The sequence below is a fragment of the Stenotrophomonas sp. 115C5 genome (genome assembly GCF_056861055.1).
In genome coordinates this window covers 1-115343 of sequence record NZ_JBSPUQ010000011.1, presented here as the reverse complement: position 1 = coordinate 115343, position 115343 = coordinate 1, and the positions used below count along the sequence as shown (strand labels likewise).

General features: G+C 67.1%; 92 protein-coding genes, 2 pseudogenes and 2 riboswitches (1 of these 96 running past the window's edge). Of the genes and pseudogenes, 40 read left to right on the top strand and 54 right to left on the bottom strand.

Features of this window, described 5'->3' with window-relative positions:
• On the top strand, positions 1–38 hold the 3' portion of the coding sequence (locus AC13FN_RS14130; RefSeq protein WP_482984938.1) for a M2 family metallopeptidase. Its footprint begins 1930 nt before the window's first position; the window shows 38 of its 1968 coding nt (coding positions 1931–1968); its start codon lies beyond the left edge, outside the window; its stop codon occupies positions 36–38.
• Positions 39–159: 121 nt separating this feature from the next.
• On the opposite strand, the gene AC13FN_RS14125 is transcribed toward AC13FN_RS14130, so the two are convergent.
• The 3 genes and pseudogenes from AC13FN_RS14125 to AC13FN_RS14115 form a co-directional block, all read right to left on the bottom strand.
• On the bottom strand, positions 160–552 hold the full coding sequence (locus AC13FN_RS14125; RefSeq protein ID WP_089236443.1) for a hypothetical protein: 393 nt from the start codon (positions 550–552) through the stop codon (positions 160–162).
• A 77-nt stretch (positions 553–629) separates the two neighbouring features.
• Positions 630–1526 (bottom strand): annotated as a pseudogene (locus AC13FN_RS14120) (siderophore-interacting protein).
• A gap of 140 nt (positions 1527–1666) precedes the next feature.
• Complete coding sequence (locus tag AC13FN_RS14115; protein ID WP_380654014.1) at positions 1667–2893, bottom strand: multidrug effflux MFS transporter; 1227 nt, start codon at positions 2891–2893, stop codon at positions 1667–1669.
• 299 nt (positions 2894–3192) lie between these two features.
• Positions 3193–3294, top strand: a riboswitch (glycine riboswitch).
• 61 nt (positions 3295–3355) lie between these two features.
• Between AC13FN_RS14115 and gcvP the strand changes: the two genes are divergently transcribed.
• Positions 3356–6223 (top strand): aminomethyl-transferring glycine dehydrogenase, encoded by a 2868-nt coding sequence (gene gcvP / locus AC13FN_RS14110; RefSeq protein WP_380654017.1) that lies wholly within the window; start codon positions 3356–3358, stop codon positions 6221–6223.
• A 92-nt stretch (positions 6224–6315) separates the two neighbouring features.
• On the opposite strand, the gene AC13FN_RS14105 is transcribed toward gcvP, so the two are convergent.
• The 3 genes from AC13FN_RS14105 to AC13FN_RS14095 form a co-directional block, all read right to left on the bottom strand.
• On the bottom strand, positions 6316–6726 hold the full coding sequence (locus AC13FN_RS14105) for a VOC family protein (RefSeq protein WP_049435279.1): 411 nt from the start codon (positions 6724–6726) through the stop codon (positions 6316–6318).
• A 145-nt stretch (positions 6727–6871) separates the two neighbouring features.
• On the bottom strand, positions 6872–8239 hold the full coding sequence (locus AC13FN_RS14100) for an amino acid permease (RefSeq protein WP_005410628.1): 1368 nt from the start codon (positions 8237–8239) through the stop codon (positions 6872–6874).
• Between the two features lie 82 nt (positions 8240–8321).
• Positions 8322–9044 (bottom strand): AraC family transcriptional regulator, encoded by a 723-nt coding sequence (locus tag AC13FN_RS14095; RefSeq protein ID WP_482984939.1) that lies wholly within the window; start codon positions 9042–9044, stop codon positions 8322–8324.
• A 114-nt stretch (positions 9045–9158) separates the two neighbouring features.
• Between AC13FN_RS14095 and AC13FN_RS14090 the strand changes: the two genes are divergently transcribed.
• Together AC13FN_RS14090 and AC13FN_RS14085 are read left to right on the top strand one after the other, a co-directional pair.
• The gene (locus AC13FN_RS14090; RefSeq protein ID WP_482984940.1) at positions 9159–11249 is read left to right on the top strand and encodes a catalase; all 2091 of its coding nucleotides are present in this window, start codon (positions 9159–9161) and stop codon (positions 11247–11249) included.
• Between the two features lie 22 nt (positions 11250–11271).
• A complete protein-coding gene (locus AC13FN_RS14085) occupies positions 11272–11760 on the top strand; it encodes a hypothetical protein (RefSeq protein WP_482984941.1) in 489 nt (162 codons plus the stop codon).
• A 139-nt stretch (positions 11761–11899) separates the two neighbouring features.
• Here the strand turns inward: AC13FN_RS14085 and AC13FN_RS14080 are convergent, their stop codons facing one another.
• Positions 11900–14023 carry a methyl-accepting chemotaxis protein gene (locus AC13FN_RS14080; RefSeq protein WP_482984942.1) on the bottom strand — a complete coding sequence of 708 codons (2124 nt, stop codon included), beginning with the start codon at positions 14021–14023 and terminating at the stop codon, positions 11900–11902.
• Positions 14024–14258: 235 nt separating this feature from the next.
• On the opposite strand from AC13FN_RS14080, the gene AC13FN_RS14075 reads away from it, so the two are divergent.
• Together AC13FN_RS14075 and AC13FN_RS14070 are read left to right on the top strand one after the other, a co-directional pair.
• Complete coding sequence (locus tag AC13FN_RS14075; protein ID WP_049435272.1) at positions 14259–15218, top strand: L,D-transpeptidase family protein; 960 nt, start codon at positions 14259–14261, stop codon at positions 15216–15218.
• Positions 15219–15222: 4 nt separating this feature from the next.
• Positions 15223–15873, top strand: coding sequence for a M23 family metallopeptidase (locus AC13FN_RS14070; RefSeq protein ID WP_054172316.1), 651 nt, complete (start codon positions 15223–15225; stop codon positions 15871–15873).
• On the opposite strand, the gene AC13FN_RS14065 is transcribed toward AC13FN_RS14070, so the two are convergent.
• The 5 genes from AC13FN_RS14065 to hflK form a co-directional block, all read right to left on the bottom strand.
• Positions 15809–16471, bottom strand: coding sequence for a hypothetical protein (locus tag AC13FN_RS14065; protein WP_197579290.1), 663 nt, complete (start codon positions 16469–16471; stop codon positions 15809–15811). The two genes, AC13FN_RS14070 and AC13FN_RS14065, sit on opposite strands and share 65 nt — an antisense overlap.
• A 127-nt stretch (positions 16472–16598) precedes the next feature.
• Positions 16599–17891, bottom strand: a complete 1293-nt coding sequence (locus AC13FN_RS14060) for an adenylosuccinate synthase (protein WP_005410639.1) — start codon at positions 17889–17891, stop codon at positions 16599–16601.
• A 325-nt stretch (positions 17892–18216) separates the two neighbouring features.
• Positions 18217–18402 (bottom strand): DUF2065 domain-containing protein, encoded by a 186-nt coding sequence (locus tag AC13FN_RS14055; RefSeq protein WP_005414170.1) that lies wholly within the window; start codon positions 18400–18402, stop codon positions 18217–18219.
• 68 nt (positions 18403–18470) lie between these two features.
• A complete protein-coding gene (hflC, locus tag AC13FN_RS14050; protein ID WP_010482785.1) occupies positions 18471–19334 on the bottom strand; it encodes a protease modulator HflC in 864 nt (287 codons plus the stop codon).
• The gene (gene hflK / locus AC13FN_RS14045; protein WP_049435269.1) at positions 19331–20464 is read right to left on the bottom strand and encodes an FtsH protease activity modulator HflK; all 1134 of its coding nucleotides are present in this window, start codon (positions 20462–20464) and stop codon (positions 19331–19333) included. Before hflK ends, hflC begins: the two co-directional genes overlap by 4 nt.
• A gap of 153 nt (positions 20465–20617) precedes the next feature.
• Here hflK and AC13FN_RS14040 point away from each other — a divergent pair, with 153 nt between their 5' ends.
• Both AC13FN_RS14040 and pilH read left to right on the top strand, forming a co-directional pair.
• Positions 20618–21613, top strand: coding sequence for a YhdH/YhfP family quinone oxidoreductase (locus tag AC13FN_RS14040; RefSeq protein ID WP_054172318.1), 996 nt, complete (start codon positions 20618–20620; stop codon positions 21611–21613).
• Between the two features lie 88 nt (positions 21614–21701).
• Positions 21702–22073, top strand: a complete 372-nt coding sequence (gene pilH / locus AC13FN_RS14035) for a twitching motility response regulator PilH (RefSeq protein WP_005410644.1) — start codon at positions 21702–21704, stop codon at positions 22071–22073.
• Between the two features lie 124 nt (positions 22074–22197).
• Here the strand turns inward: pilH and AC13FN_RS14030 are convergent, their stop codons facing one another.
• Positions 22198–23091 carry a DnaJ C-terminal domain-containing protein gene (locus AC13FN_RS14030; RefSeq protein WP_197646680.1) on the bottom strand — a complete coding sequence of 298 codons (894 nt, stop codon included), beginning with the start codon at positions 23089–23091 and terminating at the stop codon, positions 22198–22200.
• A 261-nt stretch (positions 23092–23352) separates the two neighbouring features.
• Here AC13FN_RS14030 and AC13FN_RS14025 point away from each other — a divergent pair, with 261 nt between their 5' ends.
• Positions 23353–23835: a redoxin family protein gene (locus tag AC13FN_RS14025; RefSeq protein WP_482984943.1), complete on the top strand. Its 483-nt coding sequence runs from the start codon at positions 23353–23355 to the stop codon at positions 23833–23835.
• Positions 23836–23865: 30 nt separating this feature from the next.
• Positions 23866–24441, top strand: coding sequence for a ferritin-like domain-containing protein (locus AC13FN_RS14020; RefSeq protein WP_312392332.1), 576 nt, complete (start codon positions 23866–23868; stop codon positions 24439–24441).
• 154 nt (positions 24442–24595) lie between these two features.
• Here the strand turns inward: AC13FN_RS14020 and pbpC are convergent, their stop codons facing one another.
• The 7 genes from pbpC to prpB form a co-directional block, all read right to left on the bottom strand.
• Positions 24596–26977, bottom strand: a complete 2382-nt coding sequence (gene pbpC, locus AC13FN_RS14015; protein WP_482984944.1) for a penicillin-binding protein 1C — start codon at positions 26975–26977, stop codon at positions 24596–24598.
• A gap of 49 nt (positions 26978–27026) precedes the next feature.
• Entirely contained in the window at positions 27027–31934 is a 4908-nt protein-coding gene (locus AC13FN_RS14010; RefSeq protein WP_482984945.1) for an alpha-2-macroglobulin family protein, read from the bottom strand.
• 226 nt (positions 31935–32160) lie between these two features.
• Positions 32161–33621, bottom strand: coding sequence for a bifunctional 2-methylcitrate dehydratase/aconitate hydratase (locus AC13FN_RS14005; RefSeq protein WP_482984946.1), 1461 nt, complete (start codon positions 33619–33621; stop codon positions 32161–32163).
• Between the two features lie 124 nt (positions 33622–33745).
• Positions 33746–34924 carry a 2-methylaconitate cis-trans isomerase PrpF gene (gene prpF, locus AC13FN_RS14000; protein ID WP_054172323.1) on the bottom strand — a complete coding sequence of 393 codons (1179 nt, stop codon included), beginning with the start codon at positions 34922–34924 and terminating at the stop codon, positions 33746–33748.
• 50 nt (positions 34925–34974) lie between these two features.
• Positions 34975–37593: a Fe/S-dependent 2-methylisocitrate dehydratase AcnD gene (gene acnD / locus AC13FN_RS13995; protein ID WP_482984947.1), complete on the bottom strand. Its 2619-nt coding sequence runs from the start codon at positions 37591–37593 to the stop codon at positions 34975–34977.
• Positions 37594–37690: 97 nt separating this feature from the next.
• On the bottom strand, positions 37691–38848 hold the full coding sequence (gene prpC, locus AC13FN_RS13990) for a bifunctional 2-methylcitrate synthase/citrate synthase (RefSeq protein ID WP_010482770.1): 1158 nt from the start codon (positions 38846–38848) through the stop codon (positions 37691–37693).
• Between the two features lie 36 nt (positions 38849–38884).
• On the bottom strand, positions 38885–39778 hold the full coding sequence (prpB, locus tag AC13FN_RS13985) for a methylisocitrate lyase (RefSeq protein WP_482984948.1): 894 nt from the start codon (positions 39776–39778) through the stop codon (positions 38885–38887).
• 154 nt (positions 39779–39932) lie between these two features.
• Between prpB and prpR the strand changes: the two genes are divergently transcribed.
• The gene (prpR, locus tag AC13FN_RS13980) at positions 39933–41516 is read left to right on the top strand and encodes a propionate catabolism operon regulatory protein PrpR (RefSeq protein ID WP_482984949.1); all 1584 of its coding nucleotides are present in this window, start codon (positions 39933–39935) and stop codon (positions 41514–41516) included.
• Between the two features lie 47 nt (positions 41517–41563).
• Here prpR and pdxH read toward each other — a convergent pair whose 3' ends face one another.
• The gene (pdxH, locus tag AC13FN_RS13975) at positions 41564–42163 is read right to left on the bottom strand and encodes a pyridoxamine 5'-phosphate oxidase (RefSeq protein WP_049435253.1); all 600 of its coding nucleotides are present in this window, start codon (positions 42161–42163) and stop codon (positions 41564–41566) included.
• Between the two features lie 40 nt (positions 42164–42203).
• On the opposite strand from pdxH, the gene AC13FN_RS13970 reads away from it, so the two are divergent.
• Positions 42204–43031 carry a kinase gene (locus AC13FN_RS13970; protein WP_217013995.1) on the top strand — a complete coding sequence of 276 codons (828 nt, stop codon included), beginning with the start codon at positions 42204–42206 and terminating at the stop codon, positions 43029–43031.
• A 6-nt stretch (positions 43032–43037) separates the two neighbouring features.
• Here the strand turns inward: AC13FN_RS13970 and AC13FN_RS13965 are convergent, their stop codons facing one another.
• Entirely contained in the window at positions 43038–43241 is a 204-nt protein-coding gene (locus AC13FN_RS13965; RefSeq protein WP_049435250.1) for a dodecin family protein, read from the bottom strand.
• Between the two features lie 98 nt (positions 43242–43339).
• On the opposite strand from AC13FN_RS13965, the gene AC13FN_RS13960 reads away from it, so the two are divergent.
• The 5 genes from AC13FN_RS13960 (at position 43340) to mdtD (ending at position 47962) form a co-directional block, all read left to right on the top strand.
• A complete protein-coding gene (locus tag AC13FN_RS13960) occupies positions 43340–43882 on the top strand; it encodes a shikimate kinase (protein ID WP_049435248.1) in 543 nt (180 codons plus the stop codon).
• Positions 43879–44991, top strand: a complete 1113-nt coding sequence (aroB, locus tag AC13FN_RS13955; protein ID WP_482984950.1) for a 3-dehydroquinate synthase — start codon at positions 43879–43881, stop codon at positions 44989–44991. The genes AC13FN_RS13960 and aroB overlap by 4 nt, the downstream gene beginning before the upstream one ends.
• A gap of 120 nt (positions 44992–45111) precedes the next feature.
• A complete protein-coding gene (locus tag AC13FN_RS13950; protein ID WP_054172327.1) occupies positions 45112–45351 on the top strand; it encodes a WGR domain-containing protein in 240 nt (79 codons plus the stop codon).
• A 26-nt stretch (positions 45352–45377) separates the two neighbouring features.
• The gene (hemE, locus tag AC13FN_RS13945; protein ID WP_480981976.1) at positions 45378–46460 is read left to right on the top strand and encodes a uroporphyrinogen decarboxylase; all 1083 of its coding nucleotides are present in this window, start codon (positions 45378–45380) and stop codon (positions 46458–46460) included.
• Between the two features lie 92 nt (positions 46461–46552).
• Positions 46553–47962, top strand: coding sequence for a multidrug transporter subunit MdtD (gene mdtD, locus AC13FN_RS13940; RefSeq protein ID WP_010482759.1), 1410 nt, complete (start codon positions 46553–46555; stop codon positions 47960–47962).
• A 517-nt stretch (positions 47963–48479) separates the two neighbouring features.
• Here the strand turns inward: mdtD and AC13FN_RS13935 are convergent.
• A complete protein-coding gene (locus AC13FN_RS13935; RefSeq protein ID WP_401740810.1) occupies positions 48480–52007 on the bottom strand; it encodes a hybrid sensor histidine kinase/response regulator in 3528 nt (1175 codons plus the stop codon).
• A 96-nt stretch (positions 52008–52103) separates the two neighbouring features.
• Positions 52104–55649 (bottom strand): hybrid sensor histidine kinase/response regulator, encoded by a 3546-nt coding sequence (locus tag AC13FN_RS13930; protein WP_049435242.1) that lies wholly within the window; start codon positions 55647–55649, stop codon positions 52104–52106.
• A 166-nt stretch (positions 55650–55815) separates the two neighbouring features.
• On the opposite strand from AC13FN_RS13930, the gene AC13FN_RS13925 reads away from it, so the two are divergent.
• The 3 genes and pseudogenes from AC13FN_RS13925 to AC13FN_RS13915 all read left to right on the top strand — a co-directional run.
• Positions 55816–56448, top strand: a complete 633-nt coding sequence (locus AC13FN_RS13925; RefSeq protein WP_482984951.1) for a YceI family protein — start codon at positions 55816–55818, stop codon at positions 56446–56448.
• Positions 56449–56458: 10 nt separating this feature from the next.
• On the top strand, positions 56459–57031 hold the full coding sequence (locus tag AC13FN_RS13920; protein ID WP_010482755.1) for a cytochrome b: 573 nt from the start codon (positions 56459–56461) through the stop codon (positions 57029–57031).
• Between the two features lie 3 nt (positions 57032–57034).
• A pseudogene (locus tag AC13FN_RS13915) lies at positions 57035–57604 on the top strand (YceI family protein); the annotation flags it as partial.
• Between the two features lie 105 nt (positions 57605–57709).
• On the opposite strand, the gene AC13FN_RS13910 reads toward AC13FN_RS13915, so the two are convergent.
• On the bottom strand, positions 57710–57943 hold the full coding sequence (locus AC13FN_RS13910; protein WP_010482753.1) for a glutaredoxin family protein: 234 nt from the start codon (positions 57941–57943) through the stop codon (positions 57710–57712).
• Between the two features lie 100 nt (positions 57944–58043).
• Between AC13FN_RS13910 and AC13FN_RS13905 the strand changes: the two genes are divergently transcribed.
• Together AC13FN_RS13905 and AC13FN_RS13900 are read left to right on the top strand one after the other, a co-directional pair.
• Complete coding sequence (locus AC13FN_RS13905; protein WP_010482751.1) at positions 58044–59426, top strand: L-serine ammonia-lyase; 1383 nt, start codon at positions 58044–58046, stop codon at positions 59424–59426.
• 121 nt (positions 59427–59547) lie between these two features.
• The gene (locus tag AC13FN_RS13900; RefSeq protein WP_054172328.1) at positions 59548–60543 is read left to right on the top strand and encodes an alpha/beta fold hydrolase; all 996 of its coding nucleotides are present in this window, start codon (positions 59548–59550) and stop codon (positions 60541–60543) included.
• Between the two features lie 109 nt (positions 60544–60652).
• On the opposite strand, the gene AC13FN_RS13895 is transcribed toward AC13FN_RS13900, so the two are convergent.
• Genes AC13FN_RS13895 through metX form a run of 3 tightly spaced genes read right to left on the bottom strand, consistent with a single transcriptional unit; the run spans position 60653 to position 63980 of the window.
• Positions 60653–61720, bottom strand: a complete 1068-nt coding sequence (locus AC13FN_RS13895) for a homoserine dehydrogenase family protein (protein WP_054172329.1) — start codon at positions 61718–61720, stop codon at positions 60653–60655.
• On the bottom strand, positions 61717–62952 hold the full coding sequence (locus AC13FN_RS13890) for an O-succinylhomoserine (thiol)-lyase (protein ID WP_482984952.1): 1236 nt from the start codon (positions 62950–62952) through the stop codon (positions 61717–61719). Before AC13FN_RS13890 ends, AC13FN_RS13895 begins: the two co-directional genes overlap by 4 nt.
• On the bottom strand, positions 62949–63980 hold the full coding sequence (metX, locus tag AC13FN_RS13885) for a homoserine O-succinyltransferase MetX (protein ID WP_054172331.1): 1032 nt from the start codon (positions 63978–63980) through the stop codon (positions 62949–62951). The genes AC13FN_RS13890 and metX overlap by 4 nt, the downstream gene beginning before the upstream one ends.
• Positions 63981–64057: 77 nt before the next feature.
• Positions 64058–64176: riboswitch (SAM riboswitch) on the bottom strand.
• A 147-nt stretch (positions 64177–64323) separates the two neighbouring features.
• On the opposite strand from metX, the gene AC13FN_RS13880 reads away from it, so the two are divergent.
• The 4 genes from AC13FN_RS13880 to AC13FN_RS13865 all read left to right on the top strand — a co-directional run bounded on the left by AC13FN_RS13880 (position 64324) and on the right by AC13FN_RS13865 (position 69769).
• Positions 64324–65208 (top strand): M23 family metallopeptidase, encoded by an 885-nt coding sequence (locus AC13FN_RS13880; protein WP_482984953.1) that lies wholly within the window; start codon positions 64324–64326, stop codon positions 65206–65208.
• A gap of 66 nt (positions 65209–65274) precedes the next feature.
• A complete protein-coding gene (locus AC13FN_RS13875; RefSeq protein WP_010482745.1) occupies positions 65275–66879 on the top strand; it encodes a peptide chain release factor 3 in 1605 nt (534 codons plus the stop codon).
• 204 nt (positions 66880–67083) lie between these two features.
• Positions 67084–67722: a PAQR family membrane homeostasis protein TrhA gene (gene trhA, locus AC13FN_RS13870; protein WP_010482744.1), complete on the top strand. Its 639-nt coding sequence runs from the start codon at positions 67084–67086 to the stop codon at positions 67720–67722.
• Positions 67723–67795: 73 nt separating this feature from the next.
• Positions 67796–69769: an AsmA family protein gene (locus AC13FN_RS13865; protein ID WP_482984954.1), complete on the top strand. Its 1974-nt coding sequence runs from the start codon at positions 67796–67798 to the stop codon at positions 69767–69769.
• A 237-nt stretch (positions 69770–70006) separates the two neighbouring features.
• On the opposite strand, the gene AC13FN_RS13860 is transcribed toward AC13FN_RS13865, so the two are convergent.
• The 3 genes from AC13FN_RS13860 to mtgA all read right to left on the bottom strand — a co-directional run bounded on the left by AC13FN_RS13860 (position 70007) and on the right by mtgA (position 72234).
• The gene (locus AC13FN_RS13860; RefSeq protein ID WP_010482742.1) at positions 70007–70438 is read right to left on the bottom strand and encodes a CBS domain-containing protein; all 432 of its coding nucleotides are present in this window, start codon (positions 70436–70438) and stop codon (positions 70007–70009) included.
• Positions 70398–71417: a glycosyltransferase family 2 protein gene (locus tag AC13FN_RS13855; RefSeq protein WP_053443387.1), complete on the bottom strand. Its 1020-nt coding sequence runs from the start codon at positions 71415–71417 to the stop codon at positions 70398–70400. Before AC13FN_RS13855 ends, AC13FN_RS13860 begins: the two co-directional genes overlap by 41 nt.
• 67 nt (positions 71418–71484) lie before the next feature.
• A complete protein-coding gene (gene mtgA / locus AC13FN_RS13850) occupies positions 71485–72234 on the bottom strand; it encodes a monofunctional biosynthetic peptidoglycan transglycosylase (RefSeq protein ID WP_482984955.1) in 750 nt (249 codons plus the stop codon).
• A gap of 77 nt (positions 72235–72311) precedes the next feature.
• Between mtgA and hslO the strand changes: the two genes are divergently transcribed.
• The 3 genes from hslO (at position 72312) to AC13FN_RS13835 (ending at position 77315) form a co-directional block, all read left to right on the top strand.
• The gene (hslO, locus tag AC13FN_RS13845) at positions 72312–73205 is read left to right on the top strand and encodes an Hsp33 family molecular chaperone HslO (RefSeq protein WP_482984956.1); all 894 of its coding nucleotides are present in this window, start codon (positions 72312–72314) and stop codon (positions 73203–73205) included.
• 116 nt (positions 73206–73321) lie between these two features.
• Positions 73322–74170 carry an XOO1806 family protein gene (locus AC13FN_RS13840; protein ID WP_010482736.1) on the top strand — a complete coding sequence of 283 codons (849 nt, stop codon included), beginning with the start codon at positions 73322–73324 and terminating at the stop codon, positions 74168–74170.
• A 382-nt stretch (positions 74171–74552) separates the two neighbouring features.
• A complete protein-coding gene (locus AC13FN_RS13835; RefSeq protein WP_010482735.1) occupies positions 74553–77315 on the top strand; it encodes a TonB-dependent receptor plug domain-containing protein in 2763 nt (920 codons plus the stop codon).
• A 137-nt stretch (positions 77316–77452) separates the two neighbouring features.
• On the opposite strand, the gene AC13FN_RS13830 is transcribed toward AC13FN_RS13835, so the two are convergent.
• Positions 77453–78055 carry a TetR/AcrR family transcriptional regulator gene (locus tag AC13FN_RS13830; RefSeq protein ID WP_006464233.1) on the bottom strand — a complete coding sequence of 201 codons (603 nt, stop codon included), beginning with the start codon at positions 78053–78055 and terminating at the stop codon, positions 77453–77455.
• 141 nt (positions 78056–78196) lie between these two features.
• On the opposite strand from AC13FN_RS13830, the gene AC13FN_RS13825 reads away from it, so the two are divergent.
• From AC13FN_RS13825 to AC13FN_RS13810, 4 genes are all read left to right on the top strand, one after another.
• Positions 78197–79114: an alpha/beta fold hydrolase gene (locus AC13FN_RS13825; protein WP_043399152.1), complete on the top strand. Its 918-nt coding sequence runs from the start codon at positions 78197–78199 to the stop codon at positions 79112–79114.
• The gene (locus tag AC13FN_RS13820; RefSeq protein ID WP_054172336.1) at positions 79111–81588 is read left to right on the top strand and encodes an acyl-CoA dehydrogenase; all 2478 of its coding nucleotides are present in this window, start codon (positions 79111–79113) and stop codon (positions 81586–81588) included. Before AC13FN_RS13825 ends, AC13FN_RS13820 begins: the two co-directional genes overlap by 4 nt.
• Before the next feature lie 74 nt (positions 81589–81662).
• Complete coding sequence (locus AC13FN_RS13815; protein WP_281056229.1) at positions 81663–82142, top strand: hotdog fold domain-containing protein; 480 nt, start codon at positions 81663–81665, stop codon at positions 82140–82142.
• 27 nt (positions 82143–82169) lie between these two features.
• Positions 82170–82553, top strand: coding sequence for a hypothetical protein (locus AC13FN_RS13810; protein ID WP_238794406.1), 384 nt, complete (start codon positions 82170–82172; stop codon positions 82551–82553).
• A gap of 29 nt (positions 82554–82582) precedes the next feature.
• Here AC13FN_RS13810 and AC13FN_RS13805 read toward each other — a convergent pair whose 3' ends face one another.
• Complete coding sequence (locus tag AC13FN_RS13805) at positions 82583–82930, bottom strand: DUF1304 domain-containing protein (RefSeq protein ID WP_329759813.1); 348 nt, start codon at positions 82928–82930, stop codon at positions 82583–82585.
• 30 nt (positions 82931–82960) lie between these two features.
• Positions 82961–84289 (bottom strand): NTP/NDP exchange transporter, encoded by a 1329-nt coding sequence (locus AC13FN_RS13800; RefSeq protein ID WP_482984957.1) that lies wholly within the window; start codon positions 84287–84289, stop codon positions 82961–82963.
• Positions 84290–84575: 286 nt separating this feature from the next.
• Between AC13FN_RS13800 and AC13FN_RS13795 the strand changes: the two genes are divergently transcribed.
• Positions 84576–85973, top strand: a complete 1398-nt coding sequence (locus tag AC13FN_RS13795; RefSeq protein ID WP_010482727.1) for a serine hydrolase domain-containing protein — start codon at positions 84576–84578, stop codon at positions 85971–85973.
• A gap of 141 nt (positions 85974–86114) precedes the next feature.
• Here the strand turns inward: AC13FN_RS13795 and AC13FN_RS13790 are convergent, their stop codons facing one another.
• Entirely contained in the window at positions 86115–86873 is a 759-nt protein-coding gene (locus tag AC13FN_RS13790) for an SDR family NAD(P)-dependent oxidoreductase (RefSeq protein ID WP_049436823.1), read from the bottom strand.
• 114 nt (positions 86874–86987) lie between these two features.
• On the opposite strand from AC13FN_RS13790, the gene AC13FN_RS13785 reads away from it, so the two are divergent.
• Positions 86988–87881: a LysR family transcriptional regulator gene (locus tag AC13FN_RS13785; RefSeq protein ID WP_054172338.1), complete on the top strand. Its 894-nt coding sequence runs from the start codon at positions 86988–86990 to the stop codon at positions 87879–87881.
• Between the two features lie 120 nt (positions 87882–88001).
• Here the strand turns inward: AC13FN_RS13785 and AC13FN_RS13780 are convergent, their stop codons facing one another.
• Positions 88002–88532: a hypothetical protein gene (locus tag AC13FN_RS13780; protein WP_054172339.1), complete on the bottom strand. Its 531-nt coding sequence runs from the start codon at positions 88530–88532 to the stop codon at positions 88002–88004.
• A gap of 183 nt (positions 88533–88715) precedes the next feature.
• Here AC13FN_RS13780 and AC13FN_RS13775 point away from each other — a divergent pair, with 183 nt between their 5' ends.
• The gene (locus tag AC13FN_RS13775; RefSeq protein WP_154583048.1) at positions 88716–89015 is read left to right on the top strand and encodes a hypothetical protein; all 300 of its coding nucleotides are present in this window, start codon (positions 88716–88718) and stop codon (positions 89013–89015) included.
• A 292-nt stretch (positions 89016–89307) separates the two neighbouring features.
• Here the strand turns inward: AC13FN_RS13775 and gcvH are convergent, their stop codons facing one another.
• From gcvH to nudE, 9 genes are all read right to left on the bottom strand, one after another.
• Complete coding sequence (gene gcvH / locus AC13FN_RS13770) at positions 89308–89703, bottom strand: glycine cleavage system protein GcvH (RefSeq protein WP_010482723.1); 396 nt, start codon at positions 89701–89703, stop codon at positions 89308–89310.
• Between the two features lie 93 nt (positions 89704–89796).
• On the bottom strand, positions 89797–90909 hold the full coding sequence (gene gcvT, locus AC13FN_RS13765; RefSeq protein WP_049436821.1) for a glycine cleavage system aminomethyltransferase GcvT: 1113 nt from the start codon (positions 90907–90909) through the stop codon (positions 89797–89799).
• A gap of 144 nt (positions 90910–91053) precedes the next feature.
• Positions 91054–91497: an NfeD family protein gene (locus AC13FN_RS13760; protein ID WP_010482721.1), complete on the bottom strand. Its 444-nt coding sequence runs from the start codon at positions 91495–91497 to the stop codon at positions 91054–91056.
• A 1-nt stretch (position 91498) separates the two neighbouring features.
• Complete coding sequence (locus AC13FN_RS13755; protein ID WP_005410704.1) at positions 91499–92458, bottom strand: SPFH domain-containing protein; 960 nt, start codon at positions 92456–92458, stop codon at positions 91499–91501.
• A gap of 66 nt (positions 92459–92524) precedes the next feature.
• Complete coding sequence (locus AC13FN_RS13750; RefSeq protein ID WP_029550878.1) at positions 92525–92827, bottom strand: Mpo1-like protein; 303 nt, start codon at positions 92825–92827, stop codon at positions 92525–92527.
• A 161-nt stretch (positions 92828–92988) separates the two neighbouring features.
• Positions 92989–93318, bottom strand: a complete 330-nt coding sequence (locus AC13FN_RS13745) for a YnfA family protein (RefSeq protein ID WP_010482716.1) — start codon at positions 93316–93318, stop codon at positions 92989–92991.
• Positions 93315–94154, bottom strand: coding sequence for a nucleoside triphosphate pyrophosphohydrolase (mazG, locus tag AC13FN_RS13740; protein WP_049436819.1), 840 nt, complete (start codon positions 94152–94154; stop codon positions 93315–93317). Before mazG ends, AC13FN_RS13745 begins: the two co-directional genes overlap by 4 nt.
• A 13-nt stretch (positions 94155–94167) precedes the next feature.
• Positions 94168–94971 (bottom strand): 3'(2'),5'-bisphosphate nucleotidase CysQ, encoded by an 804-nt coding sequence (gene cysQ / locus AC13FN_RS13735; RefSeq protein ID WP_054172341.1) that lies wholly within the window; start codon positions 94969–94971, stop codon positions 94168–94170.
• Positions 94968–95531 carry an ADP compounds hydrolase NudE gene (gene nudE / locus AC13FN_RS13730; RefSeq protein WP_010482713.1) on the bottom strand — a complete coding sequence of 188 codons (564 nt, stop codon included), beginning with the start codon at positions 95529–95531 and terminating at the stop codon, positions 94968–94970. Before nudE ends, cysQ begins: the two co-directional genes overlap by 4 nt.
• A gap of 77 nt (positions 95532–95608) precedes the next feature.
• Between nudE and bioA the strand changes: the two genes are divergently transcribed.
• Positions 95609–97000, top strand: a complete 1392-nt coding sequence (gene bioA, locus AC13FN_RS13725) for an adenosylmethionine--8-amino-7-oxononanoate transaminase (RefSeq protein ID WP_482984958.1) — start codon at positions 95609–95611, stop codon at positions 96998–97000.
• Positions 96991–97728 (top strand): 16S rRNA (uracil(1498)-N(3))-methyltransferase, encoded by a 738-nt coding sequence (locus AC13FN_RS13720; RefSeq protein ID WP_054172343.1) that lies wholly within the window; start codon positions 96991–96993, stop codon positions 97726–97728. Before bioA ends, AC13FN_RS13720 begins: the two co-directional genes overlap by 10 nt.
• Before the next feature lie 212 nt (positions 97729–97940).
• Here the strand turns inward: AC13FN_RS13720 and AC13FN_RS13715 are convergent, their stop codons facing one another.
• From AC13FN_RS13715 to pilG, 7 genes are all read right to left on the bottom strand, one after another.
• On the bottom strand, positions 97941–98405 hold the full coding sequence (locus tag AC13FN_RS13715; RefSeq protein WP_482984959.1) for a chemotaxis protein CheW: 465 nt from the start codon (positions 98403–98405) through the stop codon (positions 97941–97943).
• Positions 98402–99742 (bottom strand): chemotaxis protein CheB, encoded by a 1341-nt coding sequence (locus AC13FN_RS13710; RefSeq protein ID WP_049436815.1) that lies wholly within the window; start codon positions 99740–99742, stop codon positions 98402–98404. Before AC13FN_RS13710 ends, AC13FN_RS13715 begins: the two co-directional genes overlap by 4 nt.
• The gene (locus AC13FN_RS13705) at positions 99729–106406 is read right to left on the bottom strand and encodes an Hpt domain-containing protein (protein WP_482984960.1); all 6678 of its coding nucleotides are present in this window, start codon (positions 106404–106406) and stop codon (positions 99729–99731) included. The genes AC13FN_RS13710 and AC13FN_RS13705 overlap by 14 nt, the downstream gene beginning before the upstream one ends.
• Before the next feature lie 100 nt (positions 106407–106506).
• Positions 106507–108543 (bottom strand): methyl-accepting chemotaxis protein, encoded by a 2037-nt coding sequence (locus AC13FN_RS13700; RefSeq protein WP_482984961.1) that lies wholly within the window; start codon positions 108541–108543, stop codon positions 106507–106509.
• Positions 108544–108584: 41 nt separating this feature from the next.
• Positions 108585–109115: a chemotaxis protein CheW gene (locus AC13FN_RS13695; RefSeq protein WP_005410716.1), complete on the bottom strand. Its 531-nt coding sequence runs from the start codon at positions 109113–109115 to the stop codon at positions 108585–108587.
• Positions 109115–109477 (bottom strand): response regulator, encoded by a 363-nt coding sequence (locus tag AC13FN_RS13690; RefSeq protein ID WP_005410717.1) that lies wholly within the window; start codon positions 109475–109477, stop codon positions 109115–109117. Before AC13FN_RS13690 ends, AC13FN_RS13695 begins: the two co-directional genes overlap by 1 nt.
• A gap of 18 nt (positions 109478–109495) precedes the next feature.
• A complete protein-coding gene (gene pilG, locus AC13FN_RS13685) occupies positions 109496–109897 on the bottom strand; it encodes a twitching motility response regulator PilG (RefSeq protein ID WP_005418455.1) in 402 nt (133 codons plus the stop codon).
• Between the two features lie 240 nt (positions 109898–110137).
• On the opposite strand from pilG, the gene gshB reads away from it, so the two are divergent.
• Together gshB and AC13FN_RS13675 are read left to right on the top strand one after the other, a co-directional pair.
• Positions 110138–111085, top strand: a complete 948-nt coding sequence (gene gshB, locus AC13FN_RS13680) for a glutathione synthase (protein WP_012511876.1) — start codon at positions 110138–110140, stop codon at positions 111083–111085.
• Positions 111085–111969 (top strand): energy transducer TonB family protein, encoded by an 885-nt coding sequence (locus AC13FN_RS13675; protein ID WP_010482701.1) that lies wholly within the window; start codon positions 111085–111087, stop codon positions 111967–111969. Before gshB ends, AC13FN_RS13675 begins: the two co-directional genes overlap by 1 nt.
• A 481-nt stretch (positions 111970–112450) precedes the next feature.
• Here AC13FN_RS13675 and tsaB read toward each other — a convergent pair whose 3' ends face one another.
• Both tsaB and yoaA read right to left on the bottom strand, forming a co-directional pair.
• Positions 112451–113164 (bottom strand): tRNA (adenosine(37)-N6)-threonylcarbamoyltransferase complex dimerization subunit type 1 TsaB, encoded by a 714-nt coding sequence (gene tsaB / locus AC13FN_RS13670; protein ID WP_049433679.1) that lies wholly within the window; start codon positions 113162–113164, stop codon positions 112451–112453.
• Positions 113165–113173: 9 nt separating this feature from the next.
• Complete coding sequence (gene yoaA / locus AC13FN_RS13665; RefSeq protein WP_482984962.1) at positions 113174–115222, bottom strand: DNA repair helicase YoaA; 2049 nt, start codon at positions 115220–115222, stop codon at positions 113174–113176.
• Positions 115223–115343: the final 121 nt, after the last annotated feature.

Here is a 115343-nt window from a genome sequence, read left to right as displayed (position 1 = left end):
GCTGGCAGGCCAGCGCGGCACCGGCAGCAGCGAAATGAAAGAAGGGGCGGGTCCGCGAGGATCCGCCCCTTTTGATCCGGTAGCGCCGGGCCATGCCCGGCGGCTTTTCATCACACCGCTGCGCTCGCCGGGCATGGCCCGGCGCTACCGCGATGACGATCAGTTGCTCTTCTTCGCCGCCAGCTGTGCGGCCAGCGCGGCCTTGAATTCCTCGAAGGTCTGACCCTTCTCGTTGGCTTCGGCCTGCGCCGCATCGCGCAGCGCATCCGAATAGATCAAGCGCACCGGCGTGCCCTGCCGTTCGTGCAGTTCACCGGCCTGCATGATCAGCGCCAGCACCTGGGCCGCACTTTCGCTCTGGCCGGCGATGCGGCCATCCATGCCCAGCACCCATTCGCCATCGCGACGGACGACGCCGGCCAGCAGCGTGCGCTGGGTGTCGCGCAGTTCGGCGTGCGGCTCGACGGGCGAGGCGGTGGCGGCGGCCTTGTTGGCAGCCTGCTGTTCCTGGCGACGGCGCTGGTCGCGGCGGGATTTGGAAGAGGTCGACATCGGTGGGGCTTGCATTGCGGGGGCGCAAGGATAACCCACGCCCCCTGCGTGCTGGTTCACACCGGTACGGCGTCGGCTCAGTCCAGCACCCGCCCCTGCCGCCAGTAGCCCATGAAGGTGATCGCGCGGCGATCCAGGCCGCAGTCCTTCACCAGATACCGGCGGATCGCCATCACCGCGCCGGCCTCGCCCGCCACCTAGGCATACATCGCGCCGTCTGCGCTGGCGTCAGCTTGCTCCCACAGGATCTGCGCATCGACGTCGATGTCGTCCAGTTCGGCGCCCTCGGCCACGGCCGGGGCTGCCGCCAGCCGCGCCTGCACGGCCTGCAGCAACTGCTGCCCATGGGCCTGTTGCCCGCGTGGCAACCACACCAGTTCGGCCGTGGCCGGTGCCTTCAATGGCACCGCATCCCCCGCTTGGGCGATCTCCAGCAGGGCCAGCGTGCGCGGCGGATCGGCCAGCCCGGCCAGTTCCTCGAGGATGCCGGCCACTGCCGGCAATGCCGTCTCATCGGCCACCAGCAGCACCTGACCCACCCCGGCTGGCGGCTTCCATTCCCAGCCCTCGCTGCTGTCCGCACAGTCAGCGTCGGGGGCCAGCAGCACCACGCGGTCGCCCGGCCGTGCGTGCGTGGCCCAGCGCGAGGCCGGTCCGGTCTCGCCATGCAGCACGAAGTCGACGTCGACCTCGCAGTCGCCGGCGCGCAGTTGGCGGAGGGTAAAAGTGCGCATCGGCGGCCGCGCGTCATCGGGCAGTGCGCGGTAACGGGCGTACCAGTCTTCGCCGCTGGGCACGTCCGGCGCGTCCTGGCCGGGCAAGGGGAAGAACACCTTGATGCGTTGGTCCGGGCCTTCGGTCTTCATGCGCGCCACGTCGGCGCCGGTGAACACCATGCGGTCCAGGGAAGGAGAAAGAACGCGGCGCTCCTTCAGCGCCACCTCGAACAGGCGGTAGGTCTGCTGCGCAGCCATGGGATACCTCATGCGACGACATCGGGATGGCTGGCTGTCGTGCATCCACGAACCGGCTTGCTGGAAACCCCAGCCTAGTCCCTGCTCGCAGCGTCGCAAGGGGGCGCCGCGTGATGCTGTGCCCTACCCCTGCGCGACGCTCAAAGCGTCGTGCCGGCTGCCTCTGCTGCGCGCTCGCGCTGGTGCTCCCAGTACCAGAACACGAAGCCGGCCGCGAAGAAGGCCGCCTGCCCCAGTGCCAGATGCAGCGGGCTGTCGTGCAGCAGTGGCGATACCACGCCCGCCACCACGGTGCTGATCATCAGCTGCACGAAGGCCTGCAGCGACGAGGCCAGGCCGCGCTGCAGCGGATACATGTCCAGCACCGCCAGCGCCAGGATCGGGAAGATCAGCGCCATGCCCATGCCGCCGAGGAAGATCGGCATCACCGCCCACGGCAGCGCGAACTGCGGCGCCAGGCTGACATAGCCGATGTTCAACACGGCAGAGACCGCACACAAGGTAAAGCCCAGGGCCACCTGCCGCGTCGGTGTGCTGTGCCCGGCCATGCGCCCGGACAGGAACGAACCGGTGGTCATGCCGCCGATGGTGGGAATGAACAGCCAGGCAAAGCCGCCTTCACCCAGATGCAGGTGCTGCATCACGATGGCCGGCGCCGAGGAGATGTACAGGAAGATGCCGCCGAAGCCGATGCTGCCGGCCAGCGCCAGGCGCAGGAAACGCGGGTTGAAGCCGATGCGCACGTAGTCGCGCATCAACGTGCGTGGCGACAGTGCAACCCGTGCCTGCGCCGGATGGGTTTCCGGCAGGAAGCGCGCAGTGGCCGCCAGCAGCACCAGCGCGAATACCACCAGGAACCAGAAGATCAGCGGCCAGCCGGCACCACTGAGCAGGATCCAGCCGCCGATGATCGGCGCGATGGCCGGGGCGATGCCGAACAGCATCGACACCTGGCTCATCAGCCGCTGCGCGTCGTGGCCGTGGTACAGATCGCGGATCACCGCGCGACCGACGATCATGCCGACACCGGCAGACAGGCCCTGCAGCGCGCGGAACGCCAGCAGCGTGGTCAGGTCGGTGGACAACGCGCAGCCCACCGAGGCGCCGACGAAGATCACCAGGCCGCCGAGGATCACCCGCTTGCGCCCCCACGCATCGGACAGCGGGCCGTGGGCCAGGCTCATCAGGCCGTAGAACAGCAGGTAGACGCTGATGGTCTGCTGCACCGCCACCTCGTCCACCGCCAGGCGCTGGGCCAGCTGCGGAAACGCAGGAAAGATGGTGTCGATCGAGAACGGACCGAACATGGCCAGACCAGCGAGCAACAGGGCCATGCGGCGGGTGGAAGGAGCAACAGCGGCGGTCATCGGGCAAGCGTCCGGCAGGGCCATGCGTGACACGCACGGCGGGCGCCGATCCCCTGCAGCAGGGACGGCGCCAGATGAATACGAGAATCCGACCATCATAGGTGGGGAATGCGTGCGACGCCATGCACGGGTGCACAGAACGCACGCCCGGGCCATCGGCCATTCAGGCGTGTGAGGCCGCTGCGGGCCACCGTCGGGCGCCGGCAAGAGGCTATAATCGGCGGGCAACACGGTGGGAGAAGCAGGTCACCGCTGCCGAAGGCGCAACGCCCGTAATCGCTCAGGCCCGATACCACCCGTAACAGAACTCTGGAGAGACCGGTTCGATCCGGCGCCGAAGGGGCACGAAGCTGCGGTTTCCGCGCTTTTAAACTCTCAGGCAAAAGGACAGAGGGGCGCCCGCAGACCGCCGACCGGCGGCTTGTGCCCGTGCGTGTGCCCTTTCCTGACGGATCCTTCGCCATGTCCCAGAACACCCCTTCCCTGCGTGAGCTCGAGCACCATTCGGCGTTCGTCGAGCGCCACATCGGCCCCAACGATGCCGAGATCGCGCAGATGCTCGGCGTCATCGGCCACGCATCGCTGGATGCGATGACCGATGCCATCGTCCCGGCCAAGATCAAGTCGCCGGCACCGCTGGCACTGCCGGAGTCGATCACCGAAGTGCAGGCGCTGGCGAAGATCCGCGCGATCGCCGACAAGAACACCGTGCTGCGCAGCTTCATCGGCCAGGGCTACTACGGTACCCACACGCCGAACGTGATCCTGCGCAACATTCTGGAAAACCCCGCCTGGTACACCGCCTACACTCCGTACCAGGCGGAAATCTCGCAGGGCCGCATGGAAGCGCTGATCAACTTCCAGACCCTGTGCGCCGACCTGACCGGCATGGAAATCGCCAACGCCTCGCTGCTGGACGAAGCCACTGCCGCTGCTGAAGCGATGACCCTGGCCAAGCGCTCGGCCAAGTCGAAGTCGGACACCTTCTTCGTGCACGACGCCGTGCACCCGCAGACACTGGAACTGCTGCGCACGCGCGCCGAGCCGATGGGCATCGTGCTGCGCGTGGGCACCCCGGCCGAAGCGCTGGAAGCGGAAGCCTTCGGCCTGCTGCTGCAGTACCCGGATACCTTCGGCCAGGTCGGCGACTACAAGGCGCTGGTCGATGCCGTGCACGCGCGCGGCGGCCTGGTGGCCGTGGCCACCGACCTGCTGGCCCTGACCCTGCTGGCCGCCCCGGGCGAATGGGGTGCGGACATCGTGGTCGGCAACAGCCAGCGTTTCGGCGTGCCGTTCGGTTTCGGTGGCCCGCATGCGGCGTTCATGGCCTGCCGTGACGCCTACAAGCGTTCGATGCCGGGCCGCCTGATCGGTGTCTCGATCGACGCACAGGGCAACCCGGCCTACCGCCTGACCCTGCAGACCCGCGAACAGCATATCCGCCGCGAGAAGGCCACCTCCAACATCTGTACCGCACAGGTGCTGCTGGCAGTGATGGCCTCGATGTACGCCGTCTACCACGGTCCGGAAGGCCTGACCCGCATCGCCCGCCGCACCCATCGCCTGGCCGCGATCCTGGCCAGCGCGCTGCGTACCGCCGGTGTGCAGGTCGGTGCCGACTTCTTCGACACGCTGCACGTGACCGGTGTCGACGCCGACGCGATCCATGCCAAGGCCCGTGCTGCCGGCTACAACCTGCGTGCGATCGACAGCAGCTCGGTGGGCATCAGCCTGGACGAGACCACCACCCGCGCCGACATCGTCGCCGTCGGCGCGCTGTTCGGTGCCAGCGTTGATGTGGACGCACTGGATGCCAGCACCGCCGACGCGCTGCCGGCCGGCCTGCTGCGCCAGTCCGCGTTCCTGACCCACCCGGTGTTCAACACCCACCACAGCGAGCACGAGCTGCTGCGCTACCTGCGTTCGCTGGCCGACAAGGACCTGGCGATGGACCGCACGATGATCCCGCTGGGCTCGTGCACCATGAAGCTCAACGCCACCGCCGAAATGATTCCGGTGACCTGGCCGGAGTTCTCGCAGATCCACCCGCTGGTGCCGGCCGAGCAGGCGCTGGGCTACAAGGAACTGATCGATTCGCTGGAAGCGATGCTGGTCGAGTGCACCGGCTACGACGCCGTCAGCCTGCAGCCGAACTCCGGTGCGCAGGGCGAGTACGCCGGCCTGCTGGCGATCCGCGCCTACCACCGCTCGCGCGGCGAAGATCACCGTGACATCTGCCTGATTCCGGATTCGGCGCACGGCACCAACCCGGCCTCGGCACAGATGTGCGGCATGAAGGTCGTGGTAACCAAGACCGATGCCAACGGCAACGTCGACGTCGAGGACATCCGCCTCAACGCCGAGAAATACAGCGACCGCCTGGCCGCGATCATGATGACCTACCCGTCCACGCATGGCGTGTTCGAGGAAGAAGTCGTGGAGATCTGCGAGATCATCCACAAGCACGGCGGCCAGGTGTACACCGACGGTGCCAACATGAACGCCCTGGTCGGCGTGGCCAAGCCGGGCAAGTGGGGTTCGGACGTTTCGCACCTGAACCTGCACAAGACCTTCTGCATCCCGCACGGCGGCGGCGGCCCGGGCGTTGGCCCGTGTGCGGTCAAGTCGCACCTTGCCCCGTTCCTGCCGGGCAAGCTGGGTGACAACGGTCCGGTCGGCATGGTCAGCGCCGCCAGCTTCGGCAGCGCCTCGATCCTGCCGATCAGCTGGATGTACATCGCGATGATGGGCACCGAAGGCCTGCGCAAGGCCACCCAGGTCGCGCAGCTCAACGCCAACTACATCGCCAAGCGCCTGGCCCCGCACTTCAAGACCCTGTACACCGGCCGCAACGGCCTGGTGGCACACGAGTGCATCCTGGACGTGCGCCCGCTGGAGAAGACCAGCGGCATCGGCGCCGAGGACGTGGCCAAGCGCCTGATCGACTTCGGCTTCCACGCCCCGACCCTGAGCTTCCCGGTGGCCGGCACGCTGATGGTCGAACCGACCGAAAGCGAATCGCTGCACGAGCTGGATCGCTTCATCGACGCGATGATCCAGATCCGCGAGGAGATCACCGCGATCGAAGACGGACGCCTGGACCGCGAAGACAACCCGCTGAAGAACGCACCGCACACCGCCACCGCGGTGACCGCCAGCGAATGGACCCACGCCTACCCGCGTGAACTGGCTGCGTTCCCGCTGCCCAGCCTGAAGCTGCAGAAGTACTGGCCGCCGGTGGCACGCGTGGACAACGTGTACGGCGACAAGAACGTGATGTGCGCCTGCATCCCGGTCGATGCCTACAAGGATGATGAAGTCGAGGCTTGATTCCTCGCTGCATCGGTAAAGAGAACGGCCCGCGCAAGCGGGCCGTTTTCATGAGGGTGTGTGGACCAGGGTCCACACCCACAAACATCCGATCACGGGTCCGGCATCTGCCCCAGGCTCAACTGCCACGACACGCCGAAGCGGTCCTGCACCCAGCCGTAGCGGTTGCTGAAGTCATAGTCGCCCACCGGCATCAACCAGTGCCCACCCTCGCCCAGCACGCGCGCCGCGCGCTCGAACTGCTCGGCACCGGAGCACTCGACGAACAGCGAGATCGACGGGCTGAAGGTGAAGTCGTGCACGTCCAGGCTGTCGAAGCACAGGTAGTGGGTGCCGCCCAGCAGGAAGATGGCCTGGCGGACCTGCCCAGGCACGCCGGCACCGGCGCCATCCGGATGGCGCTGCATTGCCAGCAGGCGGAAATCGGCGAAGGCCTCGGCGTACATGGCCAGCGCGGCCTCAGCCTGGCCGGTGAACATCAGGAAGGGACGGCTGCGCAGCATGCGGTACTCCTGGTCGACGGGCCGCTGACGGCCCACGGGATCAGGATGGCACGGCGGATGTATGCCTGCTGTAGAGCCGAGCCCATGCTCGGCTGGCGGCCGCGCGAACAGCAGCCGACCGCAGGCGCGCGTCAGCGCCCGACGATCAGGCCTCGCGCATGCGCCGCGCGATGGCGCTGCCAGCGGCGATCGTGGCGGTCAGCGCCACCATCGACAGGAACTGCAGGCGGGTGTGCGACTCGCTCAGCAGCAGGCCGAAGATCAGTGCCAGGATCGCCAGCGCGCAGCAGGTCAGCCACGGGAAGCCGGCCATGCGGAATGGCAGGCGGGTACCCAGGCGATCCGCCCGGCGGCGCAGCACCAGCTGCGAGACCAGCGACAGCGTCCACACCAGCAGGCAGGTGGAACCGACGATGTTCAGCAGCACCGGCAGCACCCGGTCCGGGAACAGCAGTTCCATCACGGTGGCGGCGAAGCCGAACAGCACGCTGGCGAGAACGGCGATCACCGGCACCTGGCGCGGGTCGGTCCAACCCAGCACGGCCGGTGCTTCACGACGCTGCGCCAGCGAATACATCATGCGCGAGGCGCCGTAGAGGTTGGCATTGAGCGCCGACAGCAGCGCGATCACCGCGATCAGGGTGATGGCGGTGCCGGCACCCGGAATACGGGCGATATCCAGCACGGCGGCGAACGGCGACTTCAGCGCCTCGCTGGTCCACGGCACCACGGCGATGATCACGCTCAGCGAGCCGATGTAGAACACCAGGATGCGCCAGGCCACAGTGCGGATGGCACGGGCAATGCTGCGTTCCGGGTCTTCGGTCTCCGCCGCCGCAACGGCCACGATCTCGGTACCACCGAAGGCGAACACCACCACCAGCAGTGCAGCGCCAATACCCGCCAGGCCCTTCGGTGCGAAGCCGCCGTGTTCGGTGAAGTTGCTCAGGCCCGGCGAGGTCACCTGCGGCAGCCAGCCCATCAGCAGCGCCACGCCGATGGCGATGAAGGCCAGGATCGCCGCGACCTTGAGGATGGCGAACCAGAATTCGAACTCGCCGAAGTTCTTCACCCCGAGCAGGTTGATTGCGGTGAAGAACAGCATGAAGGCCAACGCTGCCATCGGTACCGGCACCGCAGGCCAGACCGTGGCCAGCAACCCGGCCGCGCCCACCGCCTCGGCAGCGATCACGATCACCAGCTGCACCCACCACAACCAGCCGACCGTGGCGCCGGCGGTGGCGCCCATGGCATCGGCGGCGTACACCGAGAACGCGCCGCTGGTCGGTTTGGCCGCCGCCATCTCGCCCAGTGCGTTCATCACGATGATCACCAGCGCGCCGGCCACCAGGTACGACACCAGAACCGCCGGACCGGCCGCCTGCACACCCACGCCCGAGCCGAGGAACAGGCCGGCGCCGATGGCGCTGCCCAGGCCCATCATGATCAGCTGGCGGGGCTTGAGCGAATGCCCGAGGCGGGACGGCGAAGCGGTCGGAATCGAGTTGGGCATCGGCGGGGCTGGCGGCGGGCTACAGGGGCGACACCTTACCCTGTCCCATGCCTGCGGGGATAGGCACAGCGCAGCAGGCGGCTCAGGCCAGCGCGGGCTCGCTGACACTGCCGCCGATGCGGGCGCGGTAGGCGCGCGGCGAGAAACCGGTTTCAGCCTTGAACTTGCGGGTAAAGGCGCTCTGGTCGCTGAAACCGCAGGCCTGGCCGATGCAGGCGATGCTGTCGTCGCCGTGCAGCAGGTGCATGGCCATCTGGATCCGCAGCCGGGTCAGCACCTGCTGCGGGGTCATCTGGAACACCTTGCGGAAGCTACGCTCCAGCTTGGACAGCGAAAAGCCGGTGATGTCCAGCAGGGTCTGCATGCGCACGTTCTCGGCGTAGTGCGCATTGAGGTGGGCCAGGGCCAACCGCAGCTGCTCGTACTGGGTACCCAGGCTGTCCTTCTGGCCGAGGTCGCGGGAAATGCCGATCAGGCCCTCGATGGCCCCATCGACCACCAGTGGGCGCTTGCAGGTCAGGCACCAGCCCGGTTCGCGGTTGGCGAACAGGTGCAGCTCCATCAGGTTCTCGATCACCTCGCCGGACAGCACGCGGGCGTCCTGATCGCCGTAGTCCGCACTGAGCCCGGTCGGGTAGATCTCGGCCGCGGTACGCCCGATCACGTCCTTGCGCGCACGCAGGCCCAGCCGCCGCAGCATGGTCTGGTTGACGTGGGTGTAACGCCCCTGGCGGTCCTTGATGAAGAACAGCACATCCGGGATGGCGTCGAACAGGGCTTCGATGTCGGCGGGCTCGACTCGCATGGGGCAAGCATACCCGAGCCTGCTTTTGCCTGTACGTTCACCTCTGCCGGACCTCGGTTTAACGGGGCTGGTTCCAGTGTCGTGGTTCCTTCTGATGATCCGGAGCCAACGTCAATGGCCGCCAGCAAGCCGACCGGCAAGCGCGCAACCGCCCCTGCCGAAAACCACCGCCGGGGCGACGGCGATGAACTGCACCAGCAGGCCGGGGGCACCCATCCGGTGATGACCACCGATCAGGGCATCCCGGTGGCGGACAACCAGAACTCCCTGCGGCAGGGGCCCCGAGGGCCCACGCTGCTGGAGGACTTCATCCTGCGCGAGAAGATCACCCACTTCGATCACGAACGCATTCCCGAGCGCATCGTGCACGCACGTGGCAGCGCAGCACACGGCCACTTCGAGCTGACCCGGTCACTGGCCGCCCATACCCGCGCGCGCATCCTGACCGAGGTAGGCGTCAAGACGCCCGTGTTCACCCGTTTCTCGACGGTAGCCGGCGGCGCGGGCTCGGTGGATACCCCCCGCGACGTGCGCGGCTTCGCGGTCAAGTTCTATACCAAGGAGGGCAACTGGGATCTGGTTGGCAACAACATTCCGGTGTTCTTCATCCAGGACGCCATGAAATTCCCGGACCTGGTGCACGCAGTGAAGATGGAACCGGACCGTGCGTTTCCGCAGGCCGCCACGGCCCACGACACCTTCTGGGATTTCATCTCGCTCATGCCCGAGTCGATGCACATGATCATGTGGGCGATGAGCGACCGCGCCATACCGCGTTCGCTGCGGATGATCGAAGGCTTCGGTGTGCACAGCTTCCGCCTGCTGAACGAGGCGGGAGAGTCGACCTTCGTCAAGTTCCACTGGCGGCCCAAGCTGGGTATCCAGTCCACGGTCTGGGACGAAGCGTTGAAACTGCAGTCGGCCGACAATGACTTCCATCGCCGCGACCTGTTCGAGGCCATCCAGCGCGGCGACTTTCCCGAATGGGAACTGGGAGTGCAGCTGTTTACGGAAGAAGAGGCCGACGCATTCCCGTTCGATCATCTGGACCCGACCAAGATCATTCCCGAATCGCTGGTGCCGTTGCAGGTCATCGGGCGCATGGTGCTGGACCGCTGGCCGGACAACTTCTTCGCCGAGACCGAGCAGGCGGCTTTCTGCCCGGCCAACGTGCCACCGGGCATCGACTTCAGCAACGACCCGCTGCTGCAGGGGCGCCTGTTCTCCTATCTGGACACCCAGCTGCTGCGCCTGGGCGGCCCGAACTTCCACCAGATCCCGGTGAATGCGCCCAAGTGCCCGTTTGCCAATCATCAGCGCGACGGCCACATGCAGATGCAGGTGCCCAAGGGCCGGGTGGCCTACGATCCCAGTTCGCTGCAGGAGGGCACCCCGCGCGAGACGCCTGCCGGATTCCGCAGCCATGCCAGCGCCGACGATGGCCGCAAGGGCCGCACCCGCGCGGAGAGTTTCGCCGACCACTACAGCCAGGCACGCATGTTCTTCCGTAGCCTTGAGAAGCCGGAACAGGCGCATCTGGCATCGGCACTCGTGTTCGAATTGTCCAAGGTGGAAACACTCAAGGTGCGGGTGCGTACCGTCAGCCACCTGCGCAACATCGACGAATCACTGGCGCAGCGCGTAGCTGATGGGCTCGCGTTGCCTGCACTGCCCGACCCCGCGCCGACCGCCACGCCGGTGCAGGACATGCCTGCCGCTCCCGAGGTGCGCGTGATCGGGCGCAACAAGCCCACCCTGCAAGGGCGCAGCATCGGCATCCTGTTTGATGAGGGCTCCGACGCGCGCGTGATGGCCAGCCTGAGCAAAGCGGCCCGGAAGGCGGGTGCAGACGTGAAGCTGGTCGCGCCCAAAGTAGGCGGCGCCACGCTGAGCGATGGGGCGATGCAGGCGGCGGATGGGCAACTGGCGGGCACGCCATCGGCTGTGTTCGATGCGGTGGCCGTGGTGCTCAGCCCGGAAGCCGCGAAGGCCTTGTCGAAAGAGAGTGCAGCCGTCGAATTCGTCAGCCAGGCGTGGGCGCACCTGAAGGCCATCGCCAGCGACGCAGGCGGCCAGACGCTGCTGAAGGCGGCGCGGGTCGGCAACGATGCCGGCATCGTCGAAGCGGAAGACGCCAAGGCCTTCCTGGCGGCGGCCGCCACCCGCCAATGGGCGCGTGAACCGAAGCTGCGCCTGCTGGCCTGACTACTACGACAGGAGATCCGTCATGCCCCGTGGTGACAAATCCGCATATACCGAGAAACAGAAGCGCCAGGCCGAGCACATCGAGGAAAGCGAACGTGATCGCGGCGCGAGTGAAGGCACCGCCGAGCGCATTGCCTGGGCCACCGTGAACAAGCAGGACGGTGGCGGCAAACGTAGCGGCAGTGCCCGCAAGGGCGCGAAGAAGGCGACCAGCAAGAAGGCTGCCAAGAAGGCGCCTGCCAGGAAGTCGGCCACAAAGAAGGCCACGACCAAGGCGACGGCAGCGAAGAAGGCACCTGCGAAGAAGGCGGTGGCGAAGAAGGCACCGGCTCGCAAGACCGCGACAAAGAAGGCCACAAAGAAGACGGCGAAGAAGGCTGCGGCCAGGAAGACGGGTACGGCCGCCTCGCGGAGCGCCGCCGCAAAGAAGGCAGCCAAGACGCGGGCCGCGAAGAAGACCGTGCGCAAGGCGGCGGCGAAGAAAGCTGCGCGTACGCGTGCGCGCGCCTGAAGCGTCGGTCAGGGGGGGGGGCGTCCTCATCCATGCGGCAACTTCGGCTGCGTCAGCACGGCCTTCAGCAGTAGACGGGCTCCTTCCAGCGAAATACGGCCGCTCAAGGCGGCCGTATTCCTGTCGCTGCACTGCCCGCTCAGGCTGCGCGACGGGGCACAGCAGAGACCGCCGCGCCTTCCACCTTGAATACCGCCGCCGACGTGGTCAGCGCATGCGCCTGTTCTTCCAGCGCGCGGCTCGCGGCAGTGGCTTCTTCCACAAGCGCGGCGTTCTGCTGGGTCACCTGGTCCATCTGCACCACCACCTGGTTGACCTGCTCGATGCCGGCGGCCTGTTCCTTGCTGGCCGCTGCTATGTCGCTCATCAGCTGGGTGGTGCGCGAGCTGGCCTGGGCCACGCGCGCGATCGCGGCCTCCGATTCAACGGTCACCGCCAGGCCACTCTTCACCTTGGCGGCAGCGTCTTCGATCAGCTCCTTGATCTCCTTGGCGGCGACACCGGCGCGTTGCGCGAGCGTGCGCACTTCGCTGGCGACCACGGCAAAACCACGGCCCTGTTCACCTGCACGCGCGGCTTCCACTGCAGCATTCAACGCCAGGATGTTGGTCTGGAACGCGATGCCGTCAATCACCGTGGAGATTTCCGAGATGCGTGCCGAGGACTGATCGATCTCACCCATCACCGACGCCATCTGCGCCATCGCCTGCTCGGTCTCGCGCACGGCGGCACCGGCCGCATGCGCTTCACTGTCGGCCTGGCGCGCCAGCTCGGCGTTCTGGCGCACGGTGGAGGTCAGTTCCTCCATCGACGCAGCCGCTTCTTCCAGGTTGGCGGCCTGCTGCTCGGTGCGGCGCGACAGGTCGTTGTTGCCGGCAGCCAGTTCCTGCGCTGCGTTGTTGATGCTGTCAGCGGCCACCTGGATACCGCGCACGATGCCGGTCAGCTGCGCGGTGGTGGTGTTGGCGTCGTCGCGCATGCGGGCGAATACGCCGTCGTACTCGCCATCCATGCGTGCGGTCAGGTCGCCGTGCGAGATCGCGCGCAGCACGTCGGAGACATCGGCGATGCTGGCCTGCGAACTGGCCATCATGCCGTTGAGGTGCTCGACCATCGCCTTGAACTGGAACTGGAACGCAGCGGCATCGCCACGCATGCTGAAATCACCGGCGCGCGCGGCGCGGGCCAGTTCATCGATCTGCGCGTTGATTGCCATCAGGCTCTGCTTCACTGCCGCCAGGGTGCGGGTCAGCGTGCCCTTCTCGCCCGGGTAATCCGGCAGATCACGGCTGAGGTCGCCGATGGCGTAGCGCTGCATCACCTCGGCCATCAGCAGCTCCACCTGCACGTGCGATTCGACCAGGCTGTTGGTGGCCTGCACCATGCGCCCGAAGTCACCGGGGAACGCCGTGACGTCCATGCGATAGCGGATCGCGCCAGCCTCATGCTGCTCTGCCATCTGCAGCTGTGCGCCGATCGCCGCCTGCACACTCTGGCGCACACTGGCCATCGCTTCGCCCAGCTGGGTCAGTTCATCGCGGCCACCAAGACGAAACTCCTGGTCCAACTGTCCCTTGGACAGGCGTTCGGCCAGGTTCACCGCGCGGGCCAGCGGGCCGGTCAGGCTGCGGCCGATCATCACCGAGGCACCGATGCCCACCAGCAGCGCGACGCCGCCCAGCACCAGCAGCTGCAGCAGGCTGCGCTCGCCCAGGCGGATCGCCTCGGCGGCCGCATCGCGGCTTTCCTTCTCTTCGAAGTCCACGCCGTCGGACAACGCCTTGTTCCAGCCATTGGCCGCTTCCTGCACCGGGCCCAGGGTCAGCGCCACCGCGCCGGGATAATCGCCCTGCTCCATCAGTTCGCTGGTCTGCTTGTTGAGCGGGCGCGCAATGGCACGCTTGGCCGCGATGGTTTCGGCAATGGCCTTGCCGTCGGCGTCGCTGGGCAGTGCCTGGTAGCTGGTCCAGCTGGCCTCATAGCGCTTGACCAGATCGGCGATGCGCTGCTCGTCGCTGCCGCGGTCTTCGCCCTGACGGATCAGCATCTCGCGGCGCACCACCATCATCTGGTTGTTGGCATCGAGCATCTGCGACAACAGGCGCACCTTGGCCACGCTGACGTCGACCACCTGCTGCATCGCGCGCTTCTGCACGACACTGGCGGTGGCGCCGGTGGCCACCACGGCGGCAACCAGCAACAACAGCAGGCCAAAGCCCAGCCCAAGACGCCAGGCAACCCTGACATTCCTCAAGTAGTTCATCGGTACATCCAAAACGGGGGGATGCGCCCCTATCGGCCGCGCCGCCGGCATTCTTGATCGGCAACGTGCACGGGCGTCGGCAGCCGTTCACCTTGGTGATGCCACGCACGGCGCTTCTGCGACAAGGGCCTGGGCCACGCCTGGGCTGCCCTGCTCATGCCGGCATCAGGTTGCTTTCACGGGGGCTGCGCAGGCGCTGCGGGCAGGGTGGAGCTGCCATCTGCCGGAGACCTCCATGCCCGTACACCGCCCCGCCCTGCTCGCCCTGTCCTTGCTGATGTCCCCCGCCTTCGCGCAGGTGCCGCCGCCGGTCCAGCTGCCGGAGCCCATTGCCGAGAAGGCCGGACCCGATACCGCGGCGCGCTCGCCACTGCACGCCCAGGTGCTTCTGGATCGCGCCAATTTCTCCCCGGGCGAGATCGACGGTGAAGTCGGCAGCAATCAGCGCCGGGCCGTGGCAGGCTTCCAGGCGGCCCACGGCCTGACAGTGAGCGGAGAGCTGGACGATGCCACCTGGAAAGCACTGCAGGCCGATGCGACCACACCGCTTGCCACTTACACGTTGACCGCCGAGGACGTGGCCGGCCCGTTCCAGCCGGTTCCGAAAGGGCCGGCCGCACAGGCCAAGCTGAAGGCGCTGGGCTACGGCAGCGTGGAGGAATTGCTCGGCGAGCGCTTCCATGCCTCGCCGGCATTGCTGAAGGCGCTCAACCCCGGCGTCGATCTGGCCAAGGCCGGCAATCGCATCCAGGTGCCCAACGTCGCACCGGGGGCGTTGCCGAAGGCGGCGAAGATCGTGGTCGACAAGTCCGATTCCACCCTGCAACTGCTGGATGTGCAGGGCAAGGTGATCGCGCAGGTGCCGGTGTCGTCCGGCAGCCAGCATGATCCGTTGCCGATCGGCGAATGGAAGATTCTCGGCGTGTATCGTGACCCGCCGTTCCACTACAACCCGAAACTGTTCTGGGATGCACGCAAGGGCGAGAAGAAGGTCACGCTGCCGCCCGGTCCGAACAACCCGGTCGGCCGGGTCTGGATCGATCTGTCCAAACCCCACTATGGCCTGCACGGAACGCCGGTGCCCGGCCATGTCGGCAAGACCGAATCGCATGGCTGCGTGCGCATGACCAACTGGGATGCGCTGCGCGTGGCCGATGCGGTGGATACCTCCGTCCCCGTGGTGATGCAGGAGTGAGCCGATGCGTCTTTCGCAGCTGATCGTGATCGGTGTAGTGCTGGGACTGGGGCTGGGCTGGTGGCTGCGCCGCGATGCCGCTGAAACTACGGCGGTGTCCACGCCTGCAACGCCGCTCACCGTGATGGCAACGCCGACGGCGGAAGCGGCTACACCACGCGCGTCGCTGCCGGCCAGCGTCGACGCAGCACCGGACGGTCTGCTGCTGCCGGTGCAAGGCGTACTTCCCTCGCAGTTGCGCGACACCTTCACCGATGCACGCAGCGAGGGCCGCGTGCACGATGCAATCGACATCATGGCCGATGCCGGGACGCCGGTACTCGCGGTGGCCGACGGCACGGTGGAGAAACTGTTCGACAGCAAGCGCGGTGGGCTGACCATCTACCAGTTCGAGCCCAGCGGACGCTGGTGCTACTACTACGCGCACCTGCAGCGCTATGCCGATGGCCTGAGCGAAAAGCAGGTGATCAAACGCGGGGATGTGATTGGTTATGTGGGCAGCACCGGTAATGCCAGCGCGCAGGCCCCGCACCTGCATTTCGAAGTACACGTACTGGGGCCGGAGAAGCAGTGGTGGAAGGGGGAATCGATCAACCCGTATCCGCTGCTGAAATCGGCTGCTTCGACGCCCGGCGCTGCCAGCGCCGCAAGGTGAACGTGAACACCGCCAAGGCAGCCCCCGGAATCAGCAGGAACAGCGCCACCACCTTCCAGAAGAAGAACGGCCACAGCCAGACGTAGTCCAGGTCGGTCAGCTTCAGCAGGTCCAGTGGGGGCTGCAGCTCGATCACGGCCGCCCTGCCCGCCAGCGCCGGGTCCACCTCCAGTACGGTTACCCGCAGCCATGAGCGTCCGCGTGGCAATGCATCGCCGCGGCCATATCCAAAGTAGGACGCCATGAGCCCGCTGGACTCAACCGATGCCAGCCTGCGGTTGACACCCTGCCCGGCCACTCCCGAACGCTCTGCTGCGCGGAAGTCTCCATGATCGGTGGGAGTATCGATGCGCAGCAGCACTTCAGGGTCAGCCTCAATACCGTCTGCGGCATACCGCAGGCGCAGCCGCAGTTGGTCATCGATGAAGCGGTAGACCGTCACCTCAGCCGTCGCGCCGGGGCTCAGCAGCAGCGGCAGGGTCTGGGTGCGCGAGGCCAGATGGTTGGCGATGGCGCCGAGCGCCAGAACCGCGCAGGCGATGCCCCACAGGCTCCACAACACCCATAGGGTGATCCGCACCACGGTCTCGCCTTTCACGCTGACATCCTGGTCATCGCTTCGCTTCCTCGCCGGCACTGGCGACACAGTAACGAAAAAGCCCCGCGTTCGCGGGGCTTCTTCTTGCAGCGACGCCAGGCATGGCCCAGCGCTACCGGTCACTCACTCAGGCGAACGGATCCTGCAGGACCATGGTGTGGTCGCGGTCCGGGCCGGTGGAGACGATGCTGATCGGGCAGCCGGCCAGCTCTTCCAGCGAACGCAGGTAGGCACGGGCGGCCGGCGGCAGGTCGTCCCAGTTGGTGATGCCGTGGGTGTTCTCGCTCCAACCCGGGAACTCCAGGTACACCGGGGTGCACTCTTCCCAGCCCTGCGCATCCAGCGGCGCGTACTCGGTGCGCTTGCCGTTGTATTCGTAGGCGATGCAGACCTTCAGCTTTTCCATGCCGTCCAGCACGTCCAGCTTGGTGATGCACAGGCCGCTGATGCCGTTGATGGCCACGGCGCGCTTCAGCGCGACGATGTCCATCCAGCCGCAACGACGCGGACGGCCGGTCGAGGCACCGTACTCGGCGCCGCGGTCACGGATGCCCTGGCCGACTTCGTCGTCCAGCTCGGTCGGGAACGGGCCACCACCGACACGGGTCGCGTAGGCCTTGGCGATGCCCAGCACGTAGTCGATCGAATCGGCGCCGACGCCGGAACCGGCCAGTGCACCGCCGACGGTGGTGTTGGAGCTGGTGACGTACGGGTAGGTGCCGTGGTCGATATCCAGCAGCGCACCCTGCGCACCTTCGAACAGCACGCGCTTACCCTGCTTGCGCAGGTCGTGCAGGATGCCGGCCACGTCGGACTTCATCGGCTGCACGTATTCGCCGAAGGCCAGCGCTTCGTCGAAGGTCTTCTGGAAATCGACCGCATCGGTGTTCAGATACTTGGTCAGCACGAAGTTGTGGTAATCCAGCGCAGTGCGCAGGAGTTCTTCCAACTGCTTCGGGTAATGCAGGTCGGCGATGCGGATGCCGCGGCGCGCCACCTTGTCTTCGTAGGCCGGGCCGATGCCACGGCCGGTGGTGCCGATCGCCTTGCCGCCGGCGGCGCGCTCGCGCGCCTGGTCCAGGGCGATGTGGTACGGCATGATCAGCGGCGCGGCCGGGGAGATCTTCAGGCGCGAACGCACTTCCACGCCGGAGGCTTCCAGCTCGGCGATTTCCTTCTGCAGCGCGGCCGGCGAGATCACCACGCCGTTGCCGATCAGGCACAGCGCGTCGTCACGCAGGATGCCCGACGGGATCAGGTGCAGGACGGTCTTCTTGCCGTTGATGACCAGAGTGTGGCCGGCGTTGTGGCCGCCCTGGAAGCGCACGACGGCGCCGATTTCCTCAGTGAGCAGATCGACGATCTTGCCCTTGCCTTCATCGCCCCACTGGGCACCAAGCACTACGACAGACTGACCCATGACGGGCTCCTCATATGTTGCGGCCATCGGGGCCGCGGACGGGTAAACCGTGGCGGGGCTGGCCAGCACCTGGAGGGCGGCTCCAAACGGGGAGCAGCCGGCGATGGAAGGCCCAGACACGGAAAAAGCCGAACGGGGAGGCCCGTCCGGCTTTTGTGCATTATCCGGGTTTCCGGGGTCGGGTGCCACCTTTCCGACGGGCGGCTTTACCCACCGGTCAGGCGCCCCGCCCGGTCGTGCCGGCCGCTGGCCGGCAATGCCAACCAAGGTTGGCATCTACCAGAGCAGGGCCACGCATGTGAACGCAGGCGGCCGTGCCGGGCCTTCAGTGCCGCACCCACCACAGCAGGCTCAGGCCGGCCAGCAGCACCAGCCCGCCGAAGCTGCGCAGGGCCGGGCTGGGCAGGTCCAGCAGGCGCTCGGCCATGCGCTTCCAGGCGAACGGGGCGACGAACAGGAACAGGCCTTCCAGCACCGCGACCAGGCAGACGGCGGCGAACAGATCTTTCATGGGGGGACTCCGGAAAAAGCACGGGGCCCGGCGTCTGGCCGGGCCCCGTGGGGTAGTGCCCTGCGACCTCAGCGGTCGTTCTTCAGGTACTGCAGGAACGGGTCGTTCTTGTCCAGCACGATCACGCCGTTGCCGTCGGTCATGGAGCCACGGTAGGCCTCCAGGCTGCGGTAGAACGCGTAGAACGAGGGATCGGCCGAGCCGGCCTTGCCGTAGATACGGGCGGCATCGGCATCGCCTTCACCACGCAGGCGCTGGGCATCACGCTCAGCCTCGGCGATCAGCACGGTGCTGTCACGGTCGGCCTGGGCACGGATGGTCAGCGACTGCTCCTCGCCCTCGGCGCGCAGCTTGGCGGCTTCCTGCTTGCGCTGGGCGCGCATGCGCTCGTACACGTCATTGATCACCTGGCTGTCGGTCGGCAGGTCCACCTGCTTGATGCGCAGGTCGATCATCTGCATGCCCAGGCCGGCCACCGCCTCGTTGATCCCCTTCAGCTGCTCGGCGATCAGCTCGCTGCGGTCGCCGGACACCAGCTGCTGCAGGGTGCGCGAGTTGATCTGGTTGCGCAGCGAGTCGGTGATGATCGGTGCCAGGCGGGCATTGGCGATGCGCGGATCGCCGCCGGTGGCACGGAAGTAGTCACCCACGTTGGAGATGTAACCGATGGCGAAGAAGTCGACGCTGACATCCTTCTGCTCGGCGGTGAAGTAGCGCGCCGGGGCGGTGTCGAGCACCTGGAAGCGACGGTCGAAGACCTTCACCGTTTCCACCACCGGCACCTTGAAGTGCAGGCCCGGCTTGATGTCCGAACGCACCACCTTGCCCAGGTTCAGGACCATGGCGGTCTGGTCCTCACGGACCACGTACACCGAGCCGAGCAGGCCCAGCACCACCGCCACGATCACGGCGATCCAGATAGGACTCTTCATCGGCTGCCCTCCTCACGGCCGCTCGGTCGCCCGGTCGGGCGGCCCACCGGCCGGCCCGGATCACGGGAAGCTTCCGCCGCTGCACCCGGCAGCGACGGCATCACCACCTCCGGGTTCGTCACTCCCGGCGGAGCCGAGGTGGTGGGACGGGTATCGCCGTTCATCGGCACGTAGATCAGCTGGCGGCCATCACCACCGATCACCTTGCGGTTCTCGCTCAGCACCTGCTGCACGGTCTCCAGCCACAGGCGCTTGCGGGTCACTTCCGGGGCGTCCTTGTACTGGGCCTGCAACAGGCTGAAGCGCTGCGCGTCACCCTCGGCCTTGGACACCACGGCCTGCTTGTAGCCTTCGGCGGTGGTACGGGCACGCGAGGCCTGGCCTCGGGCTTCCGGCACGACCTTGGCGGCGTAGGCCTGGGCTTCGTTGATCAGGCGTTCCTTGACCTGCTGGGCGCCATTGACCTCGTCGAAGGCCGGCTTGACCTCTTCCGGCGGACGGGCGTCCTGCAGGGTCAGGCCGGTCACGGTCAGGCCGGTCTTGAACGCCTTCAGCAGCGCCTGCAGGCGCTCTTCGGCGGCCACGGCCAGCGGGCCACGGTTGTTCAGCACGGCGTTGAGATCGGCGCGACCGACTTCCTCGCGCACCGCGCTCTGCGCCGACTGCTCCAGCACCTGGTTGGCATCCACGGTGCCGAACAGGTACTGCTGCGGGTCGTCGATGCGGTACTGGACGTTCAGCGAGACGTTGACGATGTTCTCGTCGCGGGTCAGCACCGGCACCTGGATCGAGAAGGTCTTGATCTCGGTGGCATTGACCTTGGTGACCGATTCGATCGGCCACGGCAGCTTGAAGTTCGGGCCGGGCTGCAGGATGCGCGAGAACTGGCCGAAGCGCAGCACCACGCCACGCTGCTGTTCGCCGATCAGCTGGAAGCTGGAGAAGAGCACCAGCAACACCACGGCTGCCACCACCCAACGCACGATGCCACCGTCGAACAGGTCCTTCAGCGGCCCGGGCAGTCCGCCCCAGCCACCACCATTGCCACCGCCGCGCGACCCGAAGGGCCCGCGTCGATTGTCCTCGGGGCCTTGTCCGCCCTTGTTGCCGCCGGGTGTATTCCAGGCCATGCACGCTCCATCAAGATTTGGGCTGCGGCGCGGGCCCTTCCCGCACCGCCAGCCGTGAAACCATCACCGATCATACAAGATGGGGCGGATCGGCAGGATCGAAAGGGGGGCAACGGGGTAAGGTGGCGTTTTCCTCGAAGTCAGGCAACGCCGATGGCCCCCACCACCCCGTTCACCGCCTTCCGCATCGAAAACGACGACGCCGGCTACCGCAGCGGCCTTGCCCAGCTCCGGATCGACGACCTCAACCCCGGCCAGGTGCTGATCCGCGCCCACTGGTCCTCGGTCAACTACAAGGATGCCTTGGCCGGTACCGGCAAGGGGAAAATCCTGCGCCGCTTCCCGCTCGTGGGCGGCATCGACGTGGCCGGTACCGTGGTCGCCAGTACCGACCCGGACTGGCGTGAAGGCGACGCAGTACTGGCCACCGGCTGCGGGCTGAGCGAGACCCGTGACGGCGGGTACAGCCAGTACGTGCGGCTGGAATCGCGCGCGGTGATCGCCCAGCCGGCCGGGCTGACCCCGCGCGAGGCGATGGTGCTGGGCACCGCCGGCTTCACTGCGGCGCTGGCCCTGCTGCGCATGCAGGACAACCGGCAGACCCCGGACCTTGGCCCGCTGGCGGTCACCGGCGCCAGTGGCGGCGTCGGCGCGCTGGCGCTGTCGATCTTCAGCCGTGCCGGCTATACCGTGCACGCGGTCAGCGGCAAGCCGGACCAGACCGAATTCCTGCACGCCATCGGCGCCGCCGAGGTGCTGCCGCGCGAGGCACTCTCCGATACCGGTCCGCTTCAGTCGGCGCGCTTCGGCGGTGGCCTCGACAATGCCGGAGGCGACATGCTGGCCAGCCTGCTGGCGCAGACCGTGCCCTACGGCAGCGTGGTCAGTGCCGGCCTGGCCGCCAGCCCGACGCTGGACATGACCGTGATGCCGTTCATCCTGCGCGGTGTCTCGCTGCTGGGCGTGTCCTCGGCCAATGCCCCACGCGGACTGCGCGAGGAAGTCTGGGCGCGGCTGGGCAACGAATGGAAGCCGCAGCACCTGGAACGCATCTGCACTGCCGAAGTCGGCCTCGATGGCCTGCCCGCCGTATTCCAGCGGATGCTGGCCGGCGGCTCGCTGGGGCGAACGGTGGTGCGGATCGACTGAACGTCGCAGGCAGGCGACGGACGGCAGACGCGCCCCTCCCGCCGGTAATGTGCCCGCACTACACTGCGGGCATTACATGGGGAACAACATGGCACGCATTCTGATCGTCGACGACTCACCGTCGCAGCTGTTGGGGATACAGCGCATCGTCGAGAAGCTCGGGCACCAGATCCTGACCGCCACCGATGGCGCCGCCGGGGTCGAAACCGCCAAGGCCGAGCTGCCCGACCTGGTCCTGATGGACGTGGTGATGCCCAACCTCAATGGCTTCCAGGCCACCCGCACCCTCGCCCGCGACGAGGCGACCCGGCACATTCCGGTGATCCTGGTGACCACCAAGGACCAGGACACCGACCGCATGTGGGGCATGCGCCAGGGCGCCAAGGCCTACATCACCAAGCCATTCTCGGAAGATGAGCTGTCCGAGGTGCTGGAGCGGGTGTTCGCCGGGCAGGGCTGAGCCCGCGCGGGTGGGTGCCGACCTTGGTCGGCACGCTCTTGTTTGGTAGGTGCCAACCTTGGTTGGCACGCCTTGAACGGCCAAAAGGCGTGCGGACCCAGGTCCGCACCCACCAGAATCCATCTCAGATCGTCTCGCCGAACGCCTTGGCCAGGTTCCGGTAGGCCTTCTTCTGCGCCTCGTCGGTCGCGGCCGGGGCCACGATCTCGATTTCGACGATCTGGTCGCCGTCCGGGTTGCCGGGAAGGCCACGACCGCGCAGGCGCAGCTTGCGGCCGGCATCGGAATCGGCCGGAATCTTCAGCTCCACCGCACCGCCCAAGGTCGGCACGCTGATGCTGGTCCCCAACGCCGCCTGCCACGGCGTCACCGGCAGCGTATAGAGGATGTTGCGGCCATCGACCTCGAACTGCGGGTGCGCGGCGTACTCCACCTCCAGCAGCAGGTTGCCGCCATGGTTGCCCTGCCCCGCCAGCCGGATCACCTGGCCCGGACGGATGCCCTTGGGCACGCGCACGTCCAGCTGCTTGCCGTTGACGGTGATGCGCAGGCTGTCACCGTTGTAGGCCGCCTCCAGCGGTACCGACAGCTTGGCGCGGGTATCGCGGTTGGGCGCATGGCCCTGGCTGCTGAAGCCAGGCCCCTGACCAGCGCCGCCACCGCCACGCTGGCGCGCGAACAGGCTTTCGAAGAAGTCGCTGAAGCCGCCATTGGGGCCACCGCCGCCAAACACTTCCTCGAAGTTGAAGCCACCGGCACCGCCGTAGTTCGGCGGTACGTTGAATTCCTCGCCCGGGCGGTAGCCCTGCGCGCGCAGCTGGTCGTAGGCCGCGCGCTTCTCCGGGTCGCGCAGCGCCTCGTAGGCCTCGTTGACCGCCTTGAACTTGTCTTCGGCCCCGGCCTCCTTGCTGACGTCCGGGTGGTACTTGCGTGCCAGCCGACGGTAGGCGGTCTTGATCTCCGCCTCGCCCGCGCTCGGTTCCACCCCCAGGGTGGCGTAGTAATCCTTGAATTCCATCCAGCTACCTCGATTCGCTTCGGCCGCGCCGGTGGCGCCGCCCCGGGTTCATTCTACGCGCCGGCGATGCTACGCCGCCCCTCGTGCGGCCCCGGTGAGGCCGACTGATCCTGCGCAATGCGGCTGCCATCCCCATGCCCCACGCTGTGGCTGGAAGCCCCTGCCGCAAAGCCCGAAGATGGGGCCTGCACGCAGGTTTTCCAATGTCTTGACGCCCCTGTCCCATCCGGCCCACTAGCCTGCCCCAGCAAGGAGTTCCCCATGACCATCCATGTCGGCGACCGCATTCCGGAAGTGACCCTCAAGCGCATCCGCGAGGGCATCGAAACACTCGATACGCATTCGCTGTTCGATGCGCGCAAGGTGGTGCTGTTCGCCGTGCCCGGCGCGTTCACCCCGACCTGCTCGGCGCGCCACCTGCCCAGCTACGTCGAAAAATTCCAGGCATTCCGCCAGCGCGGCATCGACGTCTACTGCATGGCCGTCAACGACCCGTTCGTGATGAAGGCCTGGGCCGCCGACCAGAGCGTGCCCGACGGCCTGCTGATGCTCTCCGACGGCAACGCCGAACTGACTCGCGCGCTCGGCCTGGAGCTCGATGCCAGCGCCTCGGGCATGGGCATCCGCTCACGCCGCTTCGCCCTGTACGTGGTCGATGGCGTGGTTCGTGCGGCCTGGATCGAGCAGCCGGGCCAGTTCGAGGTGTCTTCGGCCGAGTACGTTCTGGAGCACCTGCCCACCTGATTCCCCCACCACAAGAGGAAACGGCCAGCCATGTCCAGCAAGCCAGCCAAAGCCGCAAAGCCCGCCGCAAAGGTGCCCGGTATCAGCGACCGCAAGACCCTGCGCGAGCGCGCCCGGCGCAACATCGAAGACGGGGCGATCACCGACAGCTACAGCGCCGACCGCAAGGTGGTGATCAAGCTGCTCAACGATGCACTGGCCACCGAGTACGTGTGCGTGCTGCGCTACTACCGGCACTATTTCATGGCCAAGGGCATGCTGGCCGACGCGGTCAAGGCCGAATTCTTCGAGCATGCACAGCAGGAACAGGCGCATGCCGGCAAGCTGGCCGAGCGCATCGTCCAACTTGGCGGCGAGCCCGACCTCAACCCGGATACGCTGACCGCGCGCTCGCATGCCGAATACAAGGAAGGTAGCGACCTGCGCGACATGGTCCGCGAGAACCTGGTGGCCGAACGCATTGCCATCGACAGCTACCGCGAGATGATCAACTTCATCGGCGACCGCGATACCACCACCAAGCGCATCCTCGAAGAGATCCTGGCGCAGGAAGAGGAACACGCCGACGAATTCGCCGACCTGTTGGATGGGTGGATCGGGGAATAGCGGTTACGCCATACGCTCGCTGCCATCTGCGGCGTTGTAGAGCCGAGCCCATGCTCGGCTGACTACTCCACGCACGTCGCAAGAGCAGCCGAGCATGGGCTCGGCTCTACAACAGCGTCGCAAACATACGGAAAGCGGCGACCAAGGTCGGCACCTACCGCAGGACGTTGAACCGTACCTGCGTCCACGCGCCGTCGGCCGCCAGCGCGGTCAGGGTATGCGCGCCCGGATCGGCGAACTCGCGCTGCATCAACTGCGCGCCGTGGGTCTGCGCGATCCAGCGTCCATCCAGCAACCAGTCCACCGCCTGCTCGCTGCCCAGCGCGCGCAGCTGCAGGCGTACGCCATGTTCGGCGTTGGGTGCACGCGCCAGTGCTGCGCCATCATTCAGGCCATCGATGTGCAGCGCGACGCTGGCCTCCCGGCCATCATCGCGGCAGTCCGGCGACAGCGCCGGCAGCTGCGAGGCCTCGCGCGTGGCCTTGGGCAGCCACGGCGACAACAGCGCCGGCCAGCGCGCGATCTCACGCGCGACTTCCTCATGCGGCAAACGGCAATCAGCGGAGACACGCAGACCGGTCCGCGCATCGGCCAGGTAACGCTGCCGCCCCGGCTGCCAGCGCCGCGCCTCGCGCTCGGGGAAGGTCGGTGGTGCTGCGCCATCCAGCAGGTACGCTGACAGCCGCCGCTGGCACAGTGCCGCTGGCAGCCCTTCGGCACGTTCGCCGGTGGGCCAGCAGACATCCTCCTGGCTGACACTGGCCGGCATCGGCGCGGCCGCCGAATCGCCGCGCTGGCGCGGCAGGCTGTCCACCACTTCAAACATCAGTGGCAATGCGGTGACCGCGCCGTACTGGCCCGGCAGTGGCGTGCCATCCGGCCGGCCTACCCACACGCCCACGGTGTAGTGGCGGGTACTGCCGATGGCCCACGCATCGCGGTACCCGTAACTGGTGCCGGTCTTCCACGCCACACGCGGGCGGCCACCGACATCGAACGTACCAACGCCATAGCCCGGCCGCGGATTCGATTCCAGCATCTCGCGGACGATCCAGCTTGCGCCGGGCGAAGCGAGGCGCCGCTCGATCATTGGCTCATCGTCGGTGTAACGCACGCGACCGGCGATGCCATTGCGGTTGAGTGCGGCGAACGCGCCGACCAGGTCTTCCAACCGCGCGCCGGTGCCGCCCAGGATCAGTGACAGGTTGGGCGTGCTGCCCTGCGGGAAGCGCAACTGGATGCCGGCGTGCGAAAGCCGCGCAGCAAAGCGCGCCGCGCCCACCCGCTGCAGCAGGTCCACCGAGGGCACGTTGAGCGACAGGCGCAACGCACTGGAAGCGCCGATCGGTCCGTTGAAGGCCATGTCGAAGTTGCCGGGGCGGTAGCTGCCGAAACTCTGCGGCGCATCCACCAGCAGGCTTTCCGAATGGATCAGACCATCGTCCAGCGCCATCGCATACAGGAACGGCTTGAGCGTGGACCCCGGCGAGCGCCAGGCCTGCACCATGTCGACGTGACCCAGCCGCTGGCGGTCGCCGAAGGCCAGCGTGCCGACATAGGCACGCGCCTGCAGGGTCTGGTTGTCGACCACCAGCAGAGCGGCCGAGGTACGTTCGGGCAGCGTCGAGAAATAGCTGGCCACGCGTTCCTCCAGCGTGCGCTGCAGCCCAATGTCGATACTGCTCTGGATGCGTGCCTGCCCCGGATGCGCCGAATGCAGTCGCTGCGCCAGCAACGCGGCGTGCAGCGGCGGCCGCAGCGAGCGTGCCACTACGTTCTCGATGCGCGCGTCGTCCACCTCTTCCGGTGTCCACGCGCCCAGTTCGGCCATGCGTGACAGCACCTTGTCGCGCGCTTTCTGCGCCGCTTCCGGATGACGGTCCGGGCGCAGCCGGCTCGGCGCCTGCGGCAGCACCGCCAGCAGCGCGGCCTCGGCATGCGACAGCTGCGCCGCCGGCTTGCCCAGGTAGGCCCAGCTGGCCGCTTCCACGCCTTCAATGGTGCCGCCGTACGGCGCGCGCTCCAGGTACAGGGCCAGGATCTGCCGCTTGCTCAGGTGTACTTCCAGCTGCACCGCGCGCAGCATCTGCTTGAGCTTTCCCCAGGGCGTGCGCGTATGCGGGTCGAGGATGCGGGCAACCTGCATGGTCAGGGTCGAGCCACCGGACACGATGCGGCCACCGCGCAGCAACTGGCCGCTGGCACGCAGGATCGCCAGCGGGTTGATGCCCGGATGACGCCAGAACCAGCGGTCTTCGTAGGTCAGCAACGCCTGCAGGTACAGCGGCGAGACGCTGTCGATCGAGGCCGGATAGCGCCACACGCCCTCGGCATCGGCGAACGCGCGCAGCGGCGTGCCGTCCGTCGACACCACCAGAGTGCTGGTGTCGCGCTGCTTCGGCAAGGGCGGCGGGAAGGCGAAATCCAGCACCAGCAGCAGCGCCAGCGTGGCGGCCGTGCCCCAGCGCAACCACGGCCACAGCGGCTGCAGCCGGCGGCGCAGGGCCGCCAGCCGGTTTTTCATTGCGTCTTTCATTGCACATTGCCCGCAGGACGGGCCGCGCCTGCGCGGCCCATCCGTGGGATCACGGCTGCACCACCGTAATCGTGGTCGGGTTGCTGCGGCCGACGCCGCGCAGCTGCGGCCGGTACATGTCCTCCACCAGCGGCGGCGGCACCGAGTAGGTTCCCGGGGTCACCGCGCGCACCAGGTAGAACACGTTGGCCTTGCTGCCACGCGAGAGCTTCAGCGCAGCCACGTAACGGTCGTCGCGGAACTCCTCGTGCTTGGTATCGGCGGCTTCACCACGATCGCTGATGGTGATGCCATCGACCACCACGTCGGCCCACTGCTTGGCGTCGCCCAGGTTGAAGTTCTCGATCTCCAGGCCGGCCGGCAACAGGTCGGTCAGCAGTGCATCGGGCATGGTGGTGTCGGCAGTGACGGTGACGCGCACGATCAGCGCTTCGCCTTCCTTCAGCGGGCGCGGCGTCCACGGCTTGCCATCGGTACCGTAGTAGCTGCGCTCGACGCCCAGCACGCTGTTGTCCGGCGCCGGTGCGCTGCGCGGGATGCCGGCCACGTCGATGCTGGCGAACATCGGCGGCTGGCCCTGCGGGGTGAAGCGCACGCCGCTGGCCAGTTCGCTGGCGCTGAAGTTGCGGCCGAACAGTTTGCGCTCGCCGATGGCTTCGGTGCTGCCACCGATCACCAGCTCACCGGCCACCAGCGCCTTCTGATTGGCAGCCAGCGCCTTGCCGAGGCGGGCAATCGCTACCTGTTCCTGCGTGCTCAGCCACATCCAGCCGGCATTTCGGCGCGCATCCAGGCCACGGCCGAGATCGACCGCACGCGCATCCCAGGCTGGCTTGGCCAGCTTGTTCTCGTGCGTCAGCGCGATCATCAGCGCGTCATCGCGGATCGCGCTGCCGTAGTCGCCGAAGTACGACGGACGTTCGCTGCTGGACTTGGCGAAGGCCGCAGCCAGTGCCGCCTGGCCGCGCTTGGCATCGCCCTGCAGCGACAGCGCCACACCCAGATGGACCAGCGACAGGCCACCGACCGCCTTGCTGCGCTCGTTGTCGTACAGCGTGCGCAGGGTACCCAGCGGCGCACGGTTGACCCGTGCCAGCACGTAGCCCGAATACGCCTGGTTGGCGAACTTCAGCTTCTCGCGGTCGTCCTGGCCGTAGAACTGGTTGCCGCCGGACAGCAGATCCTCGCTCAGGCGGTTGAGCGCCTTCTGCAGCACGTTGTCGGGCACCGCAAAACCGGCGTCCTTGGCATCGAGCAGGAACTCGGTGATGTACGGGGTCAGCCACGGGTTCACGTAGCCGTCGTCACCCCACATCGAGAAGTTGCCATTGGCCACCTGCATCGACGCCAGGCGACCGAACGCGCCTTCCATGCGCTCGCGGCGCGACTTGGCATCCAGCCCGTCAGCACCGAGCATCGACGACGTCGCCTGGTCCAGGATCAGCGCAGCGTAGCCCTTGCTGGTGGTCTGCTCGGCGCAGCCGTACGGGTAGTTCAGCGCGCCCTGCAGTGCGCTGGCGAACGGGATCGGCGGCAGCGGGCTGACCAGCAGGCGGGCATTCACCGACTCGGACATCAGGCCCTCGGTCAGGCTGTTGTCGAGGCTGACCGCGGCCAGCGGATCCAGCGTGCGCACCTGCGAACGCAGCACCTGCGGCCACGCCGCACGCACCGGCAGGTCGTAGCGGCGATCGGCCTTGAAGCCGTTGCCATCCACGCGCACCCGCACCTTGGCCACGCTGTGGCCCTCGCGTGCGGACAACGGGAAGCTCAGCGTGGTTTTGGCATCGGCATTCAACTGCACGCTGCGTGTGCCTTCGGCCAGTGCCAGCGGGCCCTCGGTTTCCACCCGCACGTTGAACGCACCCGGCTTGCCGGTGAAGTTCTGCACGTCCAGGGTCACGGTGCTGCGGTCGCCCGGGGCCAGCACGCGCGGCATGCTGGCTTCGGCGAGGATCGGGGCGCGCACAATGGTTTCCACGTCACGCTTGCCGTACTGGTCATCGCTGTAGACCAGCGCCGACACGCGCAGGGTGCCGTTGAAGTCCGGCACCTTCAGGCGGATGCGGGCATTGCCCTTGGCATCCAGCTGCACCGGGCCGGAGAACAGGTCCACGGTCTGCACGCGCGCGGTCGGGCGCTTGGCCTGCGGCAACGCCTGCAGCGCCATGTCGCCACCGAACTTCAGCTTGCCGCTGCTGCCGTCGAAGCTCTCGATCACCCGGCTGTAGATGTCGTAGGCATCGATGCCGAGGCGACGCTGGGCGAAGAAGTGCGCGCCGGCGTCGGGCACCGGGAAGCGGGTGATGTTGAGGATGCCCACGTCCACCGCCGAGACGGTGACATGCGCCGTCTTGCCGGCCAGCTGCGGCGCGCTGACCGTCACCGGCAGGTCCTGCTCCGGGCGCATCTGCTTGGGCGCGACCAGGCCGACGGCCACGGTGCGACCCTTGCGGTCCATCGGCACGTGCACCACACCCACGGCGCGGGCCGGGGTGATCTTGCTCGGCGCACTGCCGCCACGGAACACCAGCGCGGTGATGTAGACGTCGTGGCGTTCCCAGTCGGCGGTGACCGGAATCTTGAAGGTCGACCCCGGCTTGGCGTCGATGTCCTGCACGTACAGCATGCGGTCGGTCTCGACCATCAGGATGCCCTTGCCGGCGTGCGGCGGGGTCACCGTCACCTCGAGCGTGTCGCCTGCCTTGTAGCCGGTCTTGTCCAGGCCCAGCTTGATCTTGTCAGGGCGCGCGTCCAGGCCACGGTTGTCATCACCCCAGCTCCAGCCCGCACGGAAGGGATAACGGCTGGTCAGGCCGGTGGTCGGATCGAACACGTCCACCCGGTACTCGCCCCACTCTACCGGGAAATCAAAGGCGACCGCGCTGCTGCCGGCATCGACGGTGCGCGTTTCCTTGTTCTCGAAACGGCGGGTGAAGTCGTAGTCCCAGCGGTTGTCGTTGAAGGTCCAGTGGTAATCGCGCAGCTCGCGCACCAGGGTGATCTTCAGACCCTTGGCCGGCTGTGGCTTGCCCGCCGCGTCCACGCGCATCAGCTCGAAGCGCGCATTGCCGTTGGAATCGGCACCGTCTTCGGGATTGAACAGCGGGCGCACGCCCACCAGCGCATTGGCCGGCCACATCACCCGCTTCAAGGTGCGGGTGACGGTACGGCCGCCGGTCTCGTACAGGCTGCCGGACAGCACCACTGCAATCGGTGCCTTGGCCTTGGCCGCCTCCTCCGGCAACGCCACGTCCTCGCGCAGCTGGCCATTGGCCGGCAGCGTGGTGTCGATCACGTCCTTGGCTTCGCGCGGCAGCTGCAGGGTCGGGTCACCGAAGAAGTAGCCCGGCAGGCCCTCCACCGGCTGCTGCTCGGCCGCCACTGCCATGCGCGCGGTGAAGCGGTTGCCATCGGCCGGCGCACCATACAGGTAGGCACCATTGGCCTGCAGGCGCAGGTCCTCACCCGGCTTCAGCGTCTTCTGCGCGCTGTCCAGGTCCAGCTTCATGCGCTCGGGCAGGAACTCCTCGATGCGCAGGGTCATGCCCTGGATCGCTTCCTTGCTGGCCGGGTCGGTGCGGAACTCGACCTGCCAGCGCCCGGTCGGCGCCTCGGCGGGGATCACCTGCTCGAAATTGATGTAGCCCTGGTCACCCGGCTGCAGGCGGGTCTCGCGGAAGGTCTTGCCGTCGGGCTGCTTCAGGCGCAGGAACACCGGTTGCGCCTTGACCGGCTTGCCATCGTTGTCACGCAGCAGCGCGGACAGGCGCACGGTCTCGCCCGGGCGATACAGGTCGCGTCCGGACCAGGCATAGACATCGAACCAAGCGTTGTCACGGCCGGCCACGGCGAATTCGCTCAGGTCCAGCGCCGGTTGGTTGAACGGCAGGAAGCTGGTGTCCTTGCCGGTGCTGGCGACCAGCACGTGGGTTGCATCCAGGGTGTAGTTCAGCAGCGCATTGCCATTGCCGTCGGTGCTGCCTTTCAGCACCACCTCGCCCTTGGCATCGAGAACCCGCAGGTCGATGCCCTTCAGCGGTGCGCCGTCCTTGAGGCCGGCGGTGTGCACGAACAGCTTGTCCTTGTAGGCGCGGGTATGCAGACCGATGTCGCTGACCGAGAAGAACGCGGTATCGAACTCGCCCTCGTAGTCGCCGGTCCGCTTGAGCAGGGCGAAGTACAGGCCCGGCTCCTGCAGTTCCTTGATGTCCTGGGTCGGCAGGTAGGTCAGCACCCGCTCGTTCTTCTTGCCGCCCAGGATGAAGCGGTTGACGTAGACTGGCTCGGCCAGCTTGTTGATCGGGCTGCGCTCGTAGTCGCTACTCAGCTCCCAGCTGCCACGGCGGCCGCCGCGCTGGTACTGGCTGAAGAAGGTTGGCAGGTCCTTCTCGCGCACGCGCAGGAACTCGACATCGACCTCCGGCACGTTCACCGACACCACCGGCAGGCCACGGCTGTCCTTGGCCGGCAGCACGCTGCCCTGCGAGGCGAAGCCGACCACCGGCTTCAGCTCGCCGCTGAACACCTTCTGCTTCAGTTCCTTGCCCAGCCGGCTGCCATCGGCGGCCAGCAGGTCCGGCGAGACCACCAGGCTGAACTCCTTGCCGGCCTCGACGAACGGGTAACGCAGGGTCAGGCCGTCATCGGACAGCGTCCAGCTGCTGTCGTCGGTGCCGACCTTTTCCTCGAAGCGCACCAGTTTGTCGAAATCCTGGGTGCCGACCAGCGGGCGCGAGAACTCCAGCGCCAGCGACAAGCCGTCATTCTTCTGGTCCGGGTAGGCACGCAGCAGGGTGAACTCCTTCACCTGCTCGGCCTTGGTGGTGATGGCTTCACCGCTGGCCTTGGGCAGCTGCCCGCTGTCGTTGCGGCAGCCGGCCAGGCCCAGCAACAGGCCTCCTGCCAGTACAGCCGCCGCCCATCCCCACCGCTTCCGCCGTGCCGGACCGCTCATGTCGTCACTCCTTGATCGAGGTGGTCATTATAGGCAGGCCGCGTCAAGGTGTTGACGCGGATTCGGCAAGTGCCCCGGGTGCGGGTAGTGCCGGCCGCTGGCCGGCAGTCCGGTAGTCGCCAACCTTGGTTGGCGTCGGCCGTGCCAACCAAGGTTGGCACCTACCAAAGCGAGCCGAGCCACGAGCCTGGCAAGCAGACGTGGCGTCAGATCCACCAAAGCGTTGCTACCCTGGCAGGTACAGGTCCACGTAGTCGGTCACCGGCATCGCCGCCAGCGCCACCGGGTCCAGCGAAGCGGCCCAGATGCGCTGCTGCTGGGCGGTCGGGAAGCGATGGGCCAGGTGCCGGCGGAACTTGTCCATCAGCAGCGGAATGCCTTCCTCGCGGCGTCGGGCGTGGCCGAGCGGGTATTCCACCAGTACCTCCGGCAATTCGCTGCCGTCGGTAAAGCGCACGCTCAGGCCGTTGGCGATGCTGCGCTTGTCCGGATCCAGATAATCCGCGCTGAGCTGCGGGTCTTCATGGCAGGCCATCTTCGCGCGCAGCGCATCAATGCGCGGATCGGCGGCAACGTCGTCCTCGTAATCCTCGGCCACCAGCCGCCCGTGCAGCAACGCGATGGCGACCATGTACTGCACGCAGTGATCGCGGTCGGCCGGGTTATGCAACGGCCCCTGCTTGTCGATGATGCGGATGCAGGCTTCCTGGGTGCGGATGGCGATGTGCGCGATGTCCTCGGCCCGCCGTCCCATCGCGCGCAGCTGCTGGTGCAGCGTGACCGCCGCCTCCACTGCGGTCTGGCCGTGGAACTCGGCCGGGTAACTGATCTTGAACAGCACGTTCTCCATCACATAGCTGCCCAGCGGTCGCCCCAGCGTCAGTGCCTGACCGTGCATGGATACAGCCTCGAAGCCCCAGGTCGGCGCGCTCAGCACGCTGGGGTAGCCCATCTCGCCGCTGGCTGCCATCAGCGCCAGACGCACGCCACGACTGGTCGCATCGCCAGCGGCCCAGCTCTTGCGCGAGCCGGTATTGGGCGCGTGCCGGTAGGTACGCAGCGCCTGGCCATCAACCCAGGCCAGCGACACTGCATTGAGCATGCGTTCGCGGTCCAGGCCGAGCAGCTGCGCGACCACGGCGGTGGTGGCCACCTTGACCAGCACCACATGGTCCAGCCCGACGCGGTTGAAGGAATTCTGCAGGGCCAGCACGCCCTGGATCTCGTGCGCCTTGATCATCGCCAGCAGCACGTCGTGCACGGTCGGCGGCGGACGACGCAGGGCCTGCGCGTTGCGCCCCAGCCAATCAAGGACGGCAAGGATGCCGCCCAGGTTGTCCGATGGATGGCCCCATTCGGCGGCCAGCCAGGTGTCGTTGAAATCGAGCCAGCGCACCATTGCGCCGATGTTGAAGGCGGCCTGCACCGGGTCCAGCACGTAGTGCGTGCCCGGTACGCGCGCGCCGTTGACCACGCTGATGTCCGGAACCAGTGGGCCGAGCAGTTTGCTGCAGGCCGGGAAGGATAGCGCTTCCAGGCCGCAGCCCAGCGTATCAAGCAGGCAGTGATGCGCGGTCTGGAACGCCAGCGGTGAGTCGATGCGGGCGTCACGCACGTAATCGACGATATCCACCAGCAGCGCATCCCACGCTGCACGCTCGTTGGATGGGGTGTGGTTGTCGGACATCGTCGATCTCCTCGTTGCGGTGCGCAGTTGCCCGCGCACCATGCCAACCAAGGTTGGCATCTACCAAAGCAATCGGTCTCTGCGGCCCGGTAGTCGCCAACCCTGGTTGGCGTTTACCAGTACATCATTCGGCCGGCACCCGCACCTTGCCTTCCATCAGCACACGGGCGCTGCGGCTCATGATGGCCTTGGTCACTGTCCACTGGCCGTCAACGAGACCAGCCTGCGCACCCACGCGCAACGTGCCCGAGGGATGGCCGAAGGTCACCGCCTCACGTTCGCCGCCACCGGCGGCGCGATTGACGAGCGTGCCCGGGATTGCCGCGGCGGTACCGATCGCCACCGCCGCGGTACCCATCATCGCGTGGTGCAGCTTGCCCATCGACAACGCACGCGCGTGCAGGTCGATGGCCGACGCCGGGATCGCCTTGCCGCTGGACGACACGTAGTCCTGCGCCGGTGCCACGAAGGCCACCTTCGGCGTGTGCTGGCGGGTCGCCGCGTCTTCCAGGTTCCTGATCAGACCCATGCGCAAGGCGCCGTAGGCGCGGATCTTCTCAAAGCGCTCCAGCGCTCCCTTGTCCTCGTTGATCGCCGGCTGCAGCTCGGTACCGGTGTAGCCCAGGTCGGCGGCGTTGAGGAAGATCGTCGGGATGCCGGCGGTGATCATGGTCACCTCGAAGCTGCCCACGCCCGGCACCTCCAGGGTGTCTACCAGATTGCCAGTCGGGAACATCGCACCCGCGTCGCCATCATCGGACGGATCGATGAATTCGAGCTGGATCTCGGCCGCCGGGAAGGTCACGCCGTCCAGTTCGAAATCGCCGATCTCCTGCACTTCGCCGTCGCGCATCGGCACGTGGGCGATGATGGTCTTGCCGATGTTGGCCTGCCAGATGCGCACGGTGCACAGGCCATCGCGCGGCACGCGGGCGGGATCGATCAGGCCATTGGCAATCGCGAACGGGCCGACCGCGGTGCTGAGGTTGCCGCAGTTGCCGCTCCAATCAACGAAGGCGGTGTCGATCGAGACCTGGCCGTACAGATAGTCCACGTCGTGGTCCGGCACCGAGGCGGTGGAGATGATCACGCACTTGCTTGTGCTGGAGGTGGCGCCGCCCATGCCGTCGGTCTGCTTGCCATACGGATCGGGCGAGCCGATCACGCGCATCAGCAGCGCATCGCGCGCGGGACCCGGCACCTGCGCGGCTTCGGGCAGGTCCTGCAGGCGGAAGAACACGCCCTTGCTGGTGCCACCGCGCATGTAGGTGGCGGGAATGCGGAGTTGGGGGAGAAATGCCATGAAAGATCCCTTGCAATGAAAGACGGCCCGTTGCCGGGCCGTCGGTTGCGTCACGCTACCTTGGCGCCTTCCAGGAAGTCCTGTGCGAAGCGCTGCAGCACGCCGCCGGCCTCGTAGATGGCTACTTCCTCGTCGCTGTCCAGGCGGCAGGTGACCGGCACGATCACGTCCTGGCCGTCGCGGCGGTGGATGACCAGGGTCAGTTCGGCACGCGGGGTACGCTCGCCGATCACGTCAAAGGTCTCCGTGCCGTCGATGCCCAGGGTCAGGCGGGTGGTGCCCGGCTTGAACTCCAGCGGCAGCACGCCCATGCCGATCAGGTTGGTACGGTGGATGCGTTCGAAGCCCTCGGCCACGATCGCTTCCACGCCCGCCAGGCGCACACCCTTGGCGGCCCAGTCACGCGAGCTGCCCTGGCCGTAGTCGGCGCCGGCGATGATGATCAGCGGCTGCTTGCGGTCCATGTAGGTCTCGATCGCTTCCCACATGCGCATCACCTTGCCTTCCGGCTCCACGCGCGCCAGCGAGCCCTGCTTCACGCTGCCATCGTCGTTGCGCACCATCTCGTTGAACAGCTTCGGATTGGCGAAGGTGGCGCGCTGCGCGGTCAGGTGGTCGCCGCGGTGGGTGGCGTAGGAATTGAAGTCTTCTTCCGGCAGGCCCATCTTCGCCAGGTATTCGCCGGCGGCGCTGGAGGCCAGGATCGCGTTGGACGGCGACAGGTGGTCGGTGGTGATGTTGTCCGGCAGCACCGCCAGCGCGCGCATCCCTGCCAGCGTGCGCTCACCGGCCAGTGCACCCTCCCAGTACGGCGGGCGGCGGATGTAGGTGCTCTGCGGGCGCCAGTCGTACAGCGGGCTGACCGCGGCGCCGTTCTCCACGCGCACGTTGAACATCGGGTTGTAGACCTTGCGGAACTGTTCAGGCTTCACCGAAGCCTTGACCACGGCGTCGATCTCGGCGTCGCTCGGCCAGATGTCCTTCAGCCGCACCTCGTTGCCATCGGCGTCAACGCCCAGCACGTCCTTTTCGATATCGAAGCGGACGGTGCCGGCGATGGCATAGGCGATCACCAGCGGCGGCGAGGCCAGGAAGGCCTGCTTGGCGTATGGATGGATGCGGCCATCGAAGTTGCGGTTGCCCGACAGCACGGCCGTGGCGTACAGGTCACGGTCGATGATTTCCTGCTGGATCTTCGGGTCCAGCGCGCCGCTCATGCCATTGCAGGTCGTGCAGGCGAAGGCGACGATGCCGAAACCGAGCTGCTCCAGGTCCGGCAGCAGGCCGGACTCTTCCAGGTACAGCTGCACCGCCTTCGAGCCCGGCGCCAGCGACGACTTCACCCACGGCTTGCGCTGCAGGCCACGCGCGTTGGCGTTGCGCGCCAGCAGCGCGGCTGCGATCACGTTGCGCGGGTTGGAGGTGTTGGTGCAGCTGGTGATGGCGGCGATGATCACCGCGCCATCGGGCATCAGGCCCTGCGCCTGCTCGGCCTTGCCGGCTTCCAGCTTGGCTTCATCAGCAATGCCACGCTCGGCCAGCTCGGCGGTGGCCACGCGCTTGTGCGGGTTGGACGGGCCCGCCATGTTGCGCACCACGCTGGACAGGTCGAAGCGCAGCACGCGCTCGTACTGCGCGGTCGCCAGATCGTCGGCCCACAGGCCGGTGGTGCGTGCGTAGTTCTCCACCAGCGCCACCTGCGAATCCTCACGGCCGGTCAGGCGCAGGTAATCGATGGTCTGCCCGTCGATGTAGAACATCGCGGCGGTGGCACCGTATTCGGGGCACATGTTGGAGATGGTGGCGCGGTCACCGATGGTCAGTGCCGCAGCACCCTCGCCGAAGAACTCAAGATATGCACCGACCACGCGCTCCTTGCGCAGGAACTCGGTCAACGCCAGTACCACGTCAGTTGCGGTGATGCCCGGCTGCGGCTTGCCGGTCAACTCGACACCGATGATATCCGGCAGCCGCATCCACGACGCACGGCCCAGCATCACGTTCTCCGCTTCCAGGCCGCCAACACCAATCGCGATCACGCCCAGCGCGTCCACGTGCGGGGTGTGGCTGTCGGTGCCCACGCAGGTATCCGGGAAGGCCACGCCGTCCTGCACGTAGACCACCGGCGACATCTTCTCCAGGTTGATCTGGTGCATGATGCCGTTGCCCGGCGGAATCACGTCCACGTTCTCGAAGGCCAGCTTGGTCCAGTCGATGAAGTGGAAACGGTCTTCGTTGCGGCGGTCCTCGATGGCGCGGTTCTTCTCGAACGCCTGCGGATCGAAACCACCGCACTCCACCGCCAGCGAGTGATCGACGATCAGCTGCACCGGCACCACCGGATTCACCTTGGCCGGGTCGCCGCCCTTGTCGGCGATCGCATCACGCAGGCCGGCCAGGTCCACCAGCGCGGTCTGGCCGAGGATGTCGTGGCAGACCACGCGCGCCGGGAACCACGGGAAGTCGAGGTCGCGACGGCGCTCGATCAGCTGCTTCAGCGAATCGCTGAGCGTGGCCGGGTCGCAGCGGCGCACCAGGTTCTCGGCCAGCACGCGCGAGGTGTACGGCAGGGTGGCGTAGGCGCCGGGCTGGATCGCATCGACAGCGGCGCGCGCGTCGAAATAATCCAGCGCGCTGCCGGGGAGGTTCTTGCGGTAATCGGTATTCATGGGCTGGCGGAATGCTTGAGGCGGGCCGGGTGCCGGCGGTGCGGCGGCGAAAGCACCCGGCCGGCACGCGGCCGGCCGGATGGGTACAGCAGGTGGATCAGACGCGCTTGTCGATGGCGACGAAGTCGCGGTCTTCCGGACCGATGTAGTTGGCGCTCGGACGGATGATCTTGCCGTCGATGCGCTGCTCGACGATGTGCGCGCTCCAGCCGGCGGTGCGGGCGATCACGAACAGCGGGGTGAACATGGCGGTCGGCACGCCCATCATGTGGTAGCTGACGGCGCTGAACCAGTCCAGGTTCGGGAACATCTTCTTGATGTCCCACATCACCGATTCCAGGCGCTCGGCGATGTCGTACATCTTCATGCTGGACTGTTCTTCCGACAGCTCGCGGGCCACGTCCTTGATCACCTTGTTGCGCGGATCGGAGACGGTGTAGACCGGGTGGCCGAAACCAATCACCACTTCCTTGCGCTCGACGCGGGCCTTGATGTCTTCCTCGGCCTCATCGGGGGTGTCGTAGCGCTTCTGCACTTCGAACGCCACTTCGTTGGCGCCGCCGTGCTTCGGGCCGCGCAGGGCACCAATGCCACCGCAGATCGCGCTGTACATGTCGCTGCCGGTACCGGCGATGACGCGACACGTGAAGGTCGAGGCGTTGAACTCGTGTTCCGCGTACAGGATCAGCGAGGTGTGCATCGCCTTCACCCACGATTCCTGCGGCTTCTCGCCGTGCAGCAGGTGCAGGAAGTGGCCACCGATCGAGTCATCGTCGGTTTCCACGTCGATGGCGCGGCCGTTGTGGCTCCAGTGGTACCAGTACAGCAGCATCGAACCGAGGCAGGCCATCAGCTTGTCGGCGATGTCACGTGCGCCCGGATGGTTGTGATCGTCCTTCTCCGGCGCCACGCAGCCGAGCACGGACACGCCGGTGCGCATCACGTCCATCGGGTGTGCCGACGGCGGCAGTTCTTCCAGCGCCGCCTTCACCGCCGCCGGGATGCCACGCAGCGACTTCAGCTTGGCCTTGTACGAGACCAGCTCTGCGCGGGTCGGCAGCTTGCCGTGCACCAGCAGGTAGGCGATTTCCTCGAACTCGCTGGTGTTGGCTAGGTCCAGGATGTCGTAGCCACGGTAGTGCAGGTCGTTGCCACTACGGCCCACGCTGCACAGCGCGGTGTTGCCGGCAGCGGTGCCGGACAGGGCGACGGACTTCTTCGGCTTGAAGGTCGGGGTTGCGGTCGTATCGTTCATGTTTCCCTCCGAAAACTTGATGGTGCAGGGTACTGCTTATTTCTTGGCGGCGAACAGTGCATCGAGCTGCTGCTCGAACGCGTGGTAGCCGATGCGGTCGTAGAGTTCTTCGCGGGTCTGCATGGTCTCCACCACATTGCGCTGATGACCATCGCGGCGCACCGCCTGGTAGACGTTCTGGGCGGCCTTGTTGGCGGCGCGGAAAGCCGACAGCGGGAAAAGCTGGATGGCAACACCGGCCGACGCCAGTTCATCGCGACTGAACAGCGGGGTGGCGCCGAACTCGGTGATGTTGGCCAGCACCGGCACCTTCACCGCGTCGACGAAGCGGCAGTAGGTCTCCAGGTCGTAGGCGGCCTCGGCAAAGATGCCATCGGCACCGGCCTCGACGCAGGCGATGGCGCGCTCGATGGCCTTGTCCACGCCGTCCACCTGGATGGCGTCGGTGCGCGCGATCAGGAAGAATTCCGGATCGGTCTTGGCATCGGCAGCCGCCTTCACGCGGTCGACCATTTCACCCTGCGAGACGATCTCCTTGCCCGGACGGTGACCGCAGCGCTTGGCGCCAACCTGGTCCTCGATGTGGCAGGCGGCCGCGCCGGCCTTGATCAGCGACTTCACGGTGCGCGCGATGTTGAACGCGCTCGGGCCGAAGCCGGTATCGATGTCGACCATCAGCGGCAGGTCGCAGACATCGGTGATGCGGCGCACGTCCACCAGCACGTCTTCCAGGGTATTGATGCCCAGGTCAGGCAGGCCCAGCGAGCCGGCGGCCACACCGCCACCGGACAGGTAGATGGCACGGAAACCGGCGCGCTTGGCCAGCAGAGCGTGGTTGGCGTTGATCGCGCCGATCACCTGCAACGGCGATTCGGCAGCCAGCGCCTCACGGAAGCGGGCACCGGCAGAGAAAGGAGTGGAAGCGGTCATGCGGCAATCCAGGTTGAAGTACGGAAAAGAAAGCGCAAGCACCATGCCAAGCTGCAAGCCGTTGATTTCACGGGCATGACTGCCATGCAGCGGTGAAACAAATGAAACATTGAAACAGATGTATCATGAAACACCCCGTCCCACGCACGCCGCCATGTATCTGCCCCGCTCGCCCCTGCGCCACGCCGACGCCGACCCCGGTCGCCCGGTGATCTGGACCGTCAGCGTTTCGCGGCTGACCGGTCTGCTCGGCGACGTCATTCCGGAGTTCGACCGCCGCGCGCGCATCGAACAGATCAACCTCGGTTTCGAGGAAGCCGTGGACGTGATCGGCCAGCGCCTGCGCCGCGAGCACTGCGACGTGGTCATCGCAGGCGGCTCCAACGCGGCCTGGCTGCGCGGCCGGCTGGAGCTGCCGCTGGTGCCGATCCAAGCCAACGGCTTCGACCTGATGGAAGCGCTGGCCCGGGCACGACGGATCGCCAGCCGCATCGGCCTGGTCACCCACGCCAGCGACGTACCGGTGTTCAGCAACTTCCAGCAGAGTTTCGGCCTGGATATCGAGCATCGCCGTTTCGTCACCCGCGAGGACGCCCGCGACTGCATCGCTGACCTGCGCGCCAATGGCATCGAAGTGATCGTCGGCACCGGCATGGCCATCGATCACGCCGAACAGGCCGGCCTGCCCGGCGTGCTGCTGTACTCGGCCGACTCGGTGCGGCAGGCGTTCGAGCATGCGCTGGAACTGACCCAGACGCTGGCCCGCTCCAGTGGCAACCGATCCACCCCACGCCGGCGCCCGGCAGCACGGGCCGACGCGCATGAACTGCTCGGCGACAGCGATGCGATGGCACAGGTACGCGCACAGATCGCGCTTTATGCACCGCACGACAGCACCGTGCTGGTCAGTGGCGAAACCGGCACCGGCAAGGAACTGGTGGCACGCCAGCTGCACGCCGCCAGCGGTCGTCGTGGGCGTTTCGTCGCGCTGAACTGTGGCGCCATCAGCGAATCGCTGCTGGAGGCGGAGCTGTTCGGCTACAGCGATGGCGCCTTCACCGGCGCGCGGCGCGGCGGCCGCGTCGGCCTGGTCGAGGCCGCAGATGGCGGCACCTTGTTCCTGGATGAGATCGGCGAACTGCCGCTGCCGCTGCAGACCCGCCTGCTGCGCGTGCTGGAAGAGCGCGAAGTGCTGCGCGTGGGCGCAACCGAACCGACTCCGGTCGACCTGCGCGTGGTGGCCGCCACCCTGCAATCGCTGGAGCAGCGCGCGGCGACCGGGAGCTTCCGCCGCGATCTGTATTACCGCCTGGCCGCGCTGCGCATCGCCCTGCCCTCGCTGCGTGCCCGGCGCGGGGACATTCCGCTGCTGGCACAGCACTTCTTCCGCCAGCTGCGCGGCATCGACGCGCCACTGGACGAAGCTGCGATGGCAATGTTGACCACCGCCGAGTGGCCCGGCAACGTGCGCGAACTACGCAATCTGGTGGATCGCCTGCGCATCCACTGGCAGCCGGCTGAAGGGCCTATTGATGCTTCGCGACTGCTGCAGCTTGCGCCCGAGCTGACAAGCGAAGGCGCGACGGCACTGCCGCTGGAAAGCAACGGCAAACGCCCGCCGCGTGCGCAGCTGGAAGCATTGCTGCAGGAACATCGCAATGACCGCGAGGGCATGGCACAGGCGCTGGGCGTATCACGCACCACACTGTGGCGCTGGCTGCGCGCGGAGGGTCTGTAGAGCCGAGCATGGGCTCGGCTCTACAGCAACCCCAGCACCACCCCGACTTACGGGTACAACAGGCGCTTGCTCCAGCGGCCTTCGGCACCGGCTTCATAGCACCAGCGTTCGTGCAGGCGGAACTGCGCGCCGTACCAGAACTCGATGCGGTCAGGCACCACGCGCAGGCCGCTCCAGCCTTCAGGACGCGGCACGTCCTTGCCCTCGAAGCGGGCTTCGATCCCGGCAACGCGCGCATCGAACTCTTCACGCGTTGCCAGCGTCTTCGACTGCTGCGAGGCCCAGGCGCCGATCTGGCTCATGCGTGGGCGGCTGGCGAAATAGGCGTCGGCCTCGGCATCGGCAACCTGCTCCACACGGCCTTCAATGCGCACCTGGATGCCGGCTTCGCGCAGGCTGCGCCACAGGAACAGCAGCGCGGCCTGCGGGTTGGCATGGAGTTCCTGGCCCTTGTGGCTGTCCAGGTGGGTGTAGAAGACAAAGCCACGCTCATCGAACGCCTTCAGCAGCACGGTACGTGCCGAGGGACGGCCGTGCGTATCGGCAGTGGCCACGGTCATCGCGTTCGGCTCGACCTCGCGGCTCTGTTTGGCCTCTTCGAACAGGCCGGCAAACGTGGACAGGGCTTCGGCGTACAGGTCGCTCATGATTGCGTTCTTCTCACACGGATTGGGCTATTGTGGCTGCATGGCCGCTGCTGCGTATATGCCCCAGGTGAAAGGATTCCCCGAAACATTGGCCGAACAGGTGCTGGACGATGCACTGGGCAGCGGCGCAGCAGTTCCAGTATTGGCGATCAGCGGCCTGCAGGGGAGCGGCAAATCGACGCTGGCCGCGCAGGTGGTGGCACGTGCACAGGCACGCGGCCTGAACGCGGCGACGCTGTCGATCGATGATGTCTACCTGACCCGCGTGCAGCGCCAGCGACTGGCCCGCCAGGTGCACCCGCTGCTGATCACCCGCGGCCCGCCGGGCACTCACGACCTGCCGCTGGCCCATGCGGTATTGGACGCCGTGGCCGCGCGCCAGCCCTTCGCATTGCCCCGCTTCGACAAGCTGGCCGACGAACGACTACCCGAAGCGCAATGGCCACGTATCGAGCAGCCCCTCGACCTGCTGGTGTTCGAAGGCTGGTTCCTGGGCACGCCCGCTCAGAACGACGACGCACTGGACAGCCCACTGAACGCGCTGGAACGCGAAGCCGACGCCGACGGCCGCTGGCGTCGCTGGTGCAACCAGGCGCTGGCCCGCGACTACCCCGCGCTCTGGCAGCGCTGCGACCGCCTGTGGTTCCTGCAGCCGCCGGATTTTTCAGTGGTACCACGCTGGCGCTGGCAGCAGGAGCAGAACCTGCAGGCCGCGCAGCCGGGCCGGCACGGCATGAGCCGGCCACAACTGGAGCGCTTCGTGCAGTACTACGAGCGGGTCAGCCGCCAGGCGCTGCGTGCCCTGCCCGCCCTGGCCGACCACGTGGTGGTGCTGGACGGCCAGCGACAGGTGCAGGACGTGCGCTGAGCGCGCCTATTCCACCAGGAAGGTCACCCGCAGGTTGACCCGCCATTCGGTGATCTCGCCACTGCCATTGGTGACCACCTTGGTCTCGTTCACCCAGGCGCCCTGGATGCCCTTGACCGTCCCGGAGACCTTCTTCAGCCCGCTGCGCACGGCGTCCTCCACGCTTTTCGGCGAGGAGGCGGTAATTTCGATGACCTTGGCGACCGTCATGGCCTGTACTCCGGCTGGCGCGGGAGACCCCGCAGGAACGCCTACCCTGACGTGAAGAACGTAAAGGCCAGGGCACGGAGGTGTTAGCATCAGAGGGCATGAATCCTGCTCCGAACCTGATCCTGATCGGCCCGATGGGCGCCGGCAAAACCTGCATCGGCCGCCGCCTGGCCGAGCGCTTCACGCTGGACTTCGTCGATGTCGACCAGGCCATCGTCGATGCCGCCGGCGCCAGCATCCCGACCATCTTCGAGCACTCCGGCGAAGCCGGCTTCCGCAGCCATGAACGCGAGGCTCTGGCCCGCGTGCTGGGAGGCCGCGGCCAGCTGGTCTCCACCGGTGGCGGCGCGGTGCTGGATCCCGAAAACCGTGCACTGATCGCCGAGCGTGGCTTCGTGGTCTACCTGCGGGTCAGCGTGGCCGCGCAGCTTGAACGCCTGGCCCGCGACAAGGGCCGGCCGCTGCTGCAGCGCCCGGACCGCGAGCAGGTGCTGCACGATCTGGCCGCACACCGCGACCCGCTGTACCGCGAACTGGCCGACCTCACCCTCGATACCGACCCGTATACCGCTGCCGACGCGACCGCCCACCTGGTGGTCAAGCTGGCTACGCAATGGCAGCGCCAGGACCTGACCGCATGACTTCCCCCGCCCTGCTGCAGGTCGCCGTTGGCGGCGACCGCCCTTACTCCATCACCATCGGCGCCGGTGCCCAGGCCGACGGCGCCGCGCTGGCCTCGCATGTTCGCGGCCGCCACGTGCTGCTGCTCAGCGACAGCGAAGTGGCCCCACGCTATCTGGACGCCGTGAAGCAGACGCTGTTGGCTGCACGCCCCGACCTGATCGTCGGCGAGCATGTGCTGGCCGCGGGCGAAGCCTCCAAGACCCTGGCCGAGTTCGGCCGTGCGATCGAAGCACTGGCCGCGCTCGGCGCCACCCGCGACGCCTGTGTGTTCGCCCTCGGCGGTGGCGTGGTCGGTGATCTCGCCGGTTTTGCAGCCGCCTGCTGGATGCGCGGCGTGGACTGCGTGCAGCTGCCGACCACCCTGTTGGCGATGGTCGATTCGTCGGTGGGCGGCAAGACCGCGGTCGACATTCCGGCCGGCAAGAACCTGGTCGGCGCCTTCCATCCGCCGCGTGCGGTCATTGCCGATACCCGCGTGCTGGCCACCCTGCCGCCGCGCGAGCTGCGCGCCGGCCTGGCCGAAGTGGTGAAGTACGGCGCGCTGGGCGATGCGGTGTTCTTCGAATGGCTGCAGCAGCACGCCGATGCGCTGCTGGACGGCGAGGATGCGGTGCTGGCCGAGGCAATTGCACGCAGCTGCCGGCACAAAGCCGCCATCGTCGAGCGCGATGCGTTCGAGAAGGGCGAGCGTGCCCTGCTCAATCTGGGCCACACCTTCGGCCATGCCATCGAGACCGAACAGGGCTACTCGGCCCCGGGCCGCGATGCGCTGAACCACGGCGAGGCCGTGGCGGTGGGCATGGTGCTGGCGGCGAAGCTGTCCACCCACCTGGGCCTGGCCGAGGATGCCGACCGCGCGCGCCTGCAGTCGCTTCTGGAACGCCTCGGCCTGCCGGTGGCGATCCCGGCCGGGCTGGACCCGCAGGCCCTGCTTGGCCGTATGCGGCTGGACAAGAAGAACGTGGCCGGCCGCCTGCGCCTGGTGCTGTGGCGCGGCATGGGCCGCGCCGAAGTGGTGCCGGACGTGGATGAAGCGGCGGTGCTGAAGGTGTTGGGCGCGGGCTGACCTTTCCGCGTTCGCCGGGCATGGCCCGGCGCTGACGGATTGTGCCGCGGCATGAAGCGCAGCCGAGCGCGGGCTCGGCTCTACAGGTCCGTGCCGCCCCGGGGCGATACAATCGGCGCCATGCACGTCTACCTGCAACATCCCGACGCCGGTGCGCAGGCACCGCGCTTCCTGCGCCTGACGCTGGTCCCGGACCTGTTCGGCGGCTGGGAACTGCTGCGCGAGAGCGGCCGCGTCAGTGCCCGCTCGCAGCTGCGGCGCGAGCTGTTCCTGCAGGCCGACGAAGCCCGCCATGCTTTCGAGAAGGCCCGCGATGCCGAACTGCATCGCGGCTTCCAGATCCTTTCGCACGGCGACTGACGCCGCTGCCAACTTTCGTCCAAGGAATGCCCATCGTGACCAGCCCTCTCCGCAATGATCGCCTGCTGCGCGCCCTGCGCCGCGAACCGGTGGACTGCACCCCCGTCTGGCTGATGCGCCAGGCCGGCCGCTACCTGCCGGAGTACCGCGCGACCCGGGCCAAGGCCGGCAGCTTCCTGGCCATGGCCAAGAATCCGGAGATCGCCTGCGAAGTCACCCTGCAGCCGCTGCGCCGCTTCCCGCTGGACGCGGCCATCCTGTTCTCGGACATCCTCACCATCCCCGATGCGATGGGTCTGGAGCTGTACTTCGTCGAAGGCGAAGGCCCGAAGTTCCGCCACCCGGTGCGTGATGAAGCGGCCATCGCCAGGCTGGCGGTGCCGGACATGGAGCAGGACCTGGGCTATGTGATGGACGCCGTGCGCCTGATCCGCCGCGAACTGGATGGCCAGGTGCCGTTGATCGGCTTCTCCGGCAGCCCGTGGACGCTGGCCTGCTACATGGTGGAAGGCGGTGGCAGCAAGGACTTTGCGCGCATCAAGGCGATGGCGCTGAACCACCCCCAGGCCCTGCACCGCCTGCTGGAGGTCACCACTGAAGCGGTGATCGCCTACCTCGGCGCGCAGCGTGCGGCTGGTGCGCAGGCGCTGCAGGTGTTCGACACCTGGGGTGGCGTGCTGTCGCCGTCGATGTACCGCGAGTTCTCGCTGCGTTACCTGCGGCGCATTGCCGAGGGCCTGGAGCGTGGCGAAGGCAGCGAGCGCACGCCGCTGATCCTGTTCGGCAAGGGCACCGGCCTGCACCTGGAAGCGCTGTCGCAGACCGGCGCCGATGCGCTGGGCCTGGACTGGACGCTGGACCTGGACGAGGCCATGCGCCGCACCGGTGGCCGAGTTGCCCTGCAGGGCAACCTCGACCCGACCACGCTGTACGCCTCGCCGGATGCGATCGCCGCCGCTGCCGCACGCGTGCTCGACACCTATGCCGCGGGCAACGGTGGTTCGCGCGAGGGCCATGTGTTCAATCTTGGCCACGGCATGTCGCCGGACATGGATCCAGCCCACGTGCAGGTGCTGGTCGACGCGGTGCACGCGCACAGCCAGCGCTGAGCATTCGGCATACGGTTGCGGCGCGATGTTGATCGCGCCGTGACCCGCAGTGCGCGATCATGGTCTCCCCCACGCTGCACCGGCCGCGCCCCATGTCCACCTCGCCATCGACCTACAACCGCCAGCGCCCCCTGCTGTGGTTGGTTTCGTTGGCGATCTTCATGCAGATGCTGGACTCGACCATCGTCAACACGGCGTTGCCGGCGATGGCCGCCAGCCTGGGCGAAAGCCCGCTGCAGATGCAGTCGGTGGTGTTCAGCTATGCGCTGGCGGTGGCTACCTTCATTCCCGCCTCCGGCTGGATCGCTGACCGCTACGGCACCCGCCGCACCTTCCTGGTGGCGATCATCCTGTTCACCCTCGGCTCGCTGGCCTGCGCGCTGGCCCAGCACCTGCACCAGCTGGTCGGTGCGCGCGTGCTGCAGGGTATCGGTGGCGCGATGCTGCTGCCGGTCGGTCGCCTGGCGGTGATGCGTTCGGTGCCGCGCGAGGATTTCCTGCGCGCGATGAGCTTCATCGCCATCCCGGCCCTGGTCGGCCCGTTGATCGGTCCGACGCTGGGCGGCTGGCTGGTCGAGATCGCCTCGTGGCACTGGGTGTTCCTGATCAACCTGCCGATCGGCGTGATCGGTTTCATCGCCGCGATGAAGATCATGCCCGACCACTACGCCAGCCATCGCACCCGCTTCGACCTGCGTGGCTACATCATGCTGGCCTTCGCGATGGTGGTGCTGTCACTGGCGCTGGACGGCATCTCTGGACTCGGCACGCCACATGCGCTGGTGATGCTGATGACCGTGGCCGGCCTGGCTGCGCTGGTGGGCTACTGGCTGCACGCCGCCAACTCCACCGCCCCCTTGTTCTCGCTGGCCCTGTTCCGCGTGCCCAGCTATCGCATCGGTATCCTCGGCAACCTGTTCTCGCGCATCGGCAGCAGCGCCATGCCGATGCTGATCCCGCTGCTGCTGCAGGTCGGCCTGGGCCTGGGCCCGATGAACGCCGGCCTGATGATGGTGCCGGTGGCAGCGGCCGGCATGGTGTCGAAGAAGCTGGCGGTAAAGCTGGTCGAGCGCTACGGCTACCGCCGCGTGCTGATGGTCAACACCGTGCTGGTCGGCCTGGCGATGGCCAGCTTCATCCTGATGACACCGGGCCAGCACCTGGCCTGGCGCCTGCTGCAGCTGGCGTTCTTCGGCGCAGTCAATTCCCTGCAGTTCACCGTGATGAACACCGTGACCCTGCGCGACCTGGACCGCGAATTCGCCAGTTCCGGCAACAGCCTGCTGTCGATGGTGATGATGCTGGCCGCTGGTTTCGGTGCCGCCGCTGCGGGCAGCCTGCTGGCCGCGTTCGGCAACCACCTGGACAGCAACAGCGCCACCGCCGCGCTGCATGCGACGTTCCTGTGCGTGGGCGCGATCACCCTGACTTCGACGATGATCTTCTGGCAGCTGCCCGATACCAAGCCGGAGCCACGGCAGGTCGAGCACGTAGCGGAATAAGGGGGTTCGGCAGGGCCTGCGGCCCTGCACCCGCTACACGCAACGGCAACAGCTGAAGCAACAGCCAAAGCAGAATTCCGTGGGATGGCGGGGTACCGTGGGTTTGCGGGGCCGCCGTGAACCCGTCCATGGGGGCTTGGTCGCCGCATCCATGCGGCTCACACCCCGCAAACCCACGGCACCCCGCCTTCGACAGTTTCCCGGTGGCCTGTAGAGCCACGCCATGCATGGATGAATCTCCATCGAGATCGAATATTTCGAATTGAAATCGAAACGCATCCACGCATGGCGTGGATCTACTGCAGATCGCAGGATTCTGTCGAAGGCGGGGTGGGTCCGGTTGCGGGAGTGTCCGCGGCATGGATGCCGCGGCCAAGCCCCCATGGATGGGTTTACGGCGTCTCCCACAACCGGATCCACCCCGCCATCCCACAGGAAGCCAGCTTTTGCTTCGGCTGTTGCTTCAGCTGTTGCCGTTGCGTGTAGCGGGTGCAGGGCCGCAGGCCCTGCCGAACCCCTACCTGCCCATCACCCGGGCGATCGCTTCCACCAGCAGCTCACCGGTCACCGGCTTGCGCAGGAAACCGCCGATGCCGGCCGCTTCCACCTGCTGCTGCAGGTCCGGATCGGTCCGCGCGGTCACGGCAAGCAGCGGCAGCATATAGCCCTGGTTGCGCAGGTGCTGGGCCAGCTCGAAGCCACTCAGGCCCGGCAGGTCAAGATCCAGCAGGCCGACGTCGAAATCACCGGCGCTGATCTCGCGCAGCGCCGCCAGCGCATGCCCCGCATGCACGACCTCGTGCCCGCGCGCACTCAGCAACCCGCGCACCACGTCGGCCACGGTCGCATCGTCCTCCACCAGCAGTACCCGCAATGGCGGCATGTTGGCCGCGTCCTCGCGGTGCGTTTCGCCATCTGCTTCGGCATTGGCATCGACCACCATCGGCAACGGCAACGTCACGCCGAAGCAGGTGCCGCGACCGAGTTGGCTCTCCACCTGGATCCGCCCCTGCATCGCGTGCGCCAGTTCGCGGCAGATCGCCAGGCCCAGGCCACTGCCACCGTACTGCGCCGCGGTACGTGCACCATCGGCCTGCTCGAAGCGGCGGAACAGGCGTTGCTGTTGTTCCTGGCTGATGCCGGGGCCGGTGTCGCGCACTTCGAAATGCAGCGATCGCAGCTCGGCGTCGCCGCGCGCGTGCAGGGTGATGGTGCCGCGGCTGGTGAACTTGACCGCATTCGAGAGCAGATTCAGCAGAATCTGCCGGACCCGCATTGCATCGCCGGTGGCCTGCAGGCCGGGGGGCAGCTGGTTGTCGAGGGTGAAACGCAGGCCCTTCTGCGCCGCCAACGGCCCCATCAGCGCGGTCAGGTCCTGCAGCAGGCTGCTCAGTGCGAACGGCTTGTGCTGCAATTCCAGACGACCCGATTCGATCCGCGCAAGGTCCAGCGCATCGTTGACCAGGTGCAGCAGGTGCTCGCCGGCATGGCGGATCGATTGCGTATAGCCGCGCTGCTGCGGATCCAGAGGCGAGGACAGCAGCAGCTCGCTCATGCCCAGCACACCGGTCATCGGCGTGCGGATCTCATGGCCAAGGTTGGCCAGGAAGCGGGTCTTGGCCGCCGACGCCTGTTCGGCCAGCTCCTGCTTGTGCAGCGCCAGCTGATAGGCGTGGCGACGCTGCAGGCGACGACGGTACAGCCAGGCGAACCAGCTGGTCAGCAGCAGCGCGAACGAGGCCAGCACCAGCAGGCCGGACAAGCTGCGCCACCACGGTGGCTGCACGCGGAACTCCAGGCTCTGCACCCGTGACCAGACATGGTCGGCCGACCGCGCCTGCACTTCCAGCCGATAGCTGCCCGGTGCCAGCCGCGAGAACAGGCGCTCACCGGCTGGTCCCACTTCCACCCAGTCCGGGTCGTAGCCAGCCAACCGGTAACGATAGGTATTGGACGCCGAATCGGCGAACGACAGCAGGCGCGCGACGATGCGCAGATCGCGGTCGCCATCGGCGATCTGCAACGGCGTGTCGTGGGTGAGGTCCAGCACCTGCTCGTTGCGGCGCACCTCCACCCGCTCGATCACCAGCGGCGCACGCCGCATCGAGGGCCGCACCTGCTCCGGGTCGAACACCACCACACCGGCCGGCGTACCCGCCACCAGATGGCCGTCTCCCGACATCACCAGCGTGTGCTCACGGAATTCCTGACTCGGCAGGCCGTCGTGCACGCCATATAGGCGCACGCTCTGGCCATCGGCACCGATGCGCACCAGGCCACGCGCACTGGTTGCCCACGCTACCCCCTGGGCATCGACCACCAGTCCCGAGGCGGAGATCGCCGGGTAGCCCTGCTCGGCACCGATCACGGCCTGCCGCTCCAGCCGGCCCTGGCTCCAGCGGTAGCGCGACAGGCGACCATCCTCGGACAGCCAGACCTGGCCATCGCTTCCCACGTGCAGAGCATGGATCGCGGTCGCCGGTGCACCCGGCACCGGCTGGAAACGCTCGCTTTCCGGCAGCCACTGCAGCAGGCCACGGCTGCTGGCCAACCAGATATGGTCCTGAGGCCCGCATTCCACGTCGAGATTGAGCTGGCCCTGCTGCAATCCGCGCTGGCCATTGTCCAGCTGGCGCCGCAGGCGCCCATCCAGATCGCGCTGCTGAAGACCCGCCGACAGCATCAGCCAGAGACTGTCACCATCACAGGTCATCATCGATTCGATGACCCCTTCCATGGTCGCGTCGGCGCCGGCGTCCCGGCCCCAGCGGCGCAGATCACGCCGCTTCGGGTCATAGCGCAGCAGCGCGTCGTTGGAACCGATCCAGACCTGGCCGCGGCGATCCTCGCGCACCGAGGTCAGCCAGTGCATGCCGTTGACCCAGGTGCGGTGCTGTTCGATGCTGCCGGTCTTCGGATCGAAGCGGTCCAGCGCGCCGTGGCTGCCGACCGTCCAGATGCCGCCGTTGCTGGACGGGCTGGTACCCAGCACGAAAGCATTGCGCAGCGAGCGGGGGTCGTCCTCCAGTCGCGACAGCACCGAGAACTGCCACCAACGCGGCAGCAAGTGCCAGAGGCCGGCGTTGGTGCTGGCCAGCCAGATACCCCCCTCGCGATCCTCGTAGGCGCCGGTCCAGTTCGGGCGCACCGGACCACGCGCCACGGCGCTGTACAGAGGCACGGCCTGGTACTGGCCATCGACCGCCCGGCCAAGGCCGGTGCGGGTGTCCAGCCAGTGCCCGCCCTGCTCGTCGCGCAGCATCATGCCCAGCACCTGTTCGCCTTCGGGCAGCTTCCAGAACGGCGCCTCGAAACGACCGTCGGGGCGACGCACGACGGCACCGGCCATCGTGCTGATCCAGAGGCTGCCATCGGGCTCGGCCGTCAGGCCATTGATCAGCTGGCTGGGAACGATGCCGGCACCGACCCGTTCAAAGTCCGTGCCGGTCCAGCGCGCGACGCCATGCTTGGTGCCGATCCACAGGCTGCCATCGGCCAGGGTTGCCAGGTACGGCACCGATGCGGCCGGCAGGCTACGTGGGTTGTTCGCTTCGGGCAGGAAGCGCTGCAGCCGGTCCTGGTTGTCCAGGCGGTACAGACCACCTTCGTGGGTGCCGAACCAGACCGAACCATCCGGCGTGGTGGCCAGGCTCCAGACCGTGTTGGTGCCCATCAACGGCTGGCTGCTGCGGTCGTAGAAATGCAGCTGGCGGCGATCGGCCGACATCCGTACAAGACCGGCGTTCTCGGTGCCGATCCAGAGCTGGTTGCGGGCATCGACCAGCACCGTCCAGATGCGGTTGTCGCGCAGGCCGTCTTCCGAACGCCAGATCCGGTAGTTGCGCCCGTCATAGCGGGCCAGGCCGTCGTTGGTGGCGATCCAGAGGTAACCGTAACGATCCTCGGCCATGCGGTTCACGGTATTGGACGGCAAGCCATCGAACACCGTCACCTGGCGCGGGCTCGGTGGCACCGGCTGCGCCGCAGCGGGCGACAGGCAGCACAGGAGGACCAGCAGCAGCATCGCCGCCCGCAGATACACCACCGATTGCCTCCTCACGCTGCTTCTGATGATTCCCGCACTACGGGCGTCGGCATGGTAAACCGAAAGTCGCGCCGTTCACGCCCGGCGCTGGCGCATTCAAAGGGCGGTCTGTCGTTTTGCGCGCGCCTGGGCAATGGCAGTCACCAGCATGTCACCGGTCACCGGCTTGCGCAGGAAGCCATCGAACCCAGCCGCCAGGACCTGGGTCTCAGCGTAGGCATCGGAACGTGCGGTGACCGCCACCAGGGGTAGTTCATAGCCCATGGTGCGCAGCTGGCGGGCGATGGCGGTGCCGTCCAGCGCCGGCAGATCAAGATCGAGCAGGCCCACGTCAAAGCCATCGGTGGCGATCTCCGAAAGCGCGCCCAGGCCATGCAGCACGTGCACCACGTCGTGCCCACGGCCACGCAGCAGGCCGGCGATGACCTCCGCCACGGTCGCGTCATCCTCCACCAGCAGGATGCGCAGTGGCGGCAGCATCGGCAGCACCGGCGATTCGCCCGGCGCATTGGCGGCCTGCCGGATCCAGGGCAGCGGCAGCCACACCCGGAAACGCGCGCCCTTGCCCAGCTGGCTGTCTACTTCGATGCGTCCGTTCATGGCCACAGCCAGCTCCTGGCAGATCGCCAGGCCCAGCCCGCTGCCGCCATAGCGCGACGCAGTGCGCGGGCCGTCCGCCTGTTCAAAGCGATGGAACAGGCGGTCCTGCTGCTCGGCGTTGATGCCCGGGCCGGTGTCATGCACTTCGAAGCAGAGGCCGCCGCCGTTCTCCTCCAGTCGCACGGCCAGGCCGACGTGCCCACGCTCGGTGAACTTGATTGCATTGCCCAGAAGATTAAGCAGGATCTGCCGCACGCGCATCTCGTCGCCGCTGACGCTGACCGGCCCCGGCGGATCGCTTCCACGCTGGAACTCCAGGTTGCGCTGCTTCGCCATCGGCTGCATCAACGCCTGCACCTGGTCAAGCAGGCCGGCCAGATCGAACGGGCGCAGGTCCAGCTCCAGTCGGCCGGCCTCGATGCGGGCCAGATCCAGCGCGTCATTGACCAGCCGCAGCAGGTGGCTGCCAGCCTGCTGGATCGAGCCTGCATAGCTGCGCTGCACCGCATCCAGCGGGGTGGCCAGCAGCAGTTCGCTCATGCCGAGCACACCGGTCATCGGCGTGCGCACCTCATGGCCCAGCGTGGCCAGGAACCGGCTCTTGGCCTGTGAGGCCTGCTCTGCCAGCTGCTGCTTGTGCACGGTCAACTGCCATTGCTGGCGGCGGCGCAGGCGCGCACGGATCGACCACACCAGGATAAGCAGCAGCAGCGAGCCGATCAGCAGGTAGCCGAAGATCGCCATGCCGCTGCGCCACCAGGGTGGCAGCACCTTCACCTGCAACTGCTGCGAAGGCGTCCACGCGCCACTGGCCGTGGCCGCCTGGACTTCAATGACGTAGCTGCCGGTCGGCAGCCGCGACAGCGTGCGCTGGCCGTCACCGCCCTGCTCCACCCAGTTCTGGTCGTAGCCCTGCACCCGGAAGCGGTAACGATTGCCCTCCGGATTGGCATAGGAAAGAAGTCGCGCATCGATCTGCAGATCACGATCGTCCGGCCCCAGCAACAGCGTGCCGGTGGTCGGCAGCGGTTGCCAGCCACGGGCATCATCGCGCCGCACGCGGACCTCGGCGATCACCAGCGACGACGGCGGCAACACGGCATCGGCAGCATTCACATCGAACACCACCAGGCCGGTCTGGGCCACCGCGAGCACACGACCATCGGCATTCACCGCCGGCGGCCGGCTGGTGAACTCGGCGTCGGGCAGGCCATCGCGTTCGTTGAACTGCTGCAGGCGGCGCGCCTTCGGGTCCCACCGCAGCAGGCCACGTGGCGTGGTCGCCCACAGGCGGCCATCTTCGGCCAACGCCAGTCCTCCCATGCTCACCGACGGCACGCCAGCACTGCCATCGATGCGCTGGATCAGGCGCAGGCTCATGCCATCCCACTGGTAGCGCTCGAGCGCGCCCTGGCGGGCCAGCCACAGCTGCTGCGGATCCACCCACACCAGATCGTAGATCAGCCCACGCGAAACGCCCGGCACCGCTTCGAAACGCCCGGCCTGTTCACGCCAGATCCCCATGTCGCCCATCACCCAGGCCTTGCCCTGGGCATCAAAGCGGATCTGCTCAACCGGTGAATCGGCCGTCTTGCGGAGATCCTCCAGCGGGAAACTACGCAGCACGCGGCCATCGGCGCTGCGCTGCTGCAGGCCCAGGTTCATTACCGACAGCCAGACCGTGCCATCGGGGGCCTGCCGCATCAGATCGATGCGCTGGCGCAGGTCGGCCCCTCCATCGATATGCCAATCGTGCAGCGCGCGGGTGGCCGGGTCGTACACGCTGATGCGGCCGGCACGCCCCAGCCACAGGCGCCCGTCCGGCCGCGGCAGCACCGACCACACCGCCCCGCTGCCGATCTCGCGATCGCTGGCCAACAACTTCAGCACTCCCTGCGCGTCCAGCTGGTACACGCCATGCGCTGAGCCGACGTAGTAATTCCGGCCATCACTGGCTGCACTCAACAGGTACTGGCTGTCCAGCGGCTTGCCGTCAAGCTGGTTCCAGATCGAAAACCGGCGCCAGTCCGGCGGCAGGTAGGCCAGGCCCTGGGTCAGCAGCGCCACCCACAATCCGCCCTCATGGTCCTGCATCAGATCAAGCACACCACTCTGGGCAGTGAGGAAACCACTGCCACGGTCGCCGTCCAGCCGCCGCAGCATGCTGGCATCTCCGCGCAACAGGCCATCGGAGGTGCCCGCCCAGTAACCGCCTTGGCGATCGGCCAGCACCAGTGCCGAACGCAGGCGTGCACTGTCGGTCCAGCGCGGACGGCTGACCCGGTCCTGCGCGTCGATACGGTAGAGGCCGTCGTTCTGGCTGCCGGCCCAGATCGAGCCATCGGGGTCGCGGCTCAGGCGCAACACACTCAGCGCCCCCAGTTCGCGCGGCGCGACAGCCTCGAATCCAGTCCCGTTCCAGCGCGCAATGCCCGCCTCGGTGCCGATCCACAGGCGCCCCTGCGCATCGACCAGGCTGCTGTAGATGGTATTGCTGGGCAACCCACCAGGACGGGCCGGATCATGCTCGAAGAAGCGCAGGCTGCCGTCTTCACCGAAACGGCAGACGCCATGCCCACTGGTGCCGATCCACAGTGCATCCTCGGCGTAGGCCAACGTCCAGAACTGGCTCATGCAGGGGCCGTTGACCGCATCGAAGGTCTTGAAGTGCTCGCGGTCAGCATCCAGCCGGGCCACGCCCTTGCCATTGATGCCGACCCAGACGCGGTCCAGGGGATCGACCAGCAGGGTCTCGATCTCGTTGCCCGGCAGCGATCCCGGCTGCTCCGGATCATGTTCCCAGACCCGCAGGCTGCCGCCGTCATAGCGCACCAGGCCACCATCGGTGGCAGCCCAGATATGGCCCTGGCGGTCTTCGGCCAACGCCAGCACCATGCGCGAGGGCATGCCTTCGGCGGCACCGAAACGGCGCAGGCGCGGTGTTTCCGCCATGTCCAGGGCCGTGGCCGCCGTGGCGAACGCCATCAGCAGCAGCCCCATTCCCGCGATGCCTCGGCACCACCGGCGCCAACCGCTCGTCATCCTGAACCCCCTGTCCTGTCCCGATTGTCACACAGGGCCGGCTTCATGGCTGCAACAGCCTGTTTCCACCGGTGGACCCACCACGAACTGTTGCAGCCATGCACGCAACGTTGGCAGGGGGCTGTGCGTATGATCGCAACGTCCCCCTTTCCGGAGCCCGCCATCGATGCGTCCCTGCCTGGCCCTGCTGCCGATGCTGCTCGCCACCGCCCCCGCCTGGGCGGATGCAGATACCTATCGCCTCGATCCGGTGCATACGCGTGTGCTGTTCACCATTGACCACGCGGGTTACTCGCAGGCGATGGGCACGGTCTCCGGCAGTGAGGGCCGCCTGCAGTTCGATCCCGACAACTGGCGCGAGGCCACACTGGATGTCGAGGTCCCCGTGTCGCGACTGGACCTGGGTGATGCCAAGTGGAACCAGGCCACGCTGGCCCGCAGCCTTCTGGATGGCGAGCGTTTCCCGAAGGCACATTTCGTCTCCAGCCGGATCGAACCGATCGGTGCCAGGCGGGCCCACGTGATCGGCACCCTGACCCTGCGCGGGGTCAGCCAGGAGATCACGCTGGACGTGACCCTCAACGCCATCAAGCGCTATCCCCTGCCCCCGTTCCGACGCACCGCCGGTTTTTCCGCCAGCACCACGCTGAGCCGGCGCGCGTTCGGCATCACCGCCTGGCCGGGCGTCATCGGTGATGCAGTACAGCTGAGAATCGAGGCTGAAGCCACCCTCGACCGCAGCGACGCCCCGGGAACTCCCGCTCCCGTTCCACACTCCGACCCCAAGACGGCCCCCTAGAGGACCCTTCATGACCGCCAAGAACACCCCCGCCGCCTGGGGGAGTGTCAGCCAGATCCTGCATTGGTTGATCGCATTGCTGATCCTCGCCCTGGGCGTGGTCGGCCTGACCATGGGCGAACTGCCCAAGACCCCCAAGTATTTCTGGGTCTATACCGCGCACAAGTCGATCGGCATCACCGTGCTGGCGCTGGTGCTGTTCCGCCTCGGCTGGCGCCTGTATGCCGGTGCCCCCAAGCCGGTGCCGGGCGTGCCCAGCTGGCAGGAACGCATCGCCAGTGCCACCCATGTGCTGCTGTATGTGCTGATGTTTGCCATCCCGCTGTCGGGCTGGCTGTACGACTCGGCCAGCGGCCTGCGCCCGTTCCGCTGGTTCGGCCTGGTTGACGTGCCCAAACTGAGCGGCCCAGACCCGCAGGTCGTTGCGGTGTCCCATGCCATCCACGAATACGGCTTCTGGCTGTTGATCGCGGTGGTGCTGGCCCATGCCGGCGCTGCCTTCTACCACCACCTGTTCCAGCGCGATGCAACCTTGTCCCGCATGTTGCCGCGTGGCTGGCTCACCTCCCCTCAGAAGGACTGACCGATGAACCTGAAACTGACCACTCCGGCCGCCGTGGCCGCCGCCCTGGCCGGCATGCTGGCCACCGCTCCGGCACTCGCTGCCGACTACGCGCAGGCCCCCGGCGCCGGCTCGATCCTGGTGTTCGCGACCAAGTACGACGGCGAAGTGTTCACCGGCAGCTTCCCGGGCTTTGCCACCAAGCTCAGCTTCGACCCGGCCAACCCGGCCGCCGGTTCGCTGGACGTGGTGATCCCGCTGGCCGGCGCCAAGAGCGGCAACAGCGACCGCGATTCGACCCTGCAGACCGCCGACTTCTTCAACGTCGGCAAGTTCGCCACCGCGCGTTACACCGCCAAGGGCTTCCGTGCCGTCGGCAATGACCAGTTCGCCGCCGATGGCACGCTGGAACTGCGCGGCGTCAGCAAGCCGGTCACGCTGACCTTCACCTGGAAGCCAGGCACCCAGCCGGTACTGACCGGCAAGGCCACGGTCAAGCGACTGGACTTCGGCGTCGGCGGCGGTGACTGGGCCGACACCAAGACCATCCCGGATGAAACCGCGATCAGCACGATCGTGAAGTTCGACGCGAAATTCGCAAGGGGCGGGGGCACGGCTCGGGCCGCATCCTGTAGAGCCGAGCCATGCTCGGCTGCCGTCCAGGTCGCGCTGCGCGCGTCAGCCGAGCATGGCTCGGCTCTACAGTGAGCTTTCAGCCAGCCAGGCCTGCACCGTGGCCGCGTCGAACGGCCAGTCCAGCTCACGGTCACCGCGCTCGTCGCGCAGCACCGGCACCCGCGCGCCATAGCGCGATTCCAGCGCCGGCTGGTCATCCAGGAACACCGATTCGAACTCCGGCGCCCTGGCCTTGGCCAGCTCGGCCAGGGCCATGTCGCACAGGTGGCAGTCGTCACGCTGGAACAGGGTCAACACCGGTTTTGCTCCCTCTGCCGAAATGCTGCGCCGCAGCCATGGAAGTGCGGCATGAACCGCTAGAATAGCGGTCTCTTCCGGTACCCGCAGTACGGCAACCATGGCTGTCAGCACGTTCGACGTTTTCAAGATCGGCATTGGCCCGAGCTCCTCGCACACCGTCGGGCCGATGAAGGCCGCCGAGCGATTCATCCATCGCTGGCTGCTCGATCCGGGCCGCCTGCACGAGGTCGCGCGCATCCGTGCCGATGTCTACGGCTCGCTGGCGCTGACCGGCCGCGGCCATGGCACCGACAAGGCGATCCTGCTCGGCCTGGAAGGTCAGCGGCCCAACCTGATCGACCCGGACATCATCCCGGCCACGCTGGAGCGCATCCGCAGCAGCAAGCGCATCCAGCTGATGGGCCAGCACGAGATCGCCTTCGACGAAAAGCGCGACCTGGGCATGAACAAGCGCCAGAAGCTGCCGTACCACACCAACGGCATGCGCTTCACCGCGTACAACGCCGAGGACGAAGTGATCGCCACCCGCGATTACTACTCCGTCGGTGGTGGCTTCGTGGTCAACCAGGACGACGCGGCCGATGACCGCATCGTGCCCGACGAAACCCCGCTGCCCTACCCGTTCAAGAGCGGCGACGAGCTGCTGGCGCAGACCGCGCGCAGCGGCCTGAGCATTGCCCAGCTGATGTTCGAGAACGAGAAGTGCTGGCGCAGCGAAGACGAGATCCGCGCGCAGCTGCGCGAGATCTGGAGTGCGATGCAGTCGTGCGTGGCGCGCGGCATCCGCGAGGAAGGCGTGCTGCCGGGTGGCCTGAAGGTGGGCCGTCGTGCGCCGGCGCTGTACCGTGAGCTGTCGTCGAAGCCGGAAGCAGCGATGCGCGATCCGCTGACCACGCTGGACTGGGTCAACCTCTATGCGCTGGCGGTGAACGAAGAGAACGCCGCCGGTGGTCGCGTGGTCACCGCGCCGACCAATGGTGCAGCCGGCGTGCTGCCGGCGGTGCTGCACTACTTCGATCGCTTCTGCCCGGGTGCGAACGAGCAGCGCGTGTTCGACTTCCTGCTGACCTCGGCGGCGATCGGCATTCTGTACAAGGAAAACGCCTCGATTTCCGGCGCCGAAGTCGGTTGCCAGGGCGAAGTGGGCGTGGCCTGCTCGATGGCGGCCGGCGGCCTGGTCGCCGCCCTGGGCGGCAACCCCAGCCAGATCGAGAATGCCGCGGAAATCGGCATGGAACACAACCTCGGCCTGACCTGCGACCCGATCGGCGGCCTGGTGCAGATTCCGTGCATCGAGCGCAACGCGATGGGTGCGGTGAAGGCAATCAATGCCTCGCGCATGGCGATGCGCGGCGACGGCAAGCACAAGGTGTCGCTGGACAAGGTCATCAAGACCATGCGCGATACCGGCCGTGACATGCAGGACAAGTACAAGGAAACCAGCCGCGGTGGGCTGGCGGTGAACGTCATCGAGTGCTGAGTTGTAGCGCCGAGCCCCTGCTCGGCTGATGGGCTAGCCGAGCAGGGGCTCGGCTCTATCCCGGACGACACCGTCACCGCGTTCCGGTTAGGCTCGGGGCTCCCTTGCCCCGGACTGCCCCATGCGCGTGATCACTGCCGCCCTGCTTGCCTGCCTGCCGCTGTCCGCCCTGGCTGCGCCGACCTATGGACCACGCCTGGAAGGCTTCGACTACGGCTATCCGGTGAAGACCTTCGCACTGGAATCGCAGCGGCAGCCGCTGGAAATGGCCTACCTGGACATCGCGCCGAAGAAGGCGCCCATCGGTGTGGTGGTGCTGCTGCACGGCAAGAACTTCTGCGCGGCCACCTGGAAGGAATCGATCAAGCCAGTGGTTGCCGCCGGCTACCGGGTGATCGCCCCGGACCAGGTCGGCTTCTGCAAATCCAGCAAGCCCGAACGTTACCAGTATTCGTTCTCGCAGCTGGCCGCCAACACCCATGCCCTGCTGCAACAGCTGCAACTGGGCGATGTGCCGGTGCACATGGTCGGTCATTCGATGGGGGGCATGCTGGCGGTGCGCTACGCACTGATGTTCCCGCAGGACCTGCGCAGCCTGTCGCTGGTCAACCCGATCGGACTGGAAGACTGGAAGGCGTTGGGCGTGCCGTGGCGCAGCGTGGACGCGTGGTACGCCGGCGAATTGAACATCAGCTATGACAGCATCCGCCGCTATCAGCTGGAGGTGTACTACGACGGCAAATGGAAGCCGGCCTACGAACCGTGGGCGCGGATGCAGTCGGGCATGTACGAAGGCCCGGGCAAGCAGGCTGTTGCATGGAGCCAGGCGCTGGCCTCGGACATGGTGTTCAACCAGCCGGTGGTCTACGAACTAAAGAACCTGCAGGTGCCGACCACGTTGTTCATCGGCCAGAAGGACCGCACCGCGATCGGCCGTGACCTGGCGCCGCCTGCAGTAAAGGCGACGCTGGGCAATTACCCGGTGCTCGGCAAGGCCGCGGCCTCAGCGATTTCCGGCTCGAACCTGGTCGAGTTTGCCGAACTGGGGCATTCGCCGCAGGTGCAGGACCCGAAGCAGTTCAACAGCGCATTGATGAAGGCGTTGAAGTCTCGCTGACCGGCAGGCGTGCCCCTGTAGAGCCGAGCCCACGCTCGGCTCATCCGGCAGGATGGGGATTCTGTCAGGAGCAGCCGAGCGTGGGCTCGGCTCTACAGAAGCGGTGCGATCAACCCACGATCCGCAACACATCATCCAGCAGCGCGGCGGCGGTGACTTCCGCGCCAGCGCCCGGGCCCTGGATCAACAACGGCTGGCGCTGATAACGGTCACTGTGGATGGCTACGCGGTTGTCGGTGCCCGCGCCCTGCGCCAACGGGTGATCGGCCGGCAACTCGCGCAGGCCCACCTGCGCACCCGCGCCATCGACACGGCCAACGAAACGCAGCACGTGGCCGTTGTCGCGCGCCTGCCGCCAACGCGCCTGCAACGGCGCATCCAGCTGCTCCAGTGCCGCCAGTGCATCCTCCAGCGGCAACGCTGCCAGCGTTTCAGGCACCAGTGAATCCACCTGCACCTGCGAAGCATCCAGCGCCAGCCCGCTGCTGCGGGCCAGGATCAGCAGCTTGCGCCGCACGTCTTCGCCGGACAGGTCCAGGCGCGGATCGGGCTCGGTATAGCCGGCCGCCAACGCTTCGCGCACCGCCGCCGAGAACGGCGACTGGCCGTCGTAACGATGGAACAGCCACGCCAGCGAACCGGACAGCACACCCTCGATGGCATGGATGTGATCGCCACCGGCCACCAGCGCGCGCAGGCTGCTCAGCAGCGGCAGGCCCGCGCCGACGGTGGCGCTGTCGCCATAGCGCGCACCACTGTCGGCGCAGCTTTCGGCAATCGCCTGCGCGCGTGCGAGCTGCGCACCACGGCCCAGCTTGTTGGCGGTCACCACGTGCACGCCGCGTGCCAGCCACTGCACGTGGCGTGCGGCCACGTCTTCGCTGGCGGTGGCATCGACCACCACGTCGCCACGTTCCAGTCCTTCGGCGCTGGCCCACGGCGGCGAACTCTGGCCATCGCGCGGTGCACGCCGTGCCAGCTCCAGCGGCAACACCAGGTCACGATCGATCTCCAGCGCAGTGCGTGAATTGGCCAGCCACTGCACGCTGGGCAGTTCCAGCCCACGCGCCCGCAATACCTGATAACGCTGCACGAAGGCCGAGCCGACCGTGCCAGTGCCGAGCAGCGCCAGGCGTCCCACGCCCAGCGCAGGAATGTCAGCGGCGAGCGCGCTCATGCATCCACCACCTGTTTGCGGCGCGCGGCTGCATCGATCACGGCTTCGGCGCGCTGCAGCGCGGCACCGAGATCGGCCAGCAGGTCACGCTCGGCCTCGATGCCGACCGACAGGCGCAGCAGCCCTTCGCTGATGCCGGCGGCGGCACGTGCTTCGGCGGTCATCGCCGCATGGGTCATGGTGGCCGGATGCGCGATCAGGCTTTCGACGCCGCCCAGCGATTCGGCCAGGGTGAAACAGCGCAAGCCATCGACGAAGGCACGCACTGCGGCATGCGGATCATCGCCTTCGCAGTCGGCCAGTTCGAACGACAACATCGCGCCAAAGCCACTTTGCTGGCGTGCGGCGATGGCATGCCCGGGGTGATCGGCCAGGCCCGGGTAGTAGACCGTACCGACCGCCGGATGCTGGTCCAGCAATGCAACGATCGACGTGGTGTTCTCCTGATGCACGCGCAGGCGCGCATCCAGCGTGCGCAGGCCGCGCAGGGTCAGGAAGGCATCGAACGGCGAACCCGTCAGGCCCAGCGCGTTGCCCCACCACACCAGCTGCTCGTGCAGTGCCGGATCGCGCGCGACTACCGCGCCGCCCACCACATCGCTGTGGCCGTTGATGTACTTGGTGGTGGAATGCAGCACCAGGTCCGCACCGAACGACAGCGGTTGCTGCAGCGCCGGCGACAGGAAGGTGTTGTCGACCACCACCAGGGCACCGGCCTTGTGCGCGGCTTCGATGACGAAGCGCAGGTCGGTGATGCGCAGCAGCGGGTTGGACGGGGTTTCCACCAGCACCAGCTTCGGCTGGGTGGCCAGCGCCTGCGCCAGCGCGCGCGGATCGGTGAGGTCGGCGGTGACCAGTTCGAAGTGGCCCTTCTTTGCCAGCGCGTTGAACAGGCGCCAGCTGCCACCGTACGCATCGTGCGGCACGACCAGGGTGTCGCCCGGCTGCAGCAGTGCGTTCAGCACCAGGTTGATCGCGCCCATGCCGGTGGCGGTGACCACACCACCAACGCCGCCTTCCAGTTCGGCCAGCGCCTCACTCAGCAGGTCGCGGGTGGGGTTGCCACTGCGCGTGTAGTCGTACTGGCGCTTGTTGCCGAAGCCTTCAAAGCTGAAGTTCGACGACAGCACGATCGGCGGCGTGACCGCGCCATGCGCGGTGTCCCGATCGATGCCCGCACGGACGGCGGCAGTGGTGCGGCTACAGGACGGCTCGTTGGCGTGCAGGCTCATGCGGACTCTCCAGAAGTGCGGAAGGCGGTGGCAAGGATCGCGTCGATGCGATCGGTTTCTTTGAGGAAGGCGTCGTGGCCATAGGGCGAGCGCAGCACGCGCAGGCTGCCGCGCGGGCCCAGCCCTTCGACCAGGCCGACCAGGTCGGCCAGCGGCACCAGGCGGTCGCCCTCCACGGCCACCACCACGGTCGGTGGCAGGATCGCGGCGGGGTCGACGCGGTGCAGGTCGATCGATTCGGACAGGCGCAGGTAGGCGGTCACCGGCGTGCGCGCGACGTACTGCGCGCCGGCAGCGTCGAGATAGTCTTCGGCAGCTACGCGCACGCGGCCATTGATGACTTCCGGCGCGGCGTCGAAGCGCTCGCCGAACTCTTCCGGGGTGCGGTAGCTGAGCATGGCGAACTGCCGGGCCAGCGCCAGGCCATGATCTTCGCCGCACTGCAGCTGGCCCAGCGCCACGGCGCGGCGCTGCAACGCGCGCCAGGCGGCGGCATACGGGTGCGGACGATGCGCACCGCTGGCCAGCACCAGCTGGCGCACGCGGGCACGATGACGGATCGCGAACTGCTGGCCGACCAGCGCGCCATACGAATAGCCGATGAAGGCCTTCAGCGTGCGGATACCGAGATGGTCCAGCAGCAGGGCCAGCGCATCGGCCTGGTCGGCGGTATCGATTGGCACGTCCAGCGCACCGTCGGCGCCGATGAAGTCGAACGCCAGCACGCGCAGTTGCTGCGGATCCAGCGTGCGACCACTGCCGACCAGCTCTTCGGCCCAGCCCTTCTCGCTGAACTGTGCGTTGGAGGCCACATGGCGATGCGCGGAGATGCCGCCGGCCAGTACCACCACCGGCGCGTTGGCCGGGCCGACCCACTCGTAGCGCAGGCGCACCGGGCTGGGGCCGGCATGACGCATCGACAGCACCGCGGCGAACTCACCGCGCTCGGCATGCACACGGTCTTCGACCGGCACGCTGACGGGGACAAAGGGTTCGGGGCGAACGGCGGTACTGGCGGCGAAGCTCATGGCGGGATCCGGTTGGGGAATCGGCCATCGAGCCTTCGCGGGGCCCGCGTTCGAGATGCACGTGTGGTGCATGGTTCGAACCATCTTTCGGTGGACGCCACGGTCCCCGCAGGATTTGGCACCTACGCGGACGCTTGCGCGCCTGCGGGCTGCCCCGGCTTCAAAGGGCCTGTCCCTCTGCCGGTCTCGATGGTGAGGCCACGATGCCAGCCCTTTCCGGCACTGTCAATCCCTTCATGCGGATAAAGCGATGAATATTTTCAGGTCCACTCTGCGAGGGCTGTCCCGGTCGCCCCGTTCAGGATCGGGTACAGTCCCGGCGGTCCTCTCGCTGGAACCGCCGATGCCACGCCTGCCCCTGACCTGCCTGCTGCTGTCCCTGCTGGCGAGTGCGACGGCCAGCGCCGGCGACTGGCGCCAGGGCTGGGGACTGGTGCCTCCTCCCGCTTCTGCCGCCCGCGCAGGCGATGCCGAGGCTGCCGCACCGATGGCCCAGCTGCGCCTGCAACCGGTCGGCACGCAATGGCAGGCCCGCATCGACAACACCCTGGCCGGACCGCTGCAGATCGAGTTGCGCGCTGCACCCGGACACCCGGTCGAAGGGCTGCCGGTCCAATCGCTGATCCAGGGCGACAGCAGCCTGGTGGTCGGCCACCTGCCTGCCCCGCTCGACGGCCGCATGCTGGACCTGCGCCTGCAGTCGGTACCGGGCAATCCGGCCGCACAGGCCGAGGATGTGGCCTATCGGCTGCCGTTCGACGCGGCCCGTCCACGCGTGGACCAGGCGCCGCAGGGCCGGTTCAGCCACGACGACGAGGAAAACCGCGATGCGGTCGACTTCGCGCTGCCTGAAGGCACGTTGGTGCTGGCCGCACGCGAGGGCACGGTGATGCAGATCCAGGATGGCTTCCGTGGCAACGGCCAGGACCGCGAACGCGATGGTGGCCGCGCCAACTTCATCCGCGTGCTGCACAGCGACGGCAGCATGGCCCTGTACGGCCACCTGCAGGCTGGCGGCATGCGCGTGCGTCGCGGCCAGGCGGTGGGGGCCGGGCAGCCGATCGGCCTGTCCGGCAACAGCGGCTACAGCAGCGCGCCGCACCTGCACTTCGTGGTGCAGGTCAACCGCGGCATGGGCCTGCGCTCGGTGCCGGCACGCATCTTCGCCGAGCAGGGCCAGCTGCAGTTCGCCCGCCACGGCGAGGCCGACGGCGGCATCGGGCGCTGACCGGCCCCGGCCGGTATAATCGGGCGCTTATCTCTTTGAAAAGCGCCCCGGGCGGGCGCCACTGCCATGTCCGAAGTCGCCAACGAAGCGTCGCGTCGCCGCACCTTCGCCATCATTTCCCACCCTGACGCCGGCAAGACCACGCTGACCGAAAAGCTGCTGCTGTTCGGAGGCGCGATCCAGATGGCCGGTTCGGTCAAGGGCCGCAAGGCTGCCCGCCACGCCACCTCCGACTGGATGGCGCTGGAAAAGGAGCGCGGCATCTCCGTCACCTCCTCGGTGATGCAGTTCCCGTATGAAGGCAAGATCGTCAACCTGCTCGACACCCCCGGCCACGCCGACTTCGGCGAGGACACCTACCGCGTGCTGACCGCGGTGGACTCGGCGCTGATGGTGATCGACGTGGCCAAGGGCGTGGAAGAGCGCACCATCAAGCTGATGGAAGTCTGCCGCCTGCGCGACACCCCGATCATGACCTTCATCAACAAGCTCGACCGCGAGGGCAAGGACCCGATCGAGCTGCTGGATGAAGTGGAAACCGTGCTCGGCATCCAGTGCGCGCCGGTGACCTGGCCGATCGGCATGGGCCAGCGCCTGAAGGGCGTGGTCCACCTGCTGACCGGCGAAGTGCACCTGTACGAACCAGGCCGCAACTTCACCCGCCAGGACTCGACCATCTTCCCGTCCATCGATGCCCCCGGCCTGGCCGAGAAGATCGGTGCACAGATGCTGGCCGACCTGCGCGACGAACTGGAACTGGTGCAGGGCGCCAGCCACCCGTTCGACCTGGAGGCCTACCGCGCCGGCAAGCAGACCCCGGTGTTCTTCGGCTCGGGCGTGAACAACTTCGGCGTGCAGCCGCTGCTGGACTTCTTCGTCGAGCATGCCCCGTCGCCGCAGGCGCGTTCCACCACCGGCCGCGAGATCGCCCCGGAAGAGAACAAGCTCACCGGCTTCGTGTTCAAGATCCAGGCCAACATGGACCCGCAGCACCGTGACCGCGTGGCGTTCATGCGCGTCTGCTCGGGCCGTTTCAGCGCCGGCATGAAGACCTTCCACGTGCGCACCGGCAAGGAAATGAAGTTGGCCAACGCGCTGACCTTCATGGCCAGCGATCGTGAAATCGCCGCCGAAGCGTGGCCGGGCGATGTGATCGGCATCCACAACCACGGCACCATTTCCATCGGCGATACCTTCACCGAAGGCGAAGCGGTCACCTTCACCGGTATTCCGAACTTCGCCCCGGAACTGTTCCGTCGCGCACGCCTGCGTGATCCGCTCAAGCTCAAGCAGCTGCAGAAGGGCCTGGCCCAGCTGTCCGAGGAAGGTGCGACCCAGTTCTTCCGCCCGCTGACCAGCAACGACCTGATCCTGGGTGCGGTCGGTGTGCTGCAGTTCGACGTGGCCGCGTACCGCCTGAAGGACGAGTACGGCGTGGAAGCCACCTTCGAGCCGGTCAGCGTGACCACCGCGCGTTGGGTCCACTGCAGCAACGAAAAGAAGCTGGAAGAGTTCCGCGAGAAGAACGCACTGAACCTGGCCCTGGATGCGGCCGGACACCTGGTCTATCTCGCACCGACCCGGGTCAACCTGCAGCTGGCACAGGAACGTTCGCCGGATGTGCGCTTCTCGGCCACCCGCGAAGCGGCGCATACCGTTTCGGTGGGCTGAAGCCAAGGGGTCGGATCCCTTTCCGCAGGAAAGGGCTCTGACCCCAGCGCTGCCGGGGCTTCATCCACGCATGGAGTGGATCTACCATGGACCCGGCGCAGGCCGGCAATTCATCAACCATACGGTGACGGGCGTGCAGACGCCGCCCATCGCGGCGATGATAGGGGGGTGCGGGTCCCCCTCCCCGCGAACGATGCCTACGCCATGTCCACGACTTCCGTTGCTTCGATCCGCGAAGAAATCGCTAGCGCCCTGACCCACGGCCTCGGTGCCGTGCTCGCCCTGGGCGCCGGTGCGGTACTGATCACCCTGGCCGCCATCTACAGCGATGGCTGGCAGCTGGCCGGCGCGATCGTATTCGGCATTGCGCTTCTACTGCTGTACACCGCCTCCACCCTGTACCACGCCATCCAGCACCCGGTCGCCAAGGGCCGCCTGAAGGTGTTCGACCACTGCGCGATCTACGTATTGATCGCCGGCACCTATACCCCGTTCACCCTGATCGGCCTGCGTGGCCCTTGGGGCTGGGGCCTGTTCGCCGCGATCTGGACCCTGGCCCTGGCCGGGGTGGTGTTCAAGCTGTTCTACACCGGCCGCTTCAAGGCGCTTTCCACCGGCATCTACATCGCCATGGGCTGGCTGGTGATCGTGGCGATCAAGCCGATGCTGGCTTCGATCGACGGCTGGACGCTGGGCTGGCTGCTGGCCGGCGGCCTGTCGTACACGCTGGGCACCTATTTCTATCACCGCGAATCGATCCCCTATTCGCACGCGATCTGGCACCTGTTCGTGATCGGTGGCAGCGTCTGCCACTTCGTCGCGGTGACCATGCAGGTGCTGTAACGGCGCGGGTTGTGCACACCGCGCACATGGACGCTTCGCACCCCGTCCACGATGAAGGGGCAACCATGGCAGCGTGAATGCTGCCGCCTCCCCTGCCGCAACGCGCGCTTCCCGCTGGCGCCTCCGCAGACCTGGCCCGCGCGGCCGGCGCTGGCTCACGGTCCTGGTCTTCCTGCTGGCAGTGATTCTGGTGGTGATCGCGCTGTGGGACTGGAACTGGTTCAAGGGTCCGGTCGAGCGCGCGGTGCAGGCACGCACCGGTCGTGCACTGCACATCGGCCACTTGGATGTCGAACTCGGCCGCACCAGCACCATCCGTGCCGATGCCATCACCTTCGCCAATGCCGGCTGGGCGAAGCAGCCGAACATGGCCACCGCCGACCGCGTCGAGATCGACGTGCGGGTGTGGCCCCTGCTGCGCGGCAGCGTGCAGCTGCCGGAAGTGCGCCTGACCCGACCGGACGTGCTGCTGGAAACCGCCCCGCGCAAGGGCGAGCCCGGCAACTGGGATTTCCTGGGTGACAGCAGAGGCGGGACAAGCCCGCAACTCAAGCGCCTGCGCATCGACGACGGCCGGCTGCAGTTCCTCGACGCACTGGGCCGCACCGACATCCGCGTGGGCGTGCGCAGCGGCCAACCGAAACAGGCCGATGCCTCGCCGCCGCTGCTGGTGCAGGGCAAGGGCCACTGGCAGGGCAATCCGTTCACTCTGCAGGGCGGTACCGAATCACCGCTGGAACTGACCGACAGCGACCACCCGTTCCGCATCCACCTCGACGGCCGCGCCGGTGCCACCCACGCAGTGGCCCGCGGCACGCTCACCAACCCCTTCCAGCTGCGCGTGTTCGACCTGCAGTTCGCGCTCAGTGGCCAGGATCTGGCCGATCTCTACCCGCTGCTCGGCATCGCCATCCCGCCCTCACCGCCCTATGCGCTGGACGGCCGCCTGAAGCGCGACCACAACGTCTGGCGTTACGACGGTTTCACCGGCAAGGTCGGCGACAGCGACCTCGGTGGCAATCTGCAGTTTGAAGTGGGCGGCGCACGGCCGCGGCTGACCGCCACGCTGGAATCCAAACGGCTGGACTTCGATGATCTGGCCGGCTTCGTCGGTGCCCCGCCAAGAACCGGCGGCGGCGAAACCGCCAACGCAGAACAGAAGGCCGAGGCCGCACGGGTTGCTGCCCGTGCACGCGTGCTGCCCGACACGCCCTACAACCTCGGCAAGCTGCGCGCGATGGATGCCGACGTGCGCTGGAAGGCCCATCGCATCAACGCGCCGTCATTGCCGCTGGACGACATGGACGCGCACCTGTTGCTGGATGACGGCGTGCTGCGACTGGACCCGCTGAACTTCGGCGTGGCCGGCGGCGATATCCGCAGCACGATCCGCATGGATGCACGCCAGCCGCAGATCCGCACCGCGCTGAAGGCCAGCGTGCGCGGCGTGCAGCTGGGCCAGCTGCTCCCGGACGCGAAGCTGGCCGAGCAGGCCAAGGGCGGCATCGGCGGCGAAGTGGACCTGAGCGGCCGCGGCAACTCGATCGCCGCCATGCTCGGCAGCAGCAGTGGCAAGGTCGGCCTGGCGATGGGCCGTGGCCATGTCGGCAACCTGGTGATGGAACTGGCCGGCCTGGACATCACCGAATCACTGAAATTCCTGGTGACCGGCGACAAGCAGATCCCCCTGCGCTGCGCCTTCGCCGACTTCGGCGTGCGCGACGGCCTGATGACCAGCCAGGCACTGGCGGTGGATACCACCGACACGATCCTCATCGGCGAAGGCACGGTCAGCCTGCGCGACGAGACCCTGGACCTGCTGCTGAAACCGCGCCCCAAGGACAAGAGCATCCTGGTTCTGCGCTCTCCGCTGCATATCAGCGGCACGTTCAAGGATCCGTCGTTCCGCCCGGACTTCAAGGCATTGGGTATTCGTGGCGCCGTGGCCCTGGCGCTGGGCAGCATCGCGCCGCCGGCGGCGTTGCTGGCGACGATCGAACTGGGGCCGGGCAAGGATGCCGACTGCGGGGGGCAGTATGCGAAGTAGGTTTACAGCGTTGTTCGCGGCGCCTCTTTTCCCGCGCGTAGAGCCGGAGCAAGGCGACAGGCAGGACCGTTGGCGCCATGGATGGCGCCATCGAGCCTACAGGGACGTACTTGCGGCATGTCCTGCCCAGCCGCACCCTCCGCCTCCCAACGTATCAGGAAGGCGCTGCTGTGGCTTTGGCTGTGGCTCTGGCTTCGAAAAGCGGGCCGGCGGGCCGCAGGCCCGCCAGCGACACCCTCACCCGGCAACGATGTACTGCTGCAGCTGATCCAGCTCGCGCCGCTGCGCATCGATCACCGATTTCACCAGGTCACCGATGGAGATCACCCCCAGCACCTGCGCGCCCTCCACCACCGGCAGGTGGCGGATGCGGTAGTCGGTCACCAGTTGCAGGCAGTGCTCTACCTGTTCGCCCGGCGAGACCGTCACCACCTTCGCCGTCATGATCTCAGCCACCTCCGTATCCCGCGACGAACGATCACGCAGCACGATCTTGCGCGCGTAATCGCGCTCCGAAAGGATCCCGACCAGCCGCGGGCCGTCCATCACCAGCACCGCACCGATGCCCTTTTCCGCCATCAACCGGATCGCATCGATCACCGCCGCATCCGGCGCGACCGCATGTACTTCAGGAGACTTGCCGTCCAACAGTTGCCGTACCGTGGTCATCTGCCTGCCCTCCGAGGGTGGGTTGCAGGGCCGAGTCTGCCACGGTGGATGCTAGCCACGCGTCAACCAGGTACAACGGGCGCTGCTTGGATTCCTCGTACAGCCGTCCCAGGTACTCACCGATCAGGCCCAGGGCGATCAACTGCACCCCGCCCAGGAACAGGATCACCGCCATCATCGTCGGCCAACCCGCCACCCGGTCACCGTACAGGGCCGCCTTGGCGATCACCCATACACCGAATACGAAAGCAACCGCCGCCGTGGCCAGGCCCATGTAGGTCGCCGCCCGCAGGGGAACGGTCGAGAACCCGGTGATACCTTCCAGCGCGAAGTTCCACAGCCGCCAAAGGCTGAACTTGCTGGAGCCGGCCACGCGCGCGTGGCGGTGGTAGGGCACGGCAATCCGCTTGAATCCGACCCAGCTGAAAAGACCCTTCATGAAGCGATGGCGTTCACGCATCTCGCGCAGCGCGCTCAGCGCGCGCGGCGACAGCAGGCGGAAGTCACCGGTATCGGCAGGGATCGGCGTGCGTGACAGGCGACCGATCACCCGGTAGAACGCCGCCGCCGTGGCGCGCTTGATCCAGGCCTCGCCGTCGCGGGCCATGCGCGTGCCATAGATGTTGTCATGCCCTTCGCGCCAGCGCGCAACGAACTGCGGCACCAGTTCCGGCGGGTCCTGGCCATCGGCGTCCAGGATCATCGCTGCGCCTTCGCGCACCAGATCCAGGCCGGCAGTCAGCGCAGCCTCCTTGCCGAAATTGCGCGACAGCTTCAACGCCGATACGCGCGCGTCGCCCTGCGCCAATCCTGCGATCACCTGCCAGGTCCCGTCGTGGCTGCCATCGTCCACATACAGGATGTGGCCATCGATGTCGGGCATACCATCGAGCACCGCGCACAGCCGTGGATGCAGCAGCGGCAGTGCCAGGGCCTCGTTGTAGGCAGCGATGACAAAAGTGAGCCGTTCGCGGTTCATGCCCGGATTGTACGTTGCCGGCGCGCACACGACCCGCCGCCTGCCGATCGCAGCGCGCCCGCCTCCCTCAGTCCTCCGACAGATAGGACGCGCCGCCCAGCTGTCGTGCCTGGCGCTGGATCCATGCCGCGCGCCGCTGCACGTACGGCCCTGGCTTGGCCGCGTTGTAGCGTCGCGGTGCCGGCAACACCGCCGCCAACCGCGCACTCTCGGCCGGACTCAACCGGGCCGCGTCCTTGCCCCAGAACGTCTGTGCCGCTGCCTGCGCGCCATAGACGCCATCGCCGAACTCGGCGATGTTGGCGTACATCTCCAGGATGCGTTCCTTCGGCCACAGTGCTTCGATCAGCACCGTGTACCAGACTTCCAGGCCTTTGCGGATCCAGCTGCGGCCCTGCCAGAGGAACAGGTTCTTGGCGACCTGCTGGCTGATCGTGCTGGCCCCCCGCAGGCGCCCGCCCTTGGCGTTGTGGTCGCGGGCCTTCTCGATGGCCTGCAGATCGAAGCCGTTGTGGTCGGGGAAGCGCTGGTCTTCGGCCGCCACCAGCGAGATCGGCAGGCTGGGCGCCATCTGGTCCAGATCGCGCCACTGGTAGTGCAGGCGATAGGACCAGTCGGCCTCGCCCAATGCCTCGCCATAGCGCCACAGCATGACCGTGGATACCGGCGGGTCGATGAACCGCAACACCAATACCTGCAGGCAGCTGAAAGCGGCCAGCAGCAGCGGCAGCCAGAGCAGCCGTTTCCAGCGCCAGCGCCTGCGGCGCGGGACTTCCGCGATGGCCTCCACCTTGTGCTGCTCTCCCCCTGCCCCCATTACTGGTGCATCCTTCTTCTATCTGGTTGTCGGCGCATTATCCGGCAACCGCCCTCGTTTACGCGCGATGTGAGCCGATGACCGCCAACCCCGATTCCCTGATCCGCTTCCTGCTTCCCGACGCTGGCGTCCGTGGCGTCCACGTGCGCCTGCAGGCCACCTGGCAGGAGATCCTGTCCCACGCCGAGTACCCGGATACCGCCGCCGAACTGCTCGGCGAGGCCTGCGTGGCCTCGGCGCTGTTCACCGGCCACACCAAGATCGATGGCCGCCTCTCGATCCAGCTGCGCAGCAGCACCGCCCTGCGCACCCTGTTCGCCGAGTGCACCGCCGCCGGTACCCTGCGCGGCATTGCCCAGCTCAGCGAGGGCGCCGATGCGCCGCGCGACCTGTCCAGCCTGGGTGATGACGCCCTGCTCGCGATCACCATCGAGAACCCGGGCCTGGACCCGCGCGAGCCGCAGCGCTACCAGAGCCTGGTCGCGCTGACCGCACCGGAGCTGGACGAGGCCTTCGAGGATTACTTCCGCCAGTCCGAGCAGCTGCCGACCCGCCTGCTGCTGGCCGCCGACCGCAATGGTGCCGCCGGCCTGCTGCTGCAGAAGCTGCCAGGTGACGAGGGCGACGAGGACGGCTGGGCACGTGCCAGCGCCCTGTTCGAGACCCTGGGCAAGGCCGAGCTGCTGGCGACCCCGGCCGAGCAGCTGCTGCACCGCCTGTTCCACGAAGAGAAGCCGGAACTGATGGGCGACAAGCCGCTGTCCTTCGCCTGCTCCTGTTCCCGCGAGCGGGTCGCATCGATGCTGCAGTCGCTGGGCGAGGACGAGGCCCGTGCCGCGGCCGTGGACACCGGCGCGGTCGAGGTCCGTTGCGAATTCTGCGGGCGGGAGTATCACTTTCCTTTGACGGAGTTCGGCATACTGTTCCACGGTGCCGAGGGGACTGTACCGGCGCCTGAACGGCTTCAGTAAACGGCTTGTCTTGCATCTGGGGGGATCAAGGCTTGTTAAGAATTCATAAACACCCTAGGATCAAGTTCCCGTCTCTACGGGAACTTCCGTTGTCCGTCCCTGTCTGAACTGGTCCGATGCGTACCTTCCTGCGTCTACCGCTGGCCCTGCTGATCGCCCTTGGCGCGATCACGGGCGTGCACGCGCAGAGCAAGGACACCCGGACCGTGCTGCCGGTGTGGAACAAGGGCAGCGGCAAGGTCGAGGCCCTGCTGTACCTGGAGCCCACGGGTGAACAGGCCGCCGGCGCCCGCTGGCACTTCGGCCGCAACTCGCTGGATGCGGCCTTCGGCCTGTCCTCCGGCGATTCACTGGGCCTGCTCTGCAACAGCAGCAGCGGGACCAGCATGAGCGGCCTGGCCAGTCACTGCATGCTGGCCAGCCTGGGTGACGACGACGACCTCAACAGCCGCCGCTTCACCGGCACCGCCGCGCTGAACCGCGGCAACAGCCGCCTCGGCATCACCGCGGGCACCGGCCGTGAAACGCTGCCGGCGTGGCTGTCCGGCCCGAACAAGACACCTTCGCTGCGCGCCGAGCAGAACGACCTGACCGTATTCGCGCAGAAGAACATCGGCCGCGAGGGTTTTGTCTCGATTGCCGGTACCTACGCCAAGGCCCGCCTGGTACCGCTGGCCGACGCCGCGCCGTCCATCGTCGACCGCTGGGACAGCAAGAGCCTGAGCATCGGCGCCGGCTACGGCAACTTCACCGGCAGCATCATCGGCCGCGTGATCGACGTACCGGGCAAGCCCGGCAAGTGGGAAGGCCTGGGCATCGGCCTGACCTGGCGTACCCCGTGGTCCGGCCAGCTTACCGTGGGCGCCGAAAACGTGATCAGCCGTGGCAAGAATCCGTTCTCCCCGCGCAATGAAAGCAACGACGACGGCACCGTGCCGTACGTGCGTTACGAACAGGATCTCTGATCCCACTACGCGGTCTTCCTGCAGTGACTCCTCCCGGGCGCCGAAAGGCGCCCGTTGCGTATGCGCGATCGTGATACACGCCAAGCGCTTTTCGACGAATTGGATACCGTGCAATTCATGTCGACATACTGCGATACACACCAATGGAAACTTTTTTCATCACTTTGCGCTAACAAACGAGACAGGGTGATCGCACATGTAATTCAAGCCATTGATTTTGTGCATTAATTTTCATTTTTACCAAAATCACAGACTTGATTAACGCAGCTTTAATTCTTGGCGAACGCCCGCTACTATCGGTTCAGCCCTCGCGATTTGGGAGCGCTTTTCGCTCCCCCGCCGGGCATTAACCCAGCCAAGATTTCTTGGAGAGAGAGAGCCAATGAATTTCCAGTCCAACAAGCTGCGCGATGCCGTTCTGGTCGCGCTCGTTGCCGGTGTGGCGTCCACTGCCACCGCCCAGGCCCAGGAAGCGACCAACCTTGACCGCATCTCGGTTACCGGTTCGCGCATCAAGAGCACCGACATCGAAACCTCGCAGCCGGTCCTGAGCCTGACCCGCGCCGATATCGAAAAGCAGGGCGTGACTTCGGTCGCCGACATCCTGCAGCGCGTTGCCGCCAACGGTGCCGCCCTGAACCGTACGTTCAACAACGGTGGTGATGGTTCGGCCGGCATCAGCCTGCGCAACCTCGGTTCTGCGCGCACCCTGGTGCTGGTCAACGGCCGCCGCTGGACCACCGGCCTGGATGGCAGCGTCGATCTGAACACCATCCCGACCGCGATGATCGAGCGCATCGACATCCTGAAGGACGGTGCATCGACCATCTACGGTTCGGACGCGATCGCCGGCGTGGTGAACATCATCACCAAGCAGAACTTCGATGGCGCGGAAGCCAACTTCTACAAGGGCCAGTACAGCGCTGGTGACGGCGAACGCGAAGCGGCCGACTTCACCATCGGCACCACCACCGACCGTGCGTCGGTGATGCTGGGTGTCTCCTACGTGAAGGAAGACAAGGTCATGGCTGGCGATCGCAAGATCTCCGCCGGTGGCCCGCCGTTCTTCGACGGCCAGAGCAGCACCGGCATGCCGGGTTCCTACCTGCGCAATGACGAGCGCTATGTCCAGATCAACGGCGTGGAAACGCCGTTCAACGCCAACGTCCACGGCTACAACACCGCACCGGACAACTACCTGCTGACCCCGCAGGAGCGCACCTCGCTGTTCGCATCGGGCTCGTACAACATCACCGACAACGTCACCTTCCGCACCGAGGCGATGTACAACGAGCGCAAGTCCGAGCAGCTGCTGGCCGCCATGCCCGTCACTGGCATGCGCCTGAGCAAGGACAGCATGTACAACCCGACCGGTGAAGACCTGACCGGCGTCAACCGTCGCTTCAACGAGAGCGGCGGCCGTTCGTTCAACCAGAACGTCAAGAACTGGCACTTCTACGGTGGTTTCGAAGGCTTCTTCGAATTCGCCGATCGCAACTTCGACTGGGACGTCGGCTACCGCTACGACAAGACTGACCAGAACGACCTGACCTATGGCCTGTTCAACCTGGCCAACCTGCGCAACGCCTATGGTCCGTCCGAGCTTCGTGGTGGCGTGCCGGTGTGCGTTACCGCTCCGGGTGGCGACATCATCCAGGGTTGCGTGCCGGTCAATGCGCTGGGTCCGGAAGGCTCGATCAGCCAGGGTGCCATCGACTACACCTCGTTCACCGCCCACGACTCCTCCAACCTGGTGTCCAAGGGCTACTACGCCAACATCTCCGGTGAAATCGCCCAGCTGCCGGCAGGTGCCCTGGCGTTCGCCGCGGGCTACGAGTACCGCAAGGAATCCGGCCAGTTCGATCCGGACGCCTTCATTGCTGCGGGCCTGAGCACCGGCAACGGCGCCAAGCCGACCAAGGGCAGCTATGACCTGGACGAGTTCTTCCTGGAACTGTCGATCCCGGTGCTGGCTGACCTGCCGGGCGCCAAGCTGCTCGACTTCAGCGCGGCAACCCGCTACTCGAAGTACAGCAACTTCGGCAACACCACCAACAACAAGTTCGGCTTCCGCTGGAAGCCGATCGACGACCTGATGATCCGCGGTAACTACTCGGAAGGCTTCCGCGCGCCGAGCATCAGCAACCTGTTCGCAGGTGACGGCGACTCGTTCGAAACCTACGCTGACCCGTGCGCGGCCGCCAATGGCCCGACCGGTGCAGTGCTGGCGCAGTGTATTGCCCAGGGTGTTCCGGCTGGCTTCGTGCAGCCCAATACCCGCGACGATGACGGCGTGCCGCAGTCCGGTGCCGCCCAGACCGCCGAACCGTTCACCTGGAAGTCCAACCCGAACCTGAAGCCGGAAACCTCGACCAGCAAGACGCTGGGCCTGGTGTGGAGCCCGAGCTTCGTGACCGGCCTGAACGTCACCCTGGACTGGTGGCAGATCAAGATCGAGGACGCCATCACCCGTCCGGCGATCCAGGACATCATGAACTACTGCTACGGCGGCTCGCCGGCTGAGCAGGCAGCCTACTGCGGCCTGATCACCCGTGACCCGACCTACGGCACTGCCGCCGAGCGCTACACCATCACCAACGTCAACATGCCGCTGCAGAACCTGGCATCGTACAAGGTGGAAGGTTGGGATCTGGGCATCCTGTACCGCCTGCCGGAAACCTCGATCGGCCAGTTCACCGTCACCCTCGACAGCACCTATCTGAGCAAGTGGGAAACCAAGGCCACGGAAGACTCGCAGGTCGAAGGTCGCCAGGGACGTTACCTCGACCAGGATCCGTACTGGCGCATCCGTTCCAACCTGTACGTCGACTGGTCCTATGGTGATTTCGGCGTCAACTACGGCCTGCGTTACAAGTCGGGGATGACCGAGTCGTGCCTGCTGGGTGGTTCGCTGCGCAACTACTGCTCGGATCCCGAGAACCGCGAAAACCACATGGGCGCCACGACCTACCACGACGTCCAGTTCCGCTACAACACGCCGTGGAAGGGCACCATCATGGTCGGCCTGAACAACGTGTGGGACAAGAACCCGCCGGTCTCGTACTCGACCTCGTACAACATGTTCGACCCGCAGTACGACCTGCCGGGCCGCTACATGTACATGCAGTACAAGCAGAAGTTCTGATCGATCCACTGATCAGCTGATGCAGCAACGGCCCCGCAAGGGGCCGTTGTTTTTTGTGTGTTCCAGGTTGCGGCAGCACCAACGGAAAAGGCCGCGGCATTGCCGCGGCCTTTCTGCACTCAACGCAGCAACAACGCTCAACCGTTCGGAATCAGCGTCTCGATGAGATGCTCGACATAGGCTTCGAAATCCTCGCGCGCCTGCTTGGGCTGCTGCAACTGCAGGGACAGCTGCAGGAAGCCGACATAGGCGGCGTAGGCCAAGCGCGCGCGATGCCGTGCATCGGTCGAGCTGAGCCCTGCCTGGCGGAACGAGGCGATCAGATAGTCGAGGCGGCGCTGCGACACGCGGTCGATCACCGGCCGCACCATCGGATGGTCCAATGCCTTCAGCAGCTCGCTGTAGATGATGTGCGGCTGCACTTCATGCGCCACCATCTGGAACAGCTGGCGCAGGCGCACGCGCGGGTCCGGTACGTCTTCCAGGCTGCCGAACACCTGTTCCTGTTCGAACAGTTCCCAGCGTTCCAGCGCGGCCTGCAGCAAGGCGTCACGCGAGGGGAAATGCCAATAGAAACTGCCCTTGGTCACGCCGAGTCGCCGCGCCAGCGGTTCCACCGCAACGGCGCCTACGCCTTGTTCAGCAATCAGGTCGAGGGCCGCCTGGGCCCAGTCTTCGGCACTCAGGCGGCTGTTGCGGCCGGCGCGCGGTTCGCCGGCGGAAGCGTCAGGTTGATTCATGGGCTGATTTAACCATACGCCGGGGTTCGTTGCAGTACGCCGTTGCGGGCGAAACCGTTAAAGGCCTCTCCTGCAGGCCTGTCGCACTGCACCATACGATGCAGTATTGACTTCCCTCACAGGCGATCCATACTAGCAAGTATGGTTACGTCCCCTACTCCCGCTGCGTTCCATGACCTGCGCCTGGAGGCGGCCCATGGCGCCCGCCTCGCCGCCACTGCCAGCGACCACGGTCGTCGTGGCCGGGTGCTGTTCGCGCACGGCTTCGGCCAGACCCGTCATGCCTGGAATGCCACCGCGCGTGCCCTGTCTGCAGCCGGCCTGCAGACCTTGGCTTATGACGCACGCGGCCACGGCGATTCGGACTGGAATGCCGCCGACCTGCCCTACCACGGCGAACAGTTCGCCGATGACCTGATCGTGCTGGCCGGCGAGCAGCCGCGCCCGCCGGTGCTGGTCGCAGCCTCGATGGGCGGCCTGTTCGGCCTGCTGGCCGAATCGCGCTGGCCGGGCCTGTTCTCGGCGATGGTGCTGGTCGACATCACCCCGCGTTGGGATACCGCCGGTGTTGAACGCATCCTGGCCTTCATGACCGCCCATCCCGACGGCTTCGCCTCGCTCACCCAGGCCGCCGACGTGATCTCGGCCTACATGCCGCACCGCCCGCGCAAATCCGAGCAGTCGCTGCGTGCGCTGCTGCGCGAGGACGGCCATGGCCGCTGGCGCTGGCACTGGGATCCGCGCCTGGTGGCCGAACTGGCCCGCGACAGCGAGCAGCACCAGGATGCACTGGCCGAGGCCGCACGGCAGGTGAAGTGCCCGCTGCTGCTGGTCAGCGGCGGCCGCAGCGACCTGGTCACGCCGCAGACCGTGGCCGAATTCCTGGCGTTGGCGCCGCACGCGCGCCATGTACAGCTGCCGCAGGCCACGCACATGGTCGCCGGCGATGACAACGACGCCTTTACCGCTACTGTGTTGGACTATCTGGACGTGTTGCCCGCAGCAGACGCTGCGGCTTCGTCCGCCACAAACGAGCACGTCACCGGAGCACGCTCATGAGCATCGTTCTTCCCTTCCTCGCCCTGCTGCTGGCAGGCGCGTTCGTCGCCTACCACCGCATGCGGCTGGTTACCTGGACGCTGATCAGCATAGCCCTGTTGGCCGCCTGCTGGTTCATTCCGTACGTCAACCAGACCGCCACGATCGTCGCGGCCGCCGTGCTGGCCGTCATCGCCGTGCCGCTGCTGCTGCCGTTCATCCGCAAGCCGCTGCTGACCGGCCCGATGATGAAGGTGTTCCGCAAGGTGCTGCCGCCTCTGTCGCAGACCGAGCGCATTGCGCTGGAAACCGGTTCGGTCGGTTTCGAGGGCGAACTGTTCACCGGTGATCCGGACTGGAACATCCTGCTCAATTACCCGAAGCCGCAGCTGACCGCCGAAGAGCAGGCCTTCCTCGATGGCCCGGTGGAAGAGCTGTGCACCATGGTCAACGACTGGGAAATCACCCACGTCCATGCCGACCTGCCGCCGGAGCTGTGGGCCTTCATCAAGAAGAACAAGTTCTTCGGCATGATCATCCCCAAGGAATACGGCGGCCTGGGCTTCTCCGCACTGGCCCACCACAAGGTGATCCAGAAGCTGGCCTCGGTGTCTTCGGTGGTCAGCTCCACCGTCGGCGTGCCGAACTCGCTGGGCCCGGGTGAACTGCTGGTGCATTACGGCACCCAAGAACAGAAGGACCAGTACCTGCCGCGCCTGGCCGATGGTCGCGAGGTGCCCTGCTTCGGCCTGACCGGTCCGTTCGCCGGTTCCGACGCCACCTCCATTCCGGACTACGGCATCGTCTGCAAGGGCGAGTGGAACGGCGAGCAGGTGCTCGGCGTCAAGCTGACCTTCGACAAGCGCTACATCACCCTGGCCCCGGTCGCATCGCTGATCGGCCTGGCCTTCCGCATGTACGACCCGGATGGCCTGATCGGCGATACCCGCGACATCGGCATCACCCTGGGCCTGCTGCCGCGCGACACCGCCGGTGTTGAAATCGGCCGTCGCCACTTCCCGCTGAACTCGACGTTCCAGAACGGTCCGATCCGTGGCAAGGACGTGTTCATTCCGCTGACCCAGCTGATCGGTGGCGCAGCCATGGCCGGCAAGGGCTGGAACATGCTCAACGAGTGCCTGGCCGTGGGCCGCTCGATCACGCTGCCGTCCACCGCCAGCGGCGGCGCCAAGGCCGGTGCTGCGGTGACCGGTGCCTATGCACGCATCCGCAAGCAGTTCGGCCTGTCGGTCGGCCGCTTCGAGGGCGTGGAAGAAGCGCTGGCCCGCATCGGCGGCAAGGCCTACAAGATCAGCGCGCTGTCGCAGGCCACCGCCGCGGCGGTTGATCGTGGTGACGTGCCGTCGGTGCCGTCCGCCATTGCCAAGTACCACTGCACCAACATGAGCCGTGAAGTGATCTCGGACATGATGGACGTGATCGGCGGCAAGGGCATCATCCTGGGCCCGCGCAACTTCGCCGGTCGTAGCTGGCAGGCTGCACCGATCGCGATCACCGTGGAAGGCGCCAACATCATGACCCGCAGCCTGCTGATCTTCGGCCAGGGTGCGATCCTCTGCCACCCGTGGGTGCTGAAGGAAATGAAGGCCGCGCAGGATCCGGACACCCGTGCCGGCCTGCAGGACTTCGACCGCAGCCTGTTCGGCCACATCCGCTTCGGCCTCTCCAATGCCGTGCGTTCGTTCTGGTTCGGCCTGACCGGCGCGCGCTTCGGTGCCGCCCCGGGCGACGCCTATACCCGCCGCTACTTCCGCAAGCTGGACCGTTACTCGGCCAACCTGGCGCTGATGGCCGACATCTCGATGATGACCCTCGGCGGCAAGCTGAAGTTCAAGGAATCGCTGTCCGGCCGCCTGGGTGATGTGCTGAGCCACGTCTACATGACCAGCGCCATGCTCAAGCGCTACCACGACGAAGGCGCACCGCAGGCCGACCAGCCGCTGCTGGCCTGGGCCTTCCATGACAGCGTGCACAAGATCGAGGAATCGCTGTCGGCCGCGCTCCGCAACTTCCCGATCCGTCCGATCGGCTGGCTGATGTGGGCGCTGATCTTCCCGCTGGGCCGTCGTGCCGAGGCCCCGGGCGACCGCCTGAGCCGTCGCGTCGCCGCCCTGCTGATGGCCCCTAACGAAGCCCGTGACCGCCTCGCCAGCGGCGTGTTCCTGACCCCGTGCGAGAACAACCCGGGCGGCCGCATCAACAGCTACCTGAGCAAGGCGATCATGGCCGAGCCGGTGGAGCGCAAGTTCCTCAAGGCGCTGAAGAGCAAGGGCATCGAAGCGCTGGACTTCAAGAGCCAGCTGGACGAGGCCGTGGCCGAAGGCGTGATCACCCAGGACGAGCGCAGCCTGCTGGAAGAACTGCGTACGCTGACCCTGGACACCATCACCGTGGACGACTTCGACACCCACGAACTGCGCGCGGCCAGCTACTACGACCGCCAGCACAAGGACCCGCATTCGCAGGCGGCCTGATCGCCCGCGACACGCGTTGCCTCGACGGCGGGCCTCGGCCCGCCGTCGTTCTATCCGCCGACCGGAAACCGCTCATGTCCACGCCCCTGCTTTCGCTCTACCACCGCCTGCAGCGCTGGCCCGCCGGCACCTGGCTGTTCTCGCGCGCGGTCTGCTTCAAGGCGCCCTACTTCGCCAGCATCGCACCGCGCATCACCCGCCTGGAACACGGCCGCTGCGAAGGCACGCTGGCCGATCGCCGCAAGGTGCGCAACCACATCGGCACGGTGCATGCGATCGCGATGTGCAACCTGGCGGAGCTGACCGCCGGGCTGATGGTCGACGCCAGCCTGCCGGCAGACATGCGCTGGATCCCCAAGGGCATGGACGTGAAATACCAGGCCAAGGCCTTGGGCACGTTGAAGGCCGTGGCGACGCCAGTGTTGTCCATCGTCAGTGCTGCGGACGGCTATGACCTGCCGGTGAAGGTCAGCGTGACCGATGCGGCAGGGACCGAGGTGTTCCATGCGACCATCGCGATGTGGGTATCGCCACGTCCTCCGCGCACAGGCTGATCAACCATGACGACCCCTGAACTGCTGGTGCGCCTGGCAGGCATTCACAGCTTGGGGTTTGCCGCCTTCCATCTGGCGTTCTGGCGGCTGTTCGGCTGGAAACGCGAGCTCGCCCAGCTCGGCACGGCCAATCGCGCGATCATGCAGATCCTGAATCTGCGCGTGATCTATGTGTTCCTGGGAATGGGGCTGATCGCGCTGATCTTTGCCCCGGACCTGGTCGACACTCGTCTGGGGGTGGTCCTGCTGGGCTTCATGGCGGTGTTCTGGGTGGGCCGCACGCTTGAACAATTCGTCTTCCTGCGTATCAACGACTGGCGCGTACACCTGCTGACGGGCCTGTTCGTGCTGGGTGCGGCGCTGCATGCCGTGCCAATGTGGCTGGGCTTCATGCGCGCCATCAGCCGCTGAGCGATGGCGCTTGCCAGCACGCGCCCACTTCAGAGCACTCGCAACACCAGTGCCAGGATCGCCGGTACGGCCTGGATCATGAATATGCGCGGGCTTACGCTCCATGCGCCATAGGCCCCCGCCACCACCACGCAGCCCAACGAGAACGTCACCAGCACCGGTTGCGCCATCACCAGCCCCACCAGGATGCCTGCCGCCAGGAAGCCGTTGTACAGGCCCTGGTTGGCCGCCAGCACGCGCGTGGTCTCCGCCTTCTCCGGCGTGTTGCGGAACGTCTTCAAGCCCAGCGGACGGGTCCACAGGAACATCTCCAGCACCAGGAAGTACAGGTGCAGTACCGCGACCAGCACGGTCAGCAGCAGCGCGATCAGCGACATCGTTTCTCTCCTCGAAATGACTGGACGGGATCAGCGGTCGCGCGGCAGCTTTTTTTCTTCGCGCAGCACACCGAATGCGGCGGCGGTCATGCACGCGGCAACCACCACGCCACCGATGAACACCACATGTGAACCAAACAGCGACAAGCCCTTGTGCACCCACGCAAAGCTCAGGTCCGCGCCGCGGTACACCACTGTATCGATGGCCGCGCCGGCCTTGTAACGCCACTGCCGGTCCACGCGGGTATAGATGGTTTCTCGTGCGGGCTTGGCCAATGCGAACTCGCTGGCGCGGGTCATCACCTGCACCACGGCCACCATCAACGGCATGGGTGAAGCGGCAAGCACCGAGAAGCCGATCAGGATCGCAAAGCCAGGGATCAACAGGGCCGGCGCGATGCCGTGGCGCGACAGCAGCCAGCGGGTCAGGCCCAGCTGCATCAGCAGCGCCAGTGCGTTCACTGCCAGGTCGATGCGCGAGAAGAACGCGGTGGCGGCGCCTGCATCATTGAATGAGGCACGCACGATAGTGGCCTGCTGGTTGTACAGAAGGGTGCCAATGCCCACACCGAACAGCACCATGATCGCCAGCCAACGCAGCAGGGGTTCGCGAACGATCAGCTTGAGGCCGTCGAGCACACTACCGCCCATCGGTTTTTCTCCCGACACCAGCCGCTGCTCACGCTCGCGCAGCACCGCCCAGTGCCGCAAGCGCCAGATGCAGAACAGGCAGACCATCAGGAATCCGGTGGATACCAGCATCAGGTTGGCAATACCCACCCGCTGCACCAGCACACTGGTGATGAACGGCCCGAGGAAGGCACCGATGGTGCCGGCCGCGCCGATGTATCCGTAGAAGGCACGCGCCTGCGCGTTTGAAAAGACGTCGGCCATGAAGCTCCAGAACACCGCCACGGCGAACAGGTTGAAAACGCTGATCCAGAAGAAGAAGGCCATGCCGCGCCCCGGCACGTTGCTATCGAACAACGCATAGAAAACCAGCAGAGTGACGATGAAGAACCCATACACCGCCGGCAGGAACACCCGCCGCGGGAAGCGGCTGACCAGCCAGCCGTACACCGGCTGCAGTACCAGCATGATCACGAACACGCAGGAGAACAGGAACTGCAGGACGAAGTCCTTCAGCCCGATGCCATGGCTGGCAAACCAGGCGATCAGCATCGGCGGGAACACGGTCTCCAGGTCAGCCGAGGCAGCCATCGCCTCACGCACCGGGCGCAGCACGTAGTAGCCACTGAGCAGGCAGAAGAAGTACAGGAACGACCACCACAGCGCCGGCGACTCACGCAGTGCCACCGTCAGCCCACGCAGCGGCCCCTTGCCCTTCACCGCGCTCACGCGGCGTCCCTCGCCAGAAGACGGCGGTTGGACAGCGGCATGGCAGGCTCCGGGGGCGGTGAAGCGCGTACGTTAGCCAATGCACTGCAACATCGCCAGCAGCCACCACGCAGAAGGCTGCAACGCAGTGTCACGGCCCCACCCATACGACACGTTCCGATACATGCATTCTGGGCGTCAAAATTCCAACTTTTTCAACGAGATGCGCATTCATCTTCGCTTTGTTTGTGCACAAGGGAAAAGCGGCGCTAGAATCGCAATCAGCAGTCGCGCACGGGTCTCCACGATGAAAAAGAACAGCCTGCGTCGTCCGATCCGTTCGGCGGCCACCGGTTTGCTGGGCATGTTGATGCCCGTTGCCTTGTCCACCACCGCGCAGACCCCGCCGCCATTGCCGCCGATGCCGGCCAACATCGAATCCGCCGCCACCGCCGTCGCCCACACGCAGCCCGCCGCCTACCGCACCGGCCTGGTGCCGCAGGTGCAGCTGCCGGCGGCCGGCTTCAACGTGGCCAATATCGAATCGATGGCGCAGCAGCTTACCTATGGCGAGCGCGTGCCGGGCATGGCGGTGGCCATCGTGCAGGGCGGGCGTGTGCTCAGCGCGCGTGGCTATGGCGTCACCGACGTCAACAACCCGCTGCCGGTCGATGCCCACACCGTGTTCCGCCTGGCCTCGCTGTCCAAGGCCTTCGCCGGCACCATGGCCGGCCTGCTGGTCAACGACGGCACGCTGCGCTGGGACAGCAAGGTCACCGACTATGTGCCGGGCTTCCGCCTGAACTCGCCGGAAGCGACCGATCGCCTGACCGTGGCCGACGTGCTCAGCCATCGCGTCGGCCTGCCCTACAACGCCTACGACCGCGACATCGAAGGCAACGCCGAGTACTACTCGCTGACCCAGAAGCTGGCCAACACCAGCCTGAAGTGCCTGCCGGGCGACTGCTACGCCTACCAGAACGTGGCCTTCAGCCTGATCGGCGACGTCGTCTACGCGGCCTCCGGCAGCTTCTACGAGCAGTCGGTCGAGCGCCGCATCTTCAAGCCGCTGGGCATGAACGATGCCAGCCTCGGCCTGGCCGGCATCCAGGCCAGCTCGCGCTGGGCGCGTCCGCACGTGCGCAGCCGCAATGGCTGGGTGTCGCTGACACCGAAGCCGACCTACTACCGCGTCGCCCCGGCTGCCGGCGTCAACGCCAGCGCCAGCGACATGGCGCAATGGCTGCTCGCCCACACCGGCCACCGCCCGGACGTGCTGCCGGCACCGCTGCTGGCCACCCTGCATTCGAGCCTGATCAGCACCCCCGGCGAGATGCGTTCGGGCTGGCGCCGCGAGCGCCTGCACTCGGCCGGCTACGCCCTGGGCTGGCGCACCTTCGACTACGCCGGCCACGACGTGGTGTTCCATGCCGGTGCCGTGCAGGGCTATCGCGGCCTGGTCGCGCTGGTGCCGGAACGCGATCTGGGCATCGCCATCATGTGGAATGGCGAAAGCAGCCTGCCCAGCGGCCTGCTGCCGACCGTGCTCGATTCCGCGCTCGGCCTGCCTGCGCAGCGCTGGCTGGATGTGGACACCGACTTCGGCAGCGACAACCTGATGGCCGAAGGCGCAAGCCCGGCGCAGCAGGACAAGCGCAAGGGCAAGGGTGCCTCGAGCAACCGCGCGGTGGCGTCGCCGCGCTGACCAGGCGGGCTCGACCGTAAACATGAAGGGCGGCCTGAGGGCTGCCCTTTTTGTTGTTGTGTAGAGCCGAGCCGTGCTCGGCTGAGCGGAATTCTGGCGCGAGGCAGCCGAGCATGGGCTCGGCTCTACAGCTCCGCAGCGCTAATGCGCGAAGTAGTGCATGCCGCCATCCACCGGAATCACCGCGCCGGTGATGTAGCCGGCCAGCGGCGAAGCCAGGAAGGCCACCAGCGGCGCCACTTCGTCCGGCTCACCGAAGCGCCCGATCGGAATGTTGCGTGCAATGAACGCGCGCCGGCTTTCCTCGGTGGGATGCAGGCGGTCCAGGATCTGCGGGCTGTTGATGCGCCCCGGTGCAATCGCATTCACCGTAATGCCCTGCCCGGCCACCTCCGACGACAACCCCTTGCTCCACAGATGAAGCGCCGCCTTCGCTGCGGTGGCGGCATTCACCGAACGTGGCTCCATCGAACCGCTGAAATTGATCACCCGCCCCCATCCCTGCGCCCGCATCGCTGGCAGCAGTGCCTGGGTCAGCCGTCGTGCGGCGGAGAAGTTCAGGGCGATCGCTTCCTCCCAGACCTCGTCATCGGCATCAACCGTGGTCGGCCGGGAGCCCCCTGCGGCATTGACCAGGATGTCCACGTGCTGCAATGCCTCCCGGGATGCCTCCGCGATGGACCGGACGTCGCCGGCGACGGTGACATCGCCGACCACGATGACCGGTGCCGCGCCGCCTTCGGTTTCGATCCGCGCTGCCAGCGCCTGCAGGGGGTCGCGCTGCCGCGACGTGATGGCGACGCGCACGCCCTGGGCAGCCAGCTGCCTGGCGACGGCGGCACCGATGCCGCTGGCCGCGCCCGTCACCAATGCGGTACGGCCTGCAAGATTCAAGTCCATGGTGTTCTCCTGTCCACGTGGCCGGCCAATCCAGCCCTTGCACGACATGCTGTTTGATCACCCCTGATTGATAAACTCCGCGCAGGTTTCAGCATTCAACACCCGGAGTGTCAGATGAACCTGCTGGAAAGCATGCAGGTCTACGTGCTGATCGTGGACAAGGGCAGCCTCAGTGCAGCGGCGGCGGCGATGGATATCTCCGCGACGATGGCCGGCAAGCACCTGCGTGCATTGGAAGCACGGTTGGGCATGCAGTTGTTGAGCCGTACCACCCGGCGCCAGCATATGACGCCCTTCGGCGAGGACTACTACATCCGCTGCCGGGAGATCCTGCGCCTGGTGGAAGAAACCGACGCGCAGGCGCAGCACCAGCAACTGGCACCGGCGGGTACGCTGCGCATCAGTGCGCCGGTGATCTTCGGCACGCATGCGTTGGTACCGGCACTGGCCGAGTACATGGCGCGCCATCCGGAGGTCCGGGTCGAAGCCACGCTGACCGACCGCGTGGTCGACCTCGTCGAGGAGGGTTTCGAAGCAGCGCTGCGCATCGGCACGCTGGCCGACAGCAGCATGCTGGTGGCGCGTGCGCTGGCACCGTATCGCTTGATGATGTGCGCATCGCCCGGATACCTCGCCCGGCACGGTACGCCCTCCGACCTGCAGGCGCTTGCCCGGCACCAATGCCTGTCCTTCGAACCCAGCGCACTGGCGCAGTGGCTGCAGGCCGATGCTGGCGGGCTTGAGCGTGTGCCCGACGGCCGGCTGCAGATCAACAACGGCGAAGCGCTGCGCACGGCGGCGCTGCATGGGCTGGGCATCGTGCTGCAGTCGGCACTGCTGCTGGCTGCCGACGTCGACGCCGGACGCCTGGTGCAGCTGTTCCCGGAGCATGGCCAGACCGGTCGGCCGATGCACGTGGTCTACGCCCACGATCGCTACCACTCGACCCGCCTGCGCAGCTTCCTGGACTTCCTGGTGGAGCGCTTTCCACCGGCGCCGCACCGCTAGCGTCGACCGTCAGAAAAGCCGTCGGGCATGGCCTGACGCTACAAACCGCTCCATAAAAAAACCCCCTCCCCGCTGGGCAGCCAGGGAAGGGGGTTTCAGGATGCGGCTATCGGGAAGTACTTAGATCAGCGGCGCCGGGGTTGCCGGCAGAGCGACCGGAGCGGCCTTCTTCTTGCGGGCGGCCGGCTTGCGCTTGGCAACCTTCTTCGCTGCCTTCTTCGGGGCAGCCTTCTTGGTGGCCTTCTTCGCGGTCTTCTTTACTGCCTTCTTGGCGGTCTTCTTGACGGCCTTCTTGGCAGTCGCCTTCTTCGCGACCTTCTTGGCCGGCTTGCGGGCCGTTGCCTTCTTGGCAGTCTTCTTGGTGGCCTTCTTGGCTACCTTCTTGACGGCCTTCTTGGCGGCCTTCTTGGCGGTCTTCTTGACGGCCTTCTTGGCAGTGGACTTCTTGGCTACCTTCTTCGCCGCCTTCTTCACTGCCTTCTTCGCAGTGGTCTTCTTGGCGACCTTCTTCGCAGCCTTCTTCACTGCCTTCTTGGCGGTCGCCTTCTTCGCGACCTTCTTCACTGCCTTCTTGGCAGCAGCCTTCTTCGCGACCTTCTTCACCGCTTTCTTGGCGGCGGGCTTCTTCTTCGCAGCTTTCTTGGTTGCCATGGGATGGCTCCTCGTCAGTGATAGGGAGTTGAAACGCCCAGTTGGATCAAACCCGCGGATGCTGCGTGCGGGGACCGCCGGCGCGTCAGGCGCGCCGTTACGGATGCGGCAATGCCCGCCTCGATCGGCGGAGCGGACATCGGAACGGGAGTTGCCTTGCATTTCTCCGGGGGAAGCGGGGCCATGTCCACCGTCATCAGGGTCGCGGTGGTCTTGAAGGGGCTGCTTCGCATCGGACGATTGATTCTGCGCACTCGGTTGGGCAGGCAAGGTCTGCTGAGGCGAAACCTAATCACGGTTTTTTTTACTGTCAACAACCCCCGCGAAAAATTTTCACATCCGCGCCATCCCGGACGCCGCCCGCGCCACCGCCGTGCGCGCCCTGCTACGACCATTGAAGCGGCGCGCACGCGCGTCGCATGCGACGACGCCGATGCGCTCTCTGAACAAAAAACACTTGAAATAAGCACTCTGCGCAGATAGGCACATGTTCTGGACAACAGCGCACGTGCATCGCCGATGGTCACCGGCACCGTCGCCAACGCCAGCACAACGGGGCCGCAACGGGGGGCGAAAAGTTTTCACATCTGATCGCTTCGGCGCAGGGCGGAAACGCGGATTTGCGCAAAACTGCGCACGCCGATCGGCACCGTTCGTCTGTCGGCTGATGCCACGCCGAGGGTGCAGAGCGAACCCGCCGTCATGAGTCCGACGCACTCGCCAAAACAAAAACGGCCACCCGAAGGTGGCCGTTCCAGAACCCGGAAGTGACGACTCAGTGGTCGTCGTTTTCCAGGGCTTCGGCATACGCGTCCGGATCCAGCAGTTCGTTGAGCTCTTCGGCGTTGGTCAGTTCGACCACGAACATCCAGCCTTCGCCGTAGGCATCTTCATTGATGGTTTCCGGCTTGTCGGACAGCGCCGAGTTGACCTCGACGACCTTGCCGCTGATCGGGCTGTAGACGTCCGAGGCGGCCTTCACCGACTCGACAACAGCGATCTGCTCGCCAGCCTTTGCGTCGGCGCCGACTTCCGGCAGTTCGACGTAGACCAGGTCACCCAGCAGGCCCTGGGCGTGGTCGGAAATACCGACGGTGACACGGCCATTGCCTTCGACACGGGCCCACTCATGGGACTTGAGGAACTTGAGGTCGCCGGGGATCTCGCTCATGGGACTGCTCCAGAGATATGCAGGGGTGGAAAAAACGGGGCTAGTGTAACCAACCGGCCGCCACTGCTGTCAGTGACGATCGGCAGTTTCGGATCAGGCGTCGGCGAGCACGCCGGGCTGGGCCTGGCCTTCGCGCACGAACGGGAACTTGACCACGCGTACCGGTACCTGCCGGCCGCGGATGTCGACGGTGACCTCGCCGAGTTCACCGGCCGGTACGCGGGCGAAGGCGATGCCCTTGGCCAGGGTCGGCGAGAAGGTGCCGGACAGGATCTCGCCCTGGCCGCCCGCGGTGGTCACCGCCTGGCCGTGGCGCAGCACGCCCTTCTCGTCCATCACCAGGCCGATCATCTGGCGTGCGGTGCCGGCGGCCTTCTGCGCTTCCAGCACGTCGCGGCCGATGAAGTCGCGGCCTTCGTCCAGCGACACGGTCCAGGCCAGCGCCGCTTCGTACGGGCTGATCTCTTCGTCCATGTCCTGGCCGTACAGGTTCATGCCGGCTTCCAGGCGCAGCGTGTCGCGTGCGCCGAGGCCGGCCGGCTTCACGCCCGCCGCCAGCAGGCGGTTCCAGAACGCGACCACGGCGTCCTGCGGCAGCAGGATCTCGAAACCGTCTTCGCCGGTGTAACCGGTACGGGCGACGAACAGTTCGACGCCGTCATCGGACTGCACCTGCAGGGCGGCGAAACGGCCCAGCTTGGTCAGCGCCTGACGGTCCGCATCACGCGCCAGGCCGATCACGATGTCGCGCGCCTGCGGTCCCTGCACGGCCAGGATGGCCAGGTCCGGGCGCTGCTCGACGGTGACGCCGAACGGCGCAGCCTGCTCGCGCAGCCAGGCCAGGTCCTTCTCGCGGGTGGAGGCATTGACCACCATGCGGAAGAAATCGTCGCCCAGGTAGTAGACGATCAGGTCGTCGATGACGCCGCCGCGCGGGTTCAGCATGCACGAGTACAGCGCCTTGCCGGTCACCTTCAGCTTGTCGACCGAGTTGGCCAGCAGGCGGCGCAGGAACGGCTTGACCTGGTCACCGCGCAGGTCGACCACCGTCATGTGGCTGACGTCGAACACACCGGACTCGCGACGCACCAGGTGGTGCTCGTCCAGCTGCGAGCCGTAGTGGATGGGCATGTCCCAACCCCCGAAATCGACCATCTTGGCGCCAAGGGCGCGGTGGGTATCGTTGAGCAGCGTCTTCTGGGTCATGACCGGGTCCGGCAGCAGAGGAAACAAGAATCCCCATTATCCCAGATCGGTCGCCCGCAGGCGTGCCGCAGCGCAGCGCCGGCGCTGTAGAGCCGAGCCCATGCCCGGCTGCTCTTCGTGTGGGAGCCGAGCGTGGGCTCGGCTCTACAGGGGGCGGCCTGCGTCCTCGACCACCAGCACCGTGCCCTGCACGCTGCGCACCCGCACCCACGTACCCGCAGGCAGCTCCGGACCGCTCACCTGCCAGGACGCATCGTCAATGCTGACCCGTCCCTGGCCACCGACGATGCCCTGCTGCAGTACCACCTCCCGGCCGACCAGCTGCTCGGCGCGGCGGTTGAGCAATGGCGCATCGCTGGGCCGTGCCCGCGGCCGCCCCCAGCGCCGGTAGCACTGGATCGAGACCACACTCAGCAGGACGAAAGCGATCACCTGCCACAACAGCGGAATGTCGCTGAACACCGCAACCAGTACGAACACCGCCGCCGCGCCAATGCCGATCCACAGCATGAACGCACCCGGCGCCAGCGCTTCGGCCGCGAACAGCAGCAGCGCCAACGCGCCCCAACCGACGACTTCCCAACGCATGTCAGCCTCCGAGCGGCGGCGGCCGCTTGCCGGCGGCCTTGTTGTCCTGGCTGGCCAGCGCCTGCTTCGCCAGTTCGGCCACGCCCGCGATCGAACCGATCACGCCACTGGCCTCCATCGGCATCAGCACCAGCTTCTGGTTCGGCGAACTGGCCAGTTCCTTGAACGCTTCCACGTACTTCTGCGCAACAAAGTAGTTGATCGCCTGCACGTCACCCTCGGCAATCGCCGCCGACACCACCTTGGTCGCCATCGCTTCGGCCTCGGCCAGGCGCTCGCGCGCCTCGGCATCGCGGAATGCAGCTTCGCGACGGCCTTCGGCCTCCAGCACGGTGGCCTGCTTTTCGCCATCGGCGCGCAGGATCTCCGACTGGCGTGAACCCTCTGCCTCGAGGATCTGCGCGCGCTTTTCGCGCTCGGCCTTCATCTGCCGCGCCATCGCGTCCAGCAGATCGCGCGGCGGCTGGATGTCGCGGATCTCGATGCGGTTGACCTTCACGCCCCAGGGATTGGTGGCATGGTCGACCACGCTCAGCAGCTGGGCATTGATCACCTCGCGCTGGCTGAGCGATTCGTCCAGGTCCATCGAACCGATCACGGTACGGATGTTGGTCTGCACCAGGGCGATCATCGCCACTTCCAGGTTGGCCACCTCATAGGCGGCTTTGGCGGCATCCAGGACCTGGAAGAACACCACACCGTCCACGCGCACGGCGGCGTTGTCCTTGGTGATCACTTCCTGGCTGGGCACATCCAGCACCTGCTCCATCATGTTCACCTTGCGCCCCACCCCGTACACGATCGGGATCAGGAAATGCAGGCCGGGGGTCATGGTGTGCGTGTAGCGCCCGAAGCGCTCGACGGTCCACTCGTAGCCCTGGGGCACCATCCGTACCGCCTTGAACAGGATCACCACGGCCACGAAGGCCAGTACCACGGTAAAGAACATGGTCGGGAACATCTTGCTTTCCTTATCGATGACGTCCAGGCCCCAGCATAGCGCGTGAAGGCCGCATTCACAGCGGCGCTACCAGGGCACGCGCCCGCGCAGGATGTCGGCGAACATCACCCAGTCGCCCATGAACGAGTACAGCGGGTGCTGGAAGGTGGCCGGGCGGTTCTTCTCGAAAAAGAAATGGCCGACCCAGGCGCAGCTGTAACCGCAGAACAGGGCGGCCAGCAGCAGCATCGGTTGCCCACGCAGGATCGCTGCCGCGACCAGCAGCAGTACGCCGCAGCTGCCGATGAAGTGCAGCCGGCGCGATACCGGGTGGCGGTGCTCGCTGAGATAGAACGGATAGAACTCGCGGAAGCTGGCGAAGCGGGACATGCGCATGCTCCGGGGGCCGTGGTCAGGCCCATCATGCGCCTTTCGGGGGGCGCTGCGCTGCCTTGCAGCACCGAACCATGCTCGGCTTGCGCGTGCCAGCGCGGTCGGAAAGAAGAGCAGCCGAGCGTGGGCTCGGCTCTACAGAACCGCCTTGCCCGGACCTACACCGATGAGGTGCGCGGCCCGAACATGATCACCGCCATGCCGGCCAGGCACAGCGCGGCGCCGAACAGGTCCCAGCGGCTGGGACGGATGCCATCGACCAGCCACAGCCAGAACAGCGCGGTGCCGATGTAGACGCCACCGTAGGCGGCATAGACCCGACCACTGGCGGTCGGATGCAGGGTCAACAGCCAGGCGAACAGGGCCAGGCTGGCGGCCGCCGGCAGCAGCAGCCAGATGCTGCCGCCCTTGCGCAGCCACAACCACGGCAGGTAGCAGCCGACGATCTCGGCAAGCGCCGTCAGCAGGAACAGGCCGAGTGTCTTCACGCCTTCTCCGCCGCCTTGGCGTGCTGCCAGAGCGCTTCCTGCGCCTCCAGGTCCATCGCAGCCAGCGCCCCACCCTGCGCATCGGCCTGCGCTTCCATCGCACGGAAGCGACGTTCGAACTTGTGGTTGGCCCCGCGCAGCGCCGCACCCAGATCGATATCGGCGTGGCGCGCCAGGTTGGCGCAGACGAACAGCAGGTCGCCCAGTTCTTCCTGCAGCCGCGCCTTGTTGCCGGCGATATCGCCGCGCTCGAACTCCTCGCGCAGCTCCTGCAGTTCCTCGGCCGCCTTGTCCAGCACCGGCAACGGGCCCGGCCAGTCGAAGCCGACCTTGGCCGCGCGCGACTGCAGCTTCACTGCCCGCTGCCATTCCGGCAGGCCGCGCGAGATGCCAGCCAGCGCGGAGGTGTCCTGCTCGCCCTTGGCGGCGCGCTCGGCGCGCTTGATCGCCTCCCAGTTGCGCATCACCCCGTCGGCATCATCGACGCTGACCTCGGCGAACACGTGCGGGTGGCGGCGCTGCATCTTGTCGCTGATCGCGCGGGCCACGTCTGCGAAGGCGAAGCTGCCCTGCTCTTCGGCCATGCGCGCATGGAACACCACCTGCAGCAACAGGTCGCCCAGCTCGTCGCACAGGTCGTCGAGGTCGCCGCGGTCGATCGCATCGGCCACCTCGTAGGCTTCCTCGATGGTGTACGGCGCGATGGTCGCGAAGTTCTGTTCCAGGTCCCACGGGCAGCCGCCCTGCGGGTCGCGCAGGCGCGCCATGATCGCCAGCAGGCGCTCCAGTTCGTTGCTGGCTGCACTACCGGCGGTGGGGGTGTCATGCGCGCTCATGCGGCCTCCAGGGTCAATCGGACAACCAGTCGCGCCACGGCAGGCTGGTATCACCAAGGGCAATGAAATCGCCGTTCAACAGGGTTTCGCGGCGGTTGTAACGGAACGGCTTGCCGGTCGCGGCCGACAGTACCGCACCACCGGCGGCGTGCAGAACGCACTGGCCGGCGGCGGTATCCCATTCGGAGGTCGGACCCAGCCGCGGATAGACATCCAGGCCACCTTCGGCGATCCGGCAGAATTTCAGCGACGAGCCCTGCGCGATGGTCTCGATGCGGCCCATCCTCGCCAGCAGCGCCTCGGTCTCCGCTGAGCGGTGCGAACGGCTGGCGGCAACGCGCAACGGTGCGATGGCCGGTGTACGGGTGCGCAGCACGGTATCGTGCAGGCCCTGCCGGCGATAGGCCAACTCGCCGCGCATGGCATGCCAGACGATGCCGGTGACCGGGGCCAGCACCACGCCGAAAGCCGGTGCGCCCTGGTAGATCAACGCGATGTTGACGCTGAACTCGCCGTTGCGCTTGACGAACTCGCGGGTGCCGTCGAGCGGGTCGACCAGCCAGTAGGCCCCCCAGTGGCGGCGCTGCTCCCAGCCCACCTGCGCCGATTCCTCGGACAGGATCGGCAGGTCCGGGGTCAGCTGCTGCAGGCCCTGTTCAATGACCTGGTTGGCCGCCAGGTCGGCACCGGTGACCGGGCTGTTGTCGTCCTTGATCTGCACGTCGAAGCCATCGGCATAGACCTGCATGATGGCCTGTCCGGCTTCCTGGGCGATGGCGATGGCGGTCTCGCGCAGGTCCGTGGTCAGTTTGATCATCGCAATCCCTGCAGCCACTGGCGGGCGATGAACAGCGCCGCCAGCGAGCGTCCCTCGGAGAAGTCCTCACGCAGCATCAGCTGGTCCAGCTCGGCCAGCTTCCACGGGACAACTTCCAGTTCTTCCGGCTCGTCGCCGGCCAGCTTTTCCGGGTACAGGTCGCGCGCCACCACCAGCCACGACTGGTGGCTCATATAGGTCGGGGCAAGGGTCATTGCGCGCAGCACGTCGACCCGGCGCGCACCGTAACCGGCCTCTTCCTTCAGTTCGCGGTCCGCAGCCTGCTCGGGAGTCTCGCCGGCATCGATCCGGCCCTTGACCAGGCCCAGTTCGTAGCGGTGCATGCCTGCGGCGTATTCACGTACCAGCAGCACGGTCTCGTCGTCGAGCATCGGCACCACCACCACCGCACCATGGCCACGGCTGACCAGGCGCTCGAAGCGGCGGCGTTCGCCGTTGGAGAACTCCAGGTCCAGGTGCTGGCGCTGGAAGGGACCGTTCTCCTCATCGGTGATCCGATGGATGATCGGCAAGCGACGGCCAGCACGGTCATCGTTCATGCGGAATCTCCGCGGCGGCCGGCGCCTGCGCCGGGGCCGATAGAATGTGCAGGCAGCAACATGTTCATGAGCCCGAAATGCTAGCAGACCCAACCCCCTCCCCGCTGGCCCACCATTGGCGGCAGCGCGACCTGCAGGTGCTGTGGCACCCCTGCACGCAGATGCGCGAGCATCCGCACACCCTGCCGCTGGTGCCGATCGCCCGTGGCGAAGGTGCCTGGCTGATCGACCACGATGGCAACCGCTATCTGGATGCGGTCAGCAGCTGGTGGACCAACCTGTTCGGCCATGCCGAGCCGCGCATCGGCGGCGCCATCGCGGCGCAGGCCACGCAGCTGGAACAGGTGATGCTGGCCGGCTTCGGCCATGAACCGGCGATCACCCTGGCTGAACGCCTGCTGGCCCTGGCCCCGCACCAGCCTGGCCGCGAACCGCTGGCCAAGGTGTTCTACGCCGACAACGGTTCGGCCGGCGTGGAAGTGGCCCTGAAGATGGCCTTCCAGTATTTCCAGAACCGTGGGGAATCGCGGCGCACGCGTTTCATCGCACTGGAGAACGGCTACCACGGCGAAACCCTGGGCGCGCTGGCGCTGGGTGACATCCCGCTGTATCGCCGTGTCTACGCGCCGCTGCTGGCCGAGGGGCTGTTCGCGCCCTCGCCCGACGCTTACCTGGCCGAGCCCGGCCAGAGTGCAGCAGATCGCGCACGCCAGGCCGCCGATGGCCTGGCCACCCTGTTCGACCAGCATCCGGGCGAGATCTGCGCGATGATCCTGGAACCGCGCCTGCAGTGTGCCGGCGGCATGCGCATGCACGATCCGGTGTACCTGCAGCGCGTGCGCGAACTGTGTGATGCGCATGGCGCGTTCATGATCGCCGACGAGATCGCCACCGGCTTCGGCCGCACCGGCACCCTGTTCGCCTGCGAACAGGCCGGGGTGATGCCGGACCTGATGTGCCTGTCCAAGGGCCTGACCGGCGGCTTCCTGCCGCTGGCCGCGGTGCTGGCCACGCAGGCGCTGTACGACGCCTTCCTTGACGACTCGCGCGAGCGCGCGTTCCTGCACTCGCACAGCTACACCGGCAACCCGCTGGCCTGCGCGGCCGCGCTGGCGACGCTGGACATCTTCCGCGACGACGATGTGATCGCCCGCAACCGCAGCATCGCTTCCGTGATGGGTACGCTGGCGGCACCGTTCAACGACCATCCGCACGTGGCCGACGTGCGCCAGGCCGGCATGGTGGTGGCCTTCGAGCTGTCGCGCGACGGTAACAAGCGCACGCCGTTCGACCCGGCCATGCGGCTGGGCCTGCACGCCTACAAGGCCGCCTTGAAGCGCGGCGTGGTGCTGCGCCCGCTGGGCGACGTGCTGTACTGGATGCCACCCTACTGCGTGGACGACGAACAACTGGAGCTGCTGGCACATACCACGCTGGCGGCGATTGACGAGGCGATTGCATGCGCGTGACCCGCTGCCCCATCGACCTGGCGCTGCACAGCGGCCAGACCGTGACCCTGCCGGAAGAGGCCGCCAACCACCTGGTGCGGGTGATGCGCCTGCGCGAAGGCGATACCTGCGTGCTGTTCAACGGCGATGGCAACGACTACAGCGCGACGCTGACCGTGGCCGGCAAACGCGAGGTGCAGGTACGCATCGACGCCGTGCAGGCCATCAACAATGAATCGCCGCTGGCAATCACCCTGTTGCAGGGCATCGCGCGCGGCGAGAAGATGGACCTGATCCTGCAGAAGGCCACCGAACTGGGCGTGGCGGCGATCATTCCGGTCAACGCCGAGCGCACTGAGGTGAAGCTTGATGCAGCTCGGGCGGAGAAGCGCGTGGCGCACTGGAACAACGTGGTGACCTCGGCCTGCGGCCAGTCCGGGCGCGCGCGCATTCCGCAGGTGGGCTCGCCGTTGTCCCTGGCGCAGGCCGCGGCGGTACTGCCGGCCGATACGCTGCGGCTGACGCTGGACCCGCTCGGTGCCCATCGCCTGTCGACGCTGGACGCTGCACCTGCAGCGGGAATCGTGATTGCAATCGGTCCGGAAGGGGGGTGGTCGCCGCGTGACCGGGATCAGCTGACGGCTGCAGGCTTCCAGGGCCTGCAGCTGGGCCCGCGCATCCTGCGTACCGAGACCGCCGGGCTGGCCGCGATCGCGGCACTGCAGGCGCGGTTGGGCGATCTGGGATAAGGCTGATTCGTTGTAGTGCCGGCCGCTGGCCGGCATCCACGGGATCATGAGGTTGCCGGCCAGCGGCCGGCACTACCGCGACGAGCGCGTCCAGGGCAGCAGCCGAGCGTAGGCTCGGCTCTACAGGGCCCGCGCCAGATTGCAGTTTCCTTGTAGAGCCGAGCCATGCTCGGCTCGGTGCCGGTCGGCAGCCGGCACTACCGTTTGGTGGATCAGGCCGCCAGTGAATCCAGGGCGGCTTCCAGTGCGTCCAGGTTCGGCAACAGCGCGCTCTGCTCACCCAGCAGCACGCGCATGTGCACGATCTGCGGCAGGGTTTCTTCTGAGGCGTCGGCCAGCAGGCCGTCGCGCGGCACCGAGATCAGCTGCGGGAAATTCTGCGTCAGCAGCGCATAGTAGGGGCGCTGTGCGTTGCCGCTCAGGGCCTTCAGCACCACCACTTTGTTGTGGTCGGCCACCGCCTCTTCGCCCAGCCCCGAAAGGCGTGCGAACGACACCAGCGGCACCTGCCAGCCGTGCCAGCCGATTTCGCCAACCAGCCAGCGTGGCGCATCGGAGACCGGCTGCACCGGCACGCGCGACATCATTTCGGCCACGGTGGCATTGGGCAGCAGCACGCGCTCGTTGCCGGCCTGGATCAGGACGCCGCGGATTTCGTCATTGCTGGCATAGCTCATGGTGCCTCTCCGTTATCGTCTTCCGAGCCCCAGCGCGAGGCGATGGCCTGCGCCAGTTCCTGTGGCTCACCCGCCACCATGCCAGCGGCGACCACCGCCGTGGCTGCGGCAGGGTCATAGCAGCCCTCGCCGACCTGCCCGGCCACCCAGGCGCCGGCGGCGGCCAGATCCAACGCCGGACCAACATGCGCAAGATCGGCACCGCTGAGCAGGACCAGCGCAGTGTGGTCAGCAGGCAGCGCGGCAATCGAAATACCCTGCGCGTCGCTGACGAAATGCAGACCGTCACTGGCTGCCTGCACGCCAATGTCATCGGCCAGCACGTGCACTTCACCGGGTGTTGCACGCTGGCCGGCTTCGGCCAGCTGCACCGGCAACGGCGACACGCGTGCCATCTGCTTGACCAGGTTGCCGTAGCGCCCGCCATCCAGGCGCATGTGCACCAGGACCGGCACGCTCAGCGAAGACGGCAGCGCGCCGAGCAGGCGACGCAACGCGTCCGGGCCACCGATGCCGGCCAGCACCAGCAGCGATCCGGCGCGTGCGCCCACGGGCGCTGCGGCATCCAGATCGACCAGGCTCAGATGACCGGTATCGAAGGAAGGCAGCGGTGCCTCCACTGCAGCGTGGTGCGGAGCGGCGGCCGGGGCATCGGCCCCATCCTCGACCAGCGACCAGGCGGTGTGGTCGAAGGAGACCGGCGGCAGGGGCGGTGCTGCGTGTGCGGTCTCTGCCAGCGACGGCAGTGCGGAGGTCTCCAGCGGCTCAGGCACGACCGGCTGCAACGCCGCCAGTGCCTGTTCCAGCGCGATCGGTTCGTGCAGCTGCGCGGGCGGAGAGTACAGGCTGTCAGCGGGGACCTCGTCGGCCCAGCTCAATGCCTGGTCCAGGTGCGGCTGCAGCGCTTCTTCCTGTGGCGCCGGCGGCGGTGCCGGGTGGCCCGGCTCCAGCTGCAGGCCGGGTTCTTCTTCGGCCCCGGGCGGCAACACCTGCTGGTGGCCATGCAGCTTGGCGGCCAGATGACGGCCCCAGCGCTGAGCCTCCCAACCATCACGACGTGCGGCCAGCTCGGCCTCGTCGAAGACCAGGGTCAGGCCCGGTGCGGACAGCACCGCTTCCAGGCGCTCCAATGCATCTTCGATGGCGGCTTCCAGCGCGATCACCACGAACTGCGGGCGCGCCTCCTGCAGGATCCGCACGTCCAGCGTATTGGGATCATCTTCCAGCACCAGCTGCACATCGGCGTGCGACAACGCCTCGCGCAGGCGCTCACGCGCCGCGCCGGGACGGGCCAGCAGGGCAACGGCCGGAGCCGTTTGGGTTTCACTCACGGACACGGGCGATCCCCAGCAGGTCGTACACGTTACGCATCAGGTCCAGTTCCTGGTACGGCTTGCCCAGGTAGCGCTGGACACCGATCTCGAAGGCGCGCTGGCGGTGCTTGTCACCACTGCGCGAAGTGATCATCACGATCGGCACGTCCCTGTAGCGCGGGTCGGCACGCATCGCGGTGGCGAGCTCGTAACCATCCATGCGCGGCATCTCGATATCCAGCAGCATCAGGTCGGGCACGCGCTCTTCCAGGCGCTCCAGCGCCTCCACGCCGTCGCGGGCAACGCTGACCTCGAAATTGTGGCGTTCGAGAATGCGGCCGGTGACCTTGCGCATGGTCAGCGAGTCGTCCACCACCATCACCAGCGGCACCTGGCGCTCCTGGCGCGGTGCGTTGGCCAGCACCGGCAGCGTCGGGTTGGCGAGGAAGCGGCGCACCAGCGGCGCCACGTCCAGGATCACCACCACGCGGCCATCGCCGGTGATGGTCGCGCCGTAGATGCCCGGCACCGATGCGATCTGCAGGCCGACCGGCTTGACCACGATTTCGCGGTTGCCCAGCACCTGGTCGATCGCCACGGCAGCACGCAGGTCGCCGGCGCGGACCAGCAGCAGCGGCACCTGGTCCTGGCCATCGGCACGCGCCGGGGCCTGCCCGACCAGGCTGCCAAGGTCGTACAGCGGATAGTCTTCGCCGCTGTAGCGGTAGCTGCTGTCGGCGGCTTCGAAGCGCTCGCGCGACAGGCGGCCGATACCACTGACCGAGGCCACCGGCACGGCGAAGGTGGTTTCGCCGATCTGCACGAACACCGCCTGGGTGACGGCCAGCGTCTGCGGCAGGCGCAAGGTGAAGCGCACGCCCTGGCCACGCACCGACTGGATGTCGACCGAGCCACCGAGCTGGCGCACTTCGTTGCGCACCACGTCCATGCCCACGCCGCGACCGGCCAGCTGGCTGACCCGGTCGGCGGTGGTGAAGCCGGAGGCGAAGATCAGGTTGTCCAGCTCCTGCTCGTTCGGCTGCGCATCGGCGGCCAGCAGGCCGCGGTCGATGGCGCGGCGGCGGATCGCTTCGCGGTCCAGGCCAGCGCCGTCGTCGGCCACTTCCAGCACGATTTCCGAGCCTTCGCGGTGCAGGCGGATGGCGATCTCGCCCTCCTCCGGTTTGCCGGCGGCGCGGCGCTGTTCCGGCGCTTCCAGGCCATGGGCCACGGAGTTGCGCAGCATGTGTTCCAGCGGCGCGACCATGCGGTCGAGGACGTTGCGGTCCAGTTCGCCGTGGGTACCTTCCAGGGTCAGGTGGACCTGCTTGCCGGTATCCATGCCGGACTGGCGGACCACGCGGCGCAGGCGCGGCACCAGGCCGTCGAACGGCACCATGCGCGCGCGCATCAGGCCATCCTGCAGTTCGGAGCTGACGCGCGACTGCTGCTGCAGCAGCGAATCGTACTGGCGCGACAGGTCGTCAAGCACGCCCTGCAGGCCACCCAGGTCGGCCGCGGACTCGTTCAGCGCACGACTGAGCTGCTGCAGGGTGGAGAAGCGGTCCAGTTCCAGCGGATCGAATTTCTGGTCGGCCTGGTCCTGTTCGCGCTGGTAGCGGGCGACGATCTGCGCCTCGGTTTCCAGGTCGAGTCGGCGCAGCTGGTCGCGCAGTCGCGCATTGGTGCGCTCCAGTTCGCCCATGGCACCACGGAAGGCACCCAGCTGCTGTTCAAGCCGCGAGCGGTAGATCGCCACTTCACCGGCATGGTTGACCAGGCGGTCGAGCAGGTCGGCGCGCACGCGCACCTGCTCCTGCTGCGGACGCGCCAGCGGATCTTCATCGACCACGCCTTCTGCCGGCAGCGGTGCCGACAACGGCGCATCGAGCAGCGCCGGAGCCGGGCTGGCGACCGGTGCCGAGGCGGTTTCTGCGACGCTCGCCACGTTGGCCGCTGCTGTCGCCGCGATATCGGTGGTGGTACGCACTTCGAACGCATCGACCAGGTCCCGCGCCGGTTCTACCGCGCGATGATCACCGGTGCGGGTCAGCAGCTGGTGCAGGCGATCGAAGCCACGCTCCAGCAGCTGCACATCGCGGCGCTCGATCTCGGTGCGGCCGGCGGCGACGGCTTCCAGCAGCGATTCGATGCTGTGGCCGAGATCGCCGATGGCGTTGATGCCGGCCATGCGCGCGCCACCCTTGAGGGTGTGCAGGTCACGCTGCAGGCCGGCCAGCACCTCGCGATCCTGCGGTGCATCGCGCAGTTCGCTGATCAGGCCATCACAGTGGTCGAGCAGGTCCTTGCCTTCATCGACAAAGATATCGACCAGCTCGCGGTCGTACACGCTGAAGTCAAGTGCGTCGGCGCCGTCTTCGGCATCGGCCGCATCAGGCGCCTGCTCGAGGTGCGGCGCACGGGGCGTGACGTCGGCCTCTGCAATCTCAGCATCGGCATCGGCATCGACCATGCCCTGGCCCGGCGCCTCTTCCATCTCGAAGAAGCGCACCGCAGCAGCGCTGCCCTGCGGGGCCTCCGCGGTGATCTCCTCAATCACCGTCGCCGGGGACGGCTGATCGGCGCTCTCTCCTTCACCGACCGCCGCCTCCCCGCCGACGTCCGCATCCTCGGCAAAGGCATCTGCCTCGCCCGGCGCGAGTTCGCTGGCCTGGAGGCCGATCACGGGCCATTGCCCGTCGTCGTCCAGGGTCTGCTCTTCCTCGATCACGTGCAGGCCGGCCTCGAGCGCGGCTGCCAGCGTGACCGGTTCTGCAAAACCCGGCACAGCCATTTCATCCTGCAGGCTCGACAGCTCGCTGTCGAGTGGCAGTGCAGCAGCGTCGTCAATGACGCGGTCATCGCCACGGCCCGAATCAAAGGACAGCGACGTATTCAGGTCGATCGCGTCAACTTCCGCAGACACCGGCAGCTCTTCCGCGTCACGGTCATCCACCGGCAGCGCACTGGCGTCGAGGTACGGCGACAGATCGTCGGCCATGGTCAGATCAGCGTCGTCGACCGTCACGATCATGGGCACGGCATCTGCTTCGGCCACTTCGACAGCAGGCGCACTCTCGACCGGCTGGATCGATTCAATCGCGCCGGTGTCCGCCACGGCAGGTTCAGCTTCGCCTGGCACCGACGGCCAGCCGGCGTCGAAGTAACGCGAAAGATCATCGCTGGCGGTCAGCTCGCCCACGTCCAGGCCGCTGTCGGCCGCGACATCCAGCGGCTGCGGCTCGGCTGCAGCTGGAACCGGTTCCAGCGCATCTTCGGCAAGCAGCTGCGGCTCGGCAATGAGATCGGGCGCCGCATCGAAAGCGGACGGCATGCCGGTTTCGTCCAGCGCGTCCAGCCCAGACAGCGGCGCTTCGGCTTCGGATGCCTGCTCGACATCAGCCGCCAGCTCGACGCCCTCCTCATCCTCGTCTTCCAGCGCGAACAGCGGCCAGCGTGCTTCCGGCAGCTCGCCGGCCAATGCCTGCAGCCGCTGCACCAACGCGCCCTGCGGAACAATGCGCGGCTGTTCGGCCTGCAGCGCCTCCATGGTCGCGGTGATCGCCTGCGCAGTCGCATCCAGTGCGGCAACGCCTTCGTCGCCAGGCACCACGTCGGCGGCCAGCGCGCGCTTGATGTAGGACTCGGCACCGCCGGTGACCGCCGTGATTTCCGGTACTTCGGTCATCGCGAAGGCGCCGTTCATGGTGTGCACTGCGCGCAGCAGCGCGTCGCTGACCGGCTGCGGTGCCTGCTGCGCCGAGCGCAGCCAGTCCTGCAGGGTGGCCTGGTGGACTTCCACTTCGGCTTCGAGGATCTCGCGCAGCACGCTGTCGATGTTGGCTGGCGTGCCCACGGCCTCGGGCACCGGCTCGGCTTCGTCCTGCACCGACGCGATGGCTTCGGCCGCCAGGATGCGGCTGATCTCGTCCTCGCCTTCGGCCACCGGTGCCACAGGCGCGGCCGCTACCGGCAGCGGCACGTAATAGGTTTCCTCACCGGCGCCGACACGATCGGCGATGGCCTGCATCGCCTGCAGGTCCACGCTGATGCGCTGGCCATGGCGCAGCGCGGCGTTCAGCTGCGGCAGCGCGGCATGTGCGCTATCGACCATCGCCAGCACGGCCGGAGTGGCCGGGCGGCTGCCATCAAGCACGCGGTTGAGCATGCCTTCGATCTTCCAGGCGAACTCACCCAGGGTGCGTGCACCGACCAGTCGGCCACTGCCCTTGAGGGTGTGGAAGATGCGCCGGATCGGCCGCAGCCGGTCCATGTTGTCCAGCTGCACACGCCATGCCGGCAGCAGCGTGCCAAGGTTGGCCAGCTCGTCGTCGAACTCTTCCAGGAACACCTCGCGGATGTCCTCGTCGATGTTCTCGGCATCGTCGTCGAAGCCCGCCTCGGTCCCAGCCACGACCGGGATGTCCGCAGCGGGCGGAGTCGCCATGGCCTGCGGATTGAAGTCGGCCGCCGCGGCGCTCAGCTCGGCAAAGAACTGCGCGTCGGCTTCGCTGAAATCGATGGGCGCGATGGTGTCGATATCAATCACCGACACCGCCGGTGCCGGTGCATCGGAGGCCGGCGCCAGCATCTCGGCCATCGGCGCGGGCACGTCCTCCGGCACACCCGCCGGAACGGCGTCCACTCCGGCAACCACAGGGCTTTCGTCTACCCGCAGGGGCGTGGCGGCATCGACGATCTCCAGCGACGGATGCAATCCGGCGTCGTCGTCCAGCGACAGCGTCTCCATCGCGTGCAGCGACAGCACGTCGTCGGCATTGTCCAGCGCATCGGCGTCGAAGCGGAATACCACGTCCTCGCCGGCGGCAACCGCATCGTGCTCTGCAGCGACCGGGTCGAACACCGGCGCGGCAAAGTCAGCGGTGTCGAAGGGCACCGACGCGTCGACGTCGCCCTCGACGGCCATCACGGCCGCATCGGCCACTGCCGGCGGCGTTGCCTCCGACAGTGTCCACTGCGGCGCCGATCCCACTCCGGTTTCGACCCGTTCGAAACTGACCGGCTCGAAGCTGGCGAAGGTCGGACTGCGCTCATCTTCGGCACTCGCGGCCGGATCGGAGTCGGAATGGAACGGTGCGAGATCCCATTGCGGCACGTCGGGTGCAGGCGCGCTGGAGGCGGCGAAGACCAAGGGCGCATCTGCGTCGTCCTGCAGCGACAGCGGTGCAGATGCAACGGCCCCCAGCGCACCGAACATCAGGCTGTTGTCCACCACCTCCGGTGCAGGCGTGGCCGGTGGCGGATCAAAGGTAAAGTCCGGCAGCGGCACCGGCACAGTGCCGGCGGCGGGCGCGGCCGGCTGCACCGGAATCTCGATGCGCTCCGGCTGCAACGGCTCGGCCTGCAGCGCGACCGGCTCGCGTTCGATCAGCAGCGATGCGAACGGAATCGGCGCGGCGGCAACAGGTTCCACCGCGTTGCGGTCCGGCAATGGCCAGTAGCGCAGCGCTTCAAGGCTGCTGCGGGTGATGTCGAGAATGTCCTCGCGGCCCGGGCGGCGGTCGCGCAGTGCTTCGAGGTAGTACTCCAGGCTGGCCATGGCATCGGCCAGGGTGTCCAGCTGACGACCACTGGGCACGCGCTGGCGACCGATCAGCTCCGCTTCGATGTACTGCTGCACACCGCGCAGGTAATCGGCAGCCGTGCCCAGATCCAGCATGCGCAGCGCGCCGGAGACATCGCCCAGCAGGCGCGGCACGTCCTGCAGCTCGGCATGGTTCCAGCTGGTTTCAATGAACGCGACGAAGTGCTCGCGGGCGGCGGCGAAGTTGGCGATGGCCTCATGCGCCAGCACCTCAACCGTGCGCCGGTTCTCCACCGCGCTCGGATCGTCCTCGCCACTGCCGCCGGCGCCCAGATGAGCAACCTGGTCATCCAGCGAGGCATCCACGTACAGCAGTGCCCCGGCGATATCCAGCAACAGGTTCTCGTCGATCTGCTGGCGCCCTTCGACCACGCCACGCAGTGCATCACGCTGCTGCACGACCACGCCGCGGGCAACGCCCAGGCCCATCATGCCCAGCGTATCGGCCACCGCACCGAGCTCGTTGGCCTGGGTCTGCAGCTGCTCCGGCGCACCGCCGGTACGCAGGTGCAGGTCCAGTGCATCCTTGATGCGCAGCAGTTCTTCCTTCACTGCACTGCCCACGGTATCGAGCAGCTCGCGGTTGCGCCCGCTCAGACTGCCGCGGGCATGGTCCAGCTCGGCCTCGGTGGCGGTGACGCTGTCCGGTGCGAATGCCAGCAGTACGCTGTCATGCACGCCTTCTTCGCCACGTGCGGCACGGATCTCGTTGAGCAGCGGCATCAGCACGATCGGGATGTCGCGATGCCCGTTCTGCAGGCGCTCCAGGTAGTCGGGCAGCAGCACGCTGCCACGCATCAGGGTCGCGCAGGCTTCATCCCGATCGGCCACACCCCCAGCGCCGATGGCATTGGCCAGCTGTTCAAGCTCCTCGGCCACCATCGCCGGGGCATACAGTTCGACCATGCGCAGGGTGCCCTGCACCTGGTGCAGGTAGCCGGCGCAGATGCGCATGCGGCTGGCATCGGCCGGGTCTTCCGCGTAGTACTCGACCTCGTTGCGCACCTGGCGCAGGGTCTCGTCCAGCTCAGGCTTGACCCAACCCAGCGCTGCGTGGCTCATCGCATCGCGCAGACTGCTCATGGACGCGCTCCGTTCGCCGCCGCGCGGAAGCCGCGCGAGTTCTGGCGTGGGGAATGGAAATGCTTCATCGACTGGTTCCTTGCTCGCCGCCCTGCCCGCGTCACGCCGGCAGCTTGAAGTCGGCGACCGAACGACGCAGGTCGGCCGCCAGCTGCGCGAGGTGGCCGATCGATTCGGCGGTCTGCCCGGCACCCTGCGAGGTCTGGCCGGTGATCTGCCGGATCACGCCCATGGTGCGGGTGATGTCCGAGGCCGCGGCGGACTGCTGCTGGGCGGCGATGGAGATGTTCTTGATGAGGGTGTTCAGTGCATTGGACACGCGCTCGATTTCGGTCAGCGCGGTGCCGGCGTCCTCGGCCAGGCGTGCACCGGACACCACCTCGGCGGTGGTCTGTTCCATCGACGTGACCGCTTCATTGGTGTCGGCCTGGATGGCCTGCACCAGGTTCTCGATGCGTCGGGTCGCGCCGGAGGTACGTTCTGCCAAGCGCTGCACTTCGTCGGCCACGACCGCGAAACCACGGCCCGCTTCACCGGCCGAGGCCGCCTGCACCGCCGCGTTCAACGCCAGGATATTGGTCTGCTCGGAAATGTCGTTGATCAGTTCCACGATCGAGCCGATTTCCTGCGACGACTCGCCCAGGCGCTTGATACGCTTGGAGGTTTCCTGGATCTGGTCGCGGATCTGGTCCATGCCCTGGATGGTCTCGCGCACCACGCCGGCACCCTCGGCGGCGATCACCACCGAGCGCTGTGCCACGTCGGCCGACTCGGCCGAGTTGCGCGACACCTGTTCGATGCTCGCCGCGATTTCGCCGATGCGGTCCGAAGCCGAGGTGATCTGGTTGGCCTGGTGGCCCGCCGCCTCTGCCAGCTGCATGGCGGTGGCCTGGGTTTCCTGGGTGGACAGCGCGACCTTGGCCGAGGTGTCGTTGATGGTGGTCACCAGGTGGCGCAGCTCGTCCACCGCGTAATTGATTGCGTCGGCGATCGCGCCGGTCATGTCCTCGGTCACCGAGGCCTTCACCGTCAGGTCACCCTCACCGAGCGAGGAAATTTCGTCCAGCAGCCGCATGATCGCCTGCTGGTTGCGGCTGTTGAACTCCACCTGGGTCTGGTAGCGCAGTTCCTGCTCGCGCGAGCGGCTGCGCACGTTGGTGGAGACGAAACCGATGATCGCGATCAGCGACAGCGCACCGGAGACCACGCCGATCCAGAAATTCGGGAACAGGCGGGTATCGGACACCGAGCCGAACGAGGAGAACGCCTCGAACAGCTTGCGGCTGTCGTCCAGCATGTGCGCCGAACCCTGGCCCAGTGCGGTGGCCGCCGACTGCGCCGCGAACAGCTGGCGCGAGCTGGCCAGGATCGCGTCGGCGTCCTGCTTCATCGCTTCCCACTTCTGCTGCGACTGCTCCAGCGCGGCCACGGCGGCGGCACCGCGCACGGCGGTGATGCCCAGTTCCTCGTTGCCGTTGCGCAGGCCGTCGAGCACCTGAGAGAACACGGTGATGTCACGGGCCAGTGCATCGCCCGAGGTGGCAGCGGCGCTGCCACCGGCACGCATTTCCGTCACGCGGCGGGCCATGGAGCCGGCCACCACCACCTGCTGCAGGGCGCTGTACACCTGCGACGACGGCGCGCCGGAAGCGGACATCGCACGCACCAGCTCGTTCAGCTGGGCCTGTAGCCCCGGCACGGCGCCGGTGAAGTTGTTGGCGTTGCCGGCCAGGGCCAGCACCGCCGGTTCACTGGCGACCAGCTGCCCGGCCTGCTTGCCCAGCGGCGCCCAGGTTTCGCCCAGGGTGGCGATCGCATCGGACACGCCCGGTTCCTTGCCGTAGCGCCCCTGCAGGGTCGACACGTTCTGTTCGATCGCGTTGCGGGTGGCCTTGAAGGCGGTGAACGCCTGCGCGTTGCCGCCCACCGCGTCGCGGCCCTGGTTGGCCAGCTGCTGTGACAGCACCTGCAGGTCGGCCGCCTTGGAACCGGCATCGGCCAGGCGACTGCCCTGCCAGGTGGCGACGCCGGTGTTGACGCCGAACAGGATCATCGATGCCAGCAGCAGGAACAGCCAGAGGTTGCTGCCGCCCAGCCGCAGCTTGCCGGTCTTGGTGGCGTCCGAAGCAGTACTCATCGTTCAACCTCGATCTTCAATGCAGGGGGCGTTGCCCGGCCTCAGGCCGCGGCTTGCCGGAATTCAGGGGTACGCGACAGCAGCGAGAGCGAGAACACGCCCCAGTCGTGGCCGTCGGCGTGGAAGGCGCGATCGACGAAGTGGCCGTAACGCCCTTCGGCCAGCGTGCCGGCCGCGATCTGCTGGTCCAGTTCGAAGCTGCGCTGGCCGAACAGTTCATCGATGGTCAGCGCGACGTCGCCGCCGGCCTGGCGCATGATCAGCACGCGCTGGCCTTCCTGCTGCACGGTACGCGTGCCTTCCAGGAAGTACTTCAGGTCGACCACCGGGAACAGGTTGCCGCGCAGGTTGCCCACGCCCAGCAGCCACGGCTGTGCGCACGGCACCGGGGTGACCGGCGGCATCGGCACGATTTCCACCACTTCGCGGAAATCGGACACCAGCCGACGCTGGCCGACGCGGTAACCCACGCCACGCCAGAGGTCCTGCGCGAACTGGCGCTCGGGCAGCTGCACCGCGTGGGCCAGGCTTCGCCGTTCGTAGGCTTCGAGGATGTCGAAGGGCGAGCGCATCAGGCCACCAGCTCGTTGATCCGCGCGATCAGTTCATCCTCGCGCGGCGGCTTGACGATGTAGTCGGCCGCGCCCTGGCGCAGGCCCCAGGCCTTGTCGGTTTCCATCGCCTTGGTGCTGACGATGATCACCGGGATGTGCTTGATCGCCGCATCACGGGCCATCGCACGGGTGGCCTGGAAGCCGCTCATGCCGGGCAGGACCACGTCCATCAGCACCAGCTGCGGCACCTGGTCGCGTACCAGTTGCAGTCCATCCTCGGCGTTGTCCGCTTCCAGCACCTCATGGCCGGCACGGCGCAGCCACTGGGTGAACACCGCGCGGTCGGTCGGTGAATCCTCGATCAGAACGATACGAGCCATTGTGCCTTTCCCCCCTGGTCAGGCGTTGACGTATGTGCGGATGGCACCCAGCAGTTCTTCACGCGTGAAAGGCTTCGTCAGGTACTGCTCCGAGCCGACGATGCGTCCCCGCGCCTTGTCGAACAGGCCATCCTTGGACGAGAGCATGATGACCGGGGTCGCCTTGAACAGCTGGTTGCCCTTGATCAGCGCACAGGTCTGGTACCCGTCCAGGCGCGGCATCATGATGTCGACGAAGATGATCTGCGGTTGCTGGTCTGCGATCTTGGCAAGCGCTTCGAAGCCGTCGGTGGCGGTGACCACCTCGCAGCCTTCGCGCTTGAGCAGCGTTTCCGCAGTCCTGCGGATGGTCTTCGAATCATCGATGACCATCACCCGGAGTCCTGCGAGTTCCCCGCCCGCAGTCGTGTTTTCAGTCATTGCCTATCCCCAAGCGCACGGCCCGATCTCTGGCGGGGGCCGCTACGAAAGCGTATCTATATCGCACTTTCCGCGCCCGCTTCAAGGCCGCCCCATGGCGCGGGGCATGGCACCCTCCTGAACGTGACGGGTTTCGCAATGCGTGCGCGAGCCCCGGGCGGACGCTGCGTTGCAGTACGGCGGGGAGGCGCGCGGGCGGCGTTGCCGCTACCATCAACGCCTTGCCTGACAGGTGCGCCCATGCCGTTGAACGTCATCGTGGTGATGGATCCCATCGCCCACATCAAGATCGCCAAGGACACCACCTTCGCCATGCTGCTGGAAGCCCAGCGCCGCGGCCATGCCCTGCACTACGTGCGTCCGGGTGGCCTGGCCCTGGAGGGCGGCGTGGCGGTGGCCCAGACCGCGCCATTGCAGGTGCGCGACGACCCGGCCGGCTGGTATGAGCTGGGCGCATTCAGCCGCACCGAATTCGGCCCCGGCCAGATCGTGCTGATGCGCAAGGACCCGCCGGTCGACGCCGAATACATCTACGACACCCAGGTGCTGGACGTGGCCGCGGCGGCCGGCGCCTGCGTGGTCAACAATCCGCAGGGCCTGCGCGACTACAACGAGAAGCTGGCCGCCCTGCTGTTCCCGCAATGCTGCCCGCCGACCCTGGTCAGCCGCGACGCCAAGGCGCTGAAGGCCTTTGCCCTGGAACACGGCCAAGCCGTCCTGAAGCCGCTGGATGGCATGGGAGGACGCTCGATCTTTCGCAGCGGCCAGGGCGACCCGAACCTGAACGTGATTCTGGAAACGCTGACCGACGGCGGCCACAGGATGGCACTGGCGCAGAAGTTCATTCCCGACATCACCGCCGGCGACAAGCGCATCCTGCTGGTCGATGGCGAACCGGTCGACTACTGCCTGGCACGCATCCCGCAGGGCGATGAGTTCCGCGGCAACCTCGCCGCCGGCGGCCGCGGCGAAGGCCGCCCGCTGAGCGAGCGCGACCGCTGGATCGCCGCCCAGGTGGGCCCGGAGATGAAGCGTCGTGGCATGCGCTTCGTCGGCTTGGACGTGATCGGGGATTATCTGACCGAGGTCAACGTGACCAGCCCGACCTGCGTGCGCGAACTGGACGCACAGTACGGACTGAACATTGCCGGCACGCTGTTCGACGCGCTCGAGGCCGGCCTGCGCTGATGCCGTCCGCACCTGCCGTCCTGCCCCCGCCACCGCGCGAAGCGCAACGGCTGGGGGCGACCATCGCGCTGTCTGTGCTGGTCCACGCCCTGCTGATCCTGGGCGTGGGCTTCGCCGTGAAGGGCGATGCCCCGCTGGTGCCGACGCTGGAAGTGATCTTCAGCCAGACCCGCACCGCATTGACGCCGAAGCAGGCCGATTTCCTGGCCGCGGCCAACCAGGAAGGCGGCGGCGAGCACGACCGCGCACAGCGTCCGCGCGACAACCAGGCCGGCATCGTCCCACAGGCCCAGTCCGGGCTGAGCCCGGTGCCGCAGCAGCAGCAATCGGCCGCGCCGGTTCCGCCGCCGCAGGCACGGGTGGTCAGCAGCCGCAATGGCGAAGAGGTGGTGGCGCAGGCACAGTCCCGCCCCACGCCGGATCAGCCCGAACCGGACGCACCGCTGAGCGCGCGCGAGCAGCGCGATGTGGAGATGGCGCGGTTGGCTGCCGAAGTGCATCTGCGCTCGGCGCAGTACGCCAAGCGCCCGAACCGCAAGTTCGTATCGGCCAGCACGCGCGAATATGCCTATGCCAATTACCTGCGCGCGTGGGTCGATCGCGCCGAGCGCGTAGGCAACCTGAATTACCCGGATGAGGCGCGGCAGCGCCGTCTCGGTGGCCAGGTGGTGATCAGCGTGGGCGTGCGCCGCGATGGCAGCGTGGAGAGCAGCCGGATCCTGCGTTCGAGCGGGACGCCGCTGCTGGATGAGGCAGCACTGCGGGTGGTGAAGCTGGCCCAGCCGTTCCCTCCGTTGCCGAAGACCGAAGACGAGATCGACATTCTGCAGGTCACCCGTACCTGGGTGTTCCTGCCGGGCGGCACCCTGCACGACGACCGGTAGGGTTCTGGTGCCCGGGCCTGCGGCCCGGGACCCGCTGAAAGGCTAGAGCAACGGCAACAGCGGCGGTTGGTGTACTGAAGCGTGGCGAGGCGGTGTCGGGCGGCGGGGACGCCGCAAGTACGTCCGTGTAGGCTTAGCCGCGGCATCCATGCCGCGGATACCCCGCCGCCCGACACCGCCCCGCCTCTGACAGATCGCGGCGCACCATTGCTTTGGTAGGTGTCGAACTTGGTCGACACACATCCACGCCATGCGTGGATGCGAGCGAAGCGATCGGCTTTTGATTTTGATTTTCTTTTTTGATTTTCCGTGGCGGACGCGCACGGAAACTGTCAGAGGCCGGGCGGGTGGGCTGCGCAGGGGCGTGAGCCGCATGGATGCGGCGACCGAGCTTACATGGACGTACTTGCAGCGCCCCCTGCGCAGCCCACCCGCCCGGCCAACCCCACGAATCCGCGATCAGCGAGCCGCCACGAGGGGCTCAGCCGTTGGCCTTCGCCTTCGCCTCGCGCGCGGCCTGCTGCTCGACCAGGGTCAGTGCCACGTTGTCGCGCAGGTAGGCCGGCTCAACCTTCTCCGGTGCGATCGCCTCGCCACGCGCGAACGCCGGCACCGCCAGTGCCAATACGTCCGACGCCCGCGGCAGCGCCGTGGCATCAAAGCCGCGTAGGCCGGTGCCCAGTTGGGTCACCAGTGCCCCTTCAGCTGCACCGAAACCGGTGCCGACACCGTAGGCCGACATCCCTTCCGGCAGCGCCACCGCAGCAGGTGCGCACACGCGTTCGGCATCACGCGCCACCGGCAGGCCGTCCACACGCTCGAAGCGGGCGACATACAGTTCGCCCATCCGTGCATCGATCGCCGACAGGATCTGCGTTTCTTCTGCCGGCGCCCGCAGCGCCAGCACCTGCAGCGTCGAGACCGGCAACAACGGCCGGTCCAGCGCCAGTGCGATGCCCTGGGCAATCGCGATCGCCAGGCGCACGCCGGTGAACGCCCCGGGGCCGCGGCTGAGCGCGATGCCGTCCAGCTGGCGACGGCTGATGCCGGCCTCGGCCAGCAGCGCCTCGGCCCACGGCAGGCTCAGTTCGGCATGCCGGCGCGGGGCGATCTCGAAGCGTTCCAGTACCTGCCCATCGACATGCAGGGCAACGGAACAGGCTTCGGTGGCGGTTTCAAAGGCGAGCAGTTTCATCGGATCGGGTCAGAACAGGGGGAACGTGGCACCGGGCGCCGGCTCGGGGTCGGTCACAACAGCGGTCGGGGCAGCCGCATCATCGGCCACGGGCGCCCATTGTGGCGTAAAGAAGGCCTGCACATCGGTCAGGTTGCGGGTACGGCGGAACGGCGGCAGCGAATCGAGGAAGACCCGGCCGTAGCCGCGGTTGAGCAGGCGCGGGTCGCACAACACCAGCACGCCACGGTCGCTCTCGCTGCGGATCAGGCGGCCGACGCCCTGTTTCAGCGCAATCACCGCCTGTGGCAGCTGCTCATCGCGGAACGGATTGCCGCCCTGGCTGCGGATCGCCTCCAGCCGCGCCTCGTACACCGGATCGTCCGGTGCCGCGAACGGCAGCTTGTCGATCATCACCACGCTCAGCGCCTCACCCACCACGTCCACGCCCTCGCGGAAACTGGCCGAGCCCAGCAGCACGCCATTGCCCGATTCGCGGAAGCGTTGCAGCAGCGTCGCGCGCGGTGCCTCGCCCTGCACGAACAACGGCCAAGGCCCATCACGCAGTGCCTCGGCGGCCTCGCGCAATGCACGGTGCGAGGCGAACAACAGGAACGCCCTGCCCTGCGACGCCTGCAGCACCGGCCGCAAGGTCTGGATCAGCGCGGTTCCGAAACCACGCGCGGCCGGATCAGGCAGGCCCTCGGGCAGATAGCACAACGCCTGCTCCGGCCAGTTGAACGGGCTGGGCTGGACCAGCGTATGCGGATCGTCCAGGCCCAGGCGGGTGGCAATGTGATCGAAACCACCGCCCACGGTCAGTGTCGCCGAGGTAAAGATCCATGCGGCTCGGCTGCGTTCGCGATGCTCGCGCAATGGACCGGACACATCCATTGGCGTGCGCTGGCAGCGGAAACCACGCGGCGTGAGCTCGTACCAGAGCACATCGGCGGCGCTGGCGGTCTCCGCCGGATCGGTATCGAAATCGAGGGTGGGTTCGTCATCGCCCAGCCAGCGACTGAGCCGCGAGACCGCCTCGCGCGCCCGCGCATGGCAGGCATCCAGGCCCGCCGCGGCTTCGCGCAGCGGCTGCAGCGCCTGCTCCAGGGTCACCAGCCCCGCCATCACCGTATCGAACCCGTCGCGCACCTGTGGCATCGCCAGCGCGCGCCATTGCGTGCCACGCGGCGGCAGTCCCTCCATCGCCGAACGCAGCGCCAGCAGCGCCTGCTGCAACTGGTCGACCGGTTCCTGCAGCGCCGACTGCGCGCCCCCGACTCCGCGCGCCTCGGCCAGGCAGTCGCGGCCCAGTTCCTGCCACGGACGCATGCCAAAACCTTCGCCGAAGAACTGCGCGGCCAACTCGGGCAGCTGGTGTGCCTCGTCGATGACAAAGGCCTGCGCCCCCGGCAGCAGCTCGCCGAAGCCGTCCTGCTTCAGTGCCAAGTCGGCCAACAGCAGGTGGTGGTTGACCACCACCACATCGGCGGCCTGCGCACGTTGCCGCGCGCGCACCACGAAGCAGTCATCCCAGAACGGGCAGTCGGTACCCAGGCAGTTGTCGACAGTGGACGTGACCATCGGCAGCAGCGGCGAATCATCGGCCAGGCCTTCCAGTTCGGCGATGTCACCGAACTCCGAACGACCGGACCAGGCCAGGATCCGCTGGAACTGCGCGGCCTGTTCGGGGCTGGAAAAACGCGGCTCGCCCCGCGCCTGCTGCAGGCGATAGCGGCACAGGTAGTTCGCACGTCCCTTCAGCAGCGCACTGCGCAGGCCGACACCGAGTGCCTGGCGCACCCGTGGCAGATCGCGGTGGTAGAGCTGGTCCTGCAGTGCGCGGGTACCGGTGGAGATGATGGTGCGCAACCCGGACAGCAGCACCGGCACCAGGTAGGCGAACGTCTTGCCGGTGCCGGTACCGGCCTCGGCCAGCAGCAGATCACGCTGCTGCATCGCATCGGCGATGGCTTCGGTCAGGTGCAGCTGTGCCGGACGCGGGACGAATGCATCCAGGTGCGAGGCGAGCGCGCCGCCGTCGCTGAGGGCTTCGCGGCTGGCATGGACAAGGTCGGACATCAGAGGGAAAGGATACCCGGCCGGGCGCTGCCCGGCACCCGTTTCAAGCCAGGGCACCAGCAAAAGCAACGGCAACAGCTTGGTTCATGGCTCTGGGTTTCTACATGCTGGGCGGGTCGGG

Bases quoted from the DNA above. Each gene is read 5' to 3' on its own strand.
- AC13FN_RS13750 (WP_029550878.1), bottom strand. From the start codon at position 92,827: ATGTCCCGCTTCGCCAGCTTCCGCGAGTTCTATCCGTTCTATCTCAGC.
- acnD (WP_482984947.1), bottom strand. From the start codon at position 37,593: ATGAATACCGATTACCGCAAGAACCTCCCCGGCAGCGCGCTGGATTAT.
- hemE (WP_480981976.1), top strand. From the start codon at position 45,378: ATGCCCATCGTGACCAGCCCTCTCCGCAATGATCGCCTGCTGCGCGCC.
- cysQ (WP_054172341.1), bottom strand. From the start codon at position 94,971: ATGATCAAACTGACCACGGACCTGCGCGAGACCGCCATCGCCATCGCC.
- gcvH (WP_010482723.1), bottom strand. From the start codon at position 89,703: ATGAGCGAGATCCCCGGCGACCTCAAGTTCCTCAAGTCCCATGAGTGG.
- yoaA (WP_482984962.1), bottom strand. From the start codon at position 115,222: ATGTCCGACCTTGTCCATGCCAGCCGCGAAGCCCTCAGCGACGGCGGC.
- AC13FN_RS14025 (WP_482984943.1), top strand. From the start codon at position 23,353: ATGACCATCCATGTCGGCGACCGCATTCCGGAAGTGACCCTCAAGCGC.
- AC13FN_RS13785 (WP_054172338.1), top strand. From the start codon at position 86,988: ATGAACCTGCTGGAAAGCATGCAGGTCTACGTGCTGATCGTGGACAAG.
- AC13FN_RS14030 (WP_197646680.1), bottom strand. From the start codon at position 23,091: ATGGAATTCAAGGATTACTACGCCACCCTGGGGGTGGAACCGAGCGCG.
- bioA (WP_482984958.1), top strand. From the start codon at position 95,609: ATGCTAGCAGACCCAACCCCCTCCCCGCTGGCCCACCATTGGCGGCAG.
- mtgA (WP_482984955.1), bottom strand. From the start codon at position 72,234: ATGGGGGCAGGGGGAGAGCAGCACAAGGTGGAGGCCATCGCGGAAGTC.
- AC13FN_RS13860 (WP_010482742.1), bottom strand. From the start codon at position 70,438: ATGACCACGGTACGGCAACTGTTGGACGGCAAGTCTCCTGAAGTACAT.
- prpC (WP_010482770.1), bottom strand. From the start codon at position 38,848: ATGAACGATACGACCGCAACCCCGACCTTCAAGCCGAAGAAGTCCGTC.
- AC13FN_RS13755 (WP_005410704.1), bottom strand. From the start codon at position 92,458: ATGTTCCCGACCATGTTCTTTACCGTGGTACTGGCCTTCGTGGCCGTG.
- AC13FN_RS13835 (WP_010482735.1), top strand. From the start codon at position 74,553: ATGAATTTCCAGTCCAACAAGCTGCGCGATGCCGTTCTGGTCGCGCTC.
- AC13FN_RS13775 (WP_154583048.1), top strand. From the start codon at position 88,716: ATGTCCACCGTCATCAGGGTCGCGGTGGTCTTGAAGGGGCTGCTTCGC.
- nudE (WP_010482713.1), bottom strand. From the start codon at position 95,531: ATGAACGATGACCGTGCTGGCCGTCGCTTGCCGATCATCCATCGGATC.
- pilG (WP_005418455.1), bottom strand. From the start codon at position 109,897: ATGACTGAAAACACGACTGCGGGCGGGGAACTCGCAGGACTCCGGGTG.
- AC13FN_RS14090 (WP_482984940.1), top strand. From the start codon at position 9,159: ATGGCCGCCAGCAAGCCGACCGGCAAGCGCGCAACCGCCCCTGCCGAA.
- AC13FN_RS13820 (WP_054172336.1), top strand. From the start codon at position 79,111: ATGAGCATCGTTCTTCCCTTCCTCGCCCTGCTGCTGGCAGGCGCGTTC.
- aroB (WP_482984950.1), top strand. From the start codon at position 43,879: ATGACTTCCCCCGCCCTGCTGCAGGTCGCCGTTGGCGGCGACCGCCCT.
- AC13FN_RS14070 (WP_054172316.1), top strand. From the start codon at position 15,223: ATGCGTCTTTCGCAGCTGATCGTGATCGGTGTAGTGCTGGGACTGGGG.
- AC13FN_RS13805 (WP_329759813.1), bottom strand. From the start codon at position 82,930: ATGTCGCTGATCGCGCTGCTGCTGACCGTGCTGGTCGCGGTACTGCAC.
- AC13FN_RS13895 (WP_054172329.1), bottom strand. From the start codon at position 61,720: ATGAGCGCGCTCGCCGCTGACATTCCTGCGCTGGGCGTGGGACGCCTG.
- AC13FN_RS13690 (WP_005410717.1), bottom strand. From the start codon at position 109,477: ATGGCTCGTATCGTTCTGATCGAGGATTCACCGACCGACCGCGCGGTG.
- gcvP (WP_380654017.1), top strand. From the start codon at position 3,356: ATGTCCCAGAACACCCCTTCCCTGCGTGAGCTCGAGCACCATTCGGCG.
- AC13FN_RS13900 (WP_054172328.1), top strand. From the start codon at position 59,548: ATGCGCGTGATCACTGCCGCCCTGCTTGCCTGCCTGCCGCTGTCCGCC.
- hflC (WP_010482785.1), bottom strand. From the start codon at position 19,334: ATGAAGAGTCCTATCTGGATCGCCGTGATCGTGGCGGTGGTGCTGGGC.
- mdtD (WP_010482759.1), top strand. From the start codon at position 46,553: ATGTCCACCTCGCCATCGACCTACAACCGCCAGCGCCCCCTGCTGTGG.
- AC13FN_RS13715 (WP_482984959.1), bottom strand. From the start codon at position 98,405: ATGAGCTATGCCAGCAATGACGAAATCCGCGGCGTCCTGATCCAGGCC.
- gcvT (WP_049436821.1), bottom strand. From the start codon at position 90,909: ATGACCCAGAAGACGCTGCTCAACGATACCCACCGCGCCCTTGGCGCC.
- metX (WP_054172331.1), bottom strand. From the start codon at position 63,980: ATGAGCTTCGCCGCCAGTACCGCCGTTCGCCCCGAACCCTTTGTCCCC.
- prpR (WP_482984949.1), top strand. From the start codon at position 39,933: ATGTATCTGCCCCGCTCGCCCCTGCGCCACGCCGACGCCGACCCCGGT.
- AC13FN_RS13875 (WP_010482745.1), top strand. From the start codon at position 65,275: ATGTCCGAAGTCGCCAACGAAGCGTCGCGTCGCCGCACCTTCGCCATC.
- AC13FN_RS13930 (WP_049435242.1), bottom strand. From the start codon at position 55,649: ATGACGAGCGGTTGGCGCCGGTGGTGCCGAGGCATCGCGGGAATGGGG.
- AC13FN_RS14075 (WP_049435272.1), top strand. From the start codon at position 14,259: ATGCCCGTACACCGCCCCGCCCTGCTCGCCCTGTCCTTGCTGATGTCC.
- AC13FN_RS14010 (WP_482984945.1), bottom strand. From the start codon at position 31,934: ATGAGCGGTCCGGCACGGCGGAAGCGGTGGGGATGGGCGGCGGCTGTA.
- AC13FN_RS13780 (WP_054172339.1), bottom strand. From the start codon at position 88,532: ATGGCAACCAAGAAAGCTGCGAAGAAGAAGCCCGCCGCCAAGAAAGCG.
- AC13FN_RS13760 (WP_010482721.1), bottom strand. From the start codon at position 91,497: ATGCGTTGGGAAGTCGTCGGTTGGGGCGCGTTGGCGCTGCTGCTGTTC.
- AC13FN_RS14020 (WP_312392332.1), top strand. From the start codon at position 23,866: ATGTCCAGCAAGCCAGCCAAAGCCGCAAAGCCCGCCGCAAAGGTGCCC.
- AC13FN_RS14085 (WP_482984941.1), top strand. From the start codon at position 11,272: ATGCCCCGTGGTGACAAATCCGCATATACCGAGAAACAGAAGCGCCAG.
- AC13FN_RS13880 (WP_482984953.1), top strand. From the start codon at position 64,324: ATGCCACGCCTGCCCCTGACCTGCCTGCTGCTGTCCCTGCTGGCGAGT.
- AC13FN_RS14005 (WP_482984946.1), bottom strand. From the start codon at position 33,621: ATGTCCGACAACCACACCCCATCCAACGAGCGTGCAGCGTGGGATGCG.
- AC13FN_RS13905 (WP_010482751.1), top strand. From the start codon at position 58,044: ATGGCTGTCAGCACGTTCGACGTTTTCAAGATCGGCATTGGCCCGAGC.
- AC13FN_RS14040 (WP_054172318.1), top strand. From the start codon at position 20,618: ATGGCCCCCACCACCCCGTTCACCGCCTTCCGCATCGAAAACGACGAC.
- AC13FN_RS14080 (WP_482984942.1), bottom strand. From the start codon at position 14,023: ATGAACTACTTGAGGAATGTCAGGGTTGCCTGGCGTCTTGGGCTGGGC.
- AC13FN_RS13830 (WP_006464233.1), bottom strand. From the start codon at position 78,055: ATGAATCAACCTGACGCTTCCGCCGGCGAACCGCGCGCCGGCCGCAAC.
- AC13FN_RS13700 (WP_482984961.1), bottom strand. From the start codon at position 108,543: ATGAGTACTGCTTCGGACGCCACCAAGACCGGCAAGCTGCGGCTGGGC.
- pdxH (WP_049435253.1), bottom strand. From the start codon at position 42,163: ATGAGCGACCTGTACGCCGAAGCCCTGTCCACGTTTGCCGGCCTGTTC.
- mazG (WP_049436819.1), bottom strand. From the start codon at position 94,154: ATGAGCGCGCATGACACCCCCACCGCCGGTAGTGCAGCCAGCAACGAA.
- tsaB (WP_049433679.1), bottom strand. From the start codon at position 113,164: ATGAAACTGCTCGCCTTTGAAACCGCCACCGAAGCCTGTTCCGTTGCC.
- AC13FN_RS13925 (WP_482984951.1), top strand. From the start codon at position 55,816: ATGCGTCCCTGCCTGGCCCTGCTGCCGATGCTGCTCGCCACCGCCCCC.
- AC13FN_RS14105 (WP_049435279.1), bottom strand. From the start codon at position 6,726: ATGCTGCGCAGCCGTCCCTTCCTGATGTTCACCGGCCAGGCTGAGGCC.
- AC13FN_RS14125 (WP_089236443.1), bottom strand. From the start codon at position 552: ATGTCGACCTCTTCCAAATCCCGCCGCGACCAGCGCCGTCGCCAGGAA.
- prpF (WP_054172323.1), bottom strand. From the start codon at position 34,924: ATGGCATTTCTCCCCCAACTCCGCATTCCCGCCACCTACATGCGCGGT.
- AC13FN_RS13950 (WP_054172327.1), top strand. From the start codon at position 45,112: ATGCACGTCTACCTGCAACATCCCGACGCCGGTGCGCAGGCACCGCGC.
- AC13FN_RS14095 (WP_482984939.1), bottom strand. From the start codon at position 9,044: ATGCGAGTCGAGCCCGCCGACATCGAAGCCCTGTTCGACGCCATCCCG.
- trhA (WP_010482744.1), top strand. From the start codon at position 67,084: ATGTCCACGACTTCCGTTGCTTCGATCCGCGAAGAAATCGCTAGCGCC.
- AC13FN_RS13970 (WP_217013995.1), top strand. From the start codon at position 42,204: ATGGCCGCTGCTGCGTATATGCCCCAGGTGAAAGGATTCCCCGAAACA.
- prpB (WP_482984948.1), bottom strand. From the start codon at position 39,778: ATGACCGCTTCCACTCCTTTCTCTGCCGGTGCCCGCTTCCGTGAGGCG.
- AC13FN_RS13790 (WP_049436823.1), bottom strand. From the start codon at position 86,873: ATGGACTTGAATCTTGCAGGCCGTACCGCATTGGTGACGGGCGCGGCC.
- AC13FN_RS14115 (WP_380654014.1), bottom strand. From the start codon at position 2,893: ATGACCGCCGCTGTTGCTCCTTCCACCCGCCGCATGGCCCTGTTGCTC.
- pbpC (WP_482984944.1), bottom strand. From the start codon at position 26,977: ATGAAAGACGCAATGAAAAACCGGCTGGCGGCCCTGCGCCGCCGGCTG.
- AC13FN_RS13960 (WP_049435248.1), top strand. From the start codon at position 43,340: ATGAATCCTGCTCCGAACCTGATCCTGATCGGCCCGATGGGCGCCGGC.
- AC13FN_RS13795 (WP_010482727.1), top strand. From the start codon at position 84,576: ATGAAAAAGAACAGCCTGCGTCGTCCGATCCGTTCGGCGGCCACCGGT.
- hslO (WP_482984956.1), top strand. From the start codon at position 72,312: ATGACCGCCAACCCCGATTCCCTGATCCGCTTCCTGCTTCCCGACGCT.
- AC13FN_RS14100 (WP_005410628.1), bottom strand. From the start codon at position 8,239: ATGCCCAACTCGATTCCGACCGCTTCGCCGTCCCGCCTCGGGCATTCG.
- AC13FN_RS13695 (WP_005410716.1), bottom strand. From the start codon at position 109,115: ATGCGCTCGCCCTTCGACATCCTCGAAGCCTACGAACGGCGAAGCCTG.
- AC13FN_RS13675 (WP_010482701.1), top strand. From the start codon at position 111,085: ATGCCGTCCGCACCTGCCGTCCTGCCCCCGCCACCGCGCGAAGCGCAA.
- AC13FN_RS13920 (WP_010482755.1), top strand. From the start codon at position 56,459: ATGACCGCCAAGAACACCCCCGCCGCCTGGGGGAGTGTCAGCCAGATC.
- AC13FN_RS13840 (WP_010482736.1), top strand. From the start codon at position 73,322: ATGCGTACCTTCCTGCGTCTACCGCTGGCCCTGCTGATCGCCCTTGGC.
- AC13FN_RS13815 (WP_281056229.1), top strand. From the start codon at position 81,663: ATGTCCACGCCCCTGCTTTCGCTCTACCACCGCCTGCAGCGCTGGCCC.
- AC13FN_RS13720 (WP_054172343.1), top strand. From the start codon at position 96,991: ATGCGCGTGACCCGCTGCCCCATCGACCTGGCGCTGCACAGCGGCCAG.
- AC13FN_RS13705 (WP_482984960.1), bottom strand. From the start codon at position 106,406: ATGAGCAGTCTGCGCGATGCGATGAGCCACGCAGCGCTGGGTTGGGTC.
- AC13FN_RS14055 (WP_005414170.1), bottom strand. From the start codon at position 18,402: ATGAAAGATCTGTTCGCCGCCGTCTGCCTGGTCGCGGTGCTGGAAGGC.
- AC13FN_RS14060 (WP_005410639.1), bottom strand. From the start codon at position 17,891: ATGGGTCAGTCTGTCGTAGTGCTTGGTGCCCAGTGGGGCGATGAAGGC.
- hflK (WP_049435269.1), bottom strand. From the start codon at position 20,464: ATGGCCTGGAATACACCCGGCGGCAACAAGGGCGGACAAGGCCCCGAG.
- gshB (WP_012511876.1), top strand. From the start codon at position 110,138: ATGCCGTTGAACGTCATCGTGGTGATGGATCCCATCGCCCACATCAAG.
- AC13FN_RS13890 (WP_482984952.1), bottom strand. From the start codon at position 62,952: ATGAGCCTGCACGCCAACGAGCCGTCCTGTAGCCGCACCACTGCCGCC.
- AC13FN_RS13825 (WP_043399152.1), top strand. From the start codon at position 78,197: ATGGTTACGTCCCCTACTCCCGCTGCGTTCCATGACCTGCGCCTGGAG.
- AC13FN_RS13965 (WP_049435250.1), bottom strand. From the start codon at position 43,241: ATGACGGTCGCCAAGGTCATCGAAATTACCGCCTCCTCGCCGAAAAGC.
- pilH (WP_005410644.1), top strand. From the start codon at position 21,702: ATGGCACGCATTCTGATCGTCGACGACTCACCGTCGCAGCTGTTGGGG.
- AC13FN_RS13855 (WP_053443387.1), bottom strand. From the start codon at position 71,417: ATGAACCGCGAACGGCTCACTTTTGTCATCGCTGCCTACAACGAGGCC.